The sequence below is a fragment of the Brevibacillus dissolubilis genome, from assembly GCF_006170445.1.
GTDB lineage: Bacteria > Bacillota > Bacilli > Brevibacillales > Brevibacillaceae > Brevibacillus_B > Brevibacillus_B dissolubilis.
In genome coordinates, this window is record NZ_VCNA01000008.1 from 111946 (window position 1) to 227288 (window position 115343).

A 115343-nucleotide genomic window follows, 5' to 3' on the forward strand; every position below is an offset into this window, starting at 1 on the left:
ACAAGGCTCCCCTCCGGCTTCGAGCCCCGTGGTTTGCTGCAAGCGGTCGTAGATGTCAACGGGGAAGCACTCAACGTATACGTCACCCATCTCGGCCTCAAGAAAAAAGAACGGGAAGAGCAGATTCAGAAGGTCGCAGAAATCCTTGCAGTCAGACCCGAATCCCCGACCATTCTCATGGGAGATTTTAATACGAGTCCGCATGATCCACTGCTTACGCCTCTTCGCGGTCTGCTCAGCGATCCGTTATATGAAAAGCAGCAGCCGGTGACCACGCTGATCACGAAGACTGACACCCCCATCCAGATCGATTATATTTTCCTCTCTCCATCTGTCCGGTTTATCCGGGGCTTTACCACCGCACAGAGCCGCTCTGATCATTTTCCGCTGTGTTACGAGATCGCGATGTAAGCCTCACTTGGCTCCAACAGCTTGACCTGGCCCTCTCTCCTCGTATGAGTAAAAAAAGCGCTCATTCCTGCACGGATCTTAGGATTTCATGCAGGAGAGCGCTTTTTTGGATGTGATTAAAAAACATTTAACGCTGACGGTTGGTTAAGTCATCTGCTGGATGCGGCAAGCTTCTCGGAGTCTGTGTACCCGGTCCGACGAGCTCTGCCGGCTCCAAGCCTTTGGTGTTCATTCCTGGGCTTGGCAGTTCGAACTTCTGACCGTAATCCCAGATATACGTCTGGATGCGCGAATGCTCGCTGACACGCTGTTCGTTCATATCGTAGTTCGAGCGGATTTCCATCTCCAGCATCGTCGGCAGATTCCGCTTGATATCGTAATAGACGGTATACTCCGCCTCCAGCTGCATATCCTCGATCAGCTCGTCGATGTTGTACAAGGCTTTCGCCTGTTGGATACGTGCTCCACTCCCCATCAGACCCAGTTGGTCGCGGGAGAGGGTAAACACTCCTTTTGTCAGGGTCGGATAAGCAGACTGCACCGCCTGCACATTAGCACCTTGGCTGTTGGCATCTACCTGTGCGCGCAATTGGTCAGAGAGCATCTGCTTGAGCTGTCTGGAGTCGAGCAAGACACGTACACTGGCCAAGTTGTCATCCTTGTTCTCATCGCGAAGCGGAACGACCTTGGTACGCATCCGCTCCATCTGCTGGAAGCTGAACTCTGGTGACCAGTTGGCCAGCTGCTGTCTCAATGAGAATTCCTGATCACCCACCGGACGCCATGCTTCCTGTTCACCCAGCTTGGCATAAAGCTGATTGTCACGGGAGAGAATCGCCATATCCGCTGATTTCTTCTGATCTGGTACAGATGTTTTGATGCTGACGAACGCATCCTTGCCATTTACCTGTCCGGCGAAGTTCACCAGATTTCCGTTGGCGTCAAAGCCGGTCAACAATCGGGTCCACCCATGAAACGAATACCCCTGCTGTTTGCTGAAATTGCTTCGGAGTGCCTTGAATTGGGCGTCCGCATTTTGGGCGGTATTTTGCGGGTCACTGCAACCCACCAGTAAAACGACGGTCAGGGCGAGCAGCGTGCCAAGCCTTGAGCCTTTTCGTTTGATCATCAACGTCACCCTCCTTTTGCTTTCTTTAGGTTGTCCGAGGGTGTACGTGCTTATGCGAAAGGGCTATTGGCCTACAGAGAATAATAGATGACGCCGTCACGCTCCGTTGTCTCTACCTGATACAGCATGGTCAGAAGATCCAAATGACCCAGAGTCTCTGAGATGACCAATGGCAGTTCTTTCTGATATTTGGTCGGGAAAAGCCCCTGGGCCAGCTCATACGCGGTCTTCTCCCCATCCTGCAAAAATCCTCTGAGGACGTTGGTTCGCTTCCAGTTGTTTTGCAGACGCTCTGTGATCAATTCATGGTGATTCGTCACCAGCTCACCATGACCTGGCAGGATCAGCTCGATCGGCAACCCTAAGCACATCTCCATCGAGGTGCGGTACTGAACCAGTGTCATCGGGCGGACCTGTGAGCGGTCAAGAGGCGGCTCGATGAATGCATTGGACGAAATATGCTGGATGATATGATCACCTGCGATCATGACACGGTCGGACTCCCGTAAAAAGGAGACATGATCCTGTGCATGCCCCGGTGTCGTCAACACCTTCCACTCCGGCAAATGAGGCAGCGTCTCTCCGTGCCGGATCGTTCCGTCGATCTTCGTCGCCTCAGCGAAGGTCTGCATCATCATCCGGAATCGGACGATCACCCCCAGCATCTCCTGTGGTACACCGCACTGGACATACAACTTGTGAAAAAATTCATCATGATACTGTAAAAAATCCTCATCCATCTCCACAAAGGGAATCGCATACGGGTGGCAGTACACCTTGGCGCCGCTTGCCTGTCTGACCCGCTCCAGCATCCCGGAATGATCCACGTGATGATGGGTCAGAACGATCTGCTTGATCTGACTGAGTGAATGCCCACTCATTTCAAGACCTTGATGAAGTGCCTCCCACGCTGCGTCCGTTCTTGGGCCGACGTCTACCAGTGTCGGTGTCTCCCCTGTAATCAGATACAGATTAACCGGACCTACGGCAAACGGAGTCGGAACCGTGATTTGGTACACGCCTGAGGCCACTTCTCTTGCTGCTCCTGCTTCCTGATTGTTATCTATATGGGTCACACGCCGTCTCTCCTGTCTATCACATCATGTTCTTATTCTTAAGTTTACCACAGTCGTATCAGTTCTTTCCTTTCCCTGGCAAAAAAACAGCCAGCCCCTCACTTCGGAGGAAGGCTAGCTTTTGTAGGTGGTCACTTGGTTGCGGCCATTTCGCTTGGAATCATACAACGCCACGTCGGCCGACTGAAACAGTGCCTCGACGCTCATGTTCTGCTGGGTGGCCCGATCCCATTTGGCAACACCGCTTGAGATGGTCACGGCCGGTTCAGTTCCACTCTCGACCAGACGACGCATCCGTTCTGCGATTTCGGCTGCTTTTTCCAGATCGACACGCGGCAGATAGATCGCGATTTCCTCTCCGCCCCAGCGTGCCGCGATATCGCTCTCACGGATACTCTGCTTGATCAGGGAAGATACCCGGATGAGAATCTCGTCCCCCACTTGGTGACCGTACGTATCGTTGACTTTTTTGAAAAAGTCAATGTCAATCAGAATCAAAGAGCCTGAGCTGTCTTTGCCAAGGGATTCATGCACCTTGTCATTGAGGAATTTGCGCGCATACAATCCGGTCAGGTTGTCAGTAATCACCATTCGGCGCACTTCGCTGTGAAGCAGTGCATTGGTAATCGCCAGACTGGTATGCTGCCCGACGATTTCGAGCAGCTTGAAGTCATCGAAGCTGAAGAAATGTCCACGGGAGTCCGCTACCAACAGCACGCCTGTGACATCCGTTCCCTGCATCAGCGGTACCCCCATCAATGAGGCGAATTCCACCAGAGAAAACGGCATCGTCTCTACGCTTGGATTCGCCAGGATCACCGCACGCTTCTCCGTCACCATATCGGTAATCGGCTGTTCCTCGATCGGCACCCAGCGGCCCACGTCTGTCGGATTGGAGGAACAAAGCACCTCCAGATGATTGCCCTCTTCCGTCTTGCGCAGGATCGCACAGTACTCTGCATCAAACTGATTCAACAGCATGTTCGTAACAAAGCTGAGGATTTCATCGAGATTCAGACTTCGGTTAAGCTGTTGCGCCATTTCGTTTATCAGACGCAGCTCGCGGATCAGGTTGCGGGATTGCTGATACAGCTGGGCATTTTCAAAAGCAGTCCCTGCTGTCTCCGCCAAAATCGAGATATATTCGGTCTCTTGCTCATTGAGATTCACCAGTTCATTGGTCGTCAGCTGCAAGACCCCATAGATCCCCTGTTTCCCGAGAAGCGGCGCAGCCAGCACGGTGACCAAGCGGCCATCCTTTATCTGTGTGCCGACGACTGGACGTCCCTCGATATAGGCCTGATTGCTGTATTCATTTTCTCCAGCCTGAAACAGCAGTGACTTGACCGGCAGGGTCGTGTTGGTCTCGACGCTCAAATAGAGATCCACCGTAAAATACGGATACAGCATCGGAATACTGTTGATGATCTCCTCCAGCACGTTGTTCACATCGATGGAGGCTTGGATTTTTTTGGTCAAGCCGTACAGCAGGTCTTTTTTCTTCGCATCGCGATGGATATCATCAAGCTGAATCGCGCGCACCAGGGAAAAACTGATCTTGTCCCCGACGGTCTGTAAAAAAGCAACGTCCCGCTCATCAAACACATATGGCTCGTCAGGCGGGATATGCAGGATCAGGGCGATTAACGGCTTGGCTTCACAGATGACCGGATAGATCACCACTTTGTTGCCATCCGTCACCATCGGCTCTACCGGCTTCCCGGCAAAACGAGCTAAGATTTCGCCCAGTTGTGTCGATTCTTTATGTTTTCTCTCAGTCGTGATGCGGTCCTGTGGGATCATCAGACCGCGCTGATCCAGCTTCACGGCAGAGCAATAGCCTTTTTCCACAATCTCATCAATCTGCTCAATCACACCCCTGATCAAATCAATGGAGCGTTCATAGCGGTTCGCATTCATCACGATCTGGCTGGCCGCCTGATGAATATAAGCATCATAGCCCATCAGGATCAACGGCTCCATCGCGCGGATGTACGCTAAGAGATCCACTTCCAATGCCTGCTTAGGTGCCGCCAGTCCAATCGTCGCACGCAGGCGTCCATCTCTTTCTTTGAGCGGAACCACTGCCCACGATACAGGCAGAGAGTGACCATCATCCTCCAGATACGCAATCTCACCGGTCTGGATGGCTTCGAACACCACCGAATGCAGGTTCAAGTCACTCTCTTGCCATGCCTGAAGAACCGGATCGGTCTTATTATCTTCAGCAAGCAATGGAATACAAGTTAGGATTTGCCCCAAAGAGTCGGTCAGGAAAAGGGTTCCCGGGCAATTTTTTGGCCAGGAATGCAGAAAAAATGGGATCATGTATTTAAATACGGTTTCTAATTTCCCTAGCATCTGTGATTGGATAGCCAAAAAAATTCCCTCTTCCTTTTCTAAGAATTACAACTCATGCGGGTCAAAGGGATCAGTGGGCAGATGATGCGTCCGGTTGATCTCTACCACTTCCCATTTGTCTAAAGCGAAACGGAGAATGCTAATACCCGTATTATCTATACGCGATATCCCTGTCCCTTGCTTCCCTTCCGTAATGTAATGAAGAAAGCCATTGATGAGACCACCGTGGCTGACAGCTGCAATCGTCTTGCCCGGATGGGACATCACCAGTTCACCGAGCGCCTGGTGAGCACGCTTTTGCATATCTGTAAAAGATTCAATTCCATATGAAGTTTCGTACGCTTCATTTGCACGCTTACGTTCTTCGATTTCAACAGGGGTAAGTCCTTCCCATTCCCCAAAAGAACGTTCACGCAAACCTGCTGTAATGGTAAGCTGCGTACCCGTCACATCAGCCACAGCCTTGGCGGTGACATGTGCACGCTTGAGATCGCTTGTATAAATATGGTCAAACTTATGCCCTGCCAGATATCCGGCAAGAAGCTTGGCCTGATGAAGTCCGGTTTCATTTAATTCGATATCGCTGTGGCCCTGAATTCGGCCAAGCACGTTCCAAGAAGTTTCCCCATGGCGAATCAAATAGAGGAAGGTCTCCATCACTATACCCCCTCCTATACTGCTTGTAAATAAAATCAATACATTATAATTATAAAGGATTAGCCTGATTCATGCTAGAATCTTAAAAAACTTCCAAACGATTTTTAACATTAGTTTACGCAGAATCACGACTTGACTTTCCTATCTATTCCCCTATAAAATAGTTTGTATGTGTTTTAGGGTAGCATTGATTGCAGGTAAAAACGAGTGGTTATCCAGATTAGTTTCACCCTTTTCAGTAAAGCGGCTGCTCCTGAGAAAGGTGCACGATGCGGAAACGCTACCGTCCGAAGTTCGTGTAGCTAAAGTTGAGACTGGCCCCTCGGAAGTAAACACCTGTAAATCTGATCTTAAAGGAGAATGAAATTCAATGGCTCGTTACACAGGTCCTCGTCACAAACTCGCACGTCGTCTCGGTATCTCCCTCGACGGCACAGGCAAAGACATTAAACGTAACTTCCCACCAGGACAACACGGTCACGCTAACCGCCGTAAACTCTCTGAGTACGGTATCCAGCTGCAAGAGAAGCAAAAACTTCGTCACATGTTCGGCATGAACGAAAAACAATTCCGCCGTACATTCGAACAAGCTTCTAAACTCCAAGGCGTACTTGGTGAAAACTTCATGAAATTGCTCGAATCCCGCCTCGACAACGTGGTATACCGTATGGGCTTCGCACCAACCCGCCCGGCTGCTCGTCAGCTCGTTAACCACGGTCACTTCCTCGTAAACGGTAAAAAAGTAGACATCGCTTCCTACCGTGTACAACCAGGCGACGTGATTTCCGTTCGTGAAAAATCCCGTAACCTCCAACTCGTGAAAGATGCGATCGAAACCCGCACTTTCGTTCCTAACTTTGTCACTGTTGATGACAACAAACTCGAAGGTACTTTCACCCGTCTTCCAGACCGCTCTGAAATGCCTGCTGAGATCAACGAAAAACTCATCGTTGAGTTCTACAGCCGTTAATAATTGGTTCTTACCTAAGACCATTATCGATAGCTATGAAAAAACTGGAGCTAATCTGCTCCAGTTTTTTTGTTGTCTTTTTTCCCCTTCTGCTACTGGTTTGGTTCTCCTCACTCCGTAAGCCTCCCATGAAGATCGTGACGATCATTATAAAATGAAATAGAAACCATCCCAGCTGCCCATAGTTGAAATGCCTGATCGCAATCGGTCTTCGCAAATCAGCCGGAACGATCACGCCACCGATATATTCATGGATCAGCAGAAAAATCCACCACCACGTATACGAATCCCACAGATCCTAGGCATATTTGTAATAAATAATGTTGGTTTGATAGATCACGAACACCTCAAAAGCCATTCCTATGTGAATCATTGCCCAGTAAAAAGAAATTTTCTATCCCCAGTGAGCCGGACTGTATCTCACCCCCACCAATACATAAAACGGCAGCAATGTGGCAATTGCACTGAACGGCATGATGCTCTTATCCGGTATGTATTGTGGATCAAACCCATAAAAACCGACTTTCACAAAAAGATAGCAGATGATATTGCCGGATATCACTGTGATCAGATACAAAAGACCGTATCGTCTCCAATCCAGCCGAACGATAAAGAAGGAGCCAACAACAGACAAGAGACTCATTCCCAGCAAAAGGAATGTTTCGAGATTTAAATCGAAATACGCTGCCCGACTCCTCCCGAATCATCTTTTTCCTAGTGTGTCCAGTGATGGGAGGAAATAAAGAAGAAGGAGACCAGACCCTTTTGGGGTACTCGTCTCCTTCTTTATTTTCGAATCAGCCCTTGCTGTCTTCCAGCGGGAACCACCAGCAAAAATTTGTCGAATCTCTTGTCCAGCTTTTGCTCTTATCGGGTTTATGATGGTTTCAGTACAATAGCATAGGCTCCTCAAGGGTGACCGGCTCACTCCCCGATGAAAGGGGGTGAGGATGATGACAGTTTTCGAATCTCTAAGCTTAGCTTTGGCATTCGGTTCGTTGATCAGTTCACTGATCATCGGTACGTTAACCATCGTGGTTATGTATCTGTCTAATCGTAAAGAAAAGTAGGTCACCTCCCTTGAGTGGCGTGACCTACTTTGACCCAACTACGAGCCAGCCCTTTGAGGGCAAGCTTATTGTACCGGCCGCAGATGTTACCAGCATCTGCGGCCTTCTTATTTTCGATTATATCACGGTAAAATCAATTATCCAAAGTCACTTCTCGCTTAATTTTATCCATCAGTTCTTACTGTTTTCCTGAAGAAACACAAGCAAAAATTTGTCGAATCTCTTGTCCAGCTTTTGCTCTTATCGGGTTTATGATGGGTTCAGTACAATAGCATAGGCTCCTCAAGGGTGACCGGCTCACTCCCCGATGAAAGGGGGTGAGGATGATGACAGTTTTCGAATCTCTAAGCTTAGCTTTGGCATTCGGTTCGTTGATCAGTTCACTGATCATCGGTACGTTAACCATCGTGGTGACGTATCTGTCTAATCGTAAAGAAAAGTAGGTCACGCTCTTAACCTTGAGACCCCGTGACCTACTACACCCAGATATTCGAGCCGGCCCTTTGAGGGCAAGCTTATTGTACCGGCCGCAGATGTTACCAGCATCTGCGGTCTTCTTATTTTCGATTATATCACGGTAAAATCAATTATCCAAAGTCACTTCTCGCTTAATTTTATCCATCAGTTCTTACTGTTTTCCTGAAGAAACACAAGCAAAAATTTGTCGAATCTCATGTCCAGCTTTTGCTCTTATCGGGTTTATGATGGTTTCAGTACAATAGCATAGGCTCCTCAAGGGTGACCGGCTCACTCCCCGATGAAAGGGGGTGAGGATGATGACAGTTTTCGAATCTCTAAGCTTAGCTTTGGCATTCGGTTCGTTGATCAGTTCACTGATCATCGGTACGTTAACCATCGTGGTTATGTATCTGTCTAATCGTAAAGAAAAGTAGGTCACCTCCCTTTGAGCAGAGTGACCTACTATACACCAACACCGAGCCGCCCCTTCAGGGCAAGCTTATTGTATCGGCCACAGATGTTACCAGCATCTGTGGCCTTCTTATTTGTCATTATATCACGCTAAAAGCATTTTTCCCAAATCGCTTACAGCTTAATTTTTGCAAATTTACGCTTGCCGTTTTGCACTACCATGTCGTTTTCCAGCGTCACTTCTGCGTTGAGATCGGTGACCTTCTCCTCGTTCACCTTCACCGCACCTGCTTGTACGGCACGGCGTGCTTCCCCTTTAGAAGTAGCGAGACCGAGATCGAATACGAGGTCGACGATTTTTGCCTGGCCATTTTCATAAGCGGAGGCATCAAGGGTTACCTCTGGAATATCAGTTGGCAGAGCACGTTGCTGGAATACGGTTTTGAAGTGGTTCTCAGCTGCATCTGCTTCCTCTTGACCATGGAACATGCGGACAAAGGTTTTGGCCAGATTCATCTTGGCATCGCGCGGGTGAACACTGCCGTCTTCCAGACCTTTTTTCAGTGCTTCCAGATCTTCACTGGTGATGTCGGTCGCAAGCTCGTAGTAGCGGAGCATCAGCTCGTCTGGTACAGACATGGTTTTGCCATAGATTTCGTTTGGAGCTTCGTTGACACCGATGTAGTTGTTGAGGCTCTTGGACATTTTTTGCACGCCGTCGAGACCCTCAAGGATCGGCATGACGATAGCAACTTGCTGTTCTTGTCCATATTCTTTTTGAAGGTTCCGGCCCATCAGCAGGTTGAATTTCTGGTCGGTTCCGCCCAGCTCTACATCGCTTTTCAGTGCTACGGAATCGTATCCCTGCATCAGCGGGTAGAAAAACTCGTGGAGCGAGATTGGCTGATTGGCACTGTAGCGCTTGGTGAAGTCATCGCGCTCCAACATACGGGCTACAGTGGTTTTGGCCGCCAAGGTAACGACATCGGAAAAATTCATCGGAGCGAGCCACTCCGAGTTGTAATAAACCTCTACACGGGAGGTGTCCAGAACTTTGCCGAACTGCTCTACATAGCTTTGTGCATTCTGTTTGACTTGTTCTTCTGTCAGCTGCTTACGGGTCTCGGATTTGCCTGTCGGGTCACCGATGCGGCCTGTGAAGTCACCGATCAAGAGTTGGATGGTGTGGCCAAGCTCTTGGAAATGACGCATTTTTTGCAGAACAACGGTATGGCCGACGTGGATGTCCGGTGCGGACGGGTCGAGGCCCAGCTTGATGCGGAGCGGCTCACCTGTGGTGACGAAGCGCTCCAGCTTTTTGCGCAGGTCTTCTTCTGGGACGATTTCGGCCACACCGCGGCGGATCAGTGCCAGCTGACGCTCTACCTCTTGCTGCTGTTCAGGGGTTAACACGATTTTTTTCGTGGTGGTTTCTTGGTTTTCCATTGATTTCACACTCTCCTTTTGGTCGGGTAAAGACAAATAAAAAAGACCCCATCCCACATAGGGACGAGATCTGTGTTCTCGCGGTACCACCCTAGTTGAGAAGAAATCAGCTTCTTCTCCACTCTGATGCAGCATAACGGGCTGCTTCCGGTCATTGCGCAGCTGTTCTGCAAGCAGGTGCACCTGCTTGACTAACAAAAACTGGCATAGACAAGCTCCAGACGTGTAATTCACTTGAGGTACAGGGCTGGTTCGCACCGACCACCAGCTCTCTTGTCGACCTGTGTCCCTCCGCTACTTGGCGTCCTTCGTCGCTTTGTGTTATTTTGCGCTGTTGATATGAAAATACTTTTACCACATTTTATCATCCCTTGTCAATACAGGTCGAGGATGTGTCGTTTCGCTTCTATCCCACTTATTTTGGTTATGGTATAATTAGGCTGATCTTGTAAGGGGGACGTACATATATGCAGAATCAACATCCGCCTGCCGATGAGAGACAAAGAAGAAGACGTCGGCGTGGCACGAAGAAACATCCTGTCATTCTCGCGCTGCAAGTGTTCACGGTTCTAGGTTTTATGGGTTTATTTGCGGTTGGAGGGGTTCTTGGCGGTTATATCGCTTCCCTGGTACATGATGAGCCTGTGCGTACCTATGAGGATATGCAGAAGAAGATTTTCAGCAACTACCTCACCGGCTTCGCTTACTATCAAGACGGCTCGCTGATCGGCCAGCTGCGTGCGGAAGAAGACCGCCGTCTGGTTAAGAAATCAGAAGTGTCGCCTTATCTGATTAATGCGATCATCGCGACCGAAGATAAATATTTTTACGAGCATCACGGGATCGTGGTTCAATCGACGATTCGCGGGATGATCCAGGATTTCACCAATCAGCCGGTCGTCACAGGCGGCTCTACCCTGACCCAGCAATTAGTGAAAAATACGCTTCTCACCCGGGAAGTGAGCCATGCCCGGAAAGCCAAAGAAATCTTCCATGCCCTCCGGATTGAGCGTATGTTTTCGAAGGATCAGATTCTGGAAGCCTACATGAACGAAATCTACTTCGGCAAGAATGCCAACGGCTCCAACATCTATGGTGTACAAGCCGCGGCTAAAGGGATTTTTGATAAGGACGTAAAAGATCTCAATCTCGCTGAAGCCACCTATATCGCGGGCATGCCGCAAAGCCCGAACGCTTACTCCCCTTTCTCAGCGGACGGCTTGGGACGGGGCAAGGAGCGCCAAGTCATGGTGCTTGACCGAATGCTTGAGAATCATTATATCTCCAAGCAGCAGTATGACGAGGCGATTTCCTACGATTTCGAAGCACACCTCGCCAAACCAAGCCGCCGCGCTTACGCCGACCATCCGTATCTCATGATGGAGATTGAGGAGCGGGCCGCCAAGGTGCTGGTCGATCAAAAGCTGGCTGAGGAAGGCCGCGTCAAAGCTGACGTGGGCCGCAATGAGTACCGCCAGCTCGTTGAGGACAAGCGCCGTGAAATCCTGCGCAACGGCTATCATATCCATACCACAGTCAACAAAGAAGTGAACGGGATCATGGAGAAGATCGCTGCCGATTCGGATAACTTCGGTGACAACGTCTCCTACACGATCACCCGCTCCAACGGCAAACGGGAACGCATCGAAAACGCGCTGGAGCAAGTAGGTGCCACTCTGATTCACAATAAAACAGGTGCAATCCTCGGCATGATCGGTGGGCGTGATTTTAACGTGGAGCAGACCAACCACGCGACCGTACCGCGCCAACCGGGTTCGGCCATGAAACCAATCGCTGCGTACGCTCCTGCTTTTGAACTCGGGTATCTGCAGCCAGGCTCCCCGATCGACGACTCCCCCGTGGTGCTTGCTGACGGGCAGAACGGCAGTCACTTGCCGCAGAACTGGGACCGCCAGTTCCACGGGATCATGAGCTCACGCGAAGCGCTCCGCATGTCCTGGAACGTACCTGCGATCAAAGCCTACATGAAAGTCGGCATTCCGACCGCTCTTGAGTATGTCAAAAAAATGGGCGTGACCACGCTGGTCGACAGTGACAATCATGCCGCTACAGGTGTTATCGGTGGACTTGCCTACGGTCTTACCTCCGAGGAGATCACCAATGCCTATGCCACCTTTGCCAACCATGGTTCATTTATCGATGCATACATGATCGAGCGCATCGATGACAGCCAAGGCAACAGTATCTACAAGCATGAGGTTCAGCCTGTTCCCGTCTTCAGCCCGCAGACCGCTTACCTGATCACCGATATGATGCGTACTGTCGTCAATTCCGGTACAGGTACAACCGTCCGCAAATACATCCCCCGTGGTATTGATATCGCAGGGAAAACGGGGACGACCAACAACTCGAATGACCTTTGGTTCGTCGGCTACACACCAGAACTCTCACTCGGTGTCTGGTCCGGTTATGATGAGCCGCATCCGCTTCCAAGCTCTGCTTCAAAACGCCCGATGCAGATCTGGGGCAAGATCATCAAGCAAGTGATGGAGCTTGATCCGAATCTCTCACCGGAATCCAGGAAGTTTGAAAAGCCATCCGGCATCACGACTCTGACCGTCGACAGCAAATCAGGCATGCTCCCAAGCGAGCTCTCCAAAGCTGCCGGTCATCTGATCACGGATCTGTTCAACACGCAATTCGCCCCGCGCAAGGTGGACGATACGCATAAAAAAGTAAGAGTCGTCGAACTCGATGGTGTGCTTTATCTGGCGAAGGAAGGCACTCCTGACGACTTTGTCAGCGAAGGAATCTACTTCTTGGGCAAAGATTCTCTAACTGGTTCTGTAAGGACATCCGCCATTGGGAAAAAAGGCTACAGCCGTCCAAGCGACTGGGATAGCCGCCTTCCTGAAAAAGAAGACCCGCGTACCGCCGTCGATGGTACTCCCGGCGCACCAACCAATGTCAAAGCCAGCCGATCCGGTAACCAAGTTACATTGAACTGGGCTGTCGGCGGTGAAAAAGATATCGTCGGTTACCGCATCTACCGGGCTACCGCCAACAATGGCTTTACCAAAGTGGCTACGGTCAAAGACCCGGCTACCATCACCTACAGCGATGCAACAGGTGGCGGCGACGGTTACGGCTACTACATCACCGCTGTCGACCTGACTGGTCAGGAATCGGCTCCATCCCCAATCGCCACGGTCGGTTCCGGAACATTTGACACACCGACGCCATCAGGCGATCCATCTGGAACGGATCAACCATCTCCTTCTCCAGACAGCACTGAAGACCCGACCTCCATCGGCACACCAGGAGGCACGAATGCTGGCGACAACGGTTCTTCCGATGAACCATCAGGCAACTCCCCTGCCCCAACCCAAAGCGTGCCACAAGCACCAAGCGGTCTGGGTATCACCAAAGCAGGAGACAGCTATAAGCTGAAGTGGAGAGCCAACTCTGGGAATGATCAGGTGGTAGCCTACAACATCTACTACACCTCCGATCCGGTTAATGGCTTCCAACTGCTCGATACCGTCGCAGGTACGAACTATGTCCACAACACCAAGCTGAAAAACGGCTTCTACTATGTCACCGCAGTGAACAGCTATGGTGAATCGGAGCATTCAAACAGTGTGAATACTTCTCAGGCGGGTAATTGACGCCAAGCCAAAAGAGCGCGGCTGCCATGCCCGCTCTTTTTTGCTTTATTATTGTTACTCCCAGAGGGAGTGAGGAGATCATCTGTTTTCCAGTCGCCTTTCCCTCTCTTCGTTCGGCCGGTCTCCTTCCAAACAGATGATCTCCTCACTCCTGCGTGTACCGCAACTTTTTAAAAGAAAAAAATTAGTGGCTCATCCATAACTCTTGGGAATATGTCATACTTTTATTACATAGATGTGAAAAGCTTAAAGACAGACGGCTCACACTCGAGGATACCTTCCTGTTTTGGATGTTTTGGGATGTTTTTGCTCTTTTAAGATCCTTCTCATATCCTTAGAATCTTTAGATCCCCTTTATTTAAAAAGTGCTTGGCTATACGCCAGAGCGTGATGAGGAAGGAACTGTTTGTAAGGAGACCGGCTGAACGTAGTGAGGGAAAGGCGACTGGAAAAAAGTTCCTTCCTCATCACGCTCCCCTCGGAGCAACAAGTGATCTGTTGACAGCTTATTGAATCTTTCCCAAGAATGCAGAAGTCTCACACTCACTTGCGGTATAATAAAATAACAAGTACTCAGGAATGAAGGTGAAGCCTCGGATGATCCATACCAAGCGGTTTTTTAGCAAAGAGGTTGAGGTAGACGGGCGTACATTGATTGTAGAAGGGCCAGTTGATCCGCAAAAGTTCGCAGCCATGACCTTTGATGAAGGACTCAAGGCATTCCGTATACCCGAACAGCAGCATCTTGCCTTAATTGAAATCGCAGCTTTGCCGGAAGGACGAATCATTGTCTGCCGAGAAGATAACCATGTGCTCGCCTATGTCACCTTCCTCCATCCTGACCCGCTGGAGCGTTGGTCACAAGCTAAGCTGGAAGACCTGTTGGAGTTAGGTGCAATCGAAGTCAGCCACAAGGTTCGTGCTGGCGGTGTTGCCAAAAAGATGCTTGAAGTCGCTTTCATGGATGATGCCATGGAGGATTATATCGTGATTACCACCGAATACTATTGGCACTGGGATCTCAAAGGAACGGGACTCGATGTCTGGGGATACCGCAAAGTGATGGAAAAAGTAATGGGCAGCGTCGGTATGATCTGGATGGCGACCGATGATCCAGAAATCTGCTCCCACCCCGCCAATTGCCTGATGGCGCGCGTCGGCAAGCGTGTACCGAATCAAAGTATAATGGCGTTTGACGAGATGCGCTTTCAGAACCGGTATCTATTCTAAAGAAAAGGGTGACCTCCACTATGCGTATCGAAGAAATCATGCGGAAGCGACTTGTAACCGTAACGGCAGAGACGACTCTCGGAGAGGCATTATCCCTTCTGCGTGGAAATCGGATTCGCCATCTGCCTGTATTGAGCGGGGAAAAACTGGTCGGGATCGTCTCTGACCGTGACCTGCGTGATGCCCTGCCATCTGTACTGTGCCGTCATGACGATGATTACCAGATCCTTGGCACACCGGTCAAAGAAATTATGAAGACCGATGTCATCACCGCTCATCCTCTCGACTTTATCGAAGATGCAGCTGCTACCGTGTACGAACATCGTGTCGGCTCTTTACCTATCGTTGAGAACAATAAACTCGTCGGGATTGTCACCGAGTCAGATATACTCAACTGCCTGGTCGAGCTGTTCGGTGTCAACCGTGCCAGCTCCCATATCGAGGTTCGTGTGGATGACCGTACCGGGATGCTTGCCGAAGTCAGCCAGGTGTTCCGCGAAGCAAAAGTCAACGTGATCAGTGTCATGGTCTATCCCAGCCGGGAAGATGGCAAGAAAAATCTGGTGTTCCGGGTGCAGACAATTGATCCACGCCATATCATCCAGCTTCTGTCAGAAAGAGGGTTTGACGTGATCGCGCCTATTGAAGGGGGGCTTTTGCCGTGAGTCGCCGCTCGCGTCTGATCTACTCCCCTGAATATACGAAGTACTATTTTCACGAAGAACACCCATTTAACCAAAAACGCTTGATTCTCATGCACGATCTGATGCAGGCCTATGGCTTGATTCAGCCGGAAGATCTGGTAGAGCCCCGCTATGCTACAGACGAAGAAATCTCACTCGTGCATGATCAGCGCTACATAGATATCGTTCGGGCTCAGGGGCACAGCGAAAAGGAACTCCCTCAGGCGGCCAGCTTCGGGCTGGGTACAGAGGACGTTCCCTTTTTCGCCAACATGCATGAGGCGACTTCTCTGATTACAGGCGGGACCCTTCAGGCCGTTGATCTCGTGATGAAAAACGAAGCTGAGCATGCGTTCAACCCTGCTGGTGGATTGCATCATGCCTTCCGGGGCCGCGCTTCCGGCTTCTGTATCTACAACGACTGTTCGGTGGCTATCGCATACCTGCGCAAGCATTGGGACGCCCGCGTGCTCTACATTGATACCGACGCCCATCATGGTGACGGGGTTCAATGGGCTTTTTATGATGATCCGAATGTTTTGACGATCTCCATCCATGAGACAGGCAAATATCTCTTTCCGGGGACGGGCAATCTCACTGAGCGCGGGGAAGGCAGCGGCTATGGGTACTCGGTGAATGTTCCGCTGGATGCCTTTACCGAGGATGAATCGTTCCTCGATATCTATCACAGCCTGTTGCCAAAAGTAGCGCGGGGCTTCAAGCCAGACGTGATTGTATCGCAAAACGGCTGTGATGCCCATGCCTATGACCCACTCACCCACCTCTCCTGTACGATGCGGATTTATCAGGAGATTCCAAGGCTGGCTCACCAGCTGGCCCATGAACTGTGTGGAGGCCGCTGGATTGCGACGGGTGGCGGCGGGTATGATATCTGGCGGGTCGTGCCGCGTGCGTGGATGCTGTTGTGGAGTGAGATGACCGATCAGCCGCTGGTTGATGGGCCTCTGCCTGCGGAGTGGCTTACGCGCTGGCAGAGTGAGAGTCCGTTGCCGTTGCCTACTCACCTCTTCGATGATGTGAATCCGTTTCCGCCGATCCCGAGACGTGAGGAGATTACAGAGAAAAATAAAATAACGATGGAGCGGGCGCTGATGTATGCGCCTTTGGGATAAGCCGGGGTTCAAATGCCCTGGCTTTTTTGTTTGGGTTTTATCGTGAGTTGGTGGATGAGAGAGGGCGGCTGGTCCCTGTCGCGCTTCTGTTGACTCCCTTCGAAAGAAGGAAGGGCTGTCCGCTACACAACAAGAACGGATGGGGCGGGGCAAAAATTTCAAAGAAGTGAAATCAAGCGTAGACGTTTGCCCCTGGGCGGATTCAAGGAAGAGTTGCCATCCGTTCTTGTTCTGTAGCTGGGTAGGGGGGTCAAAGGAAGCTTGACAGGGACCAGCCGCCCTCTCTCAACCAGCCAATGCAAAAAGCCAAAAAGAAAAAGACAGTCCTCTGTTCTCCCCGCTTACTGGAAGAATACAGACAAAGCACTGTCTTTTCATCGCTATATGATACATCTCGTATCTATTTTCTATCTCACGTGAATCAATTCTAACTTTACACAATCTAGATTCGATTCAACGATCTACTTCAGCCCCAGCAGCTCTTTCAACGCCTCTGGCTGATACCCCTTCACTGCCTTGTCCCCTACTACAGTGACTGGAATCCCCATAAATCCAAGCTTCTCAACAGCTTCTTGATGCTCAGGGCTGCTCATCACATCGCGAACTTCATAGGCGATGCCTTCTGCATCCAGTGCCTTTTTCACGAGGTCGCAGTCGATGCAGCCTTTGGCGGAATAGACGATGACACTTGGAGCGGCAGTCGCGGCTGTCCCTGCACCAGTGGAGAGCGCACGCAGCATGTTTTGCACCATCGCAAACGAACGCTGGGATGCAAGCTTGGTGAACTCGAGGAAATTCACGTGAGCGGAGCCGTCTGCTTTGTCGGACATGGAGCGTACGACGACGAACGGGATGCCGTTCATGGAGCAGACTTGGCCTACGGCGGCGCCTTCCATCTCGGTGCAGGCCGCGCCGAACTGCTCGTAGAACCATTGTACCTTTTCACGGCTGGCTACGAACTGATCACCAGAGAGGATACGACCGTGCACAACTTGGATCTCGTCTGTGATCGCTTTGGCTGCGTCTGTAGCGAGTTGGATCAGCTCAGCATCTGCCTCCCATACCCATTTTTCCGTGTAAGGGATCTGGCCCGGAGCAAACCCGAGCGGAGTTACGTCTACGTCATGCTGAACACAGTCGGTCGAGACAACGATATCGCCGATGGTAAGCTCAGGGTTGACCGCTCCTGCTACACCGGTAAAGATCACTTTGTCCACTTGGAAGGTGTCGATCAAGATCTGGGTGCAGACACTTGCATTGACCTTGCCTACACCAGATTTGCAGAGGACAACGGTCTGGCCCTCATATTGCCCCTCGTAATAGGTGATACCTGCTTTTACCGTTTGGGCAGGCTCGCCCATCGCTTCCAGATAAAGCGCGATTTCTTCGTCCATCGCGCCGATTATTCCAATACGCATGTATGTTGGTCCTCCTATTCAGCCGCTTCGAGCGGACGTGTGCTTTGACGGTATTCGATACGGTGCGGCAGAAGAACGATATGATCATCTACCTGCTCATTGTTCATATATTTGGTCAAAAGACGCATCGCTACCGCACCGATATCATACATCGGCTGCACGACAGATGTCAGCTTTGGACGCACCATCTCAGCCAGACGGATATTGTCATAGCCGATGATCTCGACGTCATCCGGTACACGTCTGCCTTTATCCTGCACCGCGTGGATCGCCCCGATGGCCATCTCGTCGCTTGCTACAAACACGGCAGTCGGTGCATCAGACAATTCCATGAACTCATTCATGCTGCTAAGACCAGACTCATACCAATAGTTCCCGTGCTTGACCAGCTCCTGATCATACTCGATCCCGGCATCAGCCAATGCCTGCTTGTACCCTTCAAAACGAACCAGACCACCCAGCGGATCATGCATCGGACCTGTGATCATTCCGACCCGCTTGTGTCCGCGGCTGATCAGCGCCTGTGTCGCATCATAAGCAGCTTGGAAATGATCGATCGTCACGGACGGCAGAATATGATCCGCATCACGGGTCGCCGCCAGTACGACTGGAACAGCGGCTGTAGACAGCGCTTGCATATGATCGTCTTTAATCTCCGCACCCATGAACAACAGACCGTCTACCTGCTTTTCCAACAGCGTGTTGATCAGCTGCAGCTCTTTTTCCAGACGTTGGTCAGAGTTACAGAGGATGATGTTGTACTTATACATCGTGGCGATGTCCTCAATCCCACGTGCCAGCTCTGAGAAGAACAAGCTCGAAATATCGGGAATGATGACACCTACCGTTGTCGTCTTTTTACTCGCAAGACCCCTTGCCACTGCATTCGGACGATACCCAAGTCGTTCAATCGCCGCCATGACCTTTTTGCGGGTCATCGGCTTTACGTTCGGGTTGCCATTGACTACACGGGATACGGTAGCCATGGAGACACCTGCTTCTCTCGCTACATCATAAATGGTAATCGGCATCTTTTTCTCCACCCACTTTCTTCCAAATATTGGCTTTCAATTCGATTTTCAAAAAATGTATGGTCATATGATACGACAAGCTTTGTCGTTTGTGCAATCGTTTTCTACTTATGTTTCATGAAATGTTAACATCATAGATGATTGCCAATACGATGAGGGCCACGATGCCGACGATCACCCGTGCCTTTTTTTCAGATTTTGTCCATTGAAAGGCAATCGCATACACCAGAAACCCCGCGGAAGCCATCAAAAAATACAAAGCCTTGCCATCCATCACGATCCAACCCTGCCTCTTCATGCTACATCCTCAGCATACAGCAATCCTCTCCTTATTAATAAGGAAGCGAGTGCCATCATGTAAGAAAAAAGGGCTTTCCCCTTCATAAGGAGAAAAGCCCTTTTCCCATGGTTAAAATGGAACCGTCTTAGCGGGAGATCAATTGCTCGCTTTTGTACAAGCCGGATGCAATCAATTCTTCCAGGTACTTGTTGAAAGACGGGATATCCAGCTGTTGTTTCGCGTCGGAGAGCGCTACGTCTGGATCTGGATGCACTTCTACCATGATACCGTCGGAGCCTACTGCCAGACCAGCTTTGGATGTTGGGAGCAACAGATCGCGGCGGCCTGTAGAGTGAGTCACGTCGACGAAGACTGGCAAGTGGGTCTCTTGCTTGAGGATTGGCACAGCAGAGATGTCGAGTGTGTTGCGTGTTGCTTTTTCGTAAGTGCGGATACCGCGTTCGCAGAGCATGACTTGCTGGTTGCCCTCAGAGAGGATGTACTCAGCAGCGTAGATGAACTCTTCGATGGTCGCAGAAAGACCGCGCTTGAGCAGGATCGGATGGTTGAGACGACCTGCTGCTTTGAGCAATTCGAAGTTTTGCATGTTGCGGGCACCGATTTGGATCACGTCGATATATTGGGTTGCCAATTCGAGATCGGCAGGAGTTACGATTTCGCTGATGGTGACGAGGTTGAACTCCTCACCGATCCGTTTGAGAATTTCCAGACCCTCTACACCAAGACCTTGGAAGTCGTATGGGGAGGTACGTGGTTTGTAGGCGCCGCCGCGAAGTACGCGCAGACCTTGTTTTACATGGTTTTCCGCAACCGCACGCACTTGCTCGTAGCTCTCTACGGAGCATGGGCCTGCGATCAGAATCGGTGCTTTTCCGCCGAATTCCACACCTTTTATGGTGAGTACGGTATCTTCCGCTTGCTTTTTGCGGCTGACGAGCAGAACTTTCTTGCCGTCGTCTTTTTGCAGGTCAAGAGATGCTTTGAAGATTTGCTTGAACAAGTGGCGAATCGCATCGTCTTTGAATGGACCCTTGTTGTTTTCAACAATCAGGTTCAGCATTTGGCGCTCACGCTCAGGGTCGAACTTGTTAACCCCTTGTTTCGACTTCTCCCCGCCGAGCTCCTGGACAATCGTTGCCCGCTTGTTAATCAACTCTAATAGCTGCAAGTTAATCTCATCTAGCTGCTTGCGCAGACTCTCAACTTTATCATGACTCATCTCAAACTCCACCTTTCTTAATTCCCCTTGTCTATTAGCAATTGAGTATAAACTCAGCTTGGTTATTGATCATTATATAGGGATGCCATGGGTTTTACCAGTACTTTTACACCAAAAAGCGCGAAAGTGTTTGTAAAGAATTATAAAACGCTTTCACGCAATCACTGTTCCACTTCTGTTCATAGAACTAGTATAATAGAAAAGAATCCCAAGGCAACAGCCCTATCCCCTTCTCTAAGGAGTGACGAACGGTTGTCACATGATACGAATACCCAGCAAGAACTAATCTTTGCTTTAGATATTGGAACGAGAAGTGTCGTCGGTCTGGTCGTCGCAGCCGATGGTGAACAGTATCGCGTCGTAGACTGTGCGATTCAGGAACACAGCGAGCGCTCGATGCTAGACGGTCAGATCCACGATGTGGTAGCCGTCGCCAACGTCATCAGACAGATCAAAGACCGCCTCTCGGAAAAACACGGCACACTCACACAAGTAGCAGTAGCTGCCGCCGGACGTTCCCTGCGTACGCGCCGGGTCAGCATCGAGGTCGATATCCGTCACCTGCCCACAATCCAAAAGGACGACATCCTCACGATGGAATTCTCCGCCGTACAAGAGGCGCAGGCACAGCTTGCCCATGAACTGAATGAGACGGATTCCACCCGTTACTACTGTGTCGGATATAGTGTGGTCAATTATTACTTAGATAATGAAATGATCGGAAGCTTAATCGATCAGCGCGGAGATCTGGCGCGCGTCGATGTGATTGCCACCTTCCTGCCGCGCGTGGTAGTAGACTCGCTGCTCGCTGCCTTGAAGCGCTGTGATCTGGATATGCAGGCACTCACCTTGGAGCCGATCGCCGCGATCAATGTACTGATTCCGTCCACGATGCGCCGACTCAACATCGCTTTGGTCGATATCGGGGCCGGGACATCTGACATCGCACTGACCGAGGAAGGAGCGATTACCGCTTACGGGATGGTTCCGGTTGCGGGCGATGAGATCACCGATGCGCTGATGAACGCCTTTTTGCTGGACTTCCCGGTCGCCGAAGAGGTAAAGCGGGCGATCAATACAAGCGAAACCGTCAGCTTCCTCGACATCCTCGGCATGGAGCATACGCTGACACGCGAAGAAATAACCGCCGCCATCGACAATGACATCGCCAATCTCGCCCACAAAATCGCAGGCAAAATCCTCGAGCTCAACGGCAAAGCACCACAAGCCGTGATGCTGATCGGCGGGGGCAGTCTGACGCCCAACCTCCCAGCCAAGGTAGCAGAAATGCTTGAGATGCCGGCCGCCCGTGTCGCTGTGCGCGGTGCTGATGCGATCAAGCAATTCGTCGGTGAAAATCCGATCATCACCGGTCCTGAGTTCGTCACCCCGGTCGGGATCGCCGTCGCGGCCCGCCGCCAGCCGATCAAGTACATCACCGTGACTGTCAATGATAATCCGATACGTATTTTTGACCTTCGGAAAATGACGCTGGGAGATGCCCTGATCTCCGCTGGTCTGGATATCCGCCGTCTGCACGGTCGTCCCGGTCTGGCTATGTCACTTACCGTCAATGGCCGGATGAAGATCATTCCAGGCGGACACGGGACAGCCCCACAGATCACCAAAAACGGCGAACCTGCCGCACTCGACACGACACTTGCCAACGATGACGTGATCCATGTGATTCCAGGCGAAAACGGACAGAATGCAAAAGCCACGATCACCGATGTCATCGATACCGTGGATACGCTTGACCTTACCTTCAATGGAGAGCCGCTGTCACTTGGGCCAGTTGCTTTTGTCGGTGGTGTGGCACAGCCTTTTGATACCCTGCTGCAGGACCGTTCTGATGTGGAGATCCGCCTGCCCCGTACGATCTCTGAAGTGATGTGGCAAGCCGGACTGCTCGATGACGTGCCATCTGCCGCTGACAAATACCGCTTCACGCTCAACAACCGGGAGTACAGCTTCCCCCGCCACGAACTGCATCTCACACTCAACGGCAAAAACGCTACCCTGCAAGACCGTGTCAAAACAGGTGATATCATCGAGCACACACAGAAGCCCCTCTCCTTCCCGATGATCAAAGAAGTGATCCCGCCCGAAGAATGGGTTCAGGAGGAGATCAAGGTATTTTTCAACGATCAGCCGATTGCCGTCAAGACCGGACAGGTCAGCATCACGATGGACGGTCAGACCGCGGGCGAGGATCAGATCATTCACGATGATGCCGTCATCCTGGTCAAATCAGCACAAGGCCCTGCCCCTGTATTTAGTGATGTATTCCGCTATGTAGACGTCTCCTTGGATAAGCCTGCACAGGAAGGCTTGACCAAGCTGGTGATGCGGCTCAACGGCGAAGTCGCATCCTTTCAAACCCCGATTCATACAGGTGATAAACTGGAATTATTCTGGGAATAACAAAAAGGCTCTTGCCGCTCAATGCGGAAGGAGCCTTTTCATCTATCCCGTTACGGCCTGATCGCCTACGGTTATTGCTGTCGACGCGGCGCGAACGGGACTTTTGCTCATCCCTTCACGGCTTGCGCAATCGCATCCTTCGTGATTTTCCAATGCGAGGTGTGCCACTTCACAGCACCGTCTTCGAGTAAAAAGATCTGTGGTGATTCGTGCTTGATGCCGTAGCGGTCAGCGATTTCATTGGATACAGGGCGTGCTTCGCGGACGAGCACGACTGCGGCAGGGATATCGCTTTGTTCCCCCATAAAGCTCTGGAACTGTTCGTAAGCCGATGTGCTGATCGGGCAGATCGTGCTGTGTTTAAACAGGATGCGTTTTCCAGGCTGGCCAGCAAACGAATCCAACTGTTCAATCGTTTCTAACTGAAGTGTGTCTGTCATACTTAATTGCTCCCTTCTTCCATAAGAACCCCGAATGATACTGTTTCTGATCACAATATATACCATATCGGAGCGAGAAGCAATTTGCACAGACACTTCGTCTATGAAAACAGGTAGATGTCTAGCTGATCTGCAACAGACGCTGACGGATTTCCCCTGTCCAGTGATAATCACCAAGAGACTTCGCCAACAGATACAGATCCAACAGCTCGTCTACACGTTCTCCTACCACTTGCTGCACCGTCAGTTCATCGTCTTGCTGGTCTGCCACCATTACTAAAAGGTTGGAAAATTCTGAAACTCCTTCAAAGCCGATCTCTTGCTTCTTCGGAAATCTGCCAAGATCCTCCATCAAGCCCTTCAGATCATCCTTTACGATCTCAACGACTTGTGAATACGAACATTCATCAGCTGTACAGACATGTACAGGTACATTTTGAATTTTAACTCGGTTGCGGTAGACAACGTTGCGCAGCATGAGATCCATATCGCTGCCACAACGGCCACACTTCTTCTGGATGAGCAACGTTTTCCTCTCCTTTTTCCCTTTTATTTTACTCTTACTCTAATTCGTGAATATAGGTTGAAATCCTGCCGCTTCTGCGTGGTACATGGTGGGAGTCGTCCCAGCTAAACCGTGTACATCCTCCTCACAAGACTTTCACAGAACCGCCATGATTGCTGTCGTATCATCCATTTCCCCGTTTTCTCTTTCGCTAACCTAGAATGTCCTGCCAAAACTCTCATTGTTCGCGTTTATTATTCAGAAAAAAAGGAAAAGCTAGAGGATACGAAAACCACATTGCAAGTTGAAAGGATGGTACGTATGCGTAAAGCAGATTTACACGTAGACCAACATCAGGAGCATCTGTATATTACCATTAGTGTCGGCGAGGAGTTCAAGGGGATTGACTGGAAAGCCCAGCACGATATGGAGTTCAACACCGAATGCCTCTTCTGCTCGTCTGAGAATATCACGGGCTACCGTGTTGAAGATGAAACCGGCCGGACCGGTAAAATCGCCGTATGTCCCACCTGCGAAAAAGTAAACGCTGTCTATATCTAATCGCTAATCGTACCCGTTCATAAGAAAAGGCTTCTGTCTGATCATCCGACAGAAGCCTTTTTGCTTGGCTGGGAACCCCTTATTGGAAGCATTCCTTAATCCAGTCTTTGAAATAAACCACGCTGATTGCTTCCCCCAGCTCTGTACCTGTAGTCTGCACCACCACGCCGATGATGTCGCCCTGCTGGTTGATCACCGGGCCGCCCGAGTTGCCGGAGCGGACCTCCAGCTTCATCTCGAATTCCCACGGCTGATTGGGAACTTGCTCACGGGAGATTTTTCCGCTGCATGCTTTCCATGTCTCATTATGCGGGTGACCGATCGTCAGGATTTCTTCCGTGCTTTTTATGTCTGAATTTTCAGATAGACGTAGGCATGGAAATACCTCTGGTGTCTCCAGCCTCAGGATGGCTAGGTCTGCTTTGTCGTGTTTTTTCACCAGCACCGCATTGTAGATCTGCCCGTTGCGAAGCTTGGCACCCATCATCAGGCGGTCGCCGATCACATGCGCAGCCGTGATGATGTAGTTGCCCTGCACAATCGTCCCTGTTCCGTGATCGCCGTTTTTGCCGGCCAGATAGACGACCGATTCCTCCGCGATCGCCACCACCTTGCTCCATGGAAATAACAAGGCCCGACGCAGAATGGCGGCGAACTGCTCCCGCGTCACGAACTCCGTCGGGCGAAACGTATCATCCGGAAACCCCTGCAAAAACCCCATCCGTACCGCAAACTCGATGTCATCCTTCGACCAACGATTGCTCTCGATATCTTTAAACATGGTATCACCCCCTTCTTCTGGCACAGTACGTTCTACTCAAGATGTATGAAAAATCTGATACAAAAGTGCGTACATGCCCCTGTGCAAATGCGGGTTTTCGCCAAAGTTAGGTGTGTGCATCGAAAAACATTAAAAAAAATAGGCATATGCCGTTACACAGACCGACGCTGCCCCATATGTTAGGGGTGTAAGCAATAAGCTTGCTAAAGAAAAAAGGAGGAGTTAAACATGAGCAGCATTTTTAACGGCGACTTCGATGACTTCGTGTTGATTCTGGTACTCTTCATCCTGTTGGTAATCGTTGGAGCCTCTGAAGACTAAACCAACTACCATATAGTCATTGGTCATCAGTATATACAAAAAGGGAGGAATTTGATATGAGCAGCATCTTCAATGGCGATTTTGACGATTTCACACTGATCTTGGTTCTCTTCATCCTTCTCGTAATCATCGCAGTAGCGATCGACTAATCCAGCCAACACAACACACAACACTCTTGCCCATCACTCTGACACCCAGCCAATGGTTAACACTCTAAAGGGGGAATTTCGATCATGGGTTTCTTCAACGGCGATTTTGACGACTTCGCGCTGATCCTGGTACTCTTCATCCTGCTCGTAATCATTGGTGCGGCTGAAGATTAATCGAGGCAAAATCCTTAAAATAAAAGGGTCGACCACTCCGGTCGGCCCTTTTATTTTAACTAATCCGTAAAAAAAATTTTATAAAGGGTTCGATTTTTTCTATATTTGGAGTAGAATAATTAGTAACTTATCAAAAGGTGGGGTACATACCTATGAAAGATCCTCGTTTAGAACAATTAGCACGCAATCTGGTCAACTATTCCATTCGCGCTCAAAAAGGCGAAAACGTCCTGATCCACTCCATTGGCGAGCAACACGATCTGGTGAAAGCTGTGATCCGTGAAGTGTACGCTGTCGGTGCACATCCTTATGTACAGCTGGTTGATCCAGCGATCCAGCGTGAACTTATGTTTGGTGTAAGTGAAGAGCAGGCAGCAGTCATCCGTGAACACGAAGTGGAATTCATGAAAAAGATGGATTGCTACATCGGCATCCGCGGCGGCAACAACATCAACGAATCCTCTGACGTGCCAGACGACAAGATGAGCCTCTGGTCCCGTCTGATCCAACGCCCGATCCAAGACATCCGCGTACCACAAACCAGATGGGTGGTTCTGCGTTATCCGAACCCATCCATGGCACAGCTGGCGAACATGAGCACAGATGCATTCGAGGATTTCTACTTCCAAGTGTGTAACCTCGACTACAGCAAAATGGACAAAGCCATGGATTCCCTCGTGGATCTGATGAACAAAACCGACAAAGTACGCATCACCGGTCCAGGCACTGACCTGACCTTCTCCATCAAGGATATCCCAGCAATCAAATGTGCAGGGAACTACAACATCCCAGACGGTGAAGTCTTCACCGCTCCAGTGCGCGATTCCATCAACGGTACTCTGTCCTACAACGCTCCATCCCCTTACCACGGCTTCACCTTCGAAAATGTGAAGCTTACCTTCAAAGACGGTAAAATCGTCGAAGCGACTGCCAACGACACCGAGCGCATCAACAAAATCTTCGACACAGACGAAGGCGCACGCTATGTAGGTGAATTCGCAATCGGCGTAAACCCATACATCCAAAACCCAATGAAAGACATCCTGTTCGATGAAAAAATCGACGGCAGCTTCCACTTCACACCAGGTCAATGCTACGATGAAGCACCAAATGGCAACAAATCCTCCATTCACTGGGATCTCGTCAACATCCAGCGTCCAGAGTGGGGCGGTGGCGAAATCTACTTCGATGACCGCCTGATCCGTAAAGATGGCCGCTTCGTTGTACCTGAACTCGAAGTGCTGAACCCTGAGAACCTGAAATAATCTTCATCCACTTTGTGCAAAAGACCTGTCCGACGGGGAATCTCCTCGTGTAGACAGGTCTTCTTTCTTTGTTTATGTAATAGCTCCGGCAGGAGCGGGAGAATGATCTGTTTTCCAGTTGCCTTTCCCTCACCTTCGTTCGGCCGGTCGCCTTACAAACAGATCATTCTCCCGCTCCTCTCATCGCTCCAACTGTAGCAAAGCAAAAGAAAAAAGATATAGATAAATAAGTAGCTCCTACCGTTACAACTGAGTTTTTGCTTGAATGTAAGCCAGATTCATCAGTACTATACCACCTGCTTCACACATCATAGACAGCAAAAAGACTGCCGATCGCACATCCGGCAGTCTTTTCAAAAAGGTAATAGATTCAATCATCTAGAATATTCCAGCAATCACTCTCACTTGCTTTTCTACCTATTTTCCTCTATCACCAACGTATCTTAAGCTTAGCAGGTCGGCGGACACTCTTGAAGAAGCCGGCTAGGAGAACAAGAGCGTGAGGATCATCTGTTTGTAAGGAGACCGGCCCCTCTAACGAGGGGGAGTTGCGACTGGAAAACAGATGATCCTCACGCTCTCTGCTCGAGTATCCACCTAATCCAAAAAGGTCTACACCCCAACCGCTTGAGATACGTTAACCGTCTTCAACTCATCCTTCTTCTTCTCAATGAAGTTGATCGCCGCTTCGAGCTGGTTCAGGGAATACTCCCAACATAATTTTTGGTATGGATCGAGGTCTGCCTCCGCTTTAGCGAGTGTGCGGTTCATATCAGCATACATTTTCTTTTGGAATTGCAGGCTGGTTTCCAGAAGCTCGCTTTGCTCTTCCTCTGTGCGAAGGCCGGAGAAGAACATGCGTACCAGCATATCGGAACGCAGTACAGGTGCCTGCAGATCGGTATCCATTTCTTGATGGAAGTACTCTTTGCCTTTTTCAGTGATGCTGTACATGATTTTGTTAGGTTTGCCGGATTGCAGGATCTCACGCTTGGTTACATAGCCGTCTTGCTCCAGTTTGCGCAGGGCTGGATAGATCGCACCATAGCTTGCATCATAAAAGAAACCGATGCTGTTGGAGAAAAATTGTTTAATGTCATAACCACTCATCTCTTTATAGTTCAAAAACCCTAAAATAATCGCTTTAACGTCCATTATTATCTCCTCCGTTTTTCCTGTATTTTGAATATTTGTCTTAATCTTCTAGAACATTATAAAGGCTATGGCTATGCTTCATCAAGATATCGTGAAATTTTTTATACTTTTGTTATTCATTCTTTAGATTTTGGTTAATTCCTAATTTGGGCTTCCCCCCTATTCATTCACACCATAAGATGATGTATACCTATTCCGTCGTGAGGGGATGAACTGGTGAAAAAGCGATGGTCCCACTTTGTCAAACAAAACTACATGCAAAGCAGCAGTCTCCACCCGTTTAACTTCTTTGTTCCCCTTGTGGAGCAGGTGAAAAATGGAGTCGTATCCATTGTTACGGAAGACACACCAAGTTCCTCGGATATCGGACAGCTTTTACAAGAATTCCTACGCACAGGCCAATTTGAACAGGTGGCATCGGAACGCAGCTTCGGTTCCGGTTTCATCTTTCATCCCAAAGGTTATATCCTGACCAGCGAACACGTCGTTGGCAACTCCCAATCGATCCTCGTCAAGCTGTGCAACGGGAAAGTGTACGAAGCACAGACCGTCTTTAAAGACCATCTGCGTGATTATGCTGTGATTAAAATAAATGCCGATCATAAGCTGCAAGCATTGCCCCTGGGCCAATCAGCAGATGCCAAAGTTGGCGAGTGGGTTATCAGTGTCGGCAGTCCTTTGGGTCTGGAAAACTCGGTTACAGACGGCTGCATACGATCACACCCAAAAACCTACTGGCGGACATCACCCGCTTTTGGCTTGGACAGCGACTGGGCCAAAAAACGGTACAAATCTTGTATTTCTTCTTTTGTGGCGGGATGGGGCGGGTAGATGACGGTAATGGATCCATATTCACCCTCGATGGTTCGGGTCTTGGTTGGCTCCAAATCGATTCCCCCTCTTTTTTGCTATATCTATGTCAGTAATAGTATCCCTATGCCTCTTCCTATCTTCGTTGGAACGATTTCGATTAGCCTTTCATACATAGACATTAACTCCCTCTATATACCAATGTATAACTAATAAAACAAAAATCGCTTTTTAAAAATTACTTTATTAACGAAAATATGCAGTTTTTTTGAATTGTGAGGTTTTTATAAATGTGCTTTCAGGTGAAATATTTTGATTATTTCAATCGTTTCCACACCCGGCTGCTCGGGTTGATGGGGCGTGCCTCCTATCCAAAAGAACGGATGGCCGTTTTGGTGCCGTGTCAACAGGTGCATACGTTTTTCATGCGGTTTGACATTGTGGTCATCTATTTGGATGCCCAGCTTCGCGTGCTTTGGATAGGAGTGCTTCCGCCCTGGCGGATTGGGCCGTATTTCAAACAGGCCCATGTGGTATTGGAGTCGACCGACATGGATTTGCTTGACCGGATCGCAATCGGTGACAAGGTTCAGTTGGCGTCCTGCTCGACCATGGTGGAGTAGGTACTATTCAGCAGAATGGAATCATCTGCTTCCCGTCCGAACCAGTACACTACGAAATCAAGGATCGGGGTAAGCGGTACATAATTGTGCGTAACCGCTACCTCGATGATTTCGCCCCGGTCGCGTCCGTTCAGACTGGGAGTAATTGTGACATACACGGAGGTATCAGGATTAACACTTTCACCTTCAGACGTTGAATATGTGAAAATAGTTGCACCAGATTCATGGCTAACTGTTTTTCCGCTGATGGGGATCACGAACTTGGCAAACCTCTCACCGCGTGCAAGCAACACAGACTCCTCCGCTCCAACGCTCGCCTCTCTGGTTAATTCCTTTGCCATTTGGTTGATTACATGCTGTTTGCTCAAGAGCATCCCAAAATCGATGATGCCAAAGAACAATACGAGCAAAATGGGCAGGATCAGCGCGAATTCCACTACGCTTTGACCTGCTGTAGACCGTCGTCTTTGCTTCATTTAGGAATCACCTGTTTCTTTGGGCAGCGGCAGTGTGATCCGATGGTCGGTTTTGCTGTTGCTTGCTTTGAGTTCGTAGGTGCCGCCGAGAATCATGGCCCGCTCGTCGATGAACCGGGAAGATCTGGTGGTGGTTGCGGATTGGTTTTTCCGTTGTCCGTTTTCTCTTACTTGCAGATAAATCCGTTTGCTGTTCCATCGCAGACGGATCTCCACTTCGTTGGCCTCGGCCTGCTGTTGGATCGTATCGAGAATCTCTTGCACCATCCGAATGATGCTCAGTCCAAAATAGTGCGGTAATGGCCGTTCCTTGCCGCTTTCCTTGAGATGGTAGGTGATTTGTGTCCGGGCCGAATATTCCTCAACCAGACTTGTCATACAAGGAAACAGGGAATCTCCCACATACCGGTATGGGTCAAAATGGGTAACGAGATGAGATAAGCGGCGTTGCATTTTCATCACCAGATGCTGGATTTCATCAACTGACATCATCTTCTCTTCCGCGTTGCCCAGCCTCATCTCGATATGGGCAAGCGGCTCAATCGCCTGATTACGCAATTCTTCAAAGATGATGCGTCTATCTTCCTCCAGCCGCTCTACCAATTTGCGTTCATCGATCGGCGCGCTTTTATGTTTTTGCATGGTTCCGCTCAGCTTCTCCACCCAGCCGGGGAATTTATCCGGGGGCAGGTGATGACGTTCACTGAACATCTGGGTCAGATTGATGATCTCCACGTACTCAGGGGACAGATACGGCAGGACGCATTCGACAATCGTTTTCTCCGGATCTTTTTTGAGCAGCCTGACCTTGTCGGGGAATCGGCTCACATAGGTCTCGGCTACCTCCACCGTCTTATCGTAGGAGTAGCAGTCGAGGATGACGACATTGGTTCCCTCTACCCGAAAGATCGCATGCTGGGTCAGGTACTGCATGATCGGACGAAGCTCCTCCTGATTATCCTTGGTCACAATGATAAATGTGCCGATCGGCAACCCCTTGTTCCCCCTGCTGACATGGCTGCGGGAATGAAACAGATTGAACATCCGTACCCCTCCTTTTGTTTATTGTAAAAAGACTTCCATCAGCCTGATGAGCCCTGGTCCCAAGATGACGATGAACAGTGGCGGAAAGATAAAAAAGACGATGGGGAACAGGATTTTGACCGGTAATTTCATCGCTTGTTCCTGCAGGCGCTGTCTGCGTTTTCGCCGCAATTGTCTGGCTTGCATCCGGATCGTATTGAGGATTCCGACCCCCATGCGCTCCCCTTGGATGATCGCTTGCACGAAGGTTTTGAGATCCTGCAGCTGTACCCGCTCAGACATCGCAAGCAAAGCTTCGTCACGGGATCTCCCCATGCGGACCTCGTGCAGATATTGGCTGAATTCGGCGTAGAGTGGGCCTTTTTTACGGGCGCAGATTTTGGTGATGGCATTATCAAAAGCGACACCACTCTCGACGATGACGCCCAGAATATCGATCATGTAAGGGAGCTCGTAGAGGATATCCATCTGGCGCTTGGTAATCTGGCGTCTCAGATGGATATCAGGCAGGAAGAACACGAGGAGGGGAACGATGTATAGGAAGGGAGATTCAATCATATAGAGGAAAAAGGCTGCTGCAAACAACAACAGGAGCTTGAGGAACAGCAGCTCTTGCATGCTCATCGCGGCTTCGCTTTTGCTTAGCCGTACCGCGAGCAGGTCCTTATAGCGATGCGGCAAAATATGCTCCAGAAGCGGGCTGATCGCAGCCGTCATCGGCTTGGTCAGGCGTGTGAGGAGCGGAATATCTTCGAGTCGTTTGATATCTTTGGGCAGATGCTGGCGAATCCGTCTGGCCAGTCTTCTTTTTCGTGTCATGACCTGTTCTAAGACCGAATACAACAGCCCACAGACACTAATCCCCACCGCAATGATAAACAGCCATTCGATCACGTGGCAGTTCACCTCACTTTCAGCTTGATCAGTTTGTTCATGATGATAAAGCCTGCGATCTGCATCAACACCGCCACGATCAGCATGCTAATCCCAAGCGTAGACTCAAACAGGATCATGATGTAGAACGGATTGAACAGATACATAAACAGGAAAAAAGCAGAGGGCAACATCCCGACCACCAAGGCTGATATCCGCCCTTGGGCGGTCAATGATCGGACTTCACCGAGCAAACGCTGGTTTTCCTCCAGAATCAATACCAGGCTGTCGATGACGTTGGTCAGGTTTCCCCCCGTTTCCCTCGTGATCAGAATCGTGTCTACGACAGTGTCAATCTCATGCAGATTCAAGGTTGCTGCAAAGTTCTGAAATGCTTTTTCAAAATTCTCGCCATACCGCAGTGCCTGTGACAGCTTGCCGAATTCTTTGCTGAGGGGGCCGAAATCCTCTCGGGACAACAGATCAATCGTCTGGACGATGGAATAACCGGCCTTAAGCGCATTGGACATCAGGATCAGGACGTCTGGGAGGAGCTGCACCAGCATCTGTTGGCGGCGCATCTGGAAGACCCGCAGGAGGATAAAAGCAGAGGCATTGACCAGTAACAAGATGAGGAGGGCGATCCATCCGAGCAGCAGCAACAGCACAAGCGAAGCCAGATTGAGCCACATCAGGATCAGTAAAAACTCTCTGGTCGTAACAGGTAATTCTGCCGCTTGCACCTCTGCTTCAACCCGCTGGTACCATACCGCCAGCCGCTTGTTTTTGATCGGTTCCGCCTCTTTGTTTTTGGGAGGCGGGTTCATCGTTTTAAACAGGCGCTTGAGCCGCAGGCGAAAATAGATACGCGGTAAAAACAGATACAGGTAGGCCAGACAGAGAGCGAACAGCCCGCCGAAGATGCTGAGGACGAGAATCGCTGTCATGGCCCATTCCCCCTCATGCCTTCACCTGGATTACCAAATGGCAGATTGCCCACCTGCTTGAACCGGCCTTTGATGCTGCCCGATTGGCCTGGCGGTGAAATCTCTTCATACACAAACAGGTCATGCAGCACGATCGTATCAATCTCCATGCCTTGTACTTGGACGATGTGGCTGATTTTTCGTGTACCGTCACTAAACCGGCGTTGGAATACGATCAGATCGACCGCAGACGAGATCTGTTCACGGATCGCACGCACAGGCAGGTCATAGCCTGCCATCAGGGTCAGTGTCTCCAAGCGGGACAATACATCGCGCGGGGAGTTGGCATGAATGGTGGAGAGCGATCCGTCATGCCCCGTGTTCATCGCCTGCAGCATATCGAGTGCTTCACCGCCGCGCACCTCACCCACGACAATACGATCCGGCCGCATCCGAAGGGAGTTGCGTACGAGATCGCGGATGGTGATCTGTCCTTTGCCTTCGATGTTGCTCGGGCGTGTTTCGAGGGAGATGACATGGGGCTGCAGCAGGCGAAGCTCGGCGGCATCCTCGATGGTGACGATCCGATCGTTTTCGGGGATCATGGAGCTGAGTGCATTCAGCAGGGTCGTCTTCCCGCTGCCTGTTCCCCCTGCAACAAGGATGTTCATCCGCCGTTTGACAGCCTGATCCAAGAATTGCGCGACCTCTTTGCTCATGGTTCCGAACTGAATCATCTGCGGGATGGTGATTTTATCTTTGCGGAATTTGCGGATCGTCAGCGTCGGGCCATTGAGTGCCACCGGCGGGATGATCGCATTGATCCGCGAGCCATCCGGCAGTCGTGCATCGACCATCGGCGAACTCTCATCTACCCGTCGTCCAAGCGGTGAGACAATACGCTGGATCACGTTCATCACATGCTCATTATGGAAAAAGTGATACGAGGTCAGCTCCAGCCGTCCGTTCCGCTCCACATAGATCTGATTGTAGCCGTTCACCATGATCTCAGAGACGCTGTCATCTTCGAGCAGAGGTTGGATCGGCCCAAGTCCGGTCATATCCTGGACGATTTGGGCAACGAGCAGATCCTTTTCCTCTTTGGGCAGAAACTTGCCTTCCTCACTCAGAAACAGATCAAGCATCCGCTGTACTTCCATCTGAATGCGGTCATTCTTTTGTCCTTCCCAGGAGGATCGCTGGATTTCCACCAAAATCTTCGTGCGGATTTTCTGCAAAATACTGACGACTTCCTGTTCAGCATTGGCTGGTTCGTTCGCCTTGCGTGAGCGAATTTTGTCATACATGGACATCTGCGGTTATCCCCCCACTCCCGTCAGCTCCGCCCAAACGGCCAGTACCATTTGCGGCGCTCCTTCTTTTTCACGATCTGGTGATACGTGCGTACGCTCTCGATCATGCGAAGCATATCTTTTGCCAGTGAGCTTTTGGATTCGTACACCAATTGCGGATGGCCCTGATTGAAGAAATCAATGATGTTGACATAGTCATTGGAGACGGTCATGTACACCGGAACACCCAGCACCTCTTCGATCACGGTCAGCGGAAAATTGTGCTTGCTGGAGAACCGGTTGACGACTACTTTGATCTTCTCGGGATCAATCCCAAGCTCTGTCATCGTTTTCAGACCTGATTTGGTGTTTTTCAGGGCAATCAGTTCAGGTGTGGTGACAAACAGGATCGTATCACTTTGTTCTAATGCGACGATGGCCTGATCGGTAAAACCGGGCGGACAGTCGACGATGATATAGTTGAATTCTTCCCGCAACAGATCAAACATGCGGTGAAGCTGATACTCGGTGATAAAATCCGCCTCTTCCGGATTCAGCGGGGATGGGATGATCGACGCACCTGAATGATGCTTGGTTAAGAGTGGTGGCAGACTGGCGGCGTCGAGCTTTTCGATGGATTCAGTGATGTTCGTAATCGTGTTTTTGACATTCACATCCATCAAAAGGGATACGTCACCGAACTGCAGATCCAAATCGACGATCGCCGTGCGCTCCTTGTAATGAGAAGCCAGACCGGATGTGAGCAGCGTGGAGATCGTGGATTTGCCCACCCCCCCTTTGGTGCTGATGACCGAGATAATCTTGGGAGAACGGACAAGAATACGGGCCGATTGCTCGATGATCTGCTTTTTGAGCTGTTTGACGTAGCGGTGAACATTGTTGACCGAATTGATCAGGTCGCTGGCGCCGAATGGCTTGATCAGACAATCACGCGCTCCTACGTTCATGAACTGCTTGAGCTTCACCACGAGCTGATCGGTGCTGGTCACGATAATTCCGATGAACGGGAATTTGACCAAAAGCGTCTGGATGTGTGGGTACAACTGGCCGGGCGCAATATTTTCGTCGATCAGGATGACATCTGGATAGACACGGCCAATCTCGGTGATCCCCTCTTGCAGATTTTTGGAAGAGCCGACCAGACGGATCGTAGCCTCATCCTTTACAAAGCGCTTCACTAATTCATGGGCTTCCTCGGAAGCATCCAAGTGGTACAGATGAATTTTATCCATAAGGGAAAACGTCCCCCCTTCCTTATTGAAGAATTGTAGTGTTATCCACCGGCGGCAACACGACATTCGGTTCAATCTGTGACGGTCTAAGTGACAGCTTCATATTACCGGTGCTGGTCATGTAGGTCAGACGCAGTGCATCTGCTGGTGTCATCAACAAGGTAATGGTCTGTGGATTTTCGTCGCTCTCGGTGCTGTTCTCAAGTTTTGATCCCAAGGCAAGCACCTGAATGTTCTGGAAAGCGAGCAGACTTGTCGTCTTGTTCTGATCCTGTTGATCCTTGTACGTCCAGTGAATATCTACATGCATGCCGGCCTCCACATAACCGCCTACACTGATCAAGGGTGAGCTTTGGATGGTGATCGCACGGTATCCGGTCGGGATGTGGAACGGACCTGTCATCATTTCCTTATCGATCAGAGCGCTTTTTAGAAAGGGGCTGTTTTTCTCAATCGGTACCAGAGCGTACTGTCCGATGATCTGGCTTTTATCCGTAAGTATATGCAGGTCTTTGATGGCTGCTTTCGATACCGTCAGATAGGCGATATCTTTTTCCTCAATCGCTTTGAGTGGAGCCACATCCATCGCAGCTACCGGAATCGTCACTTTGGGGTCTTGCCAGTCATCTCTGATTTCCAGAAGAAATTCATACGCCAAAAAAGCCGCCAACGCCGCAAACAATAGGGAGATCACGAGAAATGCACGTTGAAATCTATACATAAATAACTCCCATATACTGTAAGAGAATTAAGAACAGCCCGGCGAGACTAATACAAGACCCAAGCGGGATAAATGTGTGAGTGAACTGTGTCTGCCCCACTCTGTTGGTCATCGCATACAGGAAGGACTGCAGCACCAATCGGCTCCTCCCCCGGATAAACAGGAAGATCAGGGAGAGCAATCCGGCCAGCATAATCCCACCGATTGCCACATGTGTGAGAAACGTAATCGTGCTGAGGCTTCCTAGCGCCATCAGCATTTTGACGTCTCCTCCTCCGACCCATCCAAGAATATAGGGGATCAGCAGAATGGCAAAGCCAAACAGCGTGTTCAGAATGCTGTACGTAATCTGACCGTCACCCGTGTAATAAGCGAGTGCCCAGCCAACGAGGGTAGTACCGATCGTCAACGAGTTAGGAATCACCTGATAAAGCAGGTCATAGAAAAAGACAACCAGGAAAAATACGATGAGCACGATGGATGTCAAGGTCATGGGATTGTTCACATCCTTTTTTTGGAATCGGTTCTAGAATAGGATTTTGGGGACATACCCAGTACGTCCCCAAAATCGTTCAATGGTTTAAGAAAAATAAGATGGCAAGATACGAAGCGCTATTAAGGTGTAGGAGTAGAAGAAGTAGAAGGAGTTCCTTCCAATGCATCGAGGATCGCGTTGAAGATGTCTCCGATTTCAAGACCCATGGCGTACAGGATACCCACTACCGCGCAGGAAATCAGGACGAGAATCAGTGCGTATTCCACCAAACCTTGACCGCTGTTATCAGACCAGAGACCTTTGATTTTGTTGATGAAATTCATTGAAGATAACCTCCTGATAATGTGTTTTTCTTATTTCTTATAAACCAGTTGATTAGGTAGTAGGAGTTCCTTCGAGTGCTGCGAGGATTGCTTCAAAAATTTCTCCGATTTCAATACCCATTGCGTACAGAATACCCACTACCGTGCAAGAAATCAGAACGAGAATCAATGCGTATTCGACGAGACCTTGACCGCTGTTATCAGACCAGAGACCTTTAATTTTGTTCATAAAATTCATTAATTAGTAAACCTCCCAAAATTGTGTTACTCATACAGACCGGGGACAGGGGGATTAGGTAGTAGGAGTTCCTTCCAGTGCCGCGAGGATTGCTTCGAAGATTTCTCCGATTTCAATACCCATCGCGTACAGGATACCGACTACTGCGCAGGAAATCAGAACGAGAATCAGTGCGTATTCCACCAAACCTTGACCGCTGTTGTCAGACCAAAGACCTTTGATTTTGTTGATGAAGTTCATTGTGTATCACCTCCCTTTGCTAAACAAGATACTAAGATTCGAACCTTTTTGCTTGGACACGTGTCATAAATCAAAAAAAATAGGAGTTTGTACACTAACCAAACTCCTACTCACCTATATGCTTTATTTCACCAGATAGATGGAACTAATTCCGTAGTACTCGCCAGCCGCAGTTGTCGGCCAATCATATACGATCAACCGCTTGAACACTCCCTCCAGCTCAATCTGATTGCTGCCTCCGGTCGTTTTGCGGCTGATTCCCGTCACTTCAAGCTGGGTGTATCCCCGGATCACAGCCGTTCCAATGCCCGTACTGTCCATCGAATACTGGACGACCGGAGTGATGATTTTCGCTTTTCCAGACCCCTGTTGGATCCGGTTCTCCAGGGCAGTCATCACGGAGTCCAGATCAATCTCAGGTGCGGTGGAGCGAATCTCCCCTACTTTTGGTGTAACTCCAGTGTAATCATGTTCAATCCAATTGACTGCCTCATCCGGCCCCATCCCACCATCCGCATTCGGGTGAATCAAAAACAGCTTCCCTGATGATGGGGATTTCAGATCAATCTTCAGACGATAGGTCTTGTCATCCATCTTGCTGTTAGGTACCGCCGTGTAATCAATCGAGATCGGAACCATCTTTTCCGCTTGAGATACCGCCCCCCACTCTGCTGTAGCGCTCGCATCCACTACCCGACCTGTACCAAAAATCATAGGAAACAGAATCGGGACCGTCCCCCCACAGTAGAGCCTCATCGTTTTTCCCGAATAGTTGGTGTGACAGACATACCTCGGATCATTCAAATTGGCAGAAGCAACCGAATAGGCCATGTTGTTGGCGCGAAGCGTTCGGGCCAGCGGTGGAGACAGGTTCTTATCCTCAGGCAAAAACTGCGCACCGGCTAATACCGCCAAGTCGGTTGCATTTTGGACTTTTGCATGGTAATACGTCATCCTGCCATAGTCGACCACAAAAGCAAGAATGAGAACAAACACAACTAAAGCCGCAGCAAACAAGACTGCAACTTGTCCACGGATATCCTTTTTCAACCATTTCCCTCCTTTCTGCATCCCTACAATATAAGCACCAAAAAAGAGGAATGATACAAGACTCACCCGATACGCTGTAATAACGGGCTTTTTTGCGCTCGCATCAAGAGAGAGGTGAGTCACATGCACAAACTGCCCCAAGGCGTCACGATCACCCGGATCATCAACTACCTGCGCCGCTCCCGTGAAGATGTCGAGCGGGAAGCACGCACTGGCGAAGACACCATCACCATGCAAAAATCAGTCATGGACCGCGTGCTCGCCGACTACGGACTCCCTTATGACCAGGTCATCGAGATCGGCAGCGGGGATAAGATCGAGACTCGTCCTGTCTTTCAGCAGGTGATCCGCGATCTCGAATCAGGCCGCTACAACTGCATCGCCGTCAAAGAAATCTCCCGTCTGACGCGCGGCGATTTTAAAGATTATGGCATCGTCTATGAGCTGATCCGGCAAAAGCGCATCTATATCATCACCCCGTACCGCATCTACGACCCCAAAAATGCTCACGACATGCGCCAAATCCGCTTTGAGATGTTCCTCTCCCGCGAGGAATTCGAGATCATCCGTGAGCGCATGCAAGGGGCCAAGTACTCCTACGCCATGTCCGGCAAATTCATGGGCTCCACCCCTGCCTACGGCTACCTCGTCCATCCCAAGACCCAGCACCTCGAACCCGACACCGAAAAAGCCCCCATCGTCCGCATGATCTTCGACCTCTATCTCCACGGCATCCCGGACAAAGAGATGAGCGACAAAGCGATCGCCACCTATCTCACCCGCGCCGGCATTCCCTCCCCCAGCGGACTCCCCGCCTGGAACGCCTCCACCATCAAAAACATCCTGCACAATCCCGTCTACATCGGCGAAATCCGCTACAGCACCTCCACTGAGATCAACAAACGGCGCAAACCGAAGCCACGCGACGAGTGGATCGTAATTCCCGACGCACACGAACCGCTCATCTCCCTGGAGATATTTGAAGCCGCCATGCAAAAAAGAGCCAGCAGCCGCCCCGCCCCCTCTACCCGCTTCGACTGTGAAACCAGCGAGCTATCCAGCCTGATCCGCTGTACCGCCTGCGGCCATAAGATGATCCGCCAAGCCACGACCACCCACTACCGCAAAAAGGACGGCTCCGTCAGCCGATATGAAAAAGAAATCCTCTGGTGCACCACAGTCGGCTGCACCTATGTCAAATACCGTGCGGTTGAAGCGATGATTCTGCACCTTTTACAGGAATATCCGCCACCAGACCCCGAACTGCTGCACAGCATGCTCGATGAACACCAGCAACAGGCCGAGTCCGAGTCATCCAAAGACACCCCATCCAACCAGTTGACCACCCTGCATGCCCGTCAGGCTGAGCTGACCGAGCAGCTTCGTTTTATTTATAAAAGCTATGAATCCCAGATCTATTCCGAGCAAGAATTCATCACCCGCCGCCAAGAGCTCCAAGATGAATTGACCCGGCTCGAACAGCTGATCCTGCGTACCGAACCGGTTCCCGTGACCGCTTCTTGCTCGTCTAATGAAAGAACTCGCTTCGATCCGCAAGAAATCCGCAAGCTCTGCACCTCCTGGCCCTCCCTCTACCGTGCCCTGCCAAGCCCTGCCGACAAAAACAAGCTCCTGCGCCAGCTCATCGAATCGATCCAACTGACCCGTCTGCAAAAAGGGCGCGGGAATCAGCCATCACGGTTTACTCTGTCGGTGACAGCCCGCATGACCTTGTTAGAAGCGTCTTCGTAGTCCGTACGGCTTTCATATTTCAGACAACTTTTCGCGCCTTCATACTTTTCACCCCACGAAAAAAGGCAATCCCCCATGCAAAAGGGATTGCCTTCTTCCGTTCTTAGAGCACCTCTGTGAGCCGTTTTTTAATGGAGTCGATGCCGATGGCAAACCCTAAGCATTGACTCGATTGAATAATAAATGCGTTCAGCCCGATTACTTCACCATGCAGGTTGATTAACGGGCCACCGCTATTCCCCGGATTGATCGCCGCATCCGTCTGAAAAACGTCTTCATACAGACGTTTTGCGATTTGCAGCCGACGGTCTTTGGCACTGATAATACCAGCCGTGTCTGGATGTATACGACCACATCCAAACGTTACTGGTCGATCCCCGGCAACACCGCTTCTTTGGAGAACGCGATCAAATATACTTCGCTGCCCTCTTGGTTGAGCTGTTGCTCCAGCTGTTGCAGATGCTGGAGCTGCTGATCGTTGAGTTCGGCGAGTGGTATGCGGTCGAGATGGTTTTTCTTATCCATAAAAATCCCTCCACAATGGGCATGGTATGAATGATCTGAGTCAGTACATATCCTGCCCTGCCGCATCCCCTGTGATTCATTCCGTCCATCTGTCGGTGAATACGCTTCTCGTCCCGATTGTTAACGTACCGTTCCCATCGGCTCTACGCGACCCCCTGCGGCAATGCCTTGGCAATCGCCGAGCAGGAACGCTTACAGAACATGATCGGCAGCGCACGGTCTTTTGCCTGGCTTTTCACCGTTTTAGCGATGTTGTGGTTGACGAAATCCGTAAGAACGAGAATCATTTTCACTCCAGTCGGGATTTTTACACCTGCTTCAGAGCTCTTGCGCCCTGTGACATGATGAATCTCCTGGTATCCTGCGTCCTGCAAAAGGTTCGTGATATTGCCCAATCGGTCTCCACCGACGATAAGAATAGCTGACATGTTGTGTTTCCTCCTTGTTATAAAAAACGGGTGTGATGTTCGTTTCGTAGCCGTTGTGCTGCTTGTTACCGTGTCATCTGACTGATCAACCATGCTGTGTATGTAAACGAAGATGTGTTTTATTTTCTAATTGAGAATAAGTATCACTCTCATTGATAAATATTATCATTCCCAATTCGATTTGACAATACTCTCCATGATAAGTTTTGCAACTTGTAAAAGAATATTGATGAGCGTACTACCTTGCTCCCGACAATCCGGCAACAGTATAATAAAAGCTACTACATCGCAAAGGAGGTGGAGTTTCGTGCAGGAACTCTCTCTGCTCCACACGATTTTTACGCGTACCAAGGATGGCATCGGTACGTTCCGCAACATGATTCAGCCGCTGATTGACCATGCCACGGACGAGCATACCAAGCTGTATTATCATCATATCTCCGAGGAAGAGGAACAGCGCTTAGAACGGCTTGACGAACTGATTCCTTATCTGGAGAAGCTGATCAAGGAAGGCAAGCTCGATCAACTGAGCGACCGCGACCTGTCGCGTCTTCTCTCGGATCTGCACTTGGAGCGCTTCGGCTTACATAACTTCCGCGAGCATCTTGAATTGGCTCTGTATGAGTTTAAGGAAGGTGACGTGCGTGAACAGCTCAACACCATGCGGGAAGCTACCCAGCAGGATTATCTGAAAATCAAAGACATCATGGCAGAGATGGCAGAACGCTTCTCTGATGCTGTACCAAACCGGATCGCCCAGTCTTACACCCAAGACCACGATCACGGCCATGACGTACATCAGGTGGATCACTTCCATGCATCTCAACAAAGCACACCGGCCCCATCCTCTTCTGCTTCATCCGCTTCCATCCCGGCCAAAAAAGGTCTAACCGTCGGCAGTCTCAAACAAAAATAGAACACTCTTATTGGAGGAACCTATGGATAAATTACGCAAATTCCCCGATTCCCCTCTCTCCCACCAAGAGTGGCAGCAGCTGGACGAAACCGTCATCGAAATGGCGCGCCGTCAACTAGTCGGTCGCCGCTTCATCGACATCTACGGTCCACTGGGTGAAGGGATTCAAACGATTACGAATGATATTTACGATGAGTCCCGCTTCGGCGGTCTCAACCTGCGCGGTGAGTCGCTTGAGCTGACCCAGCCAAGCCGCCGTGTCAGCCTGACCATCCCGATCCTGTACAAAGACTTCATGCTCTACTGGCGCGATGTGGCCCAAGCCCGCACCCTCGGTATGCCGCTCGACATGAGTGCAGCCGCCAACGGTGCCGCTGGAACTGCACTGATGGAAGACGATCTGATCTTCAACGGCTCCAGCGAGTTCGACCTCCCTGGCCTGATGAATGTCAAAGGCCGCCTCACTCACCTCAAAAGCGACTGGATGGAATCCGGCAATGCTTTTGCTGATGTGGTGGAAGCCCGCAATAAGCTCTTGAAAATGGGTCACAGCGGTCCATACGCGATGGTTGTCTCCCCTGAGCTGTATTCGCTTCTCCATCGTGTTCACAAAGGAACCAATGTACTGGAGATCGACCATATCCGCAATCTCGTGACAGATGGTGTATTCCAATCCCCAATGATCAAAGGACGTTCCGGTGTCATCGTAGCAACAGGCCGTCATAACCTAGACCTTGCGATTGCGGAAGATTTTGATACAGCGTTCCTCGGGGATGAACAGATGAACAGTCTGTTCCGTGTTTATGAATGCGTAGCACTGCGGATCAAGCGTCCGAGCGCGATTTGCACGATCGAAGAAATGGAAGCGTAGGGTTTGTTGTTTAAAAAGCATATGTGGTTCGTGTGGGAGAGCAGGCGACTTTTCAGCTGCTCTCCTTTTTTGCAACCCCGCAAGGGGGATTGACTGGCCGCTGCGAATGATTCTCTGGGAGGCATGTGCAAAAAAAGCTTACTCGAAGAGGATTGAAGTTTGCCCTAGGGGCATATTCGGGGGAGAGTTCCCAGAGAATCATTCGCAGCTGGGTCGGGTTGCAAAGAGGGTCGCAGCTGAAAAGTCGCCTGCTCTCTGACGGGAGTGGTGAGGGATATGCTTTTTAAAAAAATGAGGGAGAGAATGGGATGAAAAGATAAAAGACGAGAGATAAATGAAAAAAGATCATTACAAACAGATAACGTTTGATAAAAATAAAAAGCATGAAAAACCGTAAAAACCGTGCCATGTGGGCTTTTACCGCTTTTCATGCTTTTTCATGCAGTTAATCTTTTTCATGCTTTTGTCCCTCTATTTATACTTACTCCGTATTGCGTAATTTTTTATACGCTGGATTCCTTGACAGCTGTCGGAGAGCAGGCGATTTTCAAGATGGCGACCCTCTTTTGCAACCCTGCCCAGCGGAGAATGATTTTCTGGGAACAGCTTCCTGAATCATCTTCAAGGGCAAACTTCAATCCTCTTCGAATAAGCCTTTTTTGCCCATGCTCCCAGAAAAGCATTCGCAGCGGACTTCCCCCTCCCCCTTGCGGGGTTGCAAAAAAGGAGAGCAAGCTTGAAAATCGCCTGCTCTCCCCCACTAAAACCCGAGAATCCATCTTATATAAAATTACGCAATGCGTACCACTTTCGACTCTTTTTCAGCAACAAGGAAAGGCACATCAACATGCTGACGGGCGACATCAAGACCGATATCCTCCACCAACATCATCACTTCTTCGCGGAACGGAACCGTACAGCTGCCTTCGTTCAGTTCACAAAGGCGCTTGAGGTGCTTAATCCGCTCCTCCACCTTCTTTTCACGCATGCAAGGGTTCTGCAGATCTGAGACATTCACATGGTTGGCGTCCATGATCATGCTGATATCATTGATATGAACAATGACACGCTTGCAGTCTTCCGTGAAGAAGCCAAGGGAGCAGAATTGAGCATCAGACATTTCCAGACGGGTAATCACGGCGTTTTTGAACTCTTCGCCGGATCGCAGACGGATCATGCTGGCTTCGAGGGCGCCACCAATTTTACGCTCGTTGCTGATGACAGTATGCATGTCTGTATAGCCATTAATCTGATATCTCATCGGAATCCCCTTCCCTGTTGCACATGATTCGTGAATACGCTTCAAGTGATAGTGATTATCATTACCTTTTCCAATTATGATCATATAATGAGAATCATTATTAGTCAATAGTGAGAATGATTTTTATTTGCGATTTACATAATGAGTGTGTACTGATTTATATTTTGGCTTTATATATGATGTTTATGCGTAAAAAAAGGTGGTTCATTTGAGCGATTGAGCAAGACTAGTTTCGAGACGGATCGCATTGTCGAGCTAATACTGGATTCGGTTGTGGATTGTATAGGCCATTTTATGTATATGTAGGCGATTGTCAGGGCGTGTTCGTATAGATGGAAAATGGGCAGATGACTCAGAACTTTGGTGGTTGGTGTCGGGGGATTATGTATCAACAGGTAGGAATTTTTGAACGCGGCTTGTGAGCGGGTGAATCTCGTAAATGTACCGTTTTTTGGAAAAGCATGTACAGGTACACACAGATCCCTCAAAAGAAGAAGTTCCTCCACAAAAAAAGAGGAAGAAAAGGATCACTCCCCTGCTTCCTCGTGTTGTATCATTCAATTTTTTGCAGGATATAGCTTAGCTTTTCGTAAAAATCCCGAGCTTGTTGATCCGCTCTACGGCTTCACCAAGTCTGTCTTCATTGGTCAAGAGGCCGACACGGACATAGCCTTCGCCGGATGGGCCGAAGCCGACGCCTGGTGCAACGACGACATGGGCTTTTTCGATCAGAAGGTCTGAAAGCTCTGTCGAGGTGTACGGCTTCGGTACTGGCAGCCAGGCAAAGAACGAGCCTTGGGATGGCGTCGCTTGCCAGCCGATGCGGTCCAGCTCGGAGAAGAAGCGGTTGCGGCGTCCTTCATAGATGCCCACGAGGTCGCGGACACAATCCTGTGAGTCGGTCATGGCGCGGGCTGCGGCCATCTGTACGGCACCGAACAGGCTGACAAAATAGTGGTCTTGGATTTCATTGATCAGACGGACAAGCTCACGGTTGCCGACCATGGCACCGACGCGCCAGCCTGCCATGTTGTATGTTTTGGACAGGGTGTAGAATTCGACGCCCACTTCTTTGGCGCCTGGGAGCTGCATGAAGCTGACCGGTTTTTTGCCGTCAAAGCTGATCGCACCATAAGCGAAATCGGAACAGACGACGATTTCATTCTTTTTGGCAAACTCGATGGTTTCTTGGTAGAACTCATACGGTGCGGTGACAGCCGTCGGGTTGTTCGGATAGTTGAGGAACATCAGCTTGGCACGGTCCAAGTCCTCTTGTTTGAGCTTGGTGTAATCAGGCAAAAACTTATTCTCAGCAAGCAATGGCATCATCACCATGCGGCCGCCGACGACGGAGACGCCGGACCAGTAGTCTGGATAGCCTGGATCTGGGACGAGGGCGACATCACCTGGGTCCATGAGTACTTGGCAGATTTCGACGAGACCCGTTTTACTTCCGAACAGGATCGCTACCTCTTCCTCTGGATCGAGATCCACATCAAACTCTTGCTTGTACCAGTGAGCGACCGCTCTTTTCAATTCGATTCGGCCTTGGAACGGCGGGTATTTATGGTGAAGCGGATTCGCTGCTTGGGCTTGCAGTTCTTCGACGATATGGGGCGGTGTCGGCATGTCTGGGTTGCCTTGACCGAGGTTGATGACATCATGACCTTGTGCGATTACTTTGTTGACCTTCGCTACCAGTGTGGAGAAAAACTGGGTTGGCAGCGTGCTCATCATTTTGGCGGGTTGGATACGCATCTTGCACAATTCCTTCCTTTCCTATGGGGATTCATGGATTAATGTAGGTTATAAAAAAACTCCTCTCTTCCTGACAGAAGAAAGGAGTTGCTACTAACAGCTTTACCTCTCTAGAGAGCAATCGACTTTTATAGTAAGCCTCAAAGAGATCGTGTGTCAACTTGCTTTTTATTCACTCTTTTGAATTTCCACCTTGGCCCCGTCTTTGAGGAGGGTTTGACCGCGGACGACGACTTGCTCGCCTTTGGCTACACCGGTTTTGATCTCGATCATATCAGAGGATTCTTCCCCGACGGTTACCTCTACTTTTTTCGCAACTCCGCCTTCGACTTTGTAGACGTATTGCTTGTTGTTCTCGTCGAAGACGGCTTTGCGTGGGACGACGAGCGAAGTGACTTGGGTGTTGCCAGACAGCTTGAGGTTGGCGATCATGTCAGCTTTCAGCTCATTGGTTGGGTTGGGTACGGAGACCTCGACCGGGTATGCTTTGAGCTGGTTATCCATCACCGGGCTGATTGCGGTTACGGTCGCTTGAATTTCTTTGGCCAAGGCAGGCAGCTCGATTACGGTTTTGGTGCCGACCTTCACAGAGGTGATCTCTGCTTCGGACAGGTTGGCTTTGACGATCAGCGGGTTGGTGACGACGATGGTGACGACTGGCATCTGCGGGGAAGCGATCTCACCCACTGCACCTGTCACTTCGGAGATATAGCCGGAGATCGGTGCGGTCACGACTGCGTTCGCCAGTTGTTGGCGGGCGTTTTCGAGTTGGACGCGCGCTTGGTTGACAGATGCTTCCGATACGCCGATCTGGGTCATTTCACCGGCTGCTGCTGCGTTGGTCTGTGCATTGGCATAGGCGGTTTCCGCGTTTTTGAGGGCTAATTGGGATTGCTCCAATTGTTGGCTGGAGATCGCGCCCTGCTGGAACAAGGAGTTCATGCGCTGAAAATCACGCTGGGCGTTGGCGAGTGTCTGCTCTGCCTGTGCCAGCTGGTTTTTCGCGGATTGTGCTGCCTGATTGGAGTTGGTGCCGCTGGATTTGAGGCTGGCGAGGGCGACTTGGTAGCCCGCCTCTGCCTGCTTGACTGCGTTCATCAGGTCGGTTTTATCAAGAGTGAACAGGACAGTGCCTGCTGCTACTTTTTGCCCGAGTACGGCGTTAAGGGTTTGGATCTTGCCGCCTGCTTTTGGTGCGATTTGAACGGTTTTGCTTGGGGCCAGCTTGCCGGTGAACCCTGCGCTACTGGCGACCGTGCCTGTTGCCACCTGTGTCACCTGAACCGGGGTCGGTGCTTCCGGGGCCTTCTTCTCCTCGGCGGCTGGCTGTCCTGTACAACCGGAGACGACAATCGCACACAGGAGCAGCAGGGAAAGGCTTTTTGCTTTGATTTTCATAAAAATCCTCCTAGTTCTCCTAAGCCCTACACTTCTTGCGTAAGTGGCTCAATCTTCTTCTTTTTGCGGTTCCGGCGGTTACGCCACTTTTCGCCTAAGTCGTTGAACCAAGCATATACGACTGGAACGAGTACAAGGGTGATCAGTGTGGAGAAGGTCAGACCGAAGATGACGACGATCGCCATCGGAGCCTGTGATTCGTTACCCGCACCACCCGCAAAGGCAAGCGGAGTGATTGCCAAAACGGTCGTAAGTGTCGTCATCAGGATCGGACGCAGACGCATCGGACCTGCTTTGAGGATCGCTTCCCGTACGCTGAGACCTTGCTTGCGCAGGGTATTGACGTAATCGATTAAGACGATTGCGTTGTTGACGACGATACCGATCAGCAGGATATAACCGATAAACGCAGGGACACTGAACGATTTGCCTGTGAGCAAAAGACCAAGCACGACACCTGTATAAGTCGGTGGAATCGAGAACATGATGATAAACGGGCTGAACAGGGATTCGAACTGGCTTGCCATAACCATGTAGACGAGCACGATGGACAGGATGATCGCCAATCCCAGATTACCGAAGGATTCCGCCATCTCTTTGGATTGACCGCCTGTTTCGATCAGGTAGCCATCTGGCAGGTTCAGCTGATCCAGCTTGGTCTGAATCTCTGCGGAGATGGAGCCTAAGTCACGGCCCTGTACATCAGAGGAGATGGTTACTTCACGGGTCTGGTCACTTCGTTTGATCAGCTGCGGCACGTCTGTTTTTTTCACGGTGGCCACTGCATCGAGTGCGACTTGGGCGCCGGTCGGCGTGGTGATTCGGAGCTGCTTGAGGAAATCCATGTCCTCTTGCAGTTCTTTTGGCATGGTCAGCAAGACGTCGATCTGGTCATCCACTGTCTGATAGCGGGTCACCGTCTGTCCTTGGAAAGAGGTGCGGACCGCTGAGAGGACTTGCATCGTAGACAGACCGTACTGGCTTACTTTTTCTTTATCGACAGAGACTTGGAACTCGCGTCTTTTATCTTCCAACGAAGTGGTTACGTTGCGTGTCCCGTCTGTTTCGCGGACGATTCCGGCGATGATGCTGGAGATATCCTCAAGGGTCTCCAGATTGTCACCGCGCAGGCTGATCTCGAGTGCCGCGCCACCCGGACCGCCGGATGAGTCTGTCATTTTCACTTCGATCTCTACGCCTGGTACTTTGGACAGCTTGGCACGCAGATCCTCGATAACTTGGTCGGTGCTGCGCGTACGCTCCTTGACGTCTTTGAGTGTCAACTGCAGCTGGGCTTGATCCCCTGTACTTGCGGCAAGCAGGGCCGGTCCGCCGTTGCTTCCGACAGAGACGTACAGCTGGGTGATTTCAGGAACTTCTTGTTTGACGATGTTCTCGACTTCGGCGACGACCTTCTCGGTTTCACGGAGCATCGTTCCTGGAGGTGTCTGAAGCGATACCGTGATTTTGCCCTGGTCAAGGCTTGGGATGAACTCTGCCCCTACCAGTGGCGTGAGGGCCACCGCGCCGACGAGTGTCAGAATTGTGATGGTAAACACGGTTTTGCGGAAATTCAGCGCCCACCCGAGCAATCTGCCATACAGGTTGGCGATTTTGGTAAAGAAGATATTAAAACGGATCGCCGGGTTAAACCCTCGATAGGTGTTGGAATGATACAGCTCTTCGTCTGGCACGCGCTTTAGCCAGCGGGACGAGAGCATCGGAACCAGTGTCAGGGATGCCAGCAGGGCCGCGATGTGGGAATACACAACCGCCAATGCCAGTGGACCGAACAGCTGGGAGGCAAGACCCTCTACGAATACGATCGGCAAAAATACAGCGATCTGCGCGAGTGCAGATGCCATAACCGCCGTACCAACCTCACGCGAACCGAGGCGGGCTGCCTGCATCATGGATTTGCCTTCCTGACGGTGACGGAAGATGTTCTCCAAGATAACAACCGCGAAGTCTACGAGGGAACCAAGACCCAGCGTCAGACCGGAGAGTGAGATCAGGTTGATCGTCTGACCGGTAAAATACATCAGACAGAATGTAGCCACGACAGAGATCGGAATCACGATCGTGACGATCAGCATCGAACGGAAGCTGCCGAGGAACAGATACAGGATCACGATGGACAAAAGACCACCGACAATCGCGTGCTCCCCTACCGTATAGATGGAGTCTTTAATAAATTCAGAGGAATCCAGAATCGTATCGATCTTCACGCCGTCTGGAAGCTTCACTTTCAGCTTCTCCAGCTCGGCTTTTACGGCTTCGGCCACCTCGATGGTGTTGCCGCCCGAGGCTTTGGTGATGGTAAGACCCACACTTGGCTGGCCGTTGAGATAGGTAAACTGCGTTACTTCCTTATAAGTATCTTCGATGGTGGCGATATTGCGGAGCGGAATGCTTGCGCCTGTCGATAAGCGGATCTGTGTATCCCCGATAGATTTGACGGTTTCGAATTCGCCTTCTACGCGGATCGCCAGCTTGTTATCGGCTTCACGTACACTCCCTGCCGCACCGGACATGTTGGTACTGCTGATCGCCTGCTGCACCTGATCAATCGTGATGCCATAGGCGGTCACACGGTCAGGATTGAGGATGACTTGTATCTCGCGTTCTTTACCACCCTCGACGCCGACAGAAGCGACGCCTTCGATGCGTTCAAGACGCGGCTTAATTACATTGTCAGCAATTGATTTCAGCTTGACGACATCGCTGTCACCGTTAAGCGACATCGTGATGATCGGCTGGCTGTTCGGGTCGAGCTTGAGGATACGTGGTGCTCTGGCTTGATCCGGCAATGCTTCGCGGATCAGATCCACCTTGTCACGCATATCGAGTGTGGCTTGGTCCATATCGGTTCCCCAGTTGAACTGGACGATGACCTGGGAAGCTCCGTTGGTCGAGTTGGACATGATTTTGTTTACATTCGGCACCGTCCCCAGCGACTCTTCGACCGGCTTGGTGACCAATTTTTCTACTTCGGCAGGTGTACCGCCATCTACCGTTGTCACGACGACCGCAATCGGTAGGTTCAATTCTGGATACAGCTCAATCGCCAGCTTCGGCAACGAGACAAAACCGAAGATCAAAATGGCGATCGAAAGCATCAGAATCGTGACAGGACGGCTGATCGAAAACCTGGACAGATTCATCTTACTTCCCTCTCTCCCGACAGAGTGTTTTGTATTTTTGCTCTAAAAAGGTGTTGAGCACTTCCAATGATTCTGCGATCTGCTGCACCTTTTCTTCACTGATCCCGGCAAAAACACCGGGGAAGTACTCTTCCTGCATAAACGGGACATTTTTCTTCAGCCACTCTGGTTCCTCCGTCAACGAAACCCAGACGATACGGCGATCCTTCTCGTCCTTGGAACGCATCACCAGATTGTCGCGCTCCAGTCGGTCAATAATCCCGGAGACCGTGCTGTAGGACAGATCCACTGCCTTGCTGATCTCTCCGATCGTCTTGCGGCCTTCCATGAGCTGTTCGACTACCAAAATCTGTGGTTTGGTAATCCCACATCGTCCCAGTTCTTCGGTAAGGATACCCAGGTACAGCTTCGATGTCTGATTCAATAATAGCGGGAGCTGCGCAATTCCGTCCATTGGCCTCCTCCAATAACATTACAGATATTTCGTCACACGAAGCATTATCGCACAACTAAATATTTCGCATCAAGAAATATTTCAGTGTTAATCTGTGACAAAGAGGTGAACGGATTGGGGCTTGGTACTGTTTATGCTTAAATGAATACGTGTGGGGATTCCGATTGATTTCAGGGTTTTGGATGAATTTTTTGTAAGGGTTTGATGAAGTTTTTCTTCTTTCATTTTTTCTTCTATTCATATCTAGTAAAAAAGAGCAGAGGTCCTGTGGAGCACCTTTTTTGAAAGACCAACTCAGCGTAGGAAATAACACGGCATACCATTCTCCTCTGAATACGCTCAGGGGCAAACAGTCTCACTTCCCTGAGCTTACCCAGATGTCCCCTCTCATCGGGGGATCGAAACATTTTTGCCCCGAACAATGCCGTGTTTTTTCCTACGCGGACACCTACCACTTCCGCGCTGGTCTTTCAACAAGGTGTTCCATAAGATCCCTGCTCTATCTTTTACTTCTTATATACTCTCATCCGCAATCCATTCTTCGGACGCAATGTCACCAACGGCTCCATCTCCACCGGATGATGCCCCTCTGCCAGTCTCAGCTTAAATCTCTGCGCAATCGTCGCGATCACCAAGCCCAACTCCATCAGCGCAAAGTTATTCCCGATACATACTCGCGGCCCGCCGCCGAATGGGAAATAGGCAAACTGCGGGATGCGCTTGAGCAGGTCACCTTCGAAGCGCTCTGGCATGAAGCGGTCTGGCTGGTCATAATACTTGGGGCTGCGGTGCATGACATATTGGCTCATCATCAGGGTCTCGCCTTTTTCGAAGGTCTGTCCGCCGATCTCGACGTCTTCTACCACCTCGCGGCTAACAGCCCAGGCGGCTGGATAGAGGCGCATAGATTCTTGGATGATTTGGTTGAGGTATGGCAGATTCGGCAGGTCCTCCATCTGTGGCTTGCGGCCGACGAGGACGGTTTCGAGCTCCTGCCAGAGTTTTTGCTCCACGTCATGGTTTTGAGACAGCAGGTAGAATGTCCAAGCCAAGCTGTTGGCGGTGGTTTCGTGACCGGCGAGGAAGATGGTCATGACCTCGTCCCGTACCTGTTCGTCAGACATGCCTGTGCCATCGTCTTCATCACGGGCGGCCAACAGCATCGAGAGCAGGTCGCCACGGTCTGGTTCATTGCCGGCACGGCGCTGGGCGATGATGTTGTAGATCGTCTCGTCTAATACGCGGGCGGATTCTTGGAACTCCCGGTTGCTTCTGGTCGGGACGCTTGCCGGGATGTCGATGAAGGAGCTGGCGCGTTTGCTGACATAGCGCAGACCCACGTCGATGGCATGGCTGATGTCGCCCACCCCTTCGCGGATATCGATGCCAAACATCGTCTTGGTGATGATCGCAAGCGTCAGCTCCATCATGTCATTGGTCAGGCTGCGCTCCGCTCCATCCTCCCAGTGGTCGATCTGGCGGGTCGCGTACTCGACCATCGTATCGGCATAGGCATTGATGCGCTGCTTATGAAATGCAGGCTGTACCAGACGGCGCTGGCGCAGATGGGTCTTATCCTCACTGGTAAGGATCCCGTTGCCGACCACCGCTTTGGCGACTTGCAGGCCTTTTGCTTTTTGAAAATGATTCTGTTTGGTGACCAGCACCTCTTTGATCATATCTGGATCACTGATCAGGTAGAGATGACGATTCGGGCCAAAACGGATATGCGCGATATCCCCATACTCACTTGCCGCCCGTTGCAGGAAGCCGAGCGGATTTTTGCGGAATTGCAATAGGTTACCCGAGAGTGGCAGTCCTGTCGGGCCTTTGACTTTGGTTCTTGGCATAGTGGCATATCTCTCCTTTTGACAGATGTTACCCTTAGGTTGCCACCCGTTACCGAGTATATCCGAAGAATTTCCGAGAACCCCGATAAAAAAAGAAGCCTCTGTGACGAAAGCTTCTCATCGACAAAGGCTTCTTCCACGGTCAGGCCCTTATGTCAAGCCTGCCGTACTCCTATTCAACTGTCCCGCTCCGTACAAAATCCCCGCTCTTGCCGCCTGTCTTGCTCTCCAAATAAGTAGGGCCGATGATCATTTCTTTGTCCATCGCCTTGCACATATCATAGACAGTCAGCGTGACGGCGCTGGCTGCGGTGAGAGCTTCCATCTCCACGCCTGTTTTGCCTGTGGTCTTGACCGTTACCTCTACAAGCAGAGTATCCTCCCCTTCGTAGGCAAAAGCGATATCGACTCCAGTCAGCGGCAATGGATGGCACATCGGGATGATGTCTGCTGTCTTTTTCGCGGCCATGATGCCCGCTACTTGAGCGACGGCGAGTACGTCTCCTTTAGAAATCTGGCCCTCACGGATGCGGGTCAGGGTCTCTGGCTTCATCTTCACCTGACTGCGGGCTGTAGCAACGCGCTTGGTGATCTCCTTTTCTGAGATATCCACCATCTTGGCGCGGTTCTGTTCATTAAAATGCGTCAGTTGATCCGTTTCGTTCATGACGGTTATCCTCCGATTTGCGACATCCGGCGGTTGGTCGGGATGTGGGATTGCGCTTGGCGTTCGAGCGCCTGAGCCATCTCGTGATTTTCCGGCTTGATCTTGAGCGCCTTGAAAAAGAGGTCGCGCATCGCCTGCTCATCTCCGATCAACGGACGGATGTTCAGCTCATCAACCCAATACAGGCATGGCTTGAGATTGCCGTCAGCGGTGAGTCGCAGGCGGTTGCAGTTACCGCAAAAATGCTCGCTCACCGGATGGATCAAGCCGATGCTGCCACGTGCATTCGGCAGGCGGAAATCCTCACTCGGCCCATTGCCGAAGACATTCTCTGTCTTCATCGGCGGCATCCCTAGTGCGACAGCGCGTTCGGTCACGGTAGACAGCGACAGATACTTATCCCGCCAGCCGTCGTCATCATGACCAATCGGCATGTATTCGATAAACCGGACATGGATCGCTTTATCCAGCGTCAAGCGCAGGAAGTCATCGATCTCATCGTCGTTGTAGCCCTTCATCAGCACCACATTGAGCTTAATCGGCGCAAAGCCGACAGCGAAGCTCGCATCGATGGCATCGAGTACCCGTTTTAGATCCCCGCCCCGGGTGATCATGGCAAACCGGTCTGGCTTCATCGTATCGAGACTGATATTGACACGGGTCACCCCTGCTTTTTTGAGCGCCTCGGCCTTCTGAGCGAGGTAGATCCCATTGGTCGTCAGGGCGATATCCTCAATGCCTGGAATCGCAGACAGCTCACTGATCAGTGCCTCTATATCTTTACGGACAAGCGGCTCACCGCCTGTCAGACGCAATCGCCGAACACCTAACTGGGCCGCCGTCTTCACTACAGCTGTAATCTCTTCATAGGTAAGGATCTCATCCAGTGGTTGAAATTCCATCCCATCTGCAGGCATGCAGTAGACACAGCGGAGATTGCAACGGTCTGTCAAGGAAATCCTCAGATAGTCATGGACACGCCCGAATGAATCAACCAGTCTGTCAGTCACATGAATTCGCCTCCGCTCCTTGTCTTATCTACATACCATAACCCCGGGAGGACAGAAAATCAATCACGAAACTGTACTAATACGGATAGTAGTCATACTCGTCAAATTCCTCGGCTTTCCCTGTGTATGCATCGATGACATACACCTGATCCTTTTTCGGCATATAGATCAGAATCGGTGTAGGTTCATCCATATCTTCGTTCAGATCATATTTCAGCGCGAGAGGATTGTTTTTCAAATAGGTTTTCGTTGCCTGTTCGATGCTGACGGTTCGCACGTTTGGCGGCAACTCACCATAAGAAGAGCTCCCCAATTTCACCGAGGTAATCTTCCCGCTATTCGGGTCGATTTGAATTCGATACTCAAAATCCTTGACGACTACATCTTGATGAACCGGATGGAACACCAATTCATACGCTGGTCCACTAAATTGGGATAACCCCTGAGCCTGCTCCATCCCCGTTTGTTTTCCTTTCTTATTGCTTACGACGACGTATGGCAAATCCATGTGAGTTACATTCAATTGGGTGACAGACGGGTCAAGGTATTGCTCCATTGCCTTCATTGCCGTCTCCAAAGCTGCTTCTTTGGTAATGAGGGTTGGATTCGCCTCGTCCGCTCGATCCATATCATAGTCGCGGTAGAATCCTTCTATTCTGCCTTCTTCCACGTTTACTTCCATCCTAATGTAATCAGAGGTTTCGGTATCTTCATCCGTTTTCATCCACAAATATTCAATATAATAGTCTTCATCATTTTCTTTGAAACGATAGGAGGATAGATCGACCCCGATCAGTGATTCGATAACCGCTTCTGCTTCCTCTCTGTTGGTGACAGAACGTACCGGTTTGGTTGGCTGAACCTGGACCACCTCGGAATGAAATGGCTCATCACTCTCGCCAATCACGATATATTCGCCGGTATGAGGATCGATTCCACCCCTCACTTCTGTTTCATAGACGAGGCGTGGGTTGGCAGACGAAGAGAATGGGTTGAACAGCCCGGTATAGTAGGACTTATGCAAGCCCAGCTTCGCCTGATACTTTTGGGCAGCGGCATCTAATGAAATGAGCCCTTCCGGCTTTGGAAAATCCTGCGGGTCGTACGCAATCGAACTATTCTCATAGGACAGAGTGTGACCTTGAGCATCCACGGTTACGCACAGGGCATCTCTATTGACAGGAATGCCATTGATCAGTTGTTCATAATAGACCTCTGCATGAGGAATTTCACCGTCATACTCGATTTCATCTTCCGAGTAGTTTTGCATCCGTACCCGATTAAGGACGTATTCTTTTGTCGCATCTCCCATGACTTTTTTCAAAAAGTCCTTTGCCTTTCGTTCGGCAAAAGCAGTGGTCGGCAGCTTCGTCGAGGTCCACTCTGGGTTCTCGATCTCATATTGAATCAACTCACCCGTATCAGCGTAAACGGTTACACTCGCAAACACACTGTCATACCATTCATCCTCGTCCTCATCTTCATCCGAATCGTCAGGCTTTACCAAATAGAAGTCCCACACTTCCCGATCGTCCCGGTCAAAATCAATTTCGGCATAGCTGACCTTCAATCCATCTATCTCTGGCAGAATTCGGGTCAATTTGGTGATGGTGTCTGTCATTTCCTTTGGCACTTTTTGCGGCGGAATGCGCTTGGCCTCGTTCTGTTGTGCCTTTGTCTGTTGTGCTGTTTCCTTATTCCCAGATTGTGTTGCGGCTTTGGCTGCAGGCTGACTCGCTTCCGCAGGCTGAATCCACAGTGGATTGGCTGTCAACAGACTGATCGCGATAGCTCCCGCCAAGATAGTGTTGCGTTTGGACATGATGACTCCCCCTGTATGTATCTTCACTGCTATTCCTTAATATTACCAACAAAAAAAGGAATTGGGGAGACTCAATCTCAGCCTACTTGAGTGTCCCAACCCCGGTGATGCGTAATTGGACATTGATTTTAACAGGAATATCCTTCATTCCTTTCTTGATGGTAAGCCCCTGCCACTCTCCATACGTCTTCGCCCTCATTTTCTCCAGCATATTGGTCGGATCTATTCCAAGCTTCGTCGTCTTCATTAGAACGGCTTTCAACGCTTTTTCCATTTCTCTGGCGATTTTTTCCTCGACGACAGCCAGGTTAGTTGCATCCTCTAAATCTCGGTTCCCTTCATAATTCAGCAAATTTCCTGTTATGCCCAGCTCGATTTCAAAAGCGGGCTTCTTCCCTATTGGAACATACCGCTTTCTTATTGAATTACGCACGAATTCCAAGTAGACTCTTACTTTTTTATCGGAATTCGGATCGTCTTGGATCAGGTAGGACATCGGCGGGACTTTGCCCCGATTGGATGCCGCTTGGAGGATTCTCCCTTCTTCCGGGGTGAGGAAGCCGACCAGCTTGCCATCTTTAATCAACGCCACCTTGGTGATTTCGATGTCGCCCTCTTTACTATTATTCTCCAAGTATGGCAGGAGCGGGTCAGCGGTTCCACCTGTAGTCCGGTAGATATAGTCATGGATGGTGGTAAACGGATAAAAGGCCGTCTCCCGGCGCGGGCGCAGTAGATTGTTGAGGTAAACCCCCATCTCCGGCTTGTTCTCGTACTTCCCCTGGAGCAAATCCATCACTTTTCCTTTGACCACACCTAATACCACATTGTCACCGACACGGGGATCACGGTACAGATCCAGAACAACGTCCGTGATCCCCTTCTGCTTGACGAAATCTTCACTAAACAGGATCACCCTCATCTGATTGGGCACGATCGTTCTTTCAGATTTCGTCGCTATATTCATGATGGCTTCTGCAGATGTGGACACCTGTACCGAATAGAATTGAGTCTTCTCCTTTTGCTGGGAAGACTGCGGGACTGCTGTGATTACCGTCATCTTATCCCCTTTGGCCCGATCAAATCCCATGACCGTGACAAAACCCATATCCTCCAAGGTAGGCTGTTCATATTGAATGCTATTGCATCCCGACAGCACCAGCATGAACAAAAGCATGCTGCCAAGCCACAGAATCCGGCTGCTTCTCCTCATCCCTGTGTTCCTCCCCCGTCATCTGTCTCGGCCAAAGCTTGGGGCTGCTCCTTCGCTGGTGTGGCAGGTTTGCGGATCAGAGAAAGCAGAAGCAGCAGGACTGGTATCACGACCATCGTATAGCCAAGCCAGAACGACCAGTCTTCAAACAGCTTTTGCCTCAACCAGGTCGGCATCTGGACTCTCGCCAGCAGATAAGCACACACAAGAATTACATATAGATGAATCCTACGGTTGTGAGACATCACGGCATCCATTGCTTTTTTCGCCGCCCACAGATATGGCGCGGCGGTTGACAGAACGAGGAAGACCCAGAGCGCAATACCGAAGTTCTCAATTCGCTCCACAAAGGTCAACTCTACCGCCTTGAACAGATTCAACACCGGATATCTCAGATTCTCCAACTGCCACTCCGAAAAATATACGACACTGACCAGCGAAACACCCGTATAGACCAAGACAGTCAACCATAGCCCGCCTGATACGTGGAGCAGAGACCGCTTTTGTTGGACGATATAGGGAAAATAGACCAGCAACAATTCATAGCCAAAAAAAGATTCATAAGCTTGATAAGAAGCCTGCCATACATCCCTCATGTTCACATTAAACAGAGGCAGCATATGGCTGAATTCTCCTTTTTGGATGCCCCAGTGAAGATAGACCATCATCCAGGCCGTAAAGAAGAATCCCAGCATACAGAACCGCGCTACCAGCTTAATCCCACCGAGTACGATATAGCACGAAACAAAGAGTATTGCGATCAAAGCAGGATACATGGTTCGGTCTGGCATCGTAACGGCCTGCACCAATCTTAGATAGTTGTGGGTGACAGCCGCAAAGACCATGATTAAGTAGATGAGAAAAACAAGATTAACCAGCTTGCCGAGCCACTTCCCCAATAATCGCTCATTGATTACGTACAGATTATCTTCCGGATATCGCATCCCCAGCCAATACATCGGAATCAACACCAGCTGTGTCACGACCCCCAGCAGAAACGGAATCCAGTACTGGTTATAACCCACGGGGGAAAGTGCATGGGAGATGGAGAGCAGTCCCTGTCCCACCATGGTGTTGTTAATCAGAAAAAACACATGATACGGATTTAATTTTTTGTATTTGCCTTGGTCCATCTGTGTCTACTCCTCATCCAGTGGGCGTTGAAGCTTTTTGGGACTTCGGGACAGGCCTGTTCGGCTCGCCAAAAACAAAACAGGTGCACGGATCAAGCCATTGAAGATGTCAGTCATGTTGCGCGGAATCCCTGGAGCCAGATAGGGTGTGCCGAGCGAGGTAAGTCCTGCCAGATGTGCATAGATCAGGCCCAGCGTCAGCATCTGTCCGTACATCCCCAGCGTTCCTGCTGCAAAGATGAACACATATCGCAGCGTCCGAATCGCATTGGCCATCAGATAGTTGGATGGTACAAAGGAAAGAAGTGCTGATACCGAGACAAGTACGATCAGAATGTTACTCGCAATCCCCGCCTCCACCGCTGCCGTCCCGATGACGATACCGCCTACGATACCGATCGTTTGACCGATCTTGGTCGGCATGCGCACACCGGCCTCACGCAGAACCTCGATGACCAGCTCCATAATCAAGACTTCGATCATCGGCGGAAACGGCACCCTGCTCCTCGATTCTGTCAAGATCGTCAACAACTGTGGAGGCAGCATCTCTGGATGATACGTAAGCACTGACACATAGGTAGAGGTCAGGAGTACCGTCACAAACAGTCCGAAAAACCGGATAAAACGAAGCATAGTTCCATTCAGCCAGCGGTTATACAAATCCTCCGGGCTGCAAAACAACTCGAAAAAAGCACTTGGTACAATGGCCGCTTCAGGACTGCCGTTGAGCGCAATCAGAATCCGTCCATCCAATAAAGCAGCCACCGCATTATCAGGCCGTGTCGTCATCCCAAACTGGGGAAATGGCGAATACGGCTTGTCCTCCAGCATCTGTTTGAGGACTGGTAAGGCGACAAAACCATGATATTCCAGGTTCTGTACCCGGTAGATGGCGCGCTCCACGTTTTCTGGGTTCGCGATTCCTTCCATATAGAGCACGGCTACTTTATTTCGCGTTTCCGTGCCAGACATATATATTTTCACTTTTAGGTTGGTATTGTAGAGTCTGCGTCTGATCAGTGAAATCGTCGTATCCAGTGACTCGGTGAACGAATCTTGCGGTCCCAGCACGGTCGATTCCGTCTCCGACGATCCAATGCTTCTAGACGGCATGCTGAGCGTGGGCAATTGCAGGATAATCTGACGGGTGTGAAAGATGAGCACCATATCTCCGTTCAAGACACCCTGAAGCAGCTGCGGAAGCTCGTCATGATGAATTTCTTCAGCCAGCTTCAATACCTCGTGGGGATCGTCATATTCATTCATGGCCAGCAGGGGATCTACAATGATCTCTTGCACCACTTTTGGTTCCACCATCGTTTTGATATACACAGCCGTAACGGTTTCTCCGATGATCACAATATTTTTGATCACAAGATCATCCACATTACGAAAGTGTGCCTCAATCGCCTCAACGGAGATCTCCCCTTTGGCCTCGGGGTAGGTAACATCGCCATCAGGTTGGTAGGATGATTCGACCACCTTTTTCCGCCACCATTCCCAAACGTTCATTCGTCATCACCCCCAGAGACAAAAGTGGATATTTCTTGTACCTTATCATCACCAACTCCCCGTGAAATATGCAAAACTTGGGCAGTATAGCTCTCTGTGGGCAACGGTCTTATCCGCTTATGGTATACTTTGAGATGGATGAAATATGAAATGGGGAATCTGGATGCGTGTGAATGTATTATTATTTGCTTCTCTTGCGGAAAAGGCGGGCTCGTCCGTCTGCACCGTCGAACTCAGTGAATCCGCTGCTGTCGGTGATCTGCTTGCAGCCGTTGCAGAGCAGCATCCCGCACTCGCCACACTCTTGCCATCCTGCTTCGTCTCGCTCAACCACGAGTATGCGACAGCAGATGCGCCTGTCCATGCCACTGACGAGATTGCCATCCTGCCTCCGGTCAGTGGTGGTGAAGAAGATCCGTTTTTTCGCATTACCGAAGAGGAGCTAAGCGCCGATCATCTCGTCAAGCTGGTCTCCAATCCGCATGCTGGAGCCGTATTGACGTTCGTCGGAACTGTACGGGAGTTCACCCACGGTCAGCGGACGGTCTCTCTCAGCTATGAAGCGTATGCGCCGATGGCAGTGGCGAAGATGAAGGAAATCGCTGCTGAGATCAACGAACGCTGGCCCGGCACACGGGTCGCGATGCACCATCGGATCGGCCATTTACAAATAGAAGAGATTGCGGTCATCTGCGCAGTAGCTACTCCGCACCGCCAAGCTGCATTTTTGGCTGGTGAGTATGCGATTGAGCGGCTCAAGCAGATTGTCCCCATCTGGAAAAAAGAAATCTGGGAAGACGGAAGTGAATGGAAGGGACATCAGCAAGGTCCGTGGAACCCGCTTGCTCCCGCTGATCCAGGAAGTTCCTCTGACCCAGTTCAATAGAAAGGGAGCCTCAACACTATGCAAACCCGCTACTCCAGACAGATCTTGTTCGCTCCAATCGGCAAAACCGGACAAGAAAAGCTGCTCGCCTCCCGTGTCGCCATCGTCGGCATGGGCGCGCTCGGCACAGTGCTTGCCAACCACATGGTACGGGCCGGTGTCGGATTCGTCCGTCTGATCGACCGCGATTTCGTCGAGCCAAGCAACCTGCAGCGCCAGATGCTGTATGACGAGGACGATGCACAGGCACACATGCCCAAAGCGATGGCCGCCTACCAAAAGCTTTGCAAAATCAACTCCGGGGTCACAATCGAGCCGATCATCGCCGATTTGACCGCATTCAATGCAGAAGAATACCTCAGCGATGTTCACCTCGTCCTCGATGCGACGGACAACTTTTCGGTGCGTTACCTCATTAATGATGTATGTGTGAAGCATACTATTCCTTGGATATATGGTGGCGCGGTAAGCAGCACCGGCACGTTCACCGCAATCCGTCCCGGCGAGACACCGTGCCTGCGCTGTCTGTTCCCCGAATCGCCTGCACCTGGTGAGACGGCGACCTGTGATACCGCCGGAGTCATCGGCCCGATCATTCACATCGTCGCCTCGTACCAAGCGACAGAAGCATTCAAGATATTAATAGAAGCAACAGATGCCTACAATCCCAATCTGGAGCATTTCGACCTCTGGCAGAACCAGCACCAGCAGATTCGTGTCCAACGCGCCAAGCGTCCGGATTGCCCGACCTGCGGTAAGCGCGAATTCACACACCTCTCCCCTGACTCGGCAGAAGGCATGGCCGTATCGATGTGCGGCCGCAATACCGTACAGATCACACCTGCTGCCGACAGCCGCCTCTCACTGGATGCTTTGGCACAGCGGCTCGCACCTTTAGGTGTGGTGGAGCAGAACAAGTTCCTGCTTCGTTTTCACACCGATGCACATACCCTGGTGATTTTCCCGGACGGGCGTGTGATGGTGCAGGGAACGGATGAAATTTCGGTGGCCAGAAGTTTATACGCACGATATATAGGCGGATAATAAGAATTGTTACCAGTTTGTGAAATTGGGGTGGAACAGATTACATTCATGAAGTATAATAAAGTGGAAGCGAGAAACGGAACACAGTTTCACCAGGTGAAACCGTTCTTTTTCCTCAACATGTTTGTTCAAGGGAGGTTATTGTTTTGTCTAAAAAAGATGCTTATTCTGTAAAGAAGTCTTTACAGGTCGGAAACAAAACCTATGCTTACTATAGCTTGGAAGAGCTTCAAGCGAAGGGTTACAGCGATGTATCCAAACTTCCTTTCTCCATTAAAGTGCTCCTCGAAGCGGCTGTTCGCCAATTCGACGGTCGTGCGATCACCAAAGAACACGTAGACGCACTTGCTAACTGGACAAAAGGCCGCGACGCTAACCAAGAGGTTCCTCTCAAACCTGCACGTATCGTGCTCCAAGACTTCACCGGTGTTCCTGCGGTAGTTGACCTGGCAGCGATGCGCGTAGCGATGCAAGAGAACGGCGGCGATGCAAAACGCATCAACCCACTCGTTCCTGTAGACCTCGTAATCGACCACTCCGTCATGGTTGACGCTTTCGGTTCTGCTGAAGCGCTCGAAGAAAACATGAAGCTTGAGTTTGAACGCAACGAAGAGCGTTACCGCTTCCTCCGTTGGGCACAAACTGCTTTCGATAACTTCCGTGCAGTACCACCTGCAACCGGTATCGTTCACCAGGTTAACCTTGAGTACCTCGCGAACGTAGTACAGACCCGTGAAGTTGACGGCGAAACCGTAGCATATCCAGATTCCCTCGTAGGTACTGACTCCCACACCACCATGATCAACGGGATCGGTGTTCTTGGTTGGGGTGTAGGCGGTATCGAGGCAGAAGCAGGTATGCTTGGCCAACCACTCTACTTCGTAGTACCTGAAGTTGTTGGTTTCAAATTGACTGGTACCCTGCCACAAGGTTCTACTGCAACTGACCTGGCACTCACCGTTACCCAAATCCTCCGTAAGAAGGGTGTTGTTGGTAAATTCGTTGAGTTCTATGGCTCCGGTCTCTCCAACATCTCTCTTGCTGACCGTGCTACCGTTGCCAACATGGCTCCTGAGTACGGCGCAACTATGGGCTTCTTCCCAGTTGACGCAGAAGCACTCAACTACCTCCGTCAAACCGGCCGTAATGAAGAGCTCATCTCCCTCGTGGAAGCTTACACCAAAGCAAACGGTCTCTTCCGTACCGACGAGACTGTTGATCCAGTATTCTCTGAGACCATCGAACTCGATCTCTCTACCGTTGTTCCTTCCCTTGCAGGTCCTAAGCGTCCTCAAGACCGCGTAGAGCTGACCGACATGAAAGAGTCCTTCCACAAAGCAATCACTACTCCAATCGCAGAAGGCGGCTTTGGTCTCTCCGCTGAGCAAATCGCGAAAGAAGTAGAAGTGGACTATGGCATCTTCGGCAAATCCACTCTCAAAACCGGTGCCGTAGCAATCGCTGCGATCACTTCTTGTACCAACACCTCCAACCCAAGCGTAATGCTCGGTGCTGGTCTCGTTGCGAAGAAAGCCGTTGAGCTTGGCCTCAAAAAACCAGCTCACGTAAAATCTTCCCTCGCTCCAGGTTCCCGTGTTGTTACTCAGTACCTCGAAGACGCAGGTCTGATCGAGCCACTGAACGCAATCGGCTTTAACGTGGTAGGTTATGGTTGCACCACTTGTATCGGTAACTCTGGTCCATTGCCAGAAGAAACCGCTCAAGCAATCGCGGACAACGACCTGACTGTTGCGGCTGTTCTCTCTGGTAACCGTAACTTCGAAGGCCGTATCCACGCACTCGTAAAAGCGAACTACCTCGCTTCTCCACCACTCGTAATCGCATACGCGCTTGCAGGTACCGTGGACATCGACCTTGCCAAAGACCCAATCGGTACTGGCAAAGACGGTCAACCAGTATACCTCAAAGATATCTGGCCAACTCCACAAGAGGTTCTCGAAGCTACCAACAAAGCGATGAACCCAGCATTCTTCAACGCTGAGTACGGTAACGTATTCCAAGCCAACGAACGTTGGAACGCAATCAATGCTCCAACCGGCGACCTCTACGAGTGGGATGCAAAATCCACTTACATCCAACACCCGCCATTCTTCCAAAACCTTGGCAAAGGTGCAGGCGAAATCGCAGAGATCAAAGGTGCGCGTGCGCTCGCTCTCATGGGCGACTCCGTAACAACCGACCACATCTCTCCAGCGGGTAACATCGCTCCTACCTCCCCAGCAGGTGTATACCTGACTTCTAACGGTGTTGAGCGCAAAGACTTCAACTCCTACGGTGCTCGTCGTGGTTCCCACGATGTCATGATGCGCGGTACATTCGCGAACATCCGTATCCGTAACCAAATCGCACCTGGCACAGAAGGCGGCGTAACCAAATACCTCCCAACCGGCGAAGTAATGTCCATCTACGATGCTTCCATGAAGTATCAAGCAGACGGCACTCCACTCGTGGTTCTCGCTGGTAAAGAGTACGGTACCGGTTCTTCTCGTGACTGGGCAGCGAAAGGTACTTTCCTCCTCGGCGTTAAAGCGGTTATCGCTGAATCCTTCGAGCGTATCCACCGTTCTAACCTCGTAGGTATGGGTGTACTCCCACTCCAATTCGCAGAAGGCACCAGCGCGAAAACTCTTGGCCTCGACGGCACCGAGACTTTCGATATCCTGGGTCTCTCCGACAAGGTACAACCTGGTCAAACAACCAAAGTACGTGCAACCCGTCAAGACGGTTCTACTGTAGAGTTCGACGCAATCGTACGTCTCGACTCCACTGTTGACGTTGACTACTACCGTAACGGCGGTATCCTCCAGACTGTTCTGCGTCAACTTCTTGACGAGAACCAAGTAACTGTGTAGGTGAATCGCTAAGCGATACGAAGCCCTCGGGCCTCACCAAAAAAGCTGTTTCCTGATTCGTCAGGAGACAGCTTTTTTCTTTTTTCCCTCTTTTTCTTTCCTCTGATGGAAATTTTCTTTAACGGGAACACTAGAGATGATACAATCGTACTATGCTTACACAAGCACTGTTGATTGCCGTTGAAGCAAATGAACTTATTTCGTAAGGAGCGATGTATTATGACAAACAAGCCGATTGTAACGAACGCCGCCATTGCCACTCTGGTCACAGGAACCACTCCTTGTATGGTGACAGCGTAACCTTTCTCCATTTCTACATTCGATTTTACTTCTTTCATCATATAGAGGAGCCTCCTGTGATCATTTTTTGCGACCGATTCCAAAAATACGATCATATTCCCAGGAGGAATCCACATTGAATAAACAAGTATACACCCTTACCGCTTTAGGCTTTACCCCAGCATTTGAACAAGCTTTTCAACCGTACGCAGCAGAAGGCTACCATGTAGGACGCGTAGCCTTAGAGCATAAACGGCTTTATCGGGTCTATACCGAGCAAGGCGAAGTACTGGCAGAAGTAGCCGGCAAGATGCGCTACAATGCCCTTGGACGTGAAGACTACCCTGCTGTGGGCGACTGGGTCGTAATCTCCCCCCGCTATGAGGAGCAGAAAGCCACCATCCACGCGATTCTGCCACGCCAGAGCAAGTTCTCCCGCAAAGCCGCAGGCACACACGTCGAGGAACAGATCGTGGCAGCCAACGTGGATACCGTCTTCCTCGTCAATGCACTCAACCACGACTTCAATGTCCGCCGGATCGAACGCTATCTGATCTCTGCTTGGGAGAGCGGTGCCAATCCCGTGATCATCCTGAGCAAAGCTGACCTCTGCGATGACGTCGAGGCCAAAATCCGTGAAGTCGAATCTGTCGCCATCGGTGTGCCGATCCATGCGATCAGCACATGGGAGGCTCAAGGCATCGATGCCCTTCTCCCCTATCTGGGTGAGGGGAAGACCGTTGCCCTGCTCGGTTCATCTGGTGTAGGCAAATCCTCGATGATCAACCATCTCAAGGGCGAGCAGATCCTAGAGACGCAAGCCGTCCGGGAAAACGACTCCCGCGGCCGTCACACCACCACCTACCGTGAGCTGGTCACCCTCCCGTATGGCGGGCTGATCATCGATACGCCGGGTATGCGCGAATTACAGCTGTGGGATGCTGACGAGGGCTTTACTGAAGCGTTTGACGACATCGAGTCCATCGCTGCGTCCTGCCGCTTCGGCGACTGCACGCACAAGGGCGAGCCTGGCTGCGCGATTGAGGCCGCACTTGAAGACGGTACCTTGGATCAAAGCCGCTACCATAACTATCTCAAGCTGCAAAAAGAGCTGGCTTTCCAAGAACGCAAGGATAACAAGCTGCTCCAGCTTGCTGAAAAAGCAAAGTGGAAAAAGATCCACCAAGCCAACAAGAAACGCCCAACCCATCGATAACAAAAAAACTGGGGCATCCTATCCATGGATGAACCCCAGTTTTTTTATCTCATCATCTTGCCCATCCGTGCCGCAGACTGACGGATCGGCATCGAGATTTCTTTCATCTTTTCCTCGGTCAGACGGTTGGATGGCCCGGATACAGACAGCGCCGCGACCACTTTTCCATGACGGTCAAAAATCGGTGCCGCCACAGCTGCAGCCCCCACCTCACGCTCTTCAATACTGGTGGCGTAGCCCTGCTTCTGGATCTGAGCAAGCTGCTCCCGGAACAGGTCACGGTCTACCCATTCGGGCCAGTTATCATCGGCCAGCACATCCGCTACGTCAGCAGGGTCAGCATATGCCATCAAGACCTTGCTCGACGCCCCGACAGCAAGCGGCATGCGTACCCCGACCGGTGCGACACGGCGGATCGGCTGGTTGCTCTGCACCGCTTGGATGCGGATTCGCTCCCGTCCGTCCCGTACATACAAGCTGATCGTCTCGCCCAAAAGGTCCCGCAACGATTCCATCTCAGGGAGAAGCATAATCGCCGGATCGTCCGCATGGGTCATATTGGCGGACAGCTCCCAGATCCGGAAACCAAGGCGGTATTTGTCCGTCTGACTGTCACGGATCAAGAAGCCCTTGCTCTCCAATGAGGCAAGCAGACGGTGAACCGTACTCTTATGTAAAGAGATTTTGGTAGAGATCTCACTGAGTGTCAGCTCAGTTTCATCTGTAAAACACAGCAAAACATCAAGCGCCCGCTCGACGGCACGCACCGTCGACTTCTGTTCTTCCATGACAGTCACCTGCTTTTCTCTCGGCATAAGTTTCATCTAGTGAAATCGAGTTCTATATTATTAGTATAATGGATGAGTCCTATACGGGTAAAGAGCAGAAAAAGGAGGAAGGTGCAGACCCTCCTCCTTTTTCTTATGCAGTATAGATCCTTGATTATGCCTCTTGCACAAGTCCTGGATTATATCTACGAACATATTCGTAGACATCTTGACCATCCAGCACTTCGGGTGCGACCCCTGCGCCTTTTTCCGTAAGCCAGGCAAGCAGGGCTTCTCCACCGCGTGCGATCCGTCTCTGGGCAGCTTCTGGCAAGGTAAGTACGTGTGGAACCAAGAGCTGTAAGTACCAGACACCCCGATCTTCCTCTGACACGTCAATCTCTACCTCGATATCGGCGTCGGCAAAAGCATACAGGATGTTGAACAATTCCTCCCTCGGCTGTGCCCCTGCTTGTTCTAACGGGATTCGCCAGACCGTGAGATAGTACTCATCATTGAAAAGAACCAAATCGTCGTTAACTACGCGATAACTCTTTTTCCCATGATCGATTGTCATTACAGCACCCCTTCCTAATCACTTCCTGCTCTAATTGCTTCCTTCGCTTAGTGCTACTGCATCCTCGTGAGTAATCAAAGTCGAGCGCGGTTTCCCACCATTGTGACCGGTGATGTAACCACCTGCTTCCATCATCTCGATCAGGCGAGCGGCCCGGTTGTAACCGATACGGAAACGGCGTTGCAGACCGGACGTGGATGCCTGCCCCTGCTCTGCCACATAGGTCAGCGCTTCGTAGAACAGCGCGTCTTCACCTGCATCGTAGGAGTCAGCTTTGGATTCCAATTCTTCCTTACTGAAAATATATTCAGGCTTGCGCTGTTTTTTAATCATCTGGGTAACTGCTTCGATCTCTTCATCTGATACGTAGTTCCCCTGTAGGCGGACCGGTGCCGTACCACTCTCAAGGAACAGCATATCCCCGCGTCCTAGCAGTCGCTCTGCACCACTCTGGTCCAGAATCGTCCGTGAGTCAATCGTAGAAAAGACGGCAAAAGCAAGCCGTGTCGGTACATTCGCCTTGATATTTCCCGTGATGACATCCACAGACGGACGCTGGGTGGCAAGCAACAGGTGAATCCCGCAAGCACGTGCCTTCTGCGCAATCCGGATGATGCAGTCCTCCACATCTTGCGGAGCAACCATCATCAGGTCAGCCAACTCGTCGATGATGATCACGATGAATGGCAAGGTATCATCTGTCGTCTGGTTATAACGGTCGATGTCCCGCACGCCCGCATCTACGAACAATGCGTAGCGCTTCTCCATCTCCTCCACCGCCCATTTGAGCGCGGCTGTCGCATGCTTGGCTTCGGTCACGACAGGTGTGACGAGATGTGGAAGATGGTTGTATGGTGCAAGCTCTACCATTTTCGGGTCGATCAGAAGCAGGCGCACCTGTTCCGGAGAAGCCTTGTACAACAAGCTGACGATAATCGAGTTAATACAGACACTTTTCCCCGAACCGGTCGAACCGGCGATCAGTCCATGCGGCATCTTTTTGATGTCAGCCACAATCGGTTCGCCGCCGATATCCATGCCAAGCGCAATCGCCAGTGGTGACGGATGCTCTTGGAATTTTTCCGACCCAAGGATGCGGCTGATAAAAATCGGCTCGCTCTTGATATTCGGTACCTCGATCCCGACAGCGTTGCGCCCAGGGATTGGAGCTTCAATACGGATATCCTTAGCTGCCATATTCAGCTTGATGTCATCGGACAGGCTGGTGATCTTGTTCACCTTGACCCCTGGTGCCGGTTGGAGCTCAAAACGCGTCACCGTCGGCCCTTTGACAATCCCGACCACCTGTGCGTTGACGTTGAAGTTGGACAAGGTCTCTTCGAGCAGACGCTTCTGTTCGAGCGTGTACTCGTAATCGTCTTCATTCACCTCTGGCGACGGTGTCAGCAGCGTCAGGTTAGGTGGGTTGTATGGAGGTTGGACTCGCGGTTCTTCTGCAGGTGGCTCGGTTGGGGCACTTGGAACGATTGGGGTTGCAGCCGCCTGTGGTGAAGGTAGTGCTCCTTCTTCTACTCTATGAAGCAGGTGGGTCTGAGATTCATTTTGTTGAGAGATGGCCTGATGTGAGGCAGCTTCTTGCACGTTTTCTACTGCATTCTCCAACGTACCGCTCTCTGTATACAGGCGTGCCTGAGTTTGCTCTTCAGGTTGCTGCTGGCATTGTTCCTGAGATTCCAGCTCAACGCTTACCGAAGTGCCAACAACTGGCTGATTCAATACAGGGTCGGCAGCAACAGGGATAATCGTAAATGGAACGGGTCGGATCACAGATTGCTGTACTGGTGTGGCCACCATAGCAGTTGGCTCCGATGTATCCGTTGCTACTTGGGCTTTTGTTGATTCGTGCTGCCCGCTGTCATTTTGCGTAGATTCCATACCGTTGCGGTCGGAAGATGTGTCTGCTTCAAGTGCTCTCTCTAACAAAACAGCAACACTCGCGTGCATCGATTCCGTAGCTTCCAAGAATGCTGGCGTTTTCAGGGTTTCTTCGTTGACTGGGGTTTCCATCGTTTCAGCTGTTTCGCTGGGTTCCATTTCAACCGTTCCGACCTGTACATGATCCTCTGGGGATTCTACAAAGTCTGTGAAATCATTGGACAACGAAGTTTCAGAAGCTTCCATAATAACTTTTGATTCCTGAGTAGTTACCTGATCCAACATAGGTATTTGATCCAGCGTAGGTATTTGATCCAACATAGGTATTTGATCCAGCGTAGGTATTTCATCCAACATAGGTACCGATTCCATCGCAGCTGTCTGCTCCGGCGCCGCTGTTACTTCCATCGCTGGAGCCTCCGCGTCTTGCTCGGAGCTGATTCTGTTCCAAGATTCGCTTCCGACAGGCTCAGTCTTCGTTTGCAACTCAGTGACTGCTTGCTGTTCCGTCTCAGCTGGTAATTCAGTGACTGCTTGCTGTTCCGTCTCAGCTGGTAATTCAGTGCTTGGTTGCAATTCAGTCTCGGCTGGTAATTCAGTCTCTGGTGGTAATCCAGTGCTTGCTTGTACTTCAGTCTCTAGTGGTAATTCAGTACCTGCTTGTAATTCAGTACCTTCCCGAAGTTCGGTCACTACCACAGCTTCGGTTTCTACGACAGAAGAACCGCCATGATCCACAAGAATAGGATGTTCTTCGTTCATGTCTATGACTTGGCTCATGTATCCTGGCTCACTGGATACTACGACAGAAGTATGAAAGTCCGGAATGGTCGGAGAATCCGAAGTATCAGGAACATCCAACCCTACGGGAACTCCAGACGGTTCCACAGTTGCCATTACTCCCACCGTCTCCACTGCTTCTGCTGCCCCTACACCAGCTGCCGCAACTTCCCTCTGTGCTTGGACAATCTCATCCCCAGCCTCATGTACGCTCGCTTTCGGTTGCAGTATGCTTACTGGAAATGGCACTGCTTCTTTGTTACCATCCTTCTCTTTCCCGCTCTCGTTGACCACAACCGTCTGGCTGACCAACTCTTCGTGGCCCGTCTCTTCAACCTGCTCCAGATTTACTGGCTCTTTTCGCTGCGTATGCAGGACAGCCCCGATGCTCTTCTCATGCTCAGCTAGTTTGATTTTGCCATAGATCGGGGAAATAATTTCCGTAGGAGTAAAAGATCGTTTATCCACAGCAGACTGCTGATGCACCTGACGTGGGGCGCGGTTCGGCACGATGCGTGGACGCTCTTGGATTGGCGCTTGGGCAGTTGGCATTTCCTCTGCATTCCCAATTGGTTCGCGAACCATTTCTGGCTGCAAAAAAGTCGCCTCCACACTCCGTTTTGGTTGCTTGACTGTCTCTGTATAAGCCGTAGATTGCTCTGCGCGAGGCGGTTGCTGCTCGGTTCGTTGGACCCGTTCCATACGGGCTGAACCGATGAGCGAATCCTTTCTTGCTTTTGGCTCCTGCTGATCGATGTGCAACGATTCAGCCGATTCCCGACGTTGCTGTGCCTTCGTTGCCCCTGGTTCCCGCTGGCCGTCCGGGATGACTGGAAAACGGAACTGACGCGGTCTGGCTGATTCTTCTCCATTGCCCTCCCGCTCTCGTGGGTAGATGCTTTTGGTGCGGGCTTTGGCATTTGATTTGGTAGAGTTGGCCCGCAGCACCGCAGGCGGACTTGCCTTATGTAGTTCATTTTCACTGTCTTGCATCCAGTTTTGCAGTTGTTTCATTACGTTCTGTATCCATCTAAACATTGATCGATGTCCCTTCTTCCTAGCCTTTCATTCACGGTAGCGCCAAGACGGACGACTTCCTAAGCTGTGTATTCTTTGCTGTTGTACCTCCTTTCATCTTACCATGAATCCCCTGCTTTTTCCTGCAATCGGGAGATTTTTCTTCACTCCACCGAAACTATTGCCGATAACTTCCGTATAATGATATGGTTGGTTTTTGGCAGAATTCCATGACTCATCCAATGATATGAAAAGAAAGAGGTGTTCCACTATGTGGAAAAAGTGGGGCTCGCTTACGCTAGCTTCTCTCTTGGTTCTGACCGGCTGTTCGAACCAGGCTGCGATTGTCCGCGATTCCGTGGTCAAATCCCTTGACACACACAGCTATGATTTTAAAGGCACTTTTAAATTAACCGGTGATTTTGCAAAAGCTTATGAACTCTCTGAAGGCAAAAAGCCAGAAGCAGAATGGAACGCGGTGTTTGAATCGATCAAATCCGGCGTCACCATCGAAGGTACCCAAACAGACTTCGATCGCGGCCGTTATGTCATCACCGCCAACGATGATAAAGTTCTGCGCGAAAAAGGTCTCTGGAGCAAAGAAGAAAAAGCCTCTGCTGAGTTCCTGATCGACAAAACCAAAACCTACATCACCACTCCGCACGATTCTAAGTATCTTTTGATCGATGAAGATACCTATCTCATGGAACCAGAGTATGATGACTATTACTATGATGAAGAGTTTGACGCAACGAAAGAAGAAGAATTGACTGAAGAAGAAAAAGCAGCAGCTGCTGTTGTGGTAGCCAATGCACCAAAAATCGCTGAGCTGGAAAAACAACTCAACGATATGATGATCGACTTCATGAAAAAGTATATCAAGAACTATGAATTCACCCTGTCCAAAGTAACCAACCACGGCGAAACCACCGTAGAACTGCCAAACGGACAATCTGTAAAGGCAACCCACGTCACCATCAATCTTGACACCAAAGAAATGATCCGTATCCTCGTGTACACCATGCGTGATGCGGTCAGCAACCCAGAAGTGCGTAAATTCGCCGTTGACGCTTTTGTCCTCTCCGAACAGATCTCTGATCTCTCCACAGAAGATTTCACCTATGAGGAAGATGGTAACACCTATGAAGTAAAAGACCGCACTCCTGCTGAACTCCGTGCAGATGCAGAAGAGCGCGTCAGCTACATGATCGACTCGCTCAAAGAAAGTCTGGCCGGCAGCGAGAATTTTGATGCCGCGACCCTCGAAGCAGAAGTCAAAGAAGCTGGTCTCGAAGCATTCAACATGCAGCTCGACTACTACGTAGCTGCTGACAAGACTCCAGTACGCACCGGAATCAACCTCAGCCTGACTGTCCAAGACAATGAGGCTGATAAGCCAGAACCATTGACATTTGGTCTGGAAGCCGACACCTATCAATGGAACTTCGGCAAACCATCTGCCGTCAACTACCCAGCTGAAGACAAAACCGTTGATATGATGAAGATCACCGAAGATAAGACTCTCGTAAAAGATTTCGATGAAAAAGGCTTCCTCGGCTACCTCCTCCGTGAAGCAATCAAGGAACAGTCATTCATCGTCTTCGACCTCAACACCAAAACCACAACGCTCAACGATGAAAAAGTAGCCAACATCCACCCATACCAAGCGACAGGCGGCACTGTAATGGTTCCGTTCCGCTTCATCGGTGAATCCATGGGCGCAAAAATCTCTTACAACGCAGCGACCAAAACCGCCACCTTCGAAAAAGGGGCCAAAAAGGTAGAACTCGTCACTGGCAGCAAGAACGCAAAAGTAGACGGCAAAACCGTACAGCTTCCGTTCCCAGCAACCAACGTGAAAGGTTCCCTCTATGTGCCACTCCGTTTCGTCAGTGAGAACCTCGGCGCTGATGTAACCTGGATTGGCGAAGACAAACAAGCGATCATCCAGTTCGACGTAACTGAATAAGTTGATCCAGCATAAAAAGCCTCCTTTTGACAAGGAGGCTTTTTCCTTTCTACAATAGGAGAACGAGTACTTGGACAGAAAGGATGACGAACCATCATGAGCACGGATTTGCAGAAAAAGCTGCGTATCAAAAGCGGTCAACGCCTGACCATCATCAACGCACCCCATTCTTATCTGGATCTACTTGGCCCTCTACCAGATGATGTCGAGTCTGCAGGGATCGAGACCGGTGGTGAATTTGATCTCGTCCAACTATTCATCCACAATATTGCTGAGCTGGACGAGTTGGCTCCTCAAGCCCTGAAAGCCGTCAAGCGCGACGGTCTTCTCTGGATCTGTTACCCGAAAAAAAGCGCCAAAACGATCAAAACGGACATCACCCGCGACCACGGCTGGCAGACCGTCACCCAGGCTGGTTTTGAAGGCATCGCACTCGTCTCCATCGACGACACCTGGTCCGCCCTCCGTTTCCGTCCCGCTGATTTGGTCAAAAGTACAAGCCCCTCCCGCAGCTCGGACCCTACAAGCTCCGTGCGCACCAGCACAGCCGAGCGCATCCTCATCATCCCCGAAGAATTGGAGCAGGCATTCTCTTCACATCCACAGGCAAAAGAATTCTTCGACACCCTCTCCTATACCAACCGCAAAGAATACGTCGTCTGGATCACCTCTGCCAAACGCGCAGAGACCAAAGAGAAACGGCTGGCTCAGACGATTGAGAAGCTGGAGCAGGGCGTTAAGAATCCGCATCGCTAGACTTATCATGGAGAGCTGATATTGATCGGATATCGGCTGTTTCTTTTGTTCTATTTTTTAAAATTCTGCTACCGCTGCGAGGAGAGGGGTCGGCTTGCAAGCAGCGAGCCTCTTTGAACTCTCCGCCCAGCTCCGAATGCTTCACTGGGACTCCCTTCTTCGAATATTCTTCTGGGGCAAACTTCAATCACCCCCGAATCAACCTTTTTTGCCCCTGCTCCCAGTGAAGCATTCGGAGCGGACAGTCTCCCCTTCTTTTCGAAGGGAGTTCAACAAGGCGAGCAGCTTGCAAGCCAACACCTCCCCCTCCCCCTCTCCCTCTCCCGAAACGACAGCAAAAAAACCGGAGCATCTTTTTCCAAAGACACCCCGGTCACCATATAAATCCCAAACTCTATTCGATTGACTTCTTAGAGAAAGTACCTTGATAGCTGTCTGTTTTTCCATCTTTCACAGCGGTTACTTTGTAAGTGCCGATGGTCAGGCTGTCGTTCCCTTTGATCACCTCAAAAGTACCGTCTGCCTTCATTTTTGCTTCATAAGATTGGCCGCCGAACTCAACAGTTACTGTAGAACCTGCCTCCACTTTACCACCTACGTAGTAAATTCCTTTTCCAAGGAAGTCAGTCAGTTTACCGCTAACCGTGCTGTCTTGGATCAGCTCAGCGCCTGTAGAAGGAGTCTGTGGCTGAGTTGGAGTCGGAGTTGGAGTTTGCGGTTGAGTTGGGGTTGTTGGTGTAGTCGGCTGTGTCGGTGTCACTACTACAGGATCAGTGATCAGTACGGTAGTGGTCGCTTGAGACCAGTTCACTTGATAGTTCAATGCCTCCGCGATAAAACGAACCGGAACCATCGTGCGTCCATTGATGATCTGAGCAGGTACGTCGAGCGTGAGGGTTTGTTCATTCTTTTTCGCTGTTTTTTGATCAATGATCAGGTTAACAGAGCTTGTCCCTTTATTGATGGACACTTTGCGGGTTGCATTGTCCCATTGTACATCGAATCCCAGACCTTCCGCGATCGGACGGATTGGCACGAGGGTACGGCTGTTTTTGATCACTGGTTTTTGGTCTGGGAAAGCAAGTGCCTTGCCATTGTATTGAACCTTGATATCAGCTTGCGCCACGGCGGTCACCGGCGCCTTTACTGGTGTAGCCGCATACGCGGAAGCTGGTACGAGGGTAACTGCTAAAAGTAGTGCAGAAAGTTGACGTTTCAACATGCACAACACTCCGTTTCCTATGAAATTCATGACTATTAAAAATCTACACCATCTACGAAGCTAATTGCAATAAATTTTACTGGTATTTTTGGTAAAAAAATATAAAGAATAAACAAAAGCCGGATCATCCTTCCGAAGAAGGGATCCGGCTTTTGCCTGTTATTCTGCGTTAGGATGTGGTGAACTCTTCCTCCACTTCCTTCGATACATCTTTATTGCGGTTGCGCGAGACGACTGTAACCTTGTACGTCGTGTTTGGCGTAAGTGCTGTTATCTGGTATGAGGTCGTCTTGATCCAGCCGCTGGTTTTGCCATTATCGAGCTTTACCATGTATTCCGTGCCGCTTGGGTTGCCGTTAGACAACCACGTAACTTTGGCTGATGTCGAGGTGATACTTTTGACTGCGAGACCTATGGGAGCTTCCGGTAAGGTGTAGACAATGGCTTTTGCCGTACCGAGCAAGCGCTTATCTTTGCGGACGCGCAGGATATAAGTGTACTTGGTGCCCGGTTTGAGATCACTGTCGGTGTAGCCTGCTTCTGTACCGGTGTAAATCTTTTTGTTGTTACGATACAGCTCGTAGGTTGTGCCTGCTCCCCACGCGTGATTCCAGGAGATCTCGGCACTCTTCGCTTCCGCAAGAATATCCAGAGCACGCGCAGACTGACTGGTCTTGGTTTTGACCTTCAAGCTTTTTTCTTTGCTTCGCGCAGCATCATTCTCCGCGTACAGCGTGTATTCATACTGGGTGGTTGGCTTGATTTTGGTATCTTTAAAATTCAGCTTGTCGCCGTTGTAGACCTCTACTCCATCTCGGAGAAGCACGTAGCGTGTAGCTCCTGGAACCTCATCCCACACCAGTGTGACATAAGAACTCATGACACGTGCAAGGAAGTTTTTCGGCTCAGGCAGATACGTCCCCTGATCACCAGTGTTAACTGTCCGCACGACCGGCAGGCTGTTTCCGAAATAGTTGAAAGCCATGAGCGTGTATTCGTACGACTCGTTCATCGAGATGTCGGTATCGGTGTAGCTGAGCTTCTGGCCGCTGTGGATCATTTTTCCGTTGCGATAGAGTTTGTATCCATCTACATGCTTGACCTCGCTCCACTTCAGTTCGATCTCGTTGCCTACGATTGATGCCGTGAATTGTTCAGGTGCCTCTGGGAGCAGTTCGATCGGAACCGTTATTTGAAGCGTTTTGACTTGAATCGTAGCCGGATCACTTGCACCGTACGCATTCTCTGCTGTTAGCGTGTAGGTGTAGAGTGTTCCTTGGCTCAAGCGGATATCGGTGAAGGTGGTATCGGTGCCGCTGTAGACCTCGACGCCATTACGCTTCACTTTATAGACGGTTACGTTTTCGACATCCTCCCATGTCAGCTTGACTGAATCATAAGAAGGAACTCCCTTAAATTGATCCGGGGTGAGCGGTGGTGTTGCTTGGGCCGCCGTCGTGGTAGTGAAGCTGGCTGCTCTAGGCTGGCTTTCACCGCGTGCATTCACCGCTGTCAATTCATACTGATAGGTGGTATCAGGAGTGAGATTGCTGTCGGTGAACCCGATGTCAGACCCGCTGTAGACCTCGACGCCATCACGTGTCAGCTTGTAGCTGTCCGCATATGGGACGGCTGACCACGAGAGTCGAATCTTCGTAGACTCCGGTGTGGCATTCAGTTGATCAGGTCGGGCTGGTATTGGAATGAGCGTATGCACCGTTGCCGCAACAGGCTGGCTTGAACCACTCGCATTGATAGCCACAACCTCGTAGTGATAATCCGTATCAGGGGTCAGATTGGTGTCGGTGAAGCTGGTGGCTGCACCGTTGTATACCACTGTTTCGTTCCGCTTCACCTGATAGGTTGCCGCATATGGGACAGCATCCCAGGTTAACTCAACCGATGTCTCATTCGGTATGCCATTCACATTGGTTGGGTCCGTTGGCAGCGGCAATAGCGTCCGTTGGGTCAGAGAAGCTGGTGTGCTGGTCCCTCTGGTGTTTTTCGCGGTCAAGGTGTAGGTGTAATCGGTATCCGGGGTGAGTCCTGTATCGGCGAAGGATACGGCCGTGCCGGTATAGATCACCAAACCATCCCGCTTCAACTCATATCCAGTCGCCCATTGGACAGTGTCCCAATGAATCTCGATCTGGGTCTCTCCCTCTGTCGCCGTCACGTTGGCCGGAGTTGCCGGTACTGGGTAATTGGCAGTCGATGGATGAAGTGTCGCCGCTGCGCTGGTACCTGTCGCATTGATGGCGACCAGTGAGTAATGGTAGCTGGTTTCTGGTACGAGACCGGAATCTGTATACGTCGTCGCTGCACCTGAGTAAATCTCTGTGCCATTGCGGGTCAGCTTGTAGCTTGCTGCATATGGTACAGAATCCCAGCTGAGCGTGATCGTGGTCTCTGTTGCTGTCGATGTCAATCCGCTTGGTACCGCAGGCGCTGGCAGCTTCGTGCGCTTCGCCAGACTAGCCGCTGCACTGTCTCCGCTGGTATTGCGGGCGATCAGGGAATAGTGATAGAGCGTATCAGGTGTGAGTCCGGTGTCATCAAAGGAGGTGGCACTGCCTGTATAGATCACCGTGCTGCCACGCTTCAGCTCATACGTGGTTGCCCATGTGACTGCATCCCATGTCAGGCTGACACTATTCTCGGTCTCTGCCCCCGCCAGATTAGACGGTGTTGCTGGAATCGGATAATCAGCTGTGTTTTGAGTCAAAGTGGCTGGTGTTGCACTAAAGCCACGTGCATTAACCGCGGTTACTTCATAAGCATAGCTGGTATTTGGTATAAGACCTGTATCCGTATAGGTCAATCCAGATCCATTGTAGATTTCGGTTCCGTTACGCTTGACTTGGTAAGTGGCTGCATACGGTACCGCATTCCATGTCAGAGTCATCTGTGTCTCTGTTGCTGTCGCAGTGAGTCCTGTCGGTGTAGTCGGCAGTGGCAGCACCGTGCGTCTGGTCAGATCTGCTGAAGCACTGTCCCCACTGCTGTTGCGGGCCACTAAGGAATAGACATATTCTGTGTCGGGAGTGAGACCTGTATCATTGTACGAAGTCGCATTGCCGGAGTAGATGACCGTTCCATCCCGTTTCAGCTCATATGCCGTAGCCCATGGTACAGCATTCCAAGTGAGATTGACCGTTGTCTCTGCCTCTGTCGCAGCCAGGCTTGGCGTTGCTGGAATCGGCAAGCTTGCCGTTGATTGGTTGAGCGTGGCGGCTGAACTGCTGCCGCTTGCATTGATCGCTTTCACCTCATAGCTGTACGCAGTGGCCGGAGTCAGACCTGTATCTGTGTACGTGGTTGCTGTGCCTGTATAGATCACCGCGCCATTCCGCTTCACTTCATAAGAAGTCGCATAGGAGACTGCACTCCACGACAGATCGATCACAGTCGGTTGCGGTGTTCCCGTAAAGCTGCCCGGTGTGTTCGGCACCGGCAACAAGGTACGTCGGGTTACATCGTTGGACGGACTATCTCCGCTTGCATTGCGGGCGATCAGCGAGTAATTATAGGTGGTATCTGGGGTCAGGCCGGTATCGTTATAAGAAGTAGCGGAGCCTGTGTAGATGACGCTGCCGTCACGGGAAAGCACATAATCAGCTACCCATGTTACAGGGTCCCATGTCAGCGAGACAGATGTCTCTGCGACAGTTCCACTCAGATTACCAGGTGTCGCTGGAATCGGCAGACTAGCCGTGGTCTGGCTCAGCGTGGCGGCCGTGCTGCTTCCACTGGCATTAATGGCGACCAGTGAGTAATGGTAGGCAGTCGCCGGAGTCAGTGCCTGATCCGTAAACGTGGTCGCAGAACCAGCGTAGATCTCTGTACCATTGCGGGTCAATTTGTACGAATCCGCGTACGGCACAGCGCCCCAGTTGAGAACGATTCGGTCTGGATCAACCACTCCACTGCTAAGGGTCGGAGTAGCTGGTACAGGTATCGGAGTGTGCTTCGCCAGAGTGGCGGCCGCACTGTCCCCAGTGGCATTTTTGGCTATCAACGTGTAGGTATAATTCGTATCAGGTGTCAGCCCTGTATCCGAATAGGTGGTGTCTGTACCTGTATAGACAACCGCTCCATTGCGCTTCAATTCATACGAAGCGGCATATGGGACGGCATCCCATGTCAAGGCCACACTGTACGGTGTCTCTGTACCCGTCAGATTTTGCGGTGTATTTGGCAGTGGTAACAGTGTCTTTTGACTGAAAGAAGCTGCCGGACTGTCACCGCTCGCATTTTTTGCAATCAGTGTGTAGTTGTACGTCGTGTCCGGGGTCAGACCTGTGTCATTGTAGCTCGTCTCTGTTCCTGTCCAGATCGTTGTGCCATCTCTTGTGAGTGCATATTGGTCTGCGTAGCTCACAGCGTCCCAGCTTAATTGAACAGCGGTTTCGGTTGGTGTTGCCACTGGATTGGCTGGTGTTGCCGGAACAGGCACAGCCGTCGTCATCGTGACTGTTGTCGTGGTGTTGCTCGGTACACCATTATTGTAAGCGATGATTTCATAGTTGTAGGTGGTTGCCGGACTCAGTGACGAATCGGTAAAGGTATTGGCTGATCCGGTATAGACGACCGCCCCATTCCGCTTCACTGTATAAGAGGTAGCTCCCGGTACAGCCTCCCAGTTAAGTGTGACCGATGTGGCTGTCACACTGCCTGTCGGATTGGCTGGTGCTGACGGGGCTGGATAGTTGGTAGTCGTCTGAGTCAATGTGACAGGTGAGCTCAGATTCGATCCCACCTTGGCTGCCAACGAATAGTTATAGGTTGTCAGCGGAGTCAATCCCGTGTCGGTATAGCTGGTGCCGGTAACGGTCTGAATCAAGGTACCGTTACGGCTCAGTTCATAGGTGTTCACTCCAGGGGTAGCAGTCCAGCTCAGGTTGACGCTGGTCGGCCCTGGAACCCCGGTGAAGCCGGTCGGCGCATCTACCGTCGTAGTAAATGTAACCGTACTCCCCGGCCCCTCCCCATTGGTGTAGACAGGCGCCACTTTGAGTGTGTTCGCAGTTCCCTGTGCAAGCCCTGTTGCCGTAAAGCTGTTGGTGGTCGGAGTACCGAGAGCGGTAGTGCCATTGGTTATACGGTAGCGTGTGGCTCCGGGTACCGCATCCCATGTGAGTTGTGCGGATTGGGATTGGATGGTGTTGGCCTGCACGTTTAAGTTAGCTGTCGCGCGCCCCATCACCACGCCATGATTGTCGTACAGAACGGATTGGTCATAGACGAGTGCGGTTGTCTGCGGATCATGAATCCAGTAACCGATCAGGTTGGACTCATTTCCTGTTAGTCCGAGAATATCAGTACGTACCTCTTCTTCCGTGCGTGCTCCGTTGAAGATGGCCAGATGGTTCATTCTTCCTTGGAACCGCTGATCAGAAGTCATCGACCAGCCGCCGAGCATCGCCTTTGGCTGCACCGTACGCGCTGCCGGGGCAGAGCCGTTTTGCAACGAGATGGTTCTCTTCTCTCCGTTGATGATCAGTTCGGCATTCGATGACGACGCGGCGCCATTCGGGAATACAGCTGCGATGTGCACCCATTTGTTGACGAACGGAGCGGCAGCTACGCCCAAGATCTCCCCTGATCCTGTCGTAAAACCAAGCGAAGCGCCGTTATACATCAGAGCATATCCCTGATCCCATGAGAACAGCATCGAAGGCCCAGATCCCTCTATATACGTCCAGAACTCAACCGTCGTCTTCGCCCCCGGCGAAGTATTGACAGGCAGATTCTCATACGTGACATAATGATTCGTCCCGTCAAAAATAAGCGGATTTGCTGAGTGCTCATTGGTCGGAGATGATCCGTATGTAAACCAGTTGGATTCCCCATCCGCATTTTTTAGTTTCATCTCATAATTGTAGGAGGTCAGCGTAGACAGTCCCCAGTCGGTAACTGAATTGACCGTTCCTTCATAGACCTGCTTGCTGGCATCCCGCCTCATCATATAAGTCATTCCGGGCTTGTTCGTCCAAGAGATATTGTTTCGGATATCCTTAGGGTCAAAAGCTGGTGTGATTCCATAGGCGGTAGCAGTGGAACCAGGTGTCGTGACCGAGTTGACCGGTGCATGATTGCCATTACCTGATTGGTCATACACCCTGTAGTTGGCATGGACAGCTGGATTATACAGCCCAAGCAATGGTTTATCCGCAGAGACAATCGGTTGATTCGCGGCAAGATTCGCAATATCGGTCGGGGTCAGTTTCCCTTTATACAGGCGAATATCTCTCATCTGACCTTTAAACTTATAACCGTTGTTGTAGTTGACCATCTTCCCTTGCCCGGAGATGACAAAATCACTGGTCACCGTGACGCTTCTGCTCGATGATCCCAGCCCGTACACCAACGGGGCCTTGGATGTCCCGTTCACGTACAGCTCTACATTTGAGTTGTTGGGCACACCATTGGCAAACACTGCTGCGATATGAACCCATCTGTTATAGTAAGAACCGGCTGGAAACGGTGTCCCAAACACATCACTGTTCCCCGTATTAAAGCCAAGATAACTGCTCACCAATTCTAGGCAGTAGTTACCCGAAAAACAAATCGGCATTCGACCCGAGCTACCATCCCAGAACATCCAGAACGCAACCGTATGCTGTGCTCCCGGTGTCGTACTGTCGACCTGTGGAACACTGGGTCTAATCTCGTCATCAATTCCATCGAAATAAAGATAGTTTGGATCAGGCGATGCAGCCCATGCTGCTGGCACAAAGTTGCTGACGGTAGCCCACCACGCAATCAGGGCTACGAATATTAGCCGTAGCATTTTCATCCTTTTTTCCCCCAGATACAAATTCACACTTTTTCCCTTTATCTACTTTTGAGTATGAATATGGATAAATTACCTCGATACTTTAGTGTACCATGTTTCCTATACTGGAAAAGTATCTTTCGCCCTATTCCAGCAATCTTCGCAAAATCATCACAATATTTTAAAAGAGATATATATAAGAATTATAATTTCTATATTATGGAACAAAAGACTTCCTATATGCTCATAAAACTATTTTTATACGTATATCCAATCATACATATCCTTCTACATACTGAGCCAAAATTCCTACCACTTTTTCATTATGGATAATACTTCCATATTTTTTCAACTATACTTTAATTATATCGGTTGTAATTAAAAAATATTTTAGTAGCTGTTGTTTTCTTCATAAAAAAAAGGATAGTGCCCGTCGGCCTATCCTTTATATATTTTCATACCAGCGTTGATATTCTTGGTACAATTTTCCTACTGATAGCTCTGAATGGATCAGCTCACGGGAAGTAACAGTCAGCCCGGCGGTGACTGTCGCGAGCTGCATGCAACGTCTGACCGGCTCTCCTTGCAGATATCCGTACAAAAAGCCGGAAAAGAAGCTGTCTCCTGCCCCGTTGGTGTCAACGGCCTTGTATGGGAGGGCAGGTGTCTCGATCCACTCCCCTGTAGGCAACAGGGCGGTTGAGCCTTGGGAAGCGTGCGTACAGATTGCCAGCTTTTTGCCTTGAGCCATCCATGTCTGCATCGTCTGTCTGTAATTCGGGTCAAGCTCGGAGCTGTAGAGCAGGACATCTGCGTGCTGGATGAACTCCGCGTGGTATTCGCTTGCCCCATCGTATGAATGCAGGTCACACCATATCTCTTTGCCGTGCTTTTTGATCATTGGGATCACTTTGCGGCAGTATGGGGCTATGTTGAGGAAGATGATGTCGCTCTCCTGGATCAGCCGCTCGATTGTTGCTTCATGTAAAGGAGTATCTGCCGGTGGTGAGGTGAGGAAGATGGAGAGTCGTTCGCCTGTATGGTTCTTCATTAGATTCGTGTGGCGTTCGGTTCCTGTGGGGGCAATGTCATAGTAGAACGGGATTTGTTCGTGTCGGAATAATTCCTTGATCTTTTCGCCGTAGAGATCGTCGCCGATCACGCCGTGGAAAACGACATCGAGGCCGAGGCGTTTGAGTGCGAGCGATTTGCCCGCGCCTGTAGAGCCGACTGCTTCATGGTACGCTTTGGCATGGATCGTCTGTGGTACGGGAGCGGGGAATTCGTCCACATCGATCATGAGATTATAGGAAACACCGCCGAAGACGAGGATTTTTTTCAATGGAAGCCCCTCCTTTTCCTTACATAGTAACATGGAAAAAGAAAGTGGACGAGTTCATTTCGTCCACTTTTTTCCACACAGTTATTCGGTTGGGGGGATTACGGGATTGAAATCAAGGTTGGGGTGGCTGTGCCGTCTGTGGTGCCATTGCCGAGTTGGCCGCCGAAGTTGCCGCCCCATGTCCAGATGGTACCGTTGGCTTTCATCGCGATGGTATGTGTCTCCCCTGTGGATAATGCGATGACATCGGTAAGGCTTGGGAGTTGTTTGGGGATGTCTTGCATGTTGTAGATCTCAGATGGAGTGGTTTCATATCCAAGTTGGCCGAAATCATTGTTGCCCCAGGAAAGCACGGTCCCGTTGGCTTTTAGCGCAAAGGTGTGGTTGTTTTCGGTACGGATCGCCGCGATGCCGTCTGCCACTTTGCGCGGAAGGTCTTTCATGGTGTTCTGCTCTTGGCCGTTCCCGTTGCCGAGTTGCCCCATGTAGTTGCTGCCCCATGTCCAGACACTGCCGTCTGTCTTGAGCACGGCGATGTTGAGGAATCCACTGGATACGGCGATCGCGTCATCAAACACCGGAATCTGTACAGGTGTGGTCAATGGTGCTCCGCCATTCAGACTGAAATAGTCACTGCCCCACATCCACACGGTTCCATCTTGCTTGACGGCAAAGGATTGCTCCTGATTCGTATAGATATATGTGACATCACTAAGGTCTTGCACTTGAACAGGTGTCGTGCTGTCCTCGGTCGTACCGTTGCCCAGCTGACCATTATAGTTGACTCCCCACGCCCAGACCGTTCCGTCTGCCCGGAGTGCGAGTGTGTGATTGGATGCACTGATGGCTGTAATATGTGACAAGCCTTGTACGTGGACGGGAGTGGTCTGGCTGTCTTTGTTGCCGATGCCTAATTGGCCAAAATCGTTGCTGCCCCATGCCCAAACGGTTCCGTCTTGACGCAGTGCCAGGGTGTAGTTGGTACCGCCTTCGACAGCTTGGACATCGGTAAGACCACTAGCCTGAACCGGAGTGCTGCTGTCATCCGTGGTGCCGTTGCCCAGCTGTCCGTAGCTGTTGGCTCCCCACATCCAAAGCGTGCCGTCCGGCTTGATCACACCGGAATGTCCCATGAAGCCCGGCGAAGTCAGGACACGGTTCATGCTGTGATTCACCTGTGGGAGTGACCAGACGTGAATCCCGACGAGAATCGTCTGTCCGCCGTATTCTACTGTGGCTGTCGTCGCACCGACAGAGCGGGCGCGGACGAGCCCTTGTGCGTCGATGGTGGCAATGGTCTCATCCTCCACCGTGTAGGTCGCTTGCTCGGATACATCATCGACTGTACCGTCATAGGCTGCCTGCGTGACGGAGAGCTGCTGGCTTCTTCCGACCGGCAGATAAATGCTGTCTGTATCGACATGCAATTGGTCATCATGTGGTACGAGATGAATCAAAACCGGCTCATGACGGTCTGTATTCGTCCCATCCCCCAATTGTCCGTTGAAATTGCGGCCCCATGCATAGACCTCATTTTCTCTGGTCACGGCAAAAGAATGGCGTGGTTGAGCAGAGATGCTTGCGATGTTAGAGAGATCCGGTACAAGGACTGGTGTCTCTTGGCGCTCGGTATGGCCCAGCCCCAGTTCCCCTGCGGTATTATCTCCCCAAGCATACACATCTCCATCCGCTGTAAGAGCCAGTGTATGGGAAGTAGAGGAATCCAGCTTTACGATGCCGCTCAAGCCGGGAACCTGTACAGGCTGACGGTCATAATCCCACGTATACACGGTACCGTCGCTCTTCAGTGCATAGGCATTGTTCCCGCCTCCGTAGATGGCCTGTACATTTTCCAGACCTGGTACAGGGTGCGGCTGGTAGTATGGTTGACCCGGATCAGCACTCATGCAGCCCCATGTCATCACAGTGCCGTCATTTTTCAAGGCAGCAGAGTAGCAGTTACCGCTTGCCACCTGAACGACGGAATCCAGGTCAGGTATCAGAAAAGGAGTCGCTGTATGGCTGAAGGTTCCTGTGCCTAGCTGTCCGTTGGTGTTGTCCCCCCATCCCCAAACTGTACCGTCCTCTTTGAGGGCAAGGGCGAAGCTGACGCTTGCGGTAAGACTTTTCACATCTGTCAGATCAGGGAGCTGGACAGGAGCATAGTGACTCTCTTCCGTACCGTCGCCCAGTTGACCATAGCGGTTGTTCCCCCATGCCCAGACGGTCCCGTCCGTCTTCTGTGCGAGTGTATAGTCGTAGCCGGTTGTAACTGCGGCTACATGGTCAATCCCCGGTACTTTTACGTGACGGCCAGGGACCGCTTGATTATGACCCAAGCCTAATTGACCATACGTGTTGTCCCCCCAGCCCCAGAGAGTCCCGTCTTCTTTGACCATCACGGTATGGTAAGCCCCGCTCGTGCTCAGACTGGGACGGATTGCTCCCGGTGGCACCTGCTCCCCTCCGTAGACGAGTTCTGTAACACTTGGTTCTGCTTGTCCGATCTGCGTGCTGTCCATCTCAACCGCAAAATCTGACAAAAACGGCTCCGCCGCCAACGCAGGCGCAGAAACGAGTTGTGACGCCAATGCCACGGCCGTCATGACCTGCAAGGTAACCTTCCTTTTCATAATTGCCGACTCCCTTCGACATATTTTGATTTTTTTCGGTAATCCAAATTATAGGTGATAAGCAGGAAAAGATAAACATACAAAAGTAATAATCAGTGACATTCGACTAAGAGATATTATTTTAATGAATATGTTAAAACCTGCTGTTGATCCTATTGATTGTTGGGGAGTTGACTGTGGGAGTGGGTATTTTTGTGGATATGTGTTGGGTCTTCTGTATCCTTGGGCTTAGATTGGTGGACAGCGTAAAAAAGCCCACTTGCCAATGATGACAAGTGAGCTTCTTCTTTATTCGTTTGATATGTTTCGATTGGCTTTGATTCGCTCTATCTCATCTACTCAATCAACACCGTCTCAACCTCTTCACTAATATACGTCCCCGCATTCTCCCCCTGGCAGATCCGTTTCATCACATCCGGCTGATCAAAATTAAACACATGGATCGGCAGGTTATGATCGCGGGCCAGAATGATTGCAGACTGGTCCATCACGCGCAGATTCTGATTCACGACATCGTTGTAGGCCACAGATTCGTAGCGTTTGACATCTTTATTGATCCGGGGGTCACCGCTTAGGACTCCGTCTACGCCGTGTTTGGCGACGAGGATCGCATCGCTTTTCATCTCCAGAGCACGTTGGACAGCGGGGTAGTCGGTCGTGACATAAGGTTGACCATTTCCTCCCGCAAAAATCACCACGTACCCACTCCTCAGGTGTTGAACCGCTTTCAGCCGGATATACGGCTCAGCAACAGAGTTGATCGGGACGGAGGTCATCACGCGGACTTCTTTTCCCAGCTTGGAGGTAAGCACGCCTCGGAGCATCAGGCTGTTAATCACCGTGGCCAGCGTACCGATATTGTCCGCCTCTACCCTGTCGATTCCCCATGCTGTTGCCATATTTCCCCGGAAAATGTTGCCCCCGCCGATCACAATCGACAATTCGACCCCCATCTCCACGACCTTGGTGATCTCATTGGCGATATGGTCGAGACGCCCGTGGTCGAACCCGAACTCATTCTCCCCGCTTACGGCGCCCCCGCTCAGTTTAATCAACACCCGTTTGTATCTGCTCACAAGTGACCCCTCCCTTTGTCTACAAAAAAAAGGAACGAAAGCGGCTTAACCACTCACGTTCCTTTTGCAAAAGGGAATGACGAAAGGAAACCGCCAGACCCGAAGTATCCTGTCATTTTCATTCCGTCCACCCCCTTGTTTTGTTTTTGTACCGCTCCATATTGTATGTGCGGTGGGTAATTTTTACAACAACTTTTCTGAAAAGAGTGAAGGGTTATTTCTGCACGGTCATCCCATGGATCGCCTGATGCAGCACCCCGTTGCTGACGATAATGCTCGTATTCTCGCCCTCTACAAAGCTCTGATGCTGGTACGGGTTACCTTCCCAGTCGGTCACGGTCGCTCCCGCCTCCTGCGCGATCAGAATCCCTGCGGCCACATCCATGACCCCAGATTGTTGCATCACAATATAATCAATCCATCCATGCGCCAACAGGCAAAAATCCAGTGCCGGCCCGATATTGCGCATCAGCCGCTTGGTCTGGAGCATAAATGGACGGGTAAACGCAAGCTCCTGTTCCTTGCTCACCGAGTTTCGGCCCCGCACGTACGTCCCGACCGCTTTTTCCAGCTCAGAGCGTGTATTGACGGACAGCTTTTTCCCGTTCAGATAAGCCCCTTTGCCTTTTTCCGCCCAAAACATCTGCTCAGCGACCGGATTATAGACGACCCCTAAGACAATCTCATCCTTGTGCTGCAGAGCAATCGAAACGGAAAAATACGGATACCCGATAAAATAATTGTTGGTACCATCCAACGGGTCCACGATCCACAAGTACTCGTCATCCCGTTTGACCGTCCCCACCTCTTCCGAGAAGATCGTGTGCGTCGGAAAATGCTTGTGCAGCACCTCGATGACACGACGCTCGCTCTCCTTGTCCTCTGGAAGCTTTACATCGTTGTGCGATTCCAGGTCGGGAAACAGTTGCTCGGTAAAACGTTCTTTCAGATAGGCCCCCGCTTCACGGGCCGCTTGCTTGGCAATTTCCAACATGGCGTTTCGACTTCCCTTCTTCTCCACATCCGTTTACATCTATCCGTTTCAGCATATCATAAATATGCAAAAATTACCCTTGCAGACTCGGCGGTAAGTGCCTAAAATAGAAAGACCCATTGGTTTCCCCATATGAATACGAGGGGGTAAGAATGTATGAACAGTGATTTTATCCGCCTGAAAAACCTGGAAGGCGAACTCAAGCTGACCCAGATGACACGCAGCCTCGGCACTTCCGTGACCAGCAAAGAACTGGTGTTTCAAAAGCCGCATATGACCTATCACCTGTTTTTGCAGGATATCATCAGCATGATTCCGACGAAGATCGAATCTCCTGTGATGACGATGAAGCATTCTTCCGAGTGGCTTCGTACCGAATTTGCCTCTGACTACTATAAAATCGCAGTCAAATGGGTGCGTATCGTAACCCGTTCCGGCGTAGTAGAGCGCGAGAATACGGAGTTTATCGTTCCGTTGTCTGACAAGATGCTGAATTATATCCGCACTTATAGTGGGTTGATGATCATTGAATAGAAAAACTGGAGCATTCTCATAGGATGAGGAGGCTCCAGTTTTTTATTTTCATATTCTTATAGCCGAAAGGATTACTTTTTGTAGTGCGGGAGATGAGGCGGCTTTCAAGCTGCTCGCCTTGTTGAAACCCCTTCGTAAGAAGGCATGACTGTCCGCTCCGAATGCTTCCCAGAGTGCATAGGGCAAAAAAGGTTTACTCGAAGATGATTGAAGTTTGCCCCGGAAGCCTATTCGATGAAGGACTCTCAGGGAATCATTCTCCGCTAAGCTGGGGTTCCAAAGAGGCTCCCTGCTTGAAAGCCGCCTCATCTCCACCAGCCAAGTGGAAGGCGGAAAAAGAGAAAGGCTGAAGATCTTACCCCAACAGTAAGATCTTCAGCCTTTTTCTCATATAAATCTTTTTATCTTATTCCCTATCTTCTTTCAAAATCTTTTTCAATAGGTTCCGTTCTCCCACTCAGTAGCGTGAGGATCATCTGTTTGTAAGGAGACCGGCCGAACAACGTGAGGGAAAGGCGACTGGAAAACAGATGATCCTCGCGCTCCTACCGGAGCAACAACCCTTGAAAAGAAAACTACTTATTAAGTGCCCGAGTCGGTCTTGGCACGAGCATAAAAGTCCCCGTCCCATGCGCCACAAGATTATCGCGGTCATCATACACGCGGCCCTCGATCACCACAATCTTTCTCCCACGCTGGATAAAAGAAGCTTCGGATCTCACATGCTTCCCTCTCGCCGGACGCAGATAGCGGGTCTGCAGGTCGGTCGTTACCGCTACGAGATCAGGCGGCAATTGGCGGTTGATCAAGGACCCCATTGTGCAGTCGATCAGAGTCGCGGTGATGCCGCCATGCACCATGCCAAGGTTGTTATCCATATATTTTGTGATCGGGACGATGAACTGATAGGTATCCTCATCAACAAATTGCCCAGACAGGCCCAAAAAGGCGGATACATAGGAACTGCCGCGTTCGCGCCGTTGACGGATCGCCGAAAGAGTCAACTCGAGAATCTCCCGCTCTTCGTCACTGCCGTTTTCATAGATATCTTTGATTTCTTCCATCATAATCAATTCCTCCGAAAACCTAGCAAGTTAGTATGCTATTTTTTCTCAATTGTAACGGTTTATTGATACTATTTCACGCATTAACTTCGCGGGCATGTGCTGTACTCTCTGCTTGCTTGACACGGCGAACGCCTCTCACCTTCTGGAAGGACAGCCAGACACCCGCAAGGACGAACAGACCACCGACGGATTGGGCATTCTCCATGCTCTCTCCCAAGAACACGATCGCAAACACAGAGGCAAACACCGGTATGAAATTGATAAAAGGCGAAACATTGCTCGGACCAAGTGTCTGAATCGCTTTGTTCCAGGAGAAGAACGCAGCCACCGAAGCAAAAATCCCCAGATACAGCACCGCATACAGATTCTCAATCCGGAACAGCTGCACATCACGCGTACTCATCTCCCAGACCGCACCCGGCAACAGGCAGAGTGCCCCGGCCAGCGCGATACAGAAGAAGCCGGTCAGGCCTGGCAGTTTGGCAGATGTCTTACGCAGGGCGACCGAATAGAACGCCCAGAACAGGTTGGCGAAGATGATAATCATATCCCCTTTATTGAACTGCAGAGACAGAATCGTATCCACACTTCCTTTGCTCACAATCCACAGAACGCCAAGGGAAGAGACGACGAACCCAGAGATTTGCAGGCTCGAGATCCGCTCCTTGAGGAAAAAGAACGAGCCCAGCGCAATCAGAATCGGCGACCAGGAAGAAAGAATCGCAGCATTGATAGTCGTGGTATAACCCATCGCAATATAAATCATCACGGTAAACACACTGATCCCCGTCGCTCCAAGCATCAGCGCCTCTTTCCAGTGCTTTTTGTATTGCTGCCCGTTTTTACTCAATTCACGGTAGACAAACGGCAACAGAATCAACACAGCCAGCATCCAGCGTGCGGCTGACAGGGTAAATGGCGGCAGATATGGAAGGATTGTACGGCTGACTAAAAAGTTCCCACCCCACAGCATGGTGGCGAGCATAGGAAGGAAATAAATATAGCGGCTACTCATCGGTTTCTTCCTCTCCGTTTTTTCTCTCTTGTTAGATACAATTTAGCATGAGTAAACGCTTTCAATTGAGTTTCAAAATTATTTTGCAATTGTGTATTTATTCATCGCTTTTATATTGCAAAGCGTCTAATCACGCAAGAAACACTGTTATCATTGGTTTTCGAAAATTAATATCATGAGTCGTTTTGTATATTTATGCAATATGGTGGTGTATACAATCATTGCCTTTTGATCTTATGCTTGTATGAATCCTCCCCGGGGTGTAGAATAATCTGAACATACTGATAAAGAATACCTGGAGGGAAACATACATGAGCAAGAGAAGAAGCGACATGATAAAAAAAGGCTTTGACCGTGCTCCACACCGCAGTTTGCTTCGTGCGGCCGGTGTTAAAGACGAGGATTTTGACAAACCGTTTATCGCGATCTGTAACTCTTATATTGATATCATTCCTGGCCACGTCCATCTGCAAGAGTTCGGCCACATCGTAAAAGAAGCCGTACGTGCAGCGGGAGGCGTACCGTTTGAATTTAATACCATCGGCGTTGACGATGGGATCGCCATGGGTCATATCGGCATGCGCTACTCCCTTCCGAGCCGCGAGATCATCGCAGACAGTCTGGAGACCGTCGTATCCGCTCACTGGTTTGACGGGCTGATCTGTATCCCAAACTGCGACAAAATCACACCTGGTATGATGATGGGCGCTCTGCGTGTCGACATCCCAACCATTTTTATCACAGGCGGCCCGATGAAAGCGGGTAAAACCAGTGACGGACGCTCCATCTCCCTCGCTTCTGTATTTGAGGGCGTCGGCGCACATCAGGCAGGCAAAATCTCTGATGACCAGCTGCAAGAACTCGAACAGTTCGGCTGCCCTACCTGCGGCTCCTGTTCCGGTATGTTTACCGCCAACTCCATGAACTGCCTCGCCGAAGCACTCGGGATCGCCCTGCCTGGCAACGGTACGATTCTCGCTATCGCACCTGAGCGCAAAGAGCTGGTGCGCCGCTCCGCTCACAAGCTGATGGAACTGATCGACCGCAACATCACCATCCGCGATATCGTGACGAAGGAAGCGATTGACGATGCCTTTGCCCTTGATATGGCGATGGGTGGCTCGACCAATACCGTTCTTCATACACTGGCCCTCGCTCATGAAGCAGGCATTGAATACCCGATTGAACGCATCAACGAAATCGCCAAGCGCGTTCCGCATCTGTGCAAGCTCAGCCCAGCCTCTGATTACCACATCGAGGATTGCCACGAAGCGGGCGGCGTATCCGCGATCCTCAATGAGCTGATCAAGCGTGAAGTCGTCCACCCTGACCGTATGACCGTTACCGGTACGACCCTGCGTGAAGCTGTCGCAGACGCTGTCATCACCAACTCAGACGTCATCCGTACCGAGAATCCTTACAGCGAGCAAGGCGGCCTCTCCGTCCTGTTCGGCAACATCGCTCCAGAAGGCTCCATCCTCAAAACAGGCGGGGTCGATCCATCAATTAAGCGCCATGAGGGTCCTGCCATCTGCTTCGACTCTCAGGAAGAAGCACTGGCCGGTATCGCCAATGGTCTGGTCAAGGAAGGCCATGTCGTCGTCATCCGTTACGAAGGGCCAAAAGGCGGACCAGGGATGCCAGAGATGCTCGCTCCTACCTCCCAGATCGTCGGTATGGGACTCGGAACCAAGGTAGCACTGATCACCGATGGTCGCTTTTCCGGTGCGTCCCGCGGCATCAGCGTGGGTCACGTCTCCCCTGAAGCGGCTGAAGGCGGCCCGATCGCATTCATCCGCGACGGCGACCTGATCAGTGTCGACATCGTGGAGCGCTCGCTCAACCTGCACGTAGATCCGGAAGAATTGGAACGCCGTCGCTCCGAGTGGCAAGAATTCGAACCAAAAGTGAAAACAGGCTATCTTGCCCGCTACTCCAAGCTCGTTACCAATGCCAGCATGGGCGGTATTCTCAAAATCTAGCAACTTCCGGCAGCAAAGCGGTATCTTCTCAATCCGCTTTGCTGTTTTTCATGCGGTAGTCTGTGTCATTCCCCCAGGTTCTTCCGGTCTTTCTCATAAAAATGAAAAAATTTTAGATGTTTTTGGATTAAACATCCCATTTTTGTGGTATAAAACTTACAACGATATGAAAGGAAGCAGGAAGCGGTTTTAGAATAAACCGAATCTTGGGGGAATATCCATGTCACTGCGTAAAAAGACGCTGTTCTCAATAGGGATTACCACGCTCGGTCTGTTACTGATCCTGTATTTCTCGTCCCGCTTCATCCTCCTGTCGAGTTACGAGAATTTGGAGGCGCAGGGGGTTAATGAATCAGTTAAGCGTGTGCTCAATTCTCTGGAAGATGATCTGAGAAAATTACAGTCTCTCAATACGAACTACTCCGCTTGGGATGACACGTATGCTTTCATGAAGACCACACACAGTCCCGACGATGTTCTGTCTCATCCGTATATTATGAGCAACTATGGTGCCAGCACTTTTACCCTGAATAATATCAATTTGATCATGTTAATTGATGCGTCCGGAAAGGTTGTCTTCAGCAAGGCCTATGACCTCAGAGAGTATGAGGAGGCTCCTGTGCCTGACGATATCTATCAGCACATCCGCTCCAACAAGACATTTTTGCTGACACATGCAAGCTCGGTCGGTCATAAAACAGGGCTTCTCTCCTTAAAACAAGGAACGATGCTGATCTCCTCCCTGCCGATCGTTACCGGCGACCTGCGCGGCCCGATTCGCGGCACTGTTCTGATGGGACGCTATCTCACGCAAGACGTCATCAAGAACCTTTCTGACAAGACCCGCATTCATGTGAAGCTCACCCCTTTTACCTCTGTTGATCTGCCAAAAAACCTTGAGCTGAATGCCATGACGAGCATCAAGGATTCGCCGATTTGGATCGCTCCCAAAAACGGGGAAACCGTAACCGGCTCCGCGATCCTCAATGATATTTACGGCAAACCGACACTCAAGCTCACCATCGATCGTCCCCGTCTGATCTACCAACGCGGTCAGGACAGTCTGATTTACCTGCTGGCGGTCTTGGTTGCCGCAAGCCTCATCTTTGGTGTCATCGTCATCTTCATTCTGGAGAAGTCGTTGCTCTCACGTCTGACCCTCCTGATGAGAGGGGTTACGCAGATCAGGCAGAACCGCGATTTTTCCGCCCGGATTCCTGTAACCGGTACAGATGAGATTAGTCAGCTAGAACGCAAATTCAACTCGATGATGGATGCCTTGGAAGAATCACAGGAAAAAATCAAGCATCAGGCCTACCATGACACACTCACCATTCTACCGAACCGCTATCTGTTCTTCGATTCTCTGCACCGATCCATCCAGCGCCTCGACGGAACCGGGCAAAAGCTGGCCGTCCTGTTCCTCGACTTGGATAACTTCAAGTCGGTCAATGAATCACTCGGACATGACATCGGAGACATGCTGTTAAAAGAAGTGGCAAATCGTCTGAAAAGCGTGATGCGTCCGGGAGACAGCCTTTCACGGATGGGCGGAGACGAGTTTACGATGATGCTCTCCCCGATCACGGATGAGGCTGAGGTGGAAGCATACATCAAGCTTATTGAAAACGTGCTGTCCAAACCTTTCATACTGATGGATCATCAGCTGTTCTTCTCTACCAGTGTCGGTGTGAGTCTGTATCCAGACCACGGAAAGACCGCCGAGATTCTGGTCAAAAATGCCGACATCGCTATGCTTCGGGTCAAGCGCGAAGGCAAGAACGGCAGCCGTTTCTACTCCGAGGACATGAAAGACACCATCTCCCGCAAGCACTTGCTGGAGCAGTATCTGCGCAAGGCATTGGAATTTGACGAATTCCTGCTGTACTATCAGCCTAAGGTGAATATCCGTACTGGTCAGATTGTCGGCATGGAGGCACTCCTCCGCTGGGAGCATCCAATCTTGGGCCTTGTTCCCCCTTCTGAGTTCATTCCGGTGGCCGAGGAGACCGGCTTTATCCTCTCCGTAGGGGAATGGGTGCTCCGTACAGCCTGTGTCCAGAATAAAAAATGGCAGCACGCCGGATTCCCACATCTGCAGGTGGCAGTCAACCTGTCCAGCACTCAGTTCCAAGACCCCGATCTCGTGCAAAAAATCAATAACATTCTTAAAGAAACCGAGCTGGAGCCTGAATATCTGGAGCTGGAGATTACCGAAAGCATCGCGATCCAGAATTCAGACAGCGTCAATTACAAGCTGAACCTGCTGAAGAAGATGGGGATCAAGATCTCCATCGACGACTTCGGTACCGGCTACAGCTCCCTGAGCTATCTCAAACGATTCCCGATCGATACCCTCAAGATCGATAAGTCGTTCATCGACGACATCACGGAAAATGTAAGCATCCCGCGTGCCATCATCGCCATGGCGCAAAGCCTGCAGCTTCATGTCACCGCAGAGGGCGTGGAGACACAAGAGCAGCTTGGCATACTCGGCGAACTGGGCTGTGATGACATGCAGGGCTATCTGTTCAGCCGTCCGCTTGGTACCCATGATTTTGAACAGCTCCTGACACGTCAGCATCAAAGCGTAAAAGAAGCTTAATCCGGCTGCAGAACGCGTAACGAACCAAAAAGTAACCCCCAGGTGAATCTACTCACCTGGGGGTCTTTTACATAGTTTTCTATCCACTTATCGGATGACGCCCTGCTTGTCCGCCACCAACTGCTGTATCAATTGGCAGATACTCTCCGCATGATCATGCAGGAAGAAGTGCCCGCCCTCAAAATGATGAATGCTCATCTTGCCAAGGGCATATTCACTCCACTCCGGCAGAAGCTCCGCATTGACCAGATCATCCTCCGTACCATTGAGCACCACTACATCGGTATCGAGCTTCGGCTGGCTCTTATCATGGACATACGTATCCGCCAGTTTAAAATCGGCCCGCAGGATCGGCAGGAACAGCTCCAGAAGCTCAGCATGTTCCAGAATTTCTTTTGGCGTGCCGCCCATGCTGAACAGCTCTTGCTTAAACTCTTCATCCGAGAGCAGGTGGCGCTTTTTCCCTGACAATTGGCTTGGCGGTCTGCGTCCAGAAGGGATCAGCATCAGTGGCATGTTGTCGCCCTTTTGACGGATCAGCTGTGCCAGCTCATAGACCAGAATCCCGCCCAGACTGTGCCCGAACAGCACATATGGGGAACCATTCAGATGCGGCTTGATATTCTCGTACAGGTCGGAAACCGCCTCGCTCATGCTCTCATACAACGGCTCGATAAAACGCTTGCCGCGTCCACGCAGTTCAAGCGGATGCAACTCAACAGAATCATTCAAAAATTCTTTCCAACGCAGATACAACGTAGCGGAACCGCCGGAATACGGTACACAGAAAAGTTTGACAGGTTGTCTCATAATCCACCTCGGTTATTTATGGTACCTATCATTATAAACGAAAAAAGAGACAGCTACTACCACAGCTGTCCCTTTTTGTCAGATTATCCCGAAAGAATCTCTATTAACGTTTAAATGGATCAAACTCTTCCCGTGGATTCGTCACCCGGATATACGAAGCGAACTCCGGATAAGCCTCTGCCACACGCTCATACATCTGATAGGCGATCTCACGGTAGCTGAAGTGTCCGGTCGATCCAGTCCGCAGCTCAGCCATATACGCCGCCTGTTGCAGATCCATCTGGTGCAACGAACGGCAGAGCGCCCCCATCGGCAACAGATACATCCCCTCAACAGGACTCCACTCCGCCATCAGTTCACGCACCTCGGCATAGTGTGCATCCATCTCGCTCACATAACGGTCGTGAAGCCCGATCTCACCAAGAATCTCCGGCACTGCATAGCCCATGCCAAGGCTTGGCTCTTGCAGAGTTTTCGCCACTTTGCGGTGACGGTTGAGGTCGCGGAACGACCCTACATCCATCGTGATATCAAATACAAGTGGTTGCATCTGCAACTCTCTAAGCCAGCTGTCATGACGCCCTCTCCCAGAAAAGGCGATGTCGATCAGCTCTTGACGCTCTGCCGGCTGAAGCTTCTCCACTACCTCGTAGATTTGACGGTAGGACAGAGTCGATACACTGTAGAGCAAGGTCGTGCATGCCGTAAGAACCGGGTCTTGATTGACGAACAGCTCCACACCAAAACGCACATCCGGCTCGATCCCCGCAAGCAGTTGGTCAGCAACCAGCTTCAGGTTTTTGCGAGTCTCTGTGATGTAAAGATTTTCACCGGTATACTTGGCCAAAGTCGGCAACAACGGCCCCATCTCATCCGCGCCAAAATTCACCGGCTCATTCTTCACAACCGCATCCTTCAGCTCTTGGGCGATATCGGCAAGCTCCGGCAGCCCGTGTGAGAACAGGCGGCTGATCTGACGCTCCAGCGTACGTGCACTGGTGATCTGTCCGAGGCTGGTGTTGGTCGCAAGCGGCAACCAGTAACGTGATACGTCAAAAGCCCGCGCCCGCATCGTCCGCTGGTATGCATCCTCTGCCATCCCAGCCGGAGCCGGATACAGCTTGACCAGTTCGTTTTGCACCAGCTGTGTCAGTTCCTGATAAGTGGTAAACATCTGATCCGCTATCTCGCTATAACGTGCCGGAGCACCCGTCGGTACATAGTACTGGGTCTTCATAAAATCCTGATAGCGAGTCGAACGCTCCTGTCCGTCCCACAACGGCTCATCTACCAGTATCATCGCGGCCCAGATCGAAATCTGCTCAATCGCTACCGCCACATGGGCCAGATCGGCAATTGAGCTGTGCCCATATTGAAAATAGAACGTGTTGAGGAATTCCTCCGCCTTCTGCTGTGACAGCTCCTTGATGCTATCGCGCAGAGCCAGGCTGGAGCGGCTGTACTTGGCCATCCCGTAAGCGGTCACTTCCGGTGAACTTCCATAAATGGCATAGATGCTGCGACTATTCTTTTTCATCAACGTGCAAACCTCCCAGACGATGTCGATCCATGTAAAAGCACCTTTCCATTATCCCAGACGATGATCTTTTTGCAAGACGCATTTAGTCCCATTCTACTAGATATAGTGAGATCCTTCACAAAAACGCCATTTGACCATCCACTCATAGATTTTCCTCTTTACAAGAAAATTTCCATACAAAAAGCCGTGCCGATACGATAGAATAGTTCCTAGTGTACATCTATGAAGCGTTATGATCGAAAAGGAGGTTCCCATGCGTTTACGTAACATCCCTGGGGCAGAGAATGCCCTTCGCGAATACCCGACATTCGTCGACGAACCAACCCGCTACCGCGGCAAATGGGCCGAATACTTCGGCAATAACAACCCGATCCACCTCGAAATCGGCAGCGGCAAAGGCCGCTTTATCAATACGCTGGCTGCCAAGCACCCTGATATCAACTTTATCGCGGTCGAACTGAAGGCCGAAGTGGTGCTGCGTACCGCCCAGCGCACCGAATACAAAGCAATCCCGAATCTGGCTCTCATCCAATTCGATGCATCCAATATCACCGAATTGTTCACACCAGGCGAGCTCTCCCGCCTCTACCTGAACTTCAGCGACCCATGGCCGAAAAAACGCCACGCCAAGCGCCGCCTGACCCACTTCGGCTTCCTGCGCAATTATAAAACCGTCCTTAAAATCGGCGGCGAAATTCATCTGAAGACAGATAATGAGGCATTATACGAATTCTCCCTCAATCAGTTCGCAGATGAGCGCTTCCAATTGCGCAACATCACGTTCGACCTGCACAATTCCGAATGGGCAGAGAACAATGTGATGACCGAGTATGAGCAACGCTTCTCCGAACGCGGCCAACGGATTTACCGTGTTGAAGCAATTTACAATTCATAAGAACTCTTTATTTTACTTTATAAACCCCTGCTTCCAGCTTGGATAGCGGGGGTTTTTGTTTATTTTCATTCATTTCGGTTTACGAACAAATAACTATACACTTATTTTCGGTCTTTGGTCTGAGAAAAAAACCGACTTTAGTTTGTGGATATCTTTACCAATTAGGAGTATGATAATAGCAAGAACAGCAACAAACAGCGACATATCAATGAAAAACAGGGATTTTTCACTCCCCCCTTTTACCCCACATCAGGAATTTCGTTCATAAATCGTTCAAATGTAAACGATTGATAAAGCTTTCGTGAATTCCTTAAAAATTTATTAGAAAGTTTTATGTTAAAACTACTTTACAAACAAGATAAAAAGGGTAAAATAAACATTGTAAGTCGCTTTTGTACTGACCAGTCAAACCAATTGCCCACTATACAATTTTGAATAAGGAGTGTTTCATTTATGAAAAAGAAAAACCTCGTACTCGCTTCCTGTGCTCTGTTCGCTTCTGTACTCTTCACTAACGGTGCTCTTGCTGCTGAAGACAAAACTGCTGACGAAAACCGTGCATTCGATTTCTTCTCTGTAGACACTAACCTCTCTGGCGCAACTCCAACTACTGCCCCAGCTGCAGCTCCAGCAATCGACCCTAACGATGACAAAGCAGTAGACCAAAGCATCATCAACTACTACCTGCTCTCCCCTGGTGCGGTTCCAACTCAAACAACCAATGTTGAATCCAAACCAGCTACTGTAGAACCAACCAAAGCAACTGAAAACGAATTCCGTTCATTCTCCCTGATCTTCGGCTAATTGCTGATTCCATTAGAACTTTTAGAATGAAAAAGAAAGCCCCGGTTCAATTTTCCAATCTTGAACCGGGGCTTTTTTCCGCTTTATAGCTTGGCATTATTTACCGATATTATCCTAGAGAGGTGTTATCGGTGAAGAAAGCTGAATTTTTGCAAGAAAAGATTACGTTTCTCCTGCGCTATCCCGAGCAAAATGAGCTTGGTTTTTACCGCTTCTATACCCAACAGCACCCGGAGCATGCGATCGGCTGGCTCTATCTGGGCCGTGAATGGGAAAAACGCGGACAACAGCAAAAGGCGATTGATGCTTACCGCAAAGCGTTATCCAGCCCCAATCAAGGCGACAGCGCTGATGAGACCCGCGAAGCGTATCATGCGATTCTGCGCAAGAAAAAGCGTACGCACGTAAAGCATAGGACTCGCCGTTTTTTCTCATGGGCTTTGTTTACGGCGATTCTGCTGATCACCAATCCATGGCGCTCTGCCTCCCCTATGCCCCCACAGGAGATGCCTGCCTATCGCCCGGTCCCTGCCCCACCGGCTTCTGGCTCTGCCAATCATACCGAGGTGATCGCTGTCCCTCCCCATCAGAGTCAGCAGGCAGTGGCTAAGCATGTGCAGAATTACCTGCAATCCCGCCGATTCTCTGCCGATGGGCCGTTTACCCTGATGATCGTGCCGCAGACAGAGGGGATGCCTCTGTATACGCCGATGCCTTTTTACACGCCAAAACAGATCAAGGCAATCCTGCGTTATGATCCGAAAAAACGGGCGATTCTCTCCCAAAAGTGGTACGCTCCCACTTGTCCCTGCGAGCCTGACCGCAAGATGATTCAAGTGGTCAAACAATCGCTTGCCAAAGAACAGCGTGCCTTGGAGCAGGTCCTGATCGTCCGTAATGCACTGTACCGCCATTACCAGTTAACCGGCCGTCTGCCAGTCCAATTACGCGATCTGGCTGGGACGTATCCGACGAATTGGCTGCCTGCCGTACCGACTGTACCCGTACCGGTAACCGGCGCTCCCACGCCGTCTGCTCAGCCATTGCAGGCCAAATCGGTACCGCTCCCCTATCATCCAAAAGAATTCCGACCTGACGATGCCTGGCAAAGCCTCAGCAAGGTCATACCGCTTCAGAGCTATCCAGAGCCCTCCTCACCGCTTGGTCCCTTACAGATGCAGGTCAACCTACCCTCCTACACAATGACGCTTATGAGCGGGCCACATGTGGTCAGACAGTACCCGATTGGAATCGGACGTAAGGACTCGACACCGGAAGGATTCTTTACCGTCCTGCAAAAAGTGAACCAGCCGCGTGGACATGACAATATCTATGGTAGCCGCGGGTTGGTCTTCGCCAATGGGAATTATGCGATCCATGGCACCAATCAGCCGAAAAGCATCCGGCATGCCCAGTCGCTTGGCTGTATCCGGTTGTTTAACAGGGATGTCGAGGAGTTGTATACTCTGGTGAGTAAGGGCACAGATGTGATTATCTCGAAGAAGAAGGCTCCGTTGCCGTCGTGGAGTAACCCACCGTATTATCGCTATACGGCAAGGCCTGACGAGCAGACGCCGGGGATTGTTTATCGGTGGCTTCATTAAGGGCGGCTCAGGGGCGGAGGGCGGTTGGAGAAGCCTTGTGGAACCCTTTGCACGGAAGTGCTTACTGTCCGCTCCGAAGAGAAGAAGGGAGGGACAGGGCAAGAAACATCTGGGTGGTTCAGGGAAGTGAGACTGTTTGCCCCTAAGGGCGTTCCCTCCCTTCTTCTCTTCGGAGCTGGGTGAAAGGGTTCCAAGAGGCTCTCCGACCGCCCTCCGCCCCTGAGCCGAACCAGCCCTAGATGAAGGACGCGAGAAACAATCCAATAAAAATAAAAACATAAAAAAACAAGAACGAAAAAACATTAAAAAGAGCCGATTTCCTTTTACGGAAACCGACTCTTTTTTGTGCTTTTTCGATGTATTTGAAAGATTACTCTTCCATCTGGCTGTATTCTTCTTCATGGGCGGACTCTTCCGGGTACCAGTTATCCAGTACTTTTCCTTGGAGGACGCGGCCTTGCACGAAAACGGCTTGCTGTTCGGTGAAGTGGGCTTTCCAGTCGATGTTGAGCTCGTCGGCCATTTTGACAACGGTCAGGAGTTCAGACCAGGCTACGTAGCGTTTGTACCAGAAGAACTGAGGCTGCTCGTTCATGTATGGATAGAGGTCATCGAACTCTGTATGCTTACAATCAAGAGCACGCTCGAAGTGAATCTTGGCACTGTAAATTTTCTTAGCGAAGTATTCTTTCAACTCTTCAGCAGGTACAAAGTTTGTCATAAGGAATCCCCTCCCGATTTGCTCGTATATGGAGCCATTGCTTTAGGCTTATTGTAACATGAGATACGATATGCGGAAATAGTCAAACATTTGCCAATTTTACGTAATACCCCCACTCCGTTCATGGAAGGCGGGAAAAAACAAATGCCGACGCGTTGTGGCATCGGCATTTGCATGATGGTTACCCGGATGGAGTTGGTGTAGTTGATTGGTCTGGAGTAGCTGGTGGCTGCCCGCCTCCGCCTTGATCGGATGGTGGCATGATGTCAGGTGGTGGAAGCTGCGGGTTGCCGTTGGGATCAGTGGATGATGTCCCTGGATCACTTGGCTGACCACCGTTGCCATTGTTACCATTGTTGCCATTACCGTTGCCTGAAGGCTGGGATGGATCAGGGTTTTGATTTTGGTCACCATTTTGGCCTTGTTCACCGTCGATTGGGATCTCTCCCTCTTGCGGCTGACCGTTCTCCTCCTGCTCCTCACCGTCTTGGATGATCTGCTCCAATTGAGAGATATCCACTTCCGCGACATTGGAGGCTGGGCCTTCGACGCCGTCGATAACAGGAATGACCAGATATTTGTACAGGACACCGTCACTCACTGAATCTACATAAGTGGTCGCAGTTGATCCGGAGAGGATTTTTTCTTTTTGGTCTGGAGATTGGATGTAGCGGTACAGGTCATAGGTGGCATTCTGGTTGCTGGATGCCCAGTTGAGGATGACCTTTTGCTCGTTGTTCTCCATCGTCAGCTGTGCGGAGAGGCTTGGTGCAGACAGCTCAGCCTCTGGTTTCTTCTCCTCTTCTTCTACGCCGCCAGGACGCTTGAAGTCGGTGACTGGCTGTCCTTTGAGGGCCTCTGCCATGATGGTGGCGAAGAGTTTGGCCGGGATGTTGGAGCCGTCTTGTGGACGCAGCTCATGCTGTTTGTCTGGGCGGTCGAAGCCCATCCAGACGGCACCGACGTACTCAGGGGTGTAGCCGACGAACCAGGCATCCTTGTTGTTTTTGCCGGTCGCTTGGGTAGAACCGGTCTTCCCTGCTACAGGGCGGCCATCCTTCATGCGGGCGCTCTTCCCTGTACCTTCTTTGACGACACCGCGAAGCATTTTATGCACTTCCCATGCGGTATCGGCCGTGATGACTTGGGTTACGTCTGCGGTCTTCTCGAATGTCTCGTCTGTGCGGGTATCGACGATTTTGCTGATCACGTGGGCCTCAGTTACTTTCCCCTCGTTGGCAAAAGCAGAGTAGGCTTGCGCCATCTTGAGCGGAGAGGTCCCTTTGCTCAAGCCCCCGAGTGCAATGGCCAGGTTGTTGTCTTCTGGGCTGAGTTCAATTCCGAAATCCTTGAGATACTTCTGAGAGGTTTTGACGCCGATTTCGTTGAGCAGCCAGACGGCCGGGACGTTGTCTGAGTTGATTACCGCTTTGTACATGCTGATGGATTCGCTGTAACGGCCACTCCAGTTGTTTGGCTCATAGCCGTTGAAGCTTTGCTTTTGGTTGTTGAGGCTTGCGTACATGCTCCACTTGCCAGGATTGGTATCGATGGCTGGTGCATAGACGGCAAGCGGTTTGAAGGAAGAACCCGGCTGGCGCTGGATATGGGTCGCGTGGCTGAAGCCCTTGACCACATAGTTGCGGCCACCCATGATGCCGGCGATCCCGCCATTCTTCGGATCGATGACGACCATCCCCGCTTCGACCTGCTGTTTCGGGCCGTTTTTCGGGAAGTTCTTGGCATTGGCAAACGCCTTGGCCATCGCATCCTGCATCTTGCGGTCCATCGTGGTGTAGATTTTGAAGCCGCCTTTGTACAGCATCTCCTCGGTGATCATATAACGGCTCTCTGCCTCTTCCACGACATAGTCGACAAAAGCCTGGTCACCTTGCTTGTAGCGGCGGACATTGGTGTCATTGCCCTCCGGTGGAAGCGGCTCGGCCTGTGCCTGCAGCTTCTGCTCTTCTGTGATAAAGCCCTGCTCCATCATTAGGCGCAGGATGGTGTCGCGGCGTTCTTTTGCCTTATCACGCTTACCGAACGGCGCATAGGTAGACGGTGCTTTCGGTATCGCGGCCAGTGACGCCATTTCAGCCAATGTCAAATTTTTCAAATCATCTTTCTTAAAATAATATTTGGACGCCGATTTGACACCGAACATCCCTTCACCGAGATATACCTTGTTGAGATACATCTCCATGATTTGGTCTTTCGTGTACTTGCGCTCCAAGCTGACGGCGATCATCATTTCTTTGGTTTTACGGAAAAAGTCCTTGTCATTGTTGAGATAGACGTTGCGCGCCAACTGCTGGGTGATGGTACTTCCCCCTTCGGCCAGATCGCCTTGGCGGATATCCTTCCAGACCGCGCCCATGATCCGCACGATGTCGACCCCATTATGCTCGAAGAATCGTTTGTCCTCGACTGCGATAAAGGCATCGACCAGCTGTTGCGGTATATCCTTGCGCTCCACGTATTCACGCTTTTCCTCTTGGAACAGTGTCCCAATCAGCTTGCTGTCCTTGTCATACACTTCAGTCGCTTCAAGCTTCATGTCCTCCAGCTTCTGCAGATCGATCATCTGCTCGCCGGAATAGAGCAGCATAAAGTAGCCCCCAACGACACAAAACAAGAGAAAAAACACAAAAGCGATGACAAACATCAGAATCGTATTTTTTTTCTTCACTTTCCTCTTGGCTGTAGCCATATGATACCTCCAAATATGTTTCCTCTCTCCACCACTATAGACGGATTGCGCGGCAAAAAGTTTCTGTCCGCTTGCAGCAGCAGATGAATCCATCGAAAATCCCCTTTGGCTGTGTCTTGGTTGTGAGTCAGTACTGTCCTATATATTAAAAGAGACAGGCTGGGCTGTAAAGACGGTGAGGATTGGATGGGACTTTAAAAACAACTTGTTCGTTTAATGATACGAAAAATATCCACTAATGTTATACATTTTTAGAAAAAGTGAATCACACAAAAGCAGAAAAGCAAGGCAACCTCCCATCCGGAAAGCGCCTTGCCTTTTCTTTTCACACTTATTTCAATACCTTCTCCGCAGAAGCAACTACATTCTCTACAGTGAAGCCGTATTCTTTCATCACGCGGTCACCAGGAGCCGATGCACCGAATGTGTTGATGCCGATGATGATACCATTGTCGCCTGCATAACGCTCCCAGCCAAGTGGGTTGGCCATCTCTACCGCTACGCGTGCTTTGATGTGCGGCGGGATGACAGAGTCGCGGTATTCTTTAGGCTGACGCTCGAAGAGGTTCCAGCTTGGCATGGAGACGACGCGGGCTTGGATGCCTTTGGCAGCTAGCTCTTCGCGGGCTTGCATGCAGAGGGATACCTCGGAGCCTGTTGCAAGCAGGAGTACTTGTGGTTCACCATTCTCAGCGTCTGCTACCACGTATGCCCCTTTAGCTACGCCTTCTTGCGCTTTTTCAGCGGTTTGGGCGTAGTTCGGGAGGTTTTGGCGGGACAGCGCGAGGAGGATTGGCTCGTCCTTGGTCGTGACAGCATATCTCCATGCTGCATTGGTTTCGTTGGAGTCTGCCGGACGGATGACAGTGAGGCCTGGCATCGCGCGGAAGGATGGCAGATGTTCGATTGGTTCGTGGGTTGGGCCGTCTTCGCCTACTGCGATGGAGTCATGGGTGAAGACATACACCACTGGCTGCTTCATCAGGGCAGAGAGACGAACGGCTGGACGCACGTAGTCGGAGAAGACGAAGAACGTACCGCCGAATACTTTGACACCACCGTGAAGCGCCATACCGTTGAGCGCTGCGCCCATCGCGAATTCACGTACACCGAACCAGATATTGCGGCCTTCGTAGGAGCCTGGGAGCAGGTTGCCGCCGTCTTTGATCAGGGTGTTGTTGGAGTGTGCGAGGTCAGCGGAGCCGCCGATCAGGTAAGGAACGCGCTTCGCAAGACCGTTGATCGCGTTACCGGAAGCGGCACGGGTAGCAAGCTTGCTGCCTGGCTCATAGGTTGGCAGGTCAGCGTCGAAGTCTGCCGGCAGGTCGCCTGCAATCGCCAGCTTGAACTGCTCAGCCAGCTCTGGGTATTGTTGGGAGTACTTGTCGAGCTGGTCGTGCCAAGCTGCTTCGGATGCAGCACCGCGCTCTGCGGATTGTGCGTAGAGGCCGTATACATCTTGTGGAACGTGGAACTCTTCGTGCTCCCACTCATAGTTTTTCTTGGTGAGGGCGATTTCTTCTTTTCCGAGCGGCGCACCATGGGATGCTGCGGAACCGCCTTTGTTCGGAGAACCGTAACCGATGGTGGTTTTTACTTCGATCAGGGTTGGACGGTCGAGGTCTGTACGCGCTTCGCTAAGAGCCGCTTCAATCGCAGCGAGATCGTTGCCGTCTTCTACGCGCAGATATTGCCAGCCGTATGCCTGATAGCGCTGTGCCACATTTTCAGAGAAGGAGCGGCTCAGTTCACCGTCGAGCGAGATATCGTTGGAATCGTAGAGCACAACCAGCTTGCCCAGCTTGAGGTGTGCTGCGAGGGAAGACGCTTCAGAAGAGACACCTTCCATGAAGTCACCGTCACCGCAGATCACGTAGGTGAAGTGGTTGATCAGTTCAAAGTTATCTTTGTTGTATGTAGCGGCCAGGTGGCGTTCTGCCATTGCCATACCGACTGCGGTGGAGATCCCTTGACCGAGTGGGCCGGTAGTAGCGTCCACACCTGGAGTATGACCAAACTCAGGGTGACCCGGTGTTTTGCTTCCCCATTGACGGAAAGCATGCAAGTCTTCGATGGAGACATCGTAGTTCATCAGATGAAGCAAGGAGTAGAGCAACATGGAGCCGTGGCCTGCGGACAGGACAAAACGGTCGCGGTCAATCCAAGAAGGATTTTTCGGGTTCACTTTCATAAAACGGCTCCACAGCACGTGTGCCATCGGTGCCGCACCCATCGGCATGCCTGGGTGACCGGAGTTTGCTTTTTCAATCGCGTCAATCGACAAGGTACGAATCGTATTGATTGCTTTCTGATCCAAATGAGTTGCTGAAGACATCAGTATGGTTCCCCCCCGTGTAAGTTTTGCCAATCGTGATTATAGCATAGTTTGCGCCACATGTTACATTCATAACGGTCAAGTTACAAAAATTTTAAGCCACTCTGTTCACAACTCAGAGTGGCTTACGGGTGATACGGCTATGTCATATTTTGTCGTTGAACTATTCGGAGACGAGATCCTGTGCGGTATGGTTCAGTGTCTCGGCTGCCAGTGATACCTTGTGGGCTGCACTGCCGATCTCGTTGATCCCTCTCAAAAGCTGACCCATCTCAGCCCCTACCTCGTTGATCTCCCGGAGGCTGCGCTCGACGGAGAGTACGATATCGTCAAACGCTTTTTTGGTGGTGTCTGACTCAGACAGACCGCTTTTGACGACCGACTGAACATTGGAGATGGAGGATACAACTGCTTCGGTATATTGATTCGATTGGGTGACCAGTTCGGCAATCTGCTTGACCGAGACTTGCGTCTGCTCAGAGAGCTTGCGCACCTCATCTGCGACGACGGAGAAGCCGCGTCCATGCTCACCGGCCCGTGCCGCTTCAATCGCGGAGTTGAGGGCGAGCAGATTGGTCTGCTGGGCGATTCCCTGCACGATATCGACTACATGCTTGATCTGCTGGGCAGAGGCGGTCAGCTGACCGACGATCCGCTCCATCTCTACGGTGCTTTGGTGGATGGTATGGATACGTGATTCGAGCTCACTCAGCTTTTGCTGCCCCAGCTTGGCATAATCCTGTGTGCCTCTGGAGGTCGAGGTGCTCTCTTCCACGGCGTGGTTGACGTGGTTGGAGTTCTCGATCAACTCTTGAATCGAGGCGCTTGTCTCCTCCGTCAGTTGCGCCAGCTCCTCCCCGACGGTGACGATGGTCGCGCGCAATCTTGCTTTGATTTGCTCATGATGCTCCTCTTTTTGGCGGACGCTCTCTTTTTCGTATGCATCGAGAACCAGCTGCTGCTCGAAGTTGAGGATTTTGGCGATTACCTTGCTCACGGTGAGCCGCTCGGATGGATGGACATGCTCGTTGACGATATCGAACAGCACATTTTGCAGGTTCTGAAAAGCGCCCATATACCACTTCGGTTCCAGTCCGATCCGTACATGGGTCTCGGCCACCCGGATACGCTTACGCAAGAAGTTGATGTCCATGACACCATTAAACATTTCGACCAGGTGTGAACCGAGTGTCTGCTTGAGCCGCTCGACACTGCTGTGCTGCTGGATCATCTGCTTGAGATGAGGCACCTCCAAAACGCTTCCATAAAATGCTGCTACGATGGTCTGGATATGGCTCGAAATCAGCGGTTGGACCGACTTGGCCACCTGCAGATCTTCTTTGGTCAGATTGATCATCTTCATCTGCTTAATCAACTCAGGATCGTCAACACTGACCTTTACCTCTGTCTGCCGGGCTTGCTGTAGCACTCCTGCCGCCTGCTCGGCCTTGCTGATGCCTAACAATTGTTGAATCGACCTAAAAGGATTTTGACTCAAGTGAAACGCCCCTTCTGTTTCTTTCTGCTTGGATAACGAGCCATATTTATACGATAGATACTGCTTGCTTCTTCATATGGTAGAGGATTGCGGGTGCTTTGTCTAATGGGAACTTTTCAACAAATTCCGTCACGAAGCACTCTGCGGGACCTGGCCCGCGCCTGTTTCTTTTTGACCAGGCAAAGTCTCCTGATCCCATATACTCTGCCTAATATCCGACGTCGGCTGACGATTAACCGAATATGCCCCAAGCTTACGAACGAACGGATCGGTCATCAGCTCCTTCTCTGTGATCTTGGTGCAGACTTGCTGATGGAGGAATGCAAGCAATAGACAGGAGATGGGTTCAGACGTTATACGGTTTGTTCGAAGGTCAGTGGTTCAGCCAACGGTAGATTATCGCGGGATTCCCTTTCTTTTACACTCGCAGCATAGGAATGAAACATCTGTAGCTACACCCGTCTGCTGGTCAAGGTTAGTTGTTTCTGATGAGTAAAATGCCTGTCCGTTGTTCTTTACATAGGTTATACGTTAACTATATGATAATTATACAACAAATACAACGTGCTTCTCGAAAGGATCGGACATTCATGACAGAGCAGTTTTGGGTTTTCCAATCTCCCCCTCCGATCCGATGTATTTGGCCATACGAAACGGAGGAATTCCCGTGACCAAACCATCTGTCGGGATCATCGGCGCCGGAATCAGCGGTCTGTTCGCCGCTGCTTTTCTCGCACAGGCAGGCTTCCCTGTCACCCTAATCGAAAAAGCCACCACAGTTGGCGGCAGTGCCGGCTATTATCGGCGCCGGGGCGAGGTGTTTCCCACCGGGGCGACGGTCGCCTTCGGACTGGAGCCGGGCGGACTGCTTCGCGGCCTGCTCGATGACCTGCATCTTCCACTCGATGTGAAGCCCCTCCCCCATGCCATGGATGTCGTCCTGCCAGACCGAACTGTGTCCGTCTATTTGGATCGTCAGTTGTGGGAGCATGAACTCACCGACAAGTTCCCCGAGCAAAAAGACGCCGTTCTCCATTTCTGGCGCCATCTTGCCCAAATCGCTTCCGATGTGCTCGATGTCTCCAAGACACGGATTGCCCTGCCACCCCGCCATTTCAGCGACTTGGGCAGATTCCCGTCGTTTGCTTTGCGGCATCCTGCTGTCCTTTTTCGAACGGGACGCCACAGTCTGATGACCGTTCATGATTTGCTGAAACGTTATGGACTTGAGCACTACCAGCCTTTTGTGCAGTTTCTCAATGCACAGCTGATCGACGCGACACAGGTGGATGTGACCCGCTCCGCGTTGCTTCCGTCGAGTCTTGCGCTGGATGTGTACCGGCATGGCTCCTTCTATATACCTGGTGGCTTTGGGACATTGGCCGTGGCATTGTGGGAGCGGATTCTGGCGCTGGGCGGGGAGGTTGTGCTGGCTCAGAGTGTGAGTTCCTGCCAGTATGATAGCGGGAAAAAGGTGTGGCATGTGAGGACGAATCGGGGAATGGAGTTTACGTTTGCTACCCTGTTGAATGCGTCCGGGGTGGAATTTCCGAATCGGACAGCTGATGGTTATGATACCTACAGGGATTTTGCTGCACCACCTTCTACCGCTGCTTCATCGATTGATGCCACTGAAGCTGTTGCTTCAGATGAATGGGGCGCAGTGAGACTGGATATGACAGCGAAGGGCTTGACGGCAGGACCGTCCTCCTCCCCGCTCCCTTTTGCCTATCAGATGATACCGTCTGCAGATCATGCCAGACTGTGGGGAGATCCGCATGGGCCGGTTTATATGACCATTCATCCGAGATGTGACGTCCCGCAAAATCAGCAGGCTTCCGAGAGTGGACTTGCTGGAGTGAGCTCCCCTGACTCCCTGCTCATCACCGTCTCTGTCCACTCCCCTGCCAAGCAATGGCTCGGTCTCTCCAAGGAAGCCTATTCCTCCCTGAAAAAGGAAGTGACCGAAGCGATCCTCACCGAGTGTGAGCGCGTTCTGCCTGATTTGCGGGAGAGCCTCTTGAGCTGTCATACCGGCACACCAGCCACGTACCAACGTTATGTAGGCAAAGCCCAGGTCGGAGGCAGACCGCTCACGGTGCAGAATGCGGTTCTTTTTCCACGGGGTGCTAGAGGAGAGCATAAGCAGCTGTTTTATGCAGGTGAAAACCGTTTTCCCGGACCGGGTACACTCTCTGCGGCATTGAGTGGGTATTTTGCGGCACGGGCCATCCAGAATCAGAATCTCGGTTAAAACAGACAAGCACCCGGTGGCTGTACGTAAGAGTACAATCAATCGGGTGCCTCACATCATAACCGTTACCTTACCTTCTCTCCTCTACTTCCTCCGCGAATACCACGCCGCACCAAGCACCACCATGCCCAGCACTCCGGCCCACACACCTGTCCCAATGCCCCTCCAATAGGTCGCATTGGTAGTTTGGATGGCCTTCGTCATGTCCTTTTTCACTTCCCGCTCGATCGCATCCCTCGTCTGAAACCGCGTAGAGGCTGAGACCGCGACCTCAAGCACCGCATCCGCCGGAAAATGAATCTGTGCCCACGCCTGATTCAGCCAGCGGTCTTTGGTATAGACAATATAGTAGGCATTCTCCACATACTCTTCCCCCAGCTTCTCATACCGGTAAAAGTAAGCCACCGCCAACAGGCTCGCCAGCAGGATCAACAGCCATTTCCGCACAGACACCCCTCCGTTCCCCACAAGCCATCTACCATTCCGAATCTTGGTATTTTCTCTACCATAAACAAAAAAGCCCAGAAGAGCAACCTCTCCTGAGCGACATATCCAAAACCTAGACCATCTCTTGTTGATACCAATTCTGCCATTCGTGCACATCCCCGCTGACCGCCCATGGCCGCAAGTCGTCTGGCAGCTCCTTGTCCTCTACCCCCTGCCCGCCGATGACAAAGCGAAGCTTCGGGAACTTGACACTCAGTTCAGCCACCAGCTCAGAGACAACCGGAAAATGCTTCCCGTGGCTCAGTGAAACCGCTACGACTGAGACGTCGTTGCCCTCAATCACCTGAGCCAGCCCTTCATTGGGCGTATTCGTGCCGAGATAGATGACATCCACACCGTTTTTGCGCAAGAACAAGGTAAACAACAGAAGTCCCAGCTGATGATGCTCTCCAGATGGACAGAGCGCCAATACCTTGGGCAGCTGCGGATGAGTCGGGAACACCCGGAAAAACTGCATGAATCTCTGTGTAATCAGGTTGCTGGCAAAATGCTCCTGAGCTACCGAGACCACGCCATCCTCCCACTCCTGACCGATCCTGTGCATGAGTGGAGCGAGCACCCGATAGAACACCTGCTCATAATGAAACATGGAAAAAGCCAGATCCAGAACCGCATTGGCCTTGCCCGTGTCAAATGACAGCAGGCTCTGATGAAGCGTCTCGCTGATCCCCTCAAAGCTCGGAGACTCCGGTACCAGTGTCTCTTCCTCACGCTTCTTCTTGAGCAGCTGCACCGCCTGGCTGATCGTCATGCCCCGTTCCTCGACCTGACGCTTAAGCCAGCGCAAATCCTCAATATCTTGATCTGTATACAAACGATGTCCCGATTCACTGCGCTTCGGCGTGACGACCTGATAGCGGTTCTCCCAGGCACGGATGGTGACCGCAGGCATCTCCAGCATTTTCGAGACCATTTTGATATTATACATAACGGTAAGCTCACTTTCTGTTTTGAAAAGCGAAACATCTTCTGTTTTGTATAAATATTGTATAGTAAATGTATATCAGTGACAATACCTACTGCACGTCTTTGCGATATTTTTTGCGCAGGGCCATCATGGCTTGCAGATATTCTTCTGTCTCGATGATACCAGCCAGCTTCAGCTCCTTGATCTCATCCTCGATCAAGAGAAAGTCGCCTTCCGGATCACCCGTATAGATGAAGATTCCAAACCGCTTCAAGAAGGCAGTCAGGTCAAAAGGACGTTTATCAAGCACGCCCTACTCCCCCCACTCTGCTTCGATCTGCTTGCATACCGCTTCAAAATCAAATTCGACCACAAAGCCGGTGATGACGATGATCTTCGCCTGCGGATAAGCCGCCTGCCACTCGTCTTTTTCCGCTTCCTTCAGACCGACGAAATACAGAGGATAGCGTGACAGTTCCTCGTCCCCAGCCAGCTGTGCGAGGAAGTCTTTATTCTTCTCCTTCTCGTGAGCCAGATTGATCACGATCACGGCCTTGTCCACTTCGCCAATCTCACAGTGTTCTTTCATTAATTGCAGCGTCTTGGTCGTCGGCACGACTGCATTGATCACCGGAAAATAGTCCAGCAGCTCGTCCAGCCAGTCATCCTCTTCCCAAGCCAGATAATATAGCATATTTCTAGACATGTCGTTATACACCTCAACTCATTTATGAACCTGCTTGATGCCATTTGTTCATTATAGCACGAAAGTACGGAACTTGACTTCCGAAGCCCCATACCGTATGGTGAATCTTGTGTAATTATTTTCTTCCGTACTTTCCGTAAGAAAGAGGTTTTTCGTGTGCAGAAAAAGCAGCTATTGCTATTATTCCTAATTATGTTTCTGATGATGCTCGGTTTTGGAATTATTATCCCGATCCTGCCTTTCTTCGTAACCAAAATCGGACAAGCTGATCCGTTCCAATTAGGTCTCTTGTCTGCCAGCTATAATATTATGCAGTTTCTCTTTTCCCCAATCTGGGGCAGGCTGTCTGACCGGGTTGGACGCAAGCCGCTGATATTGCTTGCCCTGATCGGTTTTGCGGTAACGTTTGCGATGTTCGGTCTGTCGGATTCGTACTATGAGATGCTGACCTGGCGTATCCTTGGCGGGATCGTATCGGCAGCGGGGATTCCGACCGTCACTGCGATGGTAGCCGACATCTTCCCACCGAACGAACGGGCAAAAGGCATGGGGATCATCGGTGCGGCTGTAGGCATGAGCTTCGTGTTCGGTCCTGTAATCGGCGGACTGCTCAGCAAGATCAGCCTCTCCTATCCGTTCTATGCTTCCGCTTTTGTCGCTCTGATCACCTTCGTCTACGCGATCACCGCCCTGCCGGAGAGTCTGCCACCGGAAAAACGCCTCAACAACGCGACCGAACGCCGCGGCAACCCCATCTCTGCACTGACCGGGTCGCTTGGTCTGATGTACAATGTCTTGCTGGTCGTCTCTCTCGCTTTCGCCGGAATGGAGACGACATTCGCCCTCTATATCTTTGATCAGTTCGGAATGAATTCTGAGCAGCTCGGTTACATGTTCCTTGTGATGGGGATTATCGGTGCAGTTGTCCAAGCCGGAATGATCGGCAAGCTGGTCAAACGCTACGGTGAACCTGCCATCCTTGCTGTCGGTATGCTTTTCTACACCATTGGCTTTATCGCGGTGCTCACCTCTGATAACTTCTGGAGCTTCGCCCTAACGCTCTCCCTCTTCGGAGCCGGACAAGGGATGATCCGTACCACTGCGACCGCGATGATTACCCAGCGCACCCAGCTGGGCCAAGGGGTCACCTCCGGCAACATGAGCGCGATGGACAGTCTGGGCCGTATCGTCGGTCCGATCATCGGCGGCGCTCTCTACGGCTTTCACTACACCATGCCGTTCTGGTTCGGAGCCTTGCTGGTAGGGCTGATGCTCGCCCTGTTCCTCTCCCGCAGAAGCTATCTGCCGAAGCCTACAGGGATGTGATTGACTCCCTATGATATCGTCTCGTAAAAAAACCGTTTGTCCTACGACTTTGGTCAGGACAAACGGTTTTTTGTGGTTTAATTACCCAGAAAAACAGGTAAAAAGATAGTACATCATGGAAAGGGGCAAACCATCATGACATACGATAAACTGTTTCTGGCCCTGGGTGTTGTTTTCCTAAGTTCAGGTTTGATCCTCGGTATTTATATGACGATGACATTCTTCTAAAGCTTTTCTTTGTTATCATCGCGCGTTTTTCGCCCGTCTCCACTGATCGGGATTGCCTCCCCTAAATAGGTGGGTTGGGGCTTGAAGACATGGACGAATAGATAATCCTTGCAGCGTGCCGCAATCTCACGCAGCTGGTTCCGCTTCATTCCATAGTAAAGCTGCCTGTCAGACGCTACTCCATATGCTTCAAGCCCCAGCTGCCGTGCGACATACAAGGATCTCATCAAGTGGTATTCCTGAGTGACAATAATGACCTTTTTCACCTTAAAAATCTCTTTGGCACGGTACATGCTCTCATAGGTACTAAATCCCGCATGATCCATAAAGATATCCTTGCCGTCGATCCCGTGCTCTTCCATATAGCTGCGCATGGCGTTCACTTCGTCATACTCTTTTCTGCCGTGGTCCCCGCTGACCAGAAGCTTATCTGCTTTGTCCTTTGTGTACAGCTCCATGGCGACGTCCACCCGGTCTTTGACGATGGCTGACAGGCGTCCATCTGAGTATACCTTGGCTCCCAGCACCAAGATCGCGTCCGCCTCAGGTACTTCCTCTGGACTCATCATATACGCTGCTCCTGTACTCCTGACCTGCGCGTCTACTCCCAAGGCGGCAGCTGTCGTCAGAACGAAACATGCGAGGAGACCGAATATTCCTTTTCGCAGTTTTCTTCTCATCA

Annotated in this window: 98 protein-coding genes and 1 other annotated feature (2 of these 99 only partly in view); of the genes, 34 read left to right on the forward strand and 64 right to left on the reverse strand. The window is 50.8% G+C overall.

Annotated elements, in window-relative coordinates; all coding sequences use genetic code 11:
• On the forward strand, window positions 1-411 hold the 3' portion of the coding sequence (locus FGI41_RS16020; RefSeq protein ID WP_139491354.1) for an endonuclease/exonuclease/phosphatase family protein. 405 nt of this gene lie to the left of the window's left edge; the window shows 411 of its 816 coding nt (coding positions 406-816); its start codon lies off the left edge, out of view; the stop codon is at window positions 409-411.
• 127 nt (window positions 412-538) lie between these two features.
• Here the strand turns inward: FGI41_RS16020 and FGI41_RS16025 are convergent, their stop codons facing one another.
• From FGI41_RS16025 to FGI41_RS16040, 4 genes are all read right to left on the reverse strand, one after another.
• The gene (locus tag FGI41_RS16025; protein WP_139491355.1) at window positions 539-1540 is read right to left on the reverse strand and encodes a hypothetical protein; all 1002 of its coding nucleotides are present in this window, start codon (window positions 1538-1540) and stop codon (window positions 539-541) included.
• A 71-nt stretch (window positions 1541-1611) separates the two neighbouring features.
• Window positions 1612-2616: an MBL fold metallo-hydrolase gene (locus FGI41_RS16030; protein WP_255298493.1), complete on the reverse strand. Its 1005-nt coding sequence runs from the start codon at window positions 2614-2616 to the stop codon at window positions 1612-1614.
• A 114-nt stretch (window positions 2617-2730) separates the two neighbouring features.
• On the reverse strand, window positions 2731-4995 hold the full coding sequence (locus tag FGI41_RS16035; RefSeq protein ID WP_255298494.1) for a sensor domain-containing diguanylate cyclase: 2265 nt from the start codon (window positions 4993-4995) through the stop codon (window positions 2731-2733).
• Between the two features lie 27 nt (window positions 4996-5022).
• Window positions 5023-5634 (reverse strand): histidine phosphatase family protein, encoded by a 612-nt coding sequence (locus tag FGI41_RS16040; protein WP_139491504.1) that lies wholly within the window; start codon window positions 5632-5634, stop codon window positions 5023-5025.
• A 370-nt stretch (window positions 5635-6004) separates the two neighbouring features.
• Here FGI41_RS16040 and rpsD point away from each other — a divergent pair, with 370 nt between their 5' ends.
• Entirely contained in the window at window positions 6005-6604 is a 600-nt protein-coding gene (rpsD, locus tag FGI41_RS16045) for a 30S ribosomal protein S4 (RefSeq protein WP_139491356.1), read from the forward strand.
• Window positions 6605-6998: 394 nt separating this feature from the next.
• Here rpsD and FGI41_RS25055 read toward each other — a convergent pair whose 3' ends face one another.
• Window positions 6999-7238: a CBO0543 family protein gene (locus tag FGI41_RS25055; protein ID WP_176560305.1), complete on the reverse strand. Its 240-nt coding sequence runs from the start codon at window positions 7236-7238 to the stop codon at window positions 6999-7001.
• 316 nt (window positions 7239-7554) lie between these two features.
• On the opposite strand from FGI41_RS25055, the gene FGI41_RS25490 reads away from it, so the two are divergent.
• The 3 genes from FGI41_RS25490 to FGI41_RS25500 all read left to right on the forward strand — a co-directional run bounded on the left by FGI41_RS25490 (window position 7555) and on the right by FGI41_RS25500 (window position 8567).
• On the forward strand, window positions 7555-7674 hold the full coding sequence (locus tag FGI41_RS25490) for a putative holin-like toxin (RefSeq protein WP_255298495.1): 120 nt from the start codon (window positions 7555-7557) through the stop codon (window positions 7672-7674).
• Window positions 7675-7997: 323 nt separating this feature from the next.
• The gene (locus tag FGI41_RS25495; protein ID WP_255298496.1) at window positions 7998-8117 is read left to right on the forward strand and encodes a putative holin-like toxin; all 120 of its coding nucleotides are present in this window, start codon (window positions 7998-8000) and stop codon (window positions 8115-8117) included.
• 330 nt (window positions 8118-8447) lie between these two features.
• The gene (locus tag FGI41_RS25500) at window positions 8448-8567 is read left to right on the forward strand and encodes a putative holin-like toxin (protein WP_255298495.1); all 120 of its coding nucleotides are present in this window, start codon (window positions 8448-8450) and stop codon (window positions 8565-8567) included.
• Between the two features lie 151 nt (window positions 8568-8718).
• Here FGI41_RS25500 and tyrS read toward each other — a convergent pair whose 3' ends face one another.
• A complete protein-coding gene (gene tyrS, locus FGI41_RS16055; RefSeq protein ID WP_139491357.1) occupies window positions 8719-9990 on the reverse strand; it encodes a tyrosine--tRNA ligase in 1272 nt (423 codons plus the stop codon).
• 56 nt (window positions 9991-10046) lie between these two features.
• Window positions 10047-10311 (reverse strand) — a binding site (T-box leader).
• A 146-nt stretch (window positions 10312-10457) separates the two neighbouring features.
• Here tyrS and FGI41_RS16060 point away from each other — a divergent pair.
• The 4 genes from FGI41_RS16060 (at window position 10458) to FGI41_RS16075 (ending at window position 16665) form a co-directional block, all read left to right on the forward strand.
• Entirely contained in the window at window positions 10458-13619 is a 3162-nt protein-coding gene (locus FGI41_RS16060; RefSeq protein ID WP_139491358.1) for a transglycosylase domain-containing protein, read from the forward strand.
• A gap of 597 nt (window positions 13620-14216) precedes the next feature.
• Complete coding sequence (locus FGI41_RS16065) at window positions 14217-14849, forward strand: N-acetyltransferase (RefSeq protein ID WP_139491359.1); 633 nt, start codon at window positions 14217-14219, stop codon at window positions 14847-14849.
• Between the two features lie 20 nt (window positions 14850-14869).
• A complete protein-coding gene (locus tag FGI41_RS16070; protein WP_139491360.1) occupies window positions 14870-15514 on the forward strand; it encodes an acetoin utilization AcuB family protein in 645 nt (214 codons plus the stop codon).
• A complete protein-coding gene (locus FGI41_RS16075; RefSeq protein ID WP_139491361.1) occupies window positions 15511-16665 on the forward strand; it encodes an acetoin utilization protein AcuC in 1155 nt (384 codons plus the stop codon). Before FGI41_RS16070 ends, FGI41_RS16075 begins: the two co-directional genes overlap by 4 nt.
• A 461-nt stretch (window positions 16666-17126) precedes the next feature.
• On the opposite strand, the gene FGI41_RS16080 is transcribed toward FGI41_RS16075, so the two are convergent.
• The 4 genes from FGI41_RS16080 to FGI41_RS16090 all read right to left on the reverse strand — a co-directional run bounded on the left by FGI41_RS16080 (window position 17127) and on the right by FGI41_RS16090 (window position 20634).
• Window positions 17127-18083 carry a 5'-methylthioadenosine/adenosylhomocysteine nucleosidase gene (locus FGI41_RS16080; RefSeq protein ID WP_139491362.1) on the reverse strand — a complete coding sequence of 319 codons (957 nt, stop codon included), beginning with the start codon at window positions 18081-18083 and terminating at the stop codon, window positions 17127-17129.
• Between the two features lie 14 nt (window positions 18084-18097).
• Window positions 18098-19114 (reverse strand): catabolite control protein A, encoded by a 1017-nt coding sequence (gene ccpA, locus FGI41_RS16085; protein ID WP_139491363.1) that lies wholly within the window; start codon window positions 19112-19114, stop codon window positions 18098-18100.
• Window positions 19115-19229: 115 nt separating this feature from the next.
• A complete protein-coding gene (locus tag FGI41_RS25060) occupies window positions 19230-19391 on the reverse strand; it encodes a hypothetical protein (protein ID WP_176560306.1) in 162 nt (53 codons plus the stop codon).
• A 148-nt stretch (window positions 19392-19539) separates the two neighbouring features.
• A complete protein-coding gene (locus FGI41_RS16090; protein WP_139491364.1) occupies window positions 19540-20634 on the reverse strand; it encodes a bifunctional 3-deoxy-7-phosphoheptulonate synthase/chorismate mutase in 1095 nt (364 codons plus the stop codon).
• A 252-nt stretch (window positions 20635-20886) separates the two neighbouring features.
• Between FGI41_RS16090 and FGI41_RS16095 the strand changes: the two genes are divergently transcribed.
• Window positions 20887-23058 carry a cell division protein FtsA gene (locus FGI41_RS16095; protein WP_255298497.1) on the forward strand — a complete coding sequence of 724 codons (2172 nt, stop codon included), beginning with the start codon at window positions 20887-20889 and terminating at the stop codon, window positions 23056-23058.
• 107 nt (window positions 23059-23165) lie between these two features.
• On the opposite strand, the gene ytxJ is transcribed toward FGI41_RS16095, so the two are convergent.
• Together ytxJ and FGI41_RS16105 are read right to left on the reverse strand one after the other, a co-directional pair.
• Window positions 23166-23498 (reverse strand): bacillithiol system redox-active protein YtxJ, encoded by a 333-nt coding sequence (gene ytxJ, locus FGI41_RS16100; protein ID WP_139491366.1) that lies wholly within the window; start codon window positions 23496-23498, stop codon window positions 23166-23168.
• Between the two features lie 121 nt (window positions 23499-23619).
• A complete protein-coding gene (locus FGI41_RS16105; protein WP_255298498.1) occupies window positions 23620-24024 on the reverse strand; it encodes a hypothetical protein in 405 nt (134 codons plus the stop codon).
• A gap of 300 nt (window positions 24025-24324) precedes the next feature.
• Here FGI41_RS16105 and FGI41_RS16110 point away from each other — a divergent pair, with 300 nt between their 5' ends.
• Window positions 24325-24564, forward strand: a complete 240-nt coding sequence (locus FGI41_RS16110) for a hypothetical protein (protein WP_139491367.1) — start codon at window positions 24325-24327, stop codon at window positions 24562-24564.
• Window positions 24565-24643: 79 nt separating this feature from the next.
• On the opposite strand, the gene FGI41_RS16115 is transcribed toward FGI41_RS16110, so the two are convergent.
• Window positions 24644-25345 carry a trypsin-like peptidase domain-containing protein gene (locus tag FGI41_RS16115; protein ID WP_139491368.1) on the reverse strand — a complete coding sequence of 234 codons (702 nt, stop codon included), beginning with the start codon at window positions 25343-25345 and terminating at the stop codon, window positions 24644-24646.
• A gap of 228 nt (window positions 25346-25573) precedes the next feature.
• Here FGI41_RS16115 and FGI41_RS16120 point away from each other — a divergent pair, with 228 nt between their 5' ends.
• From FGI41_RS16120 to FGI41_RS16135, 4 genes are all read left to right on the forward strand, one after another.
• Window positions 25574-25666, forward strand: coding sequence for a YjcZ family sporulation protein (locus FGI41_RS16120; protein WP_139491369.1), 93 nt, complete (start codon window positions 25574-25576; stop codon window positions 25664-25666).
• Between the two features lie 56 nt (window positions 25667-25722).
• Window positions 25723-25815 (forward strand): YjcZ family sporulation protein, encoded by a 93-nt coding sequence (locus tag FGI41_RS16125; RefSeq protein ID WP_139491370.1) that lies wholly within the window; start codon window positions 25723-25725, stop codon window positions 25813-25815.
• An 84-nt stretch (window positions 25816-25899) separates the two neighbouring features.
• Entirely contained in the window at window positions 25900-25989 is a 90-nt protein-coding gene (locus FGI41_RS16130) for a YjcZ family sporulation protein (RefSeq protein WP_139491371.1), read from the forward strand.
• Window positions 25990-26141: 152 nt separating this feature from the next.
• Window positions 26142-27254: an aminopeptidase gene (locus FGI41_RS16135; RefSeq protein WP_139491372.1), complete on the forward strand. Its 1113-nt coding sequence runs from the start codon at window positions 26142-26144 to the stop codon at window positions 27252-27254.
• A 612-nt stretch (window positions 27255-27866) separates the two neighbouring features.
• Here FGI41_RS16135 and FGI41_RS16140 read toward each other — a convergent pair.
• Window positions 27867-28409, reverse strand: coding sequence for a PadR family transcriptional regulator (locus tag FGI41_RS16140; protein WP_139491373.1), 543 nt, complete (start codon window positions 28407-28409; stop codon window positions 27867-27869).
• 216 nt (window positions 28410-28625) lie between these two features.
• Between FGI41_RS16140 and FGI41_RS16145 the strand changes: the two genes are divergently transcribed.
• On the forward strand, window positions 28626-29240 hold the full coding sequence (locus FGI41_RS16145; RefSeq protein ID WP_255298499.1) for a S1C family serine protease: 615 nt from the start codon (window positions 28626-28628) through the stop codon (window positions 29238-29240).
• A 269-nt stretch (window positions 29241-29509) separates the two neighbouring features.
• Window positions 29510-29842: a DUF192 domain-containing protein gene (locus FGI41_RS16150; RefSeq protein WP_139491374.1), complete on the forward strand. Its 333-nt coding sequence runs from the start codon at window positions 29510-29512 to the stop codon at window positions 29840-29842.
• Here the strand turns inward: FGI41_RS16150 and FGI41_RS16155 are convergent.
• The 12 genes from FGI41_RS16155 to FGI41_RS16210 form a co-directional block, all read right to left on the reverse strand.
• A complete protein-coding gene (locus tag FGI41_RS16155) occupies window positions 29809-30318 on the reverse strand; it encodes a TadE/TadG family type IV pilus assembly protein (protein ID WP_139491375.1) in 510 nt (169 codons plus the stop codon). The two genes, FGI41_RS16150 and FGI41_RS16155, sit on opposite strands and share 34 nt — an antisense overlap.
• A complete protein-coding gene (locus tag FGI41_RS16160; RefSeq protein WP_139491376.1) occupies window positions 30319-31362 on the reverse strand; it encodes a sensor histidine kinase family protein in 1044 nt (347 codons plus the stop codon).
• Between the two features lie 18 nt (window positions 31363-31380).
• Window positions 31381-32256, reverse strand: coding sequence for a type II secretion system F family protein (locus FGI41_RS16165; protein WP_139491377.1), 876 nt, complete (start codon window positions 32254-32256; stop codon window positions 31381-31383).
• Between the two features lie 8 nt (window positions 32257-32264).
• On the reverse strand, window positions 32265-33182 hold the full coding sequence (locus FGI41_RS16170) for a type II secretion system F family protein (RefSeq protein WP_139491378.1): 918 nt from the start codon (window positions 33180-33182) through the stop codon (window positions 32265-32267).
• Window positions 33179-34474: a TadA family conjugal transfer-associated ATPase gene (locus FGI41_RS16175; protein ID WP_139491379.1), complete on the reverse strand. Its 1296-nt coding sequence runs from the start codon at window positions 34472-34474 to the stop codon at window positions 33179-33181. The genes FGI41_RS16170 and FGI41_RS16175 overlap by 4 nt, the downstream gene beginning before the upstream one ends.
• Window positions 34475-34497: 23 nt before the next feature.
• Window positions 34498-35706: a CpaE/TadZ family protein gene (locus FGI41_RS16180; protein ID WP_176560307.1), complete on the reverse strand. Its 1209-nt coding sequence runs from the start codon at window positions 35704-35706 to the stop codon at window positions 34498-34500.
• 22 nt (window positions 35707-35728) lie between these two features.
• The gene (gene cpaB, locus FGI41_RS16185; protein WP_139491381.1) at window positions 35729-36427 is read right to left on the reverse strand and encodes a Flp pilus assembly protein CpaB; all 699 of its coding nucleotides are present in this window, start codon (window positions 36425-36427) and stop codon (window positions 35729-35731) included.
• Entirely contained in the window at window positions 36420-36920 is a 501-nt protein-coding gene (locus tag FGI41_RS16190; RefSeq protein WP_139491382.1) for an A24 family peptidase, read from the reverse strand. The genes cpaB and FGI41_RS16190 overlap by 8 nt, the downstream gene beginning before the upstream one ends.
• 122 nt (window positions 36921-37042) lie before the next feature.
• Window positions 37043-37246: a Flp family type IVb pilin gene (locus FGI41_RS16195; protein ID WP_139491383.1), complete on the reverse strand. Its 204-nt coding sequence runs from the start codon at window positions 37244-37246 to the stop codon at window positions 37043-37045.
• Between the two features lie 52 nt (window positions 37247-37298).
• The gene (locus tag FGI41_RS16200) at window positions 37299-37484 is read right to left on the reverse strand and encodes a Flp family type IVb pilin (RefSeq protein WP_255298500.1); all 186 of its coding nucleotides are present in this window, start codon (window positions 37482-37484) and stop codon (window positions 37299-37301) included.
• 54 nt (window positions 37485-37538) lie between these two features.
• Window positions 37539-37724 (reverse strand): Flp family type IVb pilin, encoded by a 186-nt coding sequence (locus FGI41_RS16205; RefSeq protein ID WP_139491384.1) that lies wholly within the window; start codon window positions 37722-37724, stop codon window positions 37539-37541.
• A gap of 123 nt (window positions 37725-37847) precedes the next feature.
• Complete coding sequence (locus tag FGI41_RS16210; protein ID WP_176560308.1) at window positions 37848-38774, reverse strand: pilus assembly protein TadG-related protein; 927 nt, start codon at window positions 38772-38774, stop codon at window positions 37848-37850.
• 123 nt (window positions 38775-38897) lie between these two features.
• Here FGI41_RS16210 and FGI41_RS16215 point away from each other — a divergent pair, with 123 nt between their 5' ends.
• Window positions 38898-40526, forward strand: a complete 1629-nt coding sequence (locus FGI41_RS16215; protein ID WP_139491386.1) for a recombinase family protein — start codon at window positions 38898-38900, stop codon at window positions 40524-40526.
• Between the two features lie 103 nt (window positions 40527-40629).
• Here FGI41_RS16215 and FGI41_RS16220 read toward each other — a convergent pair whose 3' ends face one another.
• From FGI41_RS16220 to FGI41_RS16225, 3 genes are all read right to left on the reverse strand, one after another.
• On the reverse strand, window positions 40630-40941 hold the full coding sequence (locus FGI41_RS16220) for a S1C family serine protease (protein WP_368656735.1): 312 nt from the start codon (window positions 40939-40941) through the stop codon (window positions 40630-40632).
• Window positions 40890-41051: a hypothetical protein gene (locus tag FGI41_RS25065; protein WP_176560309.1), complete on the reverse strand. Its 162-nt coding sequence runs from the start codon at window positions 41049-41051 to the stop codon at window positions 40890-40892. The genes FGI41_RS16220 and FGI41_RS25065 overlap by 52 nt, the downstream gene beginning before the upstream one ends.
• A 143-nt stretch (window positions 41052-41194) precedes the next feature.
• Window positions 41195-41479, reverse strand: a complete 285-nt coding sequence (locus tag FGI41_RS16225) for a DUF2325 domain-containing protein (protein ID WP_139491387.1) — start codon at window positions 41477-41479, stop codon at window positions 41195-41197.
• Window positions 41480-41786: 307 nt separating this feature from the next.
• Between FGI41_RS16225 and FGI41_RS16230 the strand changes: the two genes are divergently transcribed.
• Both FGI41_RS16230 and FGI41_RS16235 read left to right on the forward strand, forming a co-directional pair.
• The gene (locus FGI41_RS16230) at window positions 41787-42395 is read left to right on the forward strand and encodes an IMEF encapsulin system ferritin-like cargo protein (protein ID WP_139491388.1); all 609 of its coding nucleotides are present in this window, start codon (window positions 41787-41789) and stop codon (window positions 42393-42395) included.
• Window positions 42396-42417: 22 nt separating this feature from the next.
• Window positions 42418-43266, forward strand: a complete 849-nt coding sequence (locus FGI41_RS16235) for a family 1 encapsulin nanocompartment shell protein (RefSeq protein WP_139491389.1) — start codon at window positions 42418-42420, stop codon at window positions 43264-43266.
• Window positions 43267-44056: 790 nt separating this feature from the next.
• On the opposite strand, the gene FGI41_RS16240 is transcribed toward FGI41_RS16235, so the two are convergent.
• The 12 genes from FGI41_RS16240 to FGI41_RS16295 form a co-directional block, all read right to left on the reverse strand.
• Window positions 44057-44527: a hypothetical protein gene (locus tag FGI41_RS16240; protein ID WP_139491390.1), complete on the reverse strand. Its 471-nt coding sequence runs from the start codon at window positions 44525-44527 to the stop codon at window positions 44057-44059.
• A gap of 579 nt (window positions 44528-45106) precedes the next feature.
• The gene (locus FGI41_RS16245) at window positions 45107-46285 is read right to left on the reverse strand and encodes a pyridoxal phosphate-dependent aminotransferase (protein WP_139491391.1); all 1179 of its coding nucleotides are present in this window, start codon (window positions 46283-46285) and stop codon (window positions 45107-45109) included.
• Between the two features lie 168 nt (window positions 46286-46453).
• Complete coding sequence (locus FGI41_RS16250) at window positions 46454-47683, reverse strand: efflux RND transporter periplasmic adaptor subunit (RefSeq protein WP_139491392.1); 1230 nt, start codon at window positions 47681-47683, stop codon at window positions 46454-46456.
• A 26-nt stretch (window positions 47684-47709) separates the two neighbouring features.
• Entirely contained in the window at window positions 47710-50847 is a 3138-nt protein-coding gene (locus FGI41_RS16255; protein ID WP_139491393.1) for an efflux RND transporter permease subunit, read from the reverse strand.
• Window position 50848: 1 nt separating this feature from the next.
• On the reverse strand, window positions 50849-51301 hold the full coding sequence (locus FGI41_RS16260) for a MarR family winged helix-turn-helix transcriptional regulator (RefSeq protein ID WP_139491394.1): 453 nt from the start codon (window positions 51299-51301) through the stop codon (window positions 50849-50851).
• 506 nt (window positions 51302-51807) lie between these two features.
• On the reverse strand, window positions 51808-53151 hold the full coding sequence (locus FGI41_RS16265; RefSeq protein ID WP_139491395.1) for a cytochrome P450: 1344 nt from the start codon (window positions 53149-53151) through the stop codon (window positions 51808-51810).
• A 172-nt stretch (window positions 53152-53323) separates the two neighbouring features.
• Entirely contained in the window at window positions 53324-53818 is a 495-nt protein-coding gene (moaC, locus tag FGI41_RS16270) for a cyclic pyranopterin monophosphate synthase MoaC (protein WP_139491396.1), read from the reverse strand.
• Window positions 53819-53823: 5 nt separating this feature from the next.
• Window positions 53824-54828, reverse strand: coding sequence for a GTP 3',8-cyclase MoaA (gene moaA / locus FGI41_RS16275; protein ID WP_139491397.1), 1005 nt, complete (start codon window positions 54826-54828; stop codon window positions 53824-53826).
• A gap of 76 nt (window positions 54829-54904) precedes the next feature.
• A complete protein-coding gene (locus FGI41_RS16280) occupies window positions 54905-56650 on the reverse strand; it encodes a YcdB/YcdC domain-containing protein (RefSeq protein WP_139491398.1) in 1746 nt (581 codons plus the stop codon).
• Between the two features lie 82 nt (window positions 56651-56732).
• A complete protein-coding gene (locus FGI41_RS16285; RefSeq protein WP_139491399.1) occupies window positions 56733-57863 on the reverse strand; it encodes a Ger(x)C family spore germination protein in 1131 nt (376 codons plus the stop codon).
• On the reverse strand, window positions 57860-58996 hold the full coding sequence (locus tag FGI41_RS16290) for a GerAB/ArcD/ProY family transporter (RefSeq protein ID WP_139491400.1): 1137 nt from the start codon (window positions 58994-58996) through the stop codon (window positions 57860-57862). The genes FGI41_RS16285 and FGI41_RS16290 overlap by 4 nt, the downstream gene beginning before the upstream one ends.
• A gap of 6 nt (window positions 58997-59002) precedes the next feature.
• Complete coding sequence (locus FGI41_RS16295) at window positions 59003-60508, reverse strand: spore germination protein (protein ID WP_139491401.1); 1506 nt, start codon at window positions 60506-60508, stop codon at window positions 59003-59005.
• Window positions 60509-60671: 163 nt separating this feature from the next.
• Between FGI41_RS16295 and FGI41_RS25630 the strand changes: the two genes are divergently transcribed.
• The 3 genes from FGI41_RS25630 (at window position 60672) to acnA (ending at window position 65311) form a co-directional block, all read left to right on the forward strand.
• Complete coding sequence (locus tag FGI41_RS25630) at window positions 60672-61394, forward strand: molybdenum cofactor biosynthesis protein (RefSeq protein WP_139491402.1); 723 nt, start codon at window positions 60672-60674, stop codon at window positions 61392-61394.
• Between the two features lie 18 nt (window positions 61395-61412).
• Window positions 61413-62438 carry a ThiF family adenylyltransferase gene (locus FGI41_RS16305; protein WP_139491403.1) on the forward strand — a complete coding sequence of 342 codons (1026 nt, stop codon included), beginning with the start codon at window positions 61413-61415 and terminating at the stop codon, window positions 62436-62438.
• Window positions 62439-62584: 146 nt separating this feature from the next.
• The gene (gene acnA / locus FGI41_RS16310) at window positions 62585-65311 is read left to right on the forward strand and encodes an aconitate hydratase AcnA (protein WP_139491404.1); all 2727 of its coding nucleotides are present in this window, start codon (window positions 62585-62587) and stop codon (window positions 65309-65311) included.
• Window positions 65312-65319: 8 nt separating this feature from the next.
• On the opposite strand, the gene FGI41_RS16315 is transcribed toward acnA, so the two are convergent.
• The gene (locus tag FGI41_RS16315) at window positions 65320-65652 is read right to left on the reverse strand and encodes a hypothetical protein (RefSeq protein ID WP_139491405.1); all 333 of its coding nucleotides are present in this window, start codon (window positions 65650-65652) and stop codon (window positions 65320-65322) included.
• Window positions 65653-65726: 74 nt separating this feature from the next.
• On the opposite strand from FGI41_RS16315, the gene rsgA reads away from it, so the two are divergent.
• The gene (gene rsgA, locus FGI41_RS16320; RefSeq protein WP_139491406.1) at window positions 65727-66806 is read left to right on the forward strand and encodes a ribosome small subunit-dependent GTPase A; all 1080 of its coding nucleotides are present in this window, start codon (window positions 65727-65729) and stop codon (window positions 66804-66806) included.
• 44 nt (window positions 66807-66850) lie between these two features.
• On the opposite strand, the gene FGI41_RS16325 is transcribed toward rsgA, so the two are convergent.
• The 3 genes from FGI41_RS16325 to FGI41_RS25515 form a co-directional block, all read right to left on the reverse strand.
• A complete protein-coding gene (locus FGI41_RS16325) occupies window positions 66851-67594 on the reverse strand; it encodes an IclR family transcriptional regulator (RefSeq protein ID WP_139491407.1) in 744 nt (247 codons plus the stop codon).
• A 154-nt stretch (window positions 67595-67748) separates the two neighbouring features.
• Window positions 67749-68150, reverse strand: a complete 402-nt coding sequence (locus FGI41_RS16330) for a hypothetical protein (RefSeq protein ID WP_139491408.1) — start codon at window positions 68148-68150, stop codon at window positions 67749-67751.
• A 30-nt stretch (window positions 68151-68180) separates the two neighbouring features.
• Window positions 68181-71840, reverse strand: coding sequence for a DNA translocase FtsK (locus FGI41_RS25515; RefSeq protein WP_255298501.1), 3660 nt, complete (start codon window positions 71838-71840; stop codon window positions 68181-68183).
• A gap of 274 nt (window positions 71841-72114) precedes the next feature.
• Between FGI41_RS25515 and FGI41_RS16340 the strand changes: the two genes are divergently transcribed.
• Window positions 72115-73812 carry a copper amine oxidase N-terminal domain-containing protein gene (locus FGI41_RS16340; protein ID WP_176560310.1) on the forward strand — a complete coding sequence of 566 codons (1698 nt, stop codon included), beginning with the start codon at window positions 72115-72117 and terminating at the stop codon, window positions 73810-73812.
• Between the two features lie 96 nt (window positions 73813-73908).
• Window positions 73909-74568, forward strand: a complete 660-nt coding sequence (locus FGI41_RS25070) for a YdeI/OmpD-associated family protein (protein ID WP_176560311.1) — start codon at window positions 73909-73911, stop codon at window positions 74566-74568.
• 394 nt (window positions 74569-74962) lie between these two features.
• Here FGI41_RS25070 and FGI41_RS16350 read toward each other — a convergent pair whose 3' ends face one another.
• The 6 genes from FGI41_RS16350 to FGI41_RS16375 form a co-directional block, all read right to left on the reverse strand.
• A complete protein-coding gene (locus tag FGI41_RS16350; protein ID WP_255298502.1) occupies window positions 74963-75790 on the reverse strand; it encodes a copper amine oxidase N-terminal domain-containing protein in 828 nt (275 codons plus the stop codon).
• 169 nt (window positions 75791-75959) lie between these two features.
• Window positions 75960-82589 carry a fibronectin type III domain-containing protein gene (locus FGI41_RS16355; protein ID WP_139491411.1) on the reverse strand — a complete coding sequence of 2210 codons (6630 nt, stop codon included), beginning with the start codon at window positions 82587-82589 and terminating at the stop codon, window positions 75960-75962.
• A 424-nt stretch (window positions 82590-83013) separates the two neighbouring features.
• Complete coding sequence (locus tag FGI41_RS16360) at window positions 83014-83910, reverse strand: carbohydrate kinase family protein (protein ID WP_176560312.1); 897 nt, start codon at window positions 83908-83910, stop codon at window positions 83014-83016.
• Between the two features lie 98 nt (window positions 83911-84008).
• A complete protein-coding gene (locus tag FGI41_RS16365) occupies window positions 84009-86543 on the reverse strand; it encodes an RCC1 domain-containing protein (RefSeq protein WP_139491413.1) in 2535 nt (844 codons plus the stop codon).
• Between the two features lie 335 nt (window positions 86544-86878).
• On the reverse strand, window positions 86879-87619 hold the full coding sequence (gene pyrH, locus FGI41_RS16370; RefSeq protein ID WP_139491414.1) for a UMP kinase: 741 nt from the start codon (window positions 87617-87619) through the stop codon (window positions 86879-86881).
• Window positions 87620-87833: 214 nt separating this feature from the next.
• A complete protein-coding gene (locus tag FGI41_RS16375) occupies window positions 87834-88613 on the reverse strand; it encodes an inositol monophosphatase family protein (RefSeq protein WP_139491415.1) in 780 nt (259 codons plus the stop codon).
• Window positions 88614-88769: 156 nt separating this feature from the next.
• Between FGI41_RS16375 and FGI41_RS16380 the strand changes: the two genes are divergently transcribed.
• On the forward strand, window positions 88770-89147 hold the full coding sequence (locus tag FGI41_RS16380) for a hypothetical protein (RefSeq protein ID WP_139491416.1): 378 nt from the start codon (window positions 88770-88772) through the stop codon (window positions 89145-89147).
• Between the two features lie 575 nt (window positions 89148-89722).
• On the opposite strand, the gene FGI41_RS16385 is transcribed toward FGI41_RS16380, so the two are convergent.
• Both FGI41_RS16385 and FGI41_RS16390 read right to left on the reverse strand, forming a co-directional pair.
• Entirely contained in the window at window positions 89723-90214 is a 492-nt protein-coding gene (locus tag FGI41_RS16385; protein WP_139491417.1) for a PaaI family thioesterase, read from the reverse strand.
• A 73-nt stretch (window positions 90215-90287) separates the two neighbouring features.
• Entirely contained in the window at window positions 90288-91229 is a 942-nt protein-coding gene (locus tag FGI41_RS16390; RefSeq protein WP_139491418.1) for a DMT family transporter, read from the reverse strand.
• Window positions 91230-91540: 311 nt separating this feature from the next.
• Between FGI41_RS16390 and ilvD the strand changes: the two genes are divergently transcribed.
• Window positions 91541-93211: a dihydroxy-acid dehydratase gene (ilvD, locus tag FGI41_RS16395; protein WP_139491419.1), complete on the forward strand. Its 1671-nt coding sequence runs from the start codon at window positions 91541-91543 to the stop codon at window positions 93209-93211.
• Window positions 93212-93431: 220 nt separating this feature from the next.
• Complete coding sequence (locus FGI41_RS16400; RefSeq protein ID WP_139491420.1) at window positions 93432-95816, forward strand: bifunctional diguanylate cyclase/phosphodiesterase; 2385 nt, start codon at window positions 93432-93434, stop codon at window positions 95814-95816.
• Between the two features lie 87 nt (window positions 95817-95903).
• Here the strand turns inward: FGI41_RS16400 and FGI41_RS16405 are convergent, their stop codons facing one another.
• On the reverse strand, window positions 95904-96626 hold the full coding sequence (locus tag FGI41_RS16405; RefSeq protein WP_139491421.1) for a thioesterase II family protein: 723 nt from the start codon (window positions 96624-96626) through the stop codon (window positions 95904-95906).
• A gap of 103 nt (window positions 96627-96729) precedes the next feature.
• Window positions 96730-98163 (reverse strand): FAD-dependent thymidylate synthase, encoded by a 1434-nt coding sequence (locus FGI41_RS16410; protein ID WP_139491422.1) that lies wholly within the window; start codon window positions 98161-98163, stop codon window positions 96730-96732.
• Window positions 98164-98419: 256 nt separating this feature from the next.
• Between FGI41_RS16410 and trmB the strand changes: the two genes are divergently transcribed.
• The 3 genes from trmB to FGI41_RS16425 all read left to right on the forward strand — a co-directional run bounded on the left by trmB (window position 98420) and on the right by FGI41_RS16425 (window position 101469).
• Window positions 98420-99061 (forward strand): tRNA (guanosine(46)-N7)-methyltransferase TrmB, encoded by a 642-nt coding sequence (gene trmB / locus FGI41_RS16415; RefSeq protein ID WP_139491423.1) that lies wholly within the window; start codon window positions 98420-98422, stop codon window positions 99059-99061.
• A gap of 453 nt (window positions 99062-99514) precedes the next feature.
• Window positions 99515-99865, forward strand: a complete 351-nt coding sequence (locus tag FGI41_RS16420) for a hypothetical protein (RefSeq protein ID WP_139491424.1) — start codon at window positions 99515-99517, stop codon at window positions 99863-99865.
• Between the two features lie 131 nt (window positions 99866-99996).
• The gene (locus FGI41_RS16425; RefSeq protein WP_139491425.1) at window positions 99997-101469 is read left to right on the forward strand and encodes a L,D-transpeptidase family protein; all 1473 of its coding nucleotides are present in this window, start codon (window positions 99997-99999) and stop codon (window positions 101467-101469) included.
• Window positions 101470-101839: 370 nt separating this feature from the next.
• Here FGI41_RS16425 and FGI41_RS16430 read toward each other — a convergent pair whose 3' ends face one another.
• The 4 genes from FGI41_RS16430 to FGI41_RS25635 form a co-directional block, all read right to left on the reverse strand.
• The gene (locus FGI41_RS16430; RefSeq protein WP_139491426.1) at window positions 101840-102190 is read right to left on the reverse strand and encodes a hypothetical protein; all 351 of its coding nucleotides are present in this window, start codon (window positions 102188-102190) and stop codon (window positions 101840-101842) included.
• Window positions 102191-102371: 181 nt separating this feature from the next.
• The gene (locus tag FGI41_RS16435; RefSeq protein ID WP_139491427.1) at window positions 102372-104900 is read right to left on the reverse strand and encodes a PBP1A family penicillin-binding protein; all 2529 of its coding nucleotides are present in this window, start codon (window positions 104898-104900) and stop codon (window positions 102372-102374) included.
• Window positions 104901-105231: 331 nt separating this feature from the next.
• Window positions 105232-107235: a transketolase gene (gene tkt, locus FGI41_RS16440; RefSeq protein WP_139491428.1), complete on the reverse strand. Its 2004-nt coding sequence runs from the start codon at window positions 107233-107235 to the stop codon at window positions 105232-105234.
• 163 nt (window positions 107236-107398) lie between these two features.
• Window positions 107399-108733, reverse strand: coding sequence for a globin-coupled sensor protein (locus FGI41_RS25635; protein ID WP_139491429.1), 1335 nt, complete (start codon window positions 108731-108733; stop codon window positions 107399-107401).
• 667 nt (window positions 108734-109400) lie between these two features.
• Between FGI41_RS25635 and FGI41_RS16450 the strand changes: the two genes are divergently transcribed.
• Complete coding sequence (locus FGI41_RS16450) at window positions 109401-110987, forward strand: phytoene desaturase family protein (RefSeq protein ID WP_176560313.1); 1587 nt, start codon at window positions 109401-109403, stop codon at window positions 110985-110987.
• A gap of 84 nt (window positions 110988-111071) precedes the next feature.
• Here FGI41_RS16450 and FGI41_RS16455 read toward each other — a convergent pair whose 3' ends face one another.
• From FGI41_RS16455 to FGI41_RS16470, 4 genes are all read right to left on the reverse strand, one after another.
• Window positions 111072-111434 carry a hypothetical protein gene (locus FGI41_RS16455; RefSeq protein ID WP_139491431.1) on the reverse strand — a complete coding sequence of 121 codons (363 nt, stop codon included), beginning with the start codon at window positions 111432-111434 and terminating at the stop codon, window positions 111072-111074.
• Window positions 111435-111546: 112 nt separating this feature from the next.
• On the reverse strand, window positions 111547-112422 hold the full coding sequence (locus FGI41_RS16460) for a MerR family transcriptional regulator (protein ID WP_139491432.1): 876 nt from the start codon (window positions 112420-112422) through the stop codon (window positions 111547-111549).
• 88 nt (window positions 112423-112510) lie between these two features.
• On the reverse strand, window positions 112511-112711 hold the full coding sequence (locus FGI41_RS16465) for a YqgQ family protein (RefSeq protein WP_139491433.1): 201 nt from the start codon (window positions 112709-112711) through the stop codon (window positions 112511-112513).
• A 3-nt stretch (window positions 112712-112714) separates the two neighbouring features.
• A complete protein-coding gene (locus FGI41_RS16470) occupies window positions 112715-113107 on the reverse strand; it encodes a hypothetical protein (protein ID WP_139491434.1) in 393 nt (130 codons plus the stop codon).
• A 156-nt stretch (window positions 113108-113263) separates the two neighbouring features.
• On the opposite strand from FGI41_RS16470, the gene FGI41_RS16475 reads away from it, so the two are divergent.
• Window positions 113264-114433, forward strand: coding sequence for an MFS transporter (locus FGI41_RS16475; protein WP_139491435.1), 1170 nt, complete (start codon window positions 113264-113266; stop codon window positions 114431-114433).
• 224 nt (window positions 114434-114657) lie between these two features.
• Here FGI41_RS16475 and FGI41_RS16480 read toward each other — a convergent pair whose 3' ends face one another.
• Window positions 114658-115343, reverse strand: partial view of a SanA/YdcF family protein gene (locus FGI41_RS16480; protein WP_255298503.1) — the 3' portion only. The gene runs 1 nt beyond the window's last position; the window shows 686 of its 687 coding nt (coding positions 2-687); only part of the start codon is in view: it crosses the right edge, with 2 bases visible at window positions 115342-115343; its stop codon occupies window positions 114658-114660.

What these genes read in the sequence shown, in the direction of transcription:
- FGI41_RS16470 (WP_139491434.1), bottom strand. Translation starts at nt 113,107, where the DNA reads ATGTCTAGAAATATGCTATATTATCTGGCTTGGGAAGAGGATGACTGG.
- FGI41_RS16240 (WP_139491390.1), bottom strand. Translation starts at nt 44,527, where the DNA reads ATGAGATATCAGATTAATGGCTATACAGACATGCATACTGTCATCAGC.
- FGI41_RS25495 (WP_255298496.1), top strand. Translation starts at nt 7,998, where the DNA reads ATGATGACAGTTTTCGAATCTCTAAGCTTAGCTTTGGCATTCGGTTCG.
- FGI41_RS16265 (WP_139491395.1), bottom strand. Translation starts at nt 53,151, where the DNA reads ATGCCAAGAACCAAAGTCAAAGGCCCGACAGGACTGCCACTCTCGGGT.
- FGI41_RS16125 (WP_139491370.1), top strand. Translation starts at nt 25,723, where the DNA reads ATGAGCAGCATCTTCAATGGCGATTTTGACGATTTCACACTGATCTTG.
- FGI41_RS16235 (WP_139491389.1), top strand. Translation starts at nt 42,418, where the DNA reads ATGGATAAATTACGCAAATTCCCCGATTCCCCTCTCTCCCACCAAGAG.
- FGI41_RS16255 (WP_139491393.1), bottom strand. Translation starts at nt 50,847, where the DNA reads ATGAATCTGTCCAGGTTTTCGATCAGCCGTCCTGTCACGATTCTGATG.
- FGI41_RS16435 (WP_139491427.1), bottom strand. Translation starts at nt 104,900, where the DNA reads ATGGCTACAGCCAAGAGGAAAGTGAAGAAAAAAAATACGATTCTGATG.
- FGI41_RS16305 (WP_139491403.1), top strand. Translation starts at nt 61,413, where the DNA reads ATGCAAACCCGCTACTCCAGACAGATCTTGTTCGCTCCAATCGGCAAA.
- FGI41_RS16040 (WP_139491504.1), bottom strand. Translation starts at nt 5,634, where the DNA reads ATGGAGACCTTCCTCTATTTGATTCGCCATGGGGAAACTTCTTGGAAC.
- ilvD (WP_139491419.1), top strand. Translation starts at nt 91,541, where the DNA reads ATGAGCAAGAGAAGAAGCGACATGATAAAAAAAGGCTTTGACCGTGCT.
- FGI41_RS16280 (WP_139491398.1), bottom strand. Translation starts at nt 56,650, where the DNA reads ATGTCCAAACGCAACACTATCTTGGCGGGAGCTATCGCGATCAGTCTG.
- FGI41_RS16405 (WP_139491421.1), bottom strand. Translation starts at nt 96,626, where the DNA reads ATGAGACAACCTGTCAAACTTTTCTGTGTACCGTATTCCGGCGGTTCC.
- FGI41_RS25490 (WP_255298495.1), top strand. Translation starts at nt 7,555, where the DNA reads ATGATGACAGTTTTCGAATCTCTAAGCTTAGCTTTGGCATTCGGTTCG.
- FGI41_RS16195 (WP_139491383.1), bottom strand. Translation starts at nt 37,246, where the DNA reads ATGAATTTCATCAACAAAATCAAAGGTCTCTGGTCTGATAACAGCGGT.
- FGI41_RS16420 (WP_139491424.1), top strand. Translation starts at nt 99,515, where the DNA reads ATGAAAAAGAAAAACCTCGTACTCGCTTCCTGTGCTCTGTTCGCTTCT.
- FGI41_RS16410 (WP_139491422.1), bottom strand. Translation starts at nt 98,163, where the DNA reads ATGAAAAAGAATAGTCGCAGCATCTATGCCATTTATGGAAGTTCACCG.
- FGI41_RS16155 (WP_139491375.1), bottom strand. Translation starts at nt 30,318, where the DNA reads ATGAAGCAAAGACGACGGTCTACAGCAGGTCAAAGCGTAGTGGAATTC.
- FGI41_RS16070 (WP_139491360.1), top strand. Translation starts at nt 14,870, where the DNA reads ATGCGTATCGAAGAAATCATGCGGAAGCGACTTGTAACCGTAACGGCA.
- FGI41_RS25515 (WP_255298501.1), bottom strand. Translation starts at nt 71,840, where the DNA reads ATGAAACAACTGCAAAACTGGATGCAAGACAGTGAAAATGAACTACAT.
- tyrS (WP_139491357.1), bottom strand. Translation starts at nt 9,990, where the DNA reads ATGGAAAACCAAGAAACCACCACGAAAAAAATCGTGTTAACCCCTGAA.
- FGI41_RS16260 (WP_139491394.1), bottom strand. Translation starts at nt 51,301, where the DNA reads ATGGACGGAATTGCGCAGCTCCCGCTATTATTGAATCAGACATCGAAG.
- FGI41_RS16190 (WP_139491382.1), bottom strand. Translation starts at nt 36,920, where the DNA reads ATGACCTTGACATCCATCGTGCTCATCGTATTTTTCCTGGTTGTCTTT.
- FGI41_RS16245 (WP_139491391.1), bottom strand. Translation starts at nt 46,285, where the DNA reads ATGCGTATCCAACCCGCCAAAATGATGAGCACGCTGCCAACCCAGTTT.
- FGI41_RS16250 (WP_139491392.1), bottom strand. Translation starts at nt 47,683, where the DNA reads ATGAAAATCAAAGCAAAAAGCCTTTCCCTGCTGCTCCTGTGTGCGATT.
- trmB (WP_139491423.1), top strand. Translation starts at nt 98,420, where the DNA reads ATGCGTTTACGTAACATCCCTGGGGCAGAGAATGCCCTTCGCGAATAC.
- FGI41_RS16160 (WP_139491376.1), bottom strand. Translation starts at nt 31,362, where the DNA reads ATGTTCAATCTGTTTCATTCCCGCAGCCATGTCAGCAGGGGGAACAAG.
- FGI41_RS16375 (WP_139491415.1), bottom strand. Translation starts at nt 88,613, where the DNA reads ATGTTGGAAATTGCCAAGCAAGCGGCCCGTGAAGCGGGGGCCTATCTG.
- FGI41_RS16080 (WP_139491362.1), bottom strand. Translation starts at nt 18,083, where the DNA reads ATGCGTATTGGAATAATCGGCGCGATGGACGAAGAAATCGCGCTTTAT.
- FGI41_RS16315 (WP_139491405.1), bottom strand. Translation starts at nt 65,652, where the DNA reads ATGATGAAAGAAGTAAAATCGAATGTAGAAATGGAGAAAGGTTACGCT.
- FGI41_RS16175 (WP_139491379.1), bottom strand. Translation starts at nt 34,474, where the DNA reads ATGTCCATGTATGACAAAATTCGCTCACGCAAGGCGAACGAACCAGCC.
- ccpA (WP_139491363.1), bottom strand. Translation starts at nt 19,114, where the DNA reads ATGCCGATTACCATTTATGATGTAGCGAGAGAAGCAGGTGTCTCCATG.
- moaC (WP_139491396.1), bottom strand. Translation starts at nt 53,818, where the DNA reads ATGAACGAAACGGATCAACTGACGCATTTTAATGAACAGAACCGCGCC.
- FGI41_RS16135 (WP_139491372.1), top strand. Translation starts at nt 26,142, where the DNA reads ATGAAAGATCCTCGTTTAGAACAATTAGCACGCAATCTGGTCAACTAT.
- FGI41_RS16120 (WP_139491369.1), top strand. Translation starts at nt 25,574, where the DNA reads ATGAGCAGCATTTTTAACGGCGACTTCGATGACTTCGTGTTGATTCTG.
- FGI41_RS16400 (WP_139491420.1), top strand. Translation starts at nt 93,432, where the DNA reads ATGTCACTGCGTAAAAAGACGCTGTTCTCAATAGGGATTACCACGCTC.
- FGI41_RS16295 (WP_139491401.1), bottom strand. Translation starts at nt 60,508, where the DNA reads ATGAACGTTTGGGAATGGTGGCGGAAAAAGGTGGTCGAATCATCCTAC.
- FGI41_RS16285 (WP_139491399.1), bottom strand. Translation starts at nt 57,863, where the DNA reads ATGAGGAGAAGCAGCCGGATTCTGTGGCTTGGCAGCATGCTTTTGTTC.
- FGI41_RS16065 (WP_139491359.1), top strand. Translation starts at nt 14,217, where the DNA reads ATGATCCATACCAAGCGGTTTTTTAGCAAAGAGGTTGAGGTAGACGGG.
- FGI41_RS16205 (WP_139491384.1), bottom strand. Translation starts at nt 37,724, where the DNA reads ATGAACTTCATCAACAAAATCAAAGGTCTTTGGTCTGACAACAGCGGT.
- FGI41_RS25070 (WP_176560311.1), top strand. Translation starts at nt 73,909, where the DNA reads ATGAGCACGGATTTGCAGAAAAAGCTGCGTATCAAAAGCGGTCAACGC.
- FGI41_RS16325 (WP_139491407.1), bottom strand. Translation starts at nt 67,594, where the DNA reads ATGGAAGAACAGAAGTCGACGGTGCGTGCCGTCGAGCGGGCGCTTGAT.
- FGI41_RS16110 (WP_139491367.1), top strand. Translation starts at nt 24,325, where the DNA reads ATGCGTAAAGCAGATTTACACGTAGACCAACATCAGGAGCATCTGTAT.
- FGI41_RS16390 (WP_139491418.1), bottom strand. Translation starts at nt 91,229, where the DNA reads ATGAGTAGCCGCTATATTTATTTCCTTCCTATGCTCGCCACCATGCTG.
- FGI41_RS16330 (WP_139491408.1), bottom strand. Translation starts at nt 68,150, where the DNA reads ATGACAATCGATCATGGGAAAAAGAGTTATCGCGTAGTTAACGACGAT.
- FGI41_RS16355 (WP_139491411.1), bottom strand. Translation starts at nt 82,589, where the DNA reads ATGAAAATGCTACGGCTAATATTCGTAGCCCTGATTGCGTGGTGGGCT.
- FGI41_RS25630 (WP_139491402.1), top strand. Translation starts at nt 60,672, where the DNA reads ATGCGTGTGAATGTATTATTATTTGCTTCTCTTGCGGAAAAGGCGGGC.
- FGI41_RS16215 (WP_139491386.1), top strand. Translation starts at nt 38,898, where the DNA reads ATGCACAAACTGCCCCAAGGCGTCACGATCACCCGGATCATCAACTAC.
- FGI41_RS16380 (WP_139491416.1), top strand. Translation starts at nt 88,770, where the DNA reads ATGAACAGTGATTTTATCCGCCTGAAAAACCTGGAAGGCGAACTCAAG.
- FGI41_RS25500 (WP_255298495.1), top strand. Translation starts at nt 8,448, where the DNA reads ATGATGACAGTTTTCGAATCTCTAAGCTTAGCTTTGGCATTCGGTTCG.
- FGI41_RS16115 (WP_139491368.1), bottom strand. Translation starts at nt 25,345, where the DNA reads ATGTTTAAAGATATCGAGAGCAATCGTTGGTCGAAGGATGACATCGAG.
- ytxJ (WP_139491366.1), bottom strand. Translation starts at nt 23,498, where the DNA reads ATGACAGACACACTTCAGTTAGAAACGATTGAACAGTTGGATTCGTTT.
- FGI41_RS16090 (WP_139491364.1), bottom strand. Translation starts at nt 20,634, where the DNA reads ATGAGTCATGATAAAGTTGAGAGTCTGCGCAAGCAGCTAGATGAGATT.
- cpaB (WP_139491381.1), bottom strand. Translation starts at nt 36,427, where the DNA reads ATGTATAGATTTCAACGTGCATTTCTCGTGATCTCCCTATTGTTTGCG.
- FGI41_RS16060 (WP_139491358.1), top strand. Translation starts at nt 10,458, where the DNA reads ATGCAGAATCAACATCCGCCTGCCGATGAGAGACAAAGAAGAAGACGT.
- FGI41_RS16130 (WP_139491371.1), top strand. Translation starts at nt 25,900, where the DNA reads ATGGGTTTCTTCAACGGCGATTTTGACGACTTCGCGCTGATCCTGGTA.
- FGI41_RS16460 (WP_139491432.1), bottom strand. Translation starts at nt 112,422, where the DNA reads ATGTATAATATCAAAATGGTCTCGAAAATGCTGGAGATGCCTGCGGTC.
- tkt (WP_139491428.1), bottom strand. Translation starts at nt 107,235, where the DNA reads ATGTCTTCAGCAACTCATTTGGATCAGAAAGCAATCAATACGATTCGT.
- FGI41_RS16140 (WP_139491373.1), bottom strand. Translation starts at nt 28,409, where the DNA reads ATGGACGTTAAAGCGATTATTTTAGGGTTTTTGAACTATAAAGAGATG.
- FGI41_RS16200 (WP_255298500.1), bottom strand. Translation starts at nt 37,484, where the DNA reads ATGAATTTTATGAACAAAATTAAAGGTCTCTGGTCTGATAACAGCGGT.
- FGI41_RS16350 (WP_255298502.1), bottom strand. Translation starts at nt 75,790, where the DNA reads ATGTTGAAACGTCAACTTTCTGCACTACTTTTAGCAGTTACCCTCGTA.
- rpsD (WP_139491356.1), top strand. Translation starts at nt 6,005, where the DNA reads ATGGCTCGTTACACAGGTCCTCGTCACAAACTCGCACGTCGTCTCGGT.
- FGI41_RS16430 (WP_139491426.1), bottom strand. Translation starts at nt 102,190, where the DNA reads ATGACAAACTTTGTACCTGCTGAAGAGTTGAAAGAATACTTCGCTAAG.
- FGI41_RS16180 (WP_176560307.1), bottom strand. Translation starts at nt 35,706, where the DNA reads ATGGATAAAATTCATCTGTACCACTTGGATGCTTCCGAGGAAGCCCAT.
- FGI41_RS25065 (WP_176560309.1), bottom strand. Translation starts at nt 41,051, where the DNA reads ATGGATAAGAAAAACCATCTCGACCGCATACCACTCGCCGAACTCAAC.
- FGI41_RS16170 (WP_139491378.1), bottom strand. Translation starts at nt 33,182, where the DNA reads ATGACAGCGATTCTCGTCCTCAGCATCTTCGGCGGGCTGTTCGCTCTC.
- FGI41_RS16150 (WP_139491374.1), top strand. Translation starts at nt 29,510, where the DNA reads ATGTGCTTTCAGGTGAAATATTTTGATTATTTCAATCGTTTCCACACC.
- FGI41_RS16340 (WP_176560310.1), top strand. Translation starts at nt 72,115, where the DNA reads ATGTGGAAAAAGTGGGGCTCGCTTACGCTAGCTTCTCTCTTGGTTCTG.
- FGI41_RS16025 (WP_139491355.1), bottom strand. Translation starts at nt 1,540, where the DNA reads ATGATCAAACGAAAAGGCTCAAGGCTTGGCACGCTGCTCGCCCTGACC.
- FGI41_RS16365 (WP_139491413.1), bottom strand. Translation starts at nt 86,543, where the DNA reads ATGAAAAGGAAGGTTACCTTGCAGGTCATGACGGCCGTGGCATTGGCG.
- FGI41_RS16225 (WP_139491387.1), bottom strand. Translation starts at nt 41,479, where the DNA reads ATGTCAGCTATTCTTATCGTCGGTGGAGACCGATTGGGCAATATCACG.
- FGI41_RS16385 (WP_139491417.1), bottom strand. Translation starts at nt 90,214, where the DNA reads ATGATGGAAGAAATCAAAGATATCTATGAAAACGGCAGTGACGAAGAG.
- FGI41_RS16290 (WP_139491400.1), bottom strand. Translation starts at nt 58,996, where the DNA reads ATGGACCAAGGCAAATACAAAAAATTAAATCCGTATCATGTGTTTTTT.